The 84,573-nt window shown below is 40.5% G+C and carries 83 protein-coding genes, 4 tRNA genes, 2 pseudogenes and 1 riboswitch; of the genes and pseudogenes, 72 read left to right on the top strand and 17 right to left on the bottom strand.

Annotated features, from left to right (window positions below; genetic code table 11):
- The first annotated feature begins 53 nt into the window (after positions 1 to 53).
- The 18 genes from PCY09_RS09715 to comB all read left to right on the top strand — a co-directional run bounded on the left by PCY09_RS09715 (position 54) and on the right by comB (position 14,626).
- Positions 54 to 126, top strand: a tRNA-Phe gene (locus tag PCY09_RS09715).
- Between the two features lie 13 nt (positions 127 to 139).
- A tRNA-Gly gene (locus PCY09_RS09710) sits at positions 140 to 210 on the top strand.
- Positions 211 to 245: 35 nt separating this feature from the next.
- Positions 246 to 319: transfer RNA gene (locus PCY09_RS09705), tRNA-Ile, on the top strand.
- Positions 320 to 329: 10 nt separating this feature from the next.
- Positions 330 to 417, top strand: a tRNA-Ser gene (locus PCY09_RS09700).
- A gap of 67 nt (positions 418 to 484) precedes the next feature.
- Complete coding sequence (mreC, locus tag PCY09_RS09695; protein WP_125397319.1) at positions 485 to 1,300, top strand: rod shape-determining protein MreC; 816 nt, start codon at positions 485 to 487, stop codon at positions 1,298 to 1,300.
- A gap of 1 nt (position 1,301) precedes the next feature.
- On the top strand, positions 1,302 to 1,802 hold the full coding sequence (gene mreD / locus PCY09_RS09690) for a rod shape-determining protein MreD (RefSeq protein WP_125397318.1): 501 nt from the start codon (positions 1,302 to 1,304) through the stop codon (positions 1,800 to 1,802).
- A 99-nt stretch (positions 1,803 to 1,901) separates the two neighbouring features.
- Positions 1,902 to 3,092 carry a peptidoglycan hydrolase PcsB gene (gene pcsB, locus PCY09_RS09685; protein WP_125397317.1) on the top strand — a complete coding sequence of 397 codons (1,191 nt, stop codon included), beginning with the start codon at positions 1,902 to 1,904 and terminating at the stop codon, positions 3,090 to 3,092.
- A 159-nt stretch (positions 3,093 to 3,251) separates the two neighbouring features.
- A complete protein-coding gene (locus PCY09_RS09680; RefSeq protein ID WP_008810021.1) occupies positions 3,252 to 4,217 on the top strand; it encodes a ribose-phosphate diphosphokinase in 966 nt (321 codons plus the stop codon).
- Positions 4,218 to 4,433: 216 nt separating this feature from the next.
- Positions 4,434 to 5,021 (top strand): amylase-binding adhesin AbpA, encoded by a 588-nt coding sequence (gene abpA / locus PCY09_RS09675; protein WP_045504766.1) that lies wholly within the window; start codon positions 4,434 to 4,436, stop codon positions 5,019 to 5,021.
- A gap of 88 nt (positions 5,022 to 5,109) precedes the next feature.
- Positions 5,110 to 5,967: a class B sortase, LPKTxAVK-specific gene (srtB, locus tag PCY09_RS09670; protein WP_125397316.1), complete on the top strand. Its 858-nt coding sequence runs from the start codon at positions 5,110 to 5,112 to the stop codon at positions 5,965 to 5,967.
- Positions 5,968 to 6,045: 78 nt separating this feature from the next.
- Entirely contained in the window at positions 6,046 to 6,705 is a 660-nt protein-coding gene (locus PCY09_RS09665; protein WP_125397315.1) for an HAD family phosphatase, read from the top strand.
- A 13-nt stretch (positions 6,706 to 6,718) separates the two neighbouring features.
- Positions 6,719 to 6,820: riboswitch (TPP riboswitch) on the top strand.
- Between the two features lie 225 nt (positions 6,821 to 7,045).
- Positions 7,046 to 7,336, top strand: a complete 291-nt coding sequence (locus tag PCY09_RS09660; RefSeq protein WP_045504760.1) for a thiamine-binding protein — start codon at positions 7,046 to 7,048, stop codon at positions 7,334 to 7,336.
- Complete coding sequence (locus tag PCY09_RS09655) at positions 7,299 to 8,051, top strand: ABC transporter permease (protein ID WP_125392722.1); 753 nt, start codon at positions 7,299 to 7,301, stop codon at positions 8,049 to 8,051. Before PCY09_RS09660 ends, PCY09_RS09655 begins: the two co-directional genes overlap by 38 nt.
- Positions 8,052 to 8,091: 40 nt before the next feature.
- The gene (locus tag PCY09_RS09650) at positions 8,092 to 9,093 is read left to right on the top strand and encodes an ABC transporter substrate-binding protein (protein WP_125366499.1); all 1,002 of its coding nucleotides are present in this window, start codon (positions 8,092 to 8,094) and stop codon (positions 9,091 to 9,093) included.
- Complete coding sequence (locus PCY09_RS09645) at positions 9,093 to 9,815, top strand: ABC transporter ATP-binding protein (RefSeq protein ID WP_125397314.1); 723 nt, start codon at positions 9,093 to 9,095, stop codon at positions 9,813 to 9,815. Before PCY09_RS09650 ends, PCY09_RS09645 begins: the two co-directional genes overlap by 1 nt.
- Before the next feature lie 265 nt (positions 9,816 to 10,080).
- Positions 10,081 to 10,692, top strand: a complete 612-nt coding sequence (rpsD, locus tag PCY09_RS09640) for a 30S ribosomal protein S4 (RefSeq protein ID WP_008810013.1) — start codon at positions 10,081 to 10,083, stop codon at positions 10,690 to 10,692.
- 412 nt (positions 10,693 to 11,104) lie between these two features.
- Positions 11,105 to 13,258 carry a peptide cleavage/export ABC transporter ComA gene (gene comA, locus PCY09_RS09635; protein ID WP_227250369.1) on the top strand — a complete coding sequence of 718 codons (2,154 nt, stop codon included), beginning with the start codon at positions 11,105 to 11,107 and terminating at the stop codon, positions 13,256 to 13,258.
- Between the two features lie 9 nt (positions 13,259 to 13,267).
- Positions 13,268 to 14,626 carry a competence pheromone export protein ComB gene (comB, locus tag PCY09_RS09630; RefSeq protein ID WP_046164564.1) on the top strand — a complete coding sequence of 453 codons (1,359 nt, stop codon included), beginning with the start codon at positions 13,268 to 13,270 and terminating at the stop codon, positions 14,624 to 14,626.
- Positions 14,627 to 14,744: 118 nt separating this feature from the next.
- Here the strand turns inward: comB and PCY09_RS09625 are convergent, their stop codons facing one another.
- Positions 14,745 to 16,394, bottom strand: a complete 1,650-nt coding sequence (locus PCY09_RS09625) for a GBS Bsp-like repeat-containing protein (RefSeq protein WP_061602335.1) — start codon at positions 16,392 to 16,394, stop codon at positions 14,745 to 14,747.
- Between the two features lie 245 nt (positions 16,395 to 16,639).
- On the opposite strand from PCY09_RS09625, the gene purD reads away from it, so the two are divergent.
- From purD to purB, 10 genes and pseudogenes are all read left to right on the top strand, one after another.
- Positions 16,640 to 17,899, top strand: a complete 1,260-nt coding sequence (purD, locus tag PCY09_RS09620) for a phosphoribosylamine--glycine ligase (RefSeq protein ID WP_061602334.1) — start codon at positions 16,640 to 16,642, stop codon at positions 17,897 to 17,899.
- Positions 17,900 to 17,958: 59 nt separating this feature from the next.
- Complete coding sequence (locus tag PCY09_RS09615) at positions 17,959 to 19,152, top strand: ATP-grasp domain-containing protein (RefSeq protein WP_046164561.1); 1,194 nt, start codon at positions 17,959 to 17,961, stop codon at positions 19,150 to 19,152.
- A 19-nt stretch (positions 19,153 to 19,171) separates the two neighbouring features.
- A complete protein-coding gene (gene purE / locus PCY09_RS09610; protein WP_045504741.1) occupies positions 19,172 to 19,660 on the top strand; it encodes a 5-(carboxyamino)imidazole ribonucleotide mutase in 489 nt (162 codons plus the stop codon).
- Positions 19,647 to 20,738, top strand: a complete 1,092-nt coding sequence (purK, locus tag PCY09_RS09605; protein WP_061602333.1) for a 5-(carboxyamino)imidazole ribonucleotide synthase — start codon at positions 19,647 to 19,649, stop codon at positions 20,736 to 20,738. The genes purE and purK overlap by 14 nt, the downstream gene beginning before the upstream one ends.
- A gap of 1 nt (position 20,739) precedes the next feature.
- The gene (locus PCY09_RS09600; protein WP_125366506.1) at positions 20,740 to 21,003 is read left to right on the top strand and encodes a hypothetical protein; all 264 of its coding nucleotides are present in this window, start codon (positions 20,740 to 20,742) and stop codon (positions 21,001 to 21,003) included.
- A 19-nt stretch (positions 21,004 to 21,022) separates the two neighbouring features.
- Positions 21,023 to 21,250, top strand: coding sequence for a hypothetical protein (locus tag PCY09_RS09595; RefSeq protein WP_061602331.1), 228 nt, complete (start codon positions 21,023 to 21,025; stop codon positions 21,248 to 21,250).
- Positions 21,251 to 21,274: 24 nt separating this feature from the next.
- Positions 21,275 to 22,426 (top strand): hypothetical protein, encoded by a 1,152-nt coding sequence (locus tag PCY09_RS09590; RefSeq protein ID WP_301556715.1) that lies wholly within the window; start codon positions 21,275 to 21,277, stop codon positions 22,424 to 22,426.
- Positions 22,427 to 22,572: 146 nt separating this feature from the next.
- Positions 22,573 to 22,674: pseudogene (locus tag PCY09_RS09585) on the top strand (hypothetical protein); the annotation flags it as partial.
- A 13-nt stretch (positions 22,675 to 22,687) separates the two neighbouring features.
- Positions 22,688 to 23,755, top strand: a complete 1,068-nt coding sequence (locus tag PCY09_RS09580) for a beta-carotene 15,15'-monooxygenase (protein WP_227250368.1) — start codon at positions 22,688 to 22,690, stop codon at positions 23,753 to 23,755.
- Positions 23,752 to 25,047, top strand: coding sequence for an adenylosuccinate lyase (gene purB / locus PCY09_RS09575; RefSeq protein WP_061602329.1), 1,296 nt, complete (start codon positions 23,752 to 23,754; stop codon positions 25,045 to 25,047). The genes PCY09_RS09580 and purB overlap by 4 nt, the downstream gene beginning before the upstream one ends.
- A gap of 44 nt (positions 25,048 to 25,091) precedes the next feature.
- On the opposite strand, the gene PCY09_RS09570 is transcribed toward purB, so the two are convergent.
- The 5 genes from PCY09_RS09570 to PCY09_RS09550 form a co-directional block, all read right to left on the bottom strand.
- Positions 25,092 to 25,658, bottom strand: coding sequence for an NAD(P)H-dependent oxidoreductase (locus PCY09_RS09570; RefSeq protein WP_002922778.1), 567 nt, complete (start codon positions 25,656 to 25,658; stop codon positions 25,092 to 25,094).
- Positions 25,655 to 26,251: a TetR/AcrR family transcriptional regulator gene (locus tag PCY09_RS09565; RefSeq protein ID WP_061602328.1), complete on the bottom strand. Its 597-nt coding sequence runs from the start codon at positions 26,249 to 26,251 to the stop codon at positions 25,655 to 25,657. The genes PCY09_RS09570 and PCY09_RS09565 overlap by 4 nt, the downstream gene beginning before the upstream one ends.
- A gap of 251 nt (positions 26,252 to 26,502) precedes the next feature.
- Positions 26,503 to 27,210, bottom strand: a complete 708-nt coding sequence (locus PCY09_RS09560) for a hypothetical protein (protein WP_061602327.1) — start codon at positions 27,208 to 27,210, stop codon at positions 26,503 to 26,505.
- Between the two features lie 15 nt (positions 27,211 to 27,225).
- Entirely contained in the window at positions 27,226 to 27,918 is a 693-nt protein-coding gene (locus PCY09_RS09555; RefSeq protein ID WP_045634758.1) for a hypothetical protein, read from the bottom strand.
- Positions 27,919 to 28,630: 712 nt separating this feature from the next.
- Positions 28,631 to 29,497: a helix-turn-helix domain-containing protein gene (locus tag PCY09_RS09550; protein ID WP_061585374.1), complete on the bottom strand. Its 867-nt coding sequence runs from the start codon at positions 29,495 to 29,497 to the stop codon at positions 28,631 to 28,633.
- 246 nt (positions 29,498 to 29,743) lie between these two features.
- On the opposite strand from PCY09_RS09550, the gene PCY09_RS09545 reads away from it, so the two are divergent.
- Positions 29,744 to 30,130 (top strand): hypothetical protein, encoded by a 387-nt coding sequence (locus tag PCY09_RS09545; protein ID WP_125366445.1) that lies wholly within the window; start codon positions 29,744 to 29,746, stop codon positions 30,128 to 30,130.
- Positions 30,131 to 30,342: 212 nt separating this feature from the next.
- Here PCY09_RS09545 and rpmG read toward each other — a convergent pair whose 3' ends face one another.
- Positions 30,343 to 30,492, bottom strand: a complete 150-nt coding sequence (rpmG, locus tag PCY09_RS09540) for a 50S ribosomal protein L33 (RefSeq protein WP_001265622.1) — start codon at positions 30,490 to 30,492, stop codon at positions 30,343 to 30,345.
- A gap of 15 nt (positions 30,493 to 30,507) precedes the next feature.
- Positions 30,508 to 30,690, bottom strand: a complete 183-nt coding sequence (rpmF, locus tag PCY09_RS09535) for a 50S ribosomal protein L32 (RefSeq protein ID WP_008809991.1) — start codon at positions 30,688 to 30,690, stop codon at positions 30,508 to 30,510.
- A 241-nt stretch (positions 30,691 to 30,931) separates the two neighbouring features.
- Here rpmF and ilvD point away from each other — a divergent pair, with 241 nt between their 5' ends.
- Positions 30,932 to 32,638 carry a dihydroxy-acid dehydratase gene (gene ilvD / locus PCY09_RS09530; RefSeq protein WP_008809990.1) on the top strand — a complete coding sequence of 569 codons (1,707 nt, stop codon included), beginning with the start codon at positions 30,932 to 30,934 and terminating at the stop codon, positions 32,636 to 32,638.
- A 65-nt stretch (positions 32,639 to 32,703) separates the two neighbouring features.
- Here ilvD and PCY09_RS09525 read toward each other — a convergent pair whose 3' ends face one another.
- Positions 32,704 to 33,045 carry a metal-sulfur cluster assembly factor gene (locus tag PCY09_RS09525; protein ID WP_045773053.1) on the bottom strand — a complete coding sequence of 114 codons (342 nt, stop codon included), beginning with the start codon at positions 33,043 to 33,045 and terminating at the stop codon, positions 32,704 to 32,706.
- Between the two features lie 181 nt (positions 33,046 to 33,226).
- On the opposite strand from PCY09_RS09525, the gene hisS reads away from it, so the two are divergent.
- The 4 genes from hisS (at position 33,227) to PCY09_RS09505 (ending at position 37,613) form a co-directional block, all read left to right on the top strand.
- On the top strand, positions 33,227 to 34,507 hold the full coding sequence (gene hisS, locus PCY09_RS09520) for a histidine--tRNA ligase (RefSeq protein ID WP_061602326.1): 1,281 nt from the start codon (positions 33,227 to 33,229) through the stop codon (positions 34,505 to 34,507).
- Between the two features lie 89 nt (positions 34,508 to 34,596).
- Positions 34,597 to 34,806: a hypothetical protein gene (locus tag PCY09_RS09515; protein WP_061585377.1), complete on the top strand. Its 210-nt coding sequence runs from the start codon at positions 34,597 to 34,599 to the stop codon at positions 34,804 to 34,806.
- A 130-nt stretch (positions 34,807 to 34,936) separates the two neighbouring features.
- Positions 34,937 to 36,691 carry an aspartate--tRNA ligase gene (aspS, locus tag PCY09_RS09510; RefSeq protein WP_125366441.1) on the top strand — a complete coding sequence of 585 codons (1,755 nt, stop codon included), beginning with the start codon at positions 34,937 to 34,939 and terminating at the stop codon, positions 36,689 to 36,691.
- On the top strand, positions 36,678 to 37,613 hold the full coding sequence (locus PCY09_RS09505) for a YitT family protein (RefSeq protein WP_045504665.1): 936 nt from the start codon (positions 36,678 to 36,680) through the stop codon (positions 37,611 to 37,613). The genes aspS and PCY09_RS09505 overlap by 14 nt, the downstream gene beginning before the upstream one ends.
- A gap of 228 nt (positions 37,614 to 37,841) precedes the next feature.
- Here PCY09_RS09505 and argS read toward each other — a convergent pair whose 3' ends face one another.
- Positions 37,842 to 39,530, bottom strand: coding sequence for an arginine--tRNA ligase (argS, locus tag PCY09_RS09500; protein WP_125397312.1), 1,689 nt, complete (start codon positions 39,528 to 39,530; stop codon positions 37,842 to 37,844).
- Between the two features lie 128 nt (positions 39,531 to 39,658).
- On the opposite strand from argS, the gene argR reads away from it, so the two are divergent.
- Together argR and mutS are read left to right on the top strand one after the other, a co-directional pair.
- The gene (argR, locus tag PCY09_RS09495) at positions 39,659 to 40,096 is read left to right on the top strand and encodes an arginine repressor (protein ID WP_008809983.1); all 438 of its coding nucleotides are present in this window, start codon (positions 39,659 to 39,661) and stop codon (positions 40,094 to 40,096) included.
- Positions 40,097 to 40,274: 178 nt separating this feature from the next.
- Positions 40,275 to 42,824 carry a DNA mismatch repair protein MutS gene (gene mutS / locus PCY09_RS09490; RefSeq protein WP_125397311.1) on the top strand — a complete coding sequence of 850 codons (2,550 nt, stop codon included), beginning with the start codon at positions 40,275 to 40,277 and terminating at the stop codon, positions 42,822 to 42,824.
- A gap of 136 nt (positions 42,825 to 42,960) precedes the next feature.
- On the opposite strand, the gene PCY09_RS09485 is transcribed toward mutS, so the two are convergent.
- The 3 genes from PCY09_RS09485 to PCY09_RS09475 all read right to left on the bottom strand — a co-directional run bounded on the left by PCY09_RS09485 (position 42,961) and on the right by PCY09_RS09475 (position 46,580).
- Complete coding sequence (locus PCY09_RS09485) at positions 42,961 to 45,192, bottom strand: alpha-galactosidase (RefSeq protein ID WP_125397310.1); 2,232 nt, start codon at positions 45,190 to 45,192, stop codon at positions 42,961 to 42,963.
- Positions 45,193 to 45,672: 480 nt separating this feature from the next.
- Positions 45,673 to 46,143 (bottom strand): DUF3021 domain-containing protein, encoded by a 471-nt coding sequence (locus PCY09_RS09480; protein ID WP_125397309.1) that lies wholly within the window; start codon positions 46,141 to 46,143, stop codon positions 45,673 to 45,675.
- Positions 46,140 to 46,580, bottom strand: a complete 441-nt coding sequence (locus tag PCY09_RS09475) for a LytTR family DNA-binding domain-containing protein (RefSeq protein WP_008809980.1) — start codon at positions 46,578 to 46,580, stop codon at positions 46,140 to 46,142. Before PCY09_RS09475 ends, PCY09_RS09480 begins: the two co-directional genes overlap by 4 nt.
- Positions 46,581 to 46,764: 184 nt before the next feature.
- Between PCY09_RS09475 and mutL the strand changes: the two genes are divergently transcribed.
- Positions 46,765 to 48,708, top strand: a complete 1,944-nt coding sequence (gene mutL, locus PCY09_RS09470) for a DNA mismatch repair endonuclease MutL (protein ID WP_125397308.1) — start codon at positions 46,765 to 46,767, stop codon at positions 48,706 to 48,708.
- 35 nt (positions 48,709 to 48,743) lie between these two features.
- Here mutL and PCY09_RS09465 read toward each other — a convergent pair whose 3' ends face one another.
- A complete protein-coding gene (locus tag PCY09_RS09465) occupies positions 48,744 to 49,265 on the bottom strand; it encodes an RDD family protein (protein WP_045504652.1) in 522 nt (173 codons plus the stop codon).
- Positions 49,249 to 49,752 carry a helix-turn-helix domain-containing protein gene (locus PCY09_RS09460; protein WP_061602344.1) on the bottom strand — a complete coding sequence of 168 codons (504 nt, stop codon included), beginning with the start codon at positions 49,750 to 49,752 and terminating at the stop codon, positions 49,249 to 49,251. The genes PCY09_RS09465 and PCY09_RS09460 overlap by 17 nt, the downstream gene beginning before the upstream one ends.
- Positions 49,753 to 49,921: 169 nt before the next feature.
- On the opposite strand from PCY09_RS09460, the gene ruvA reads away from it, so the two are divergent.
- Genes ruvA through PCY09_RS09445 form a run of 3 tightly spaced genes read left to right on the top strand, consistent with a single transcriptional unit; the run spans position 49,922 to position 51,743 of the window.
- On the top strand, positions 49,922 to 50,515 hold the full coding sequence (ruvA, locus tag PCY09_RS09455; protein ID WP_061602321.1) for a Holliday junction branch migration protein RuvA: 594 nt from the start codon (positions 49,922 to 49,924) through the stop codon (positions 50,513 to 50,515).
- Between the two features lie 9 nt (positions 50,516 to 50,524).
- Complete coding sequence (locus PCY09_RS09450; protein WP_061602320.1) at positions 50,525 to 51,079, top strand: DNA-3-methyladenine glycosylase I; 555 nt, start codon at positions 50,525 to 50,527, stop codon at positions 51,077 to 51,079.
- Positions 51,080 to 51,083: 4 nt separating this feature from the next.
- Complete coding sequence (locus PCY09_RS09445; protein WP_061602319.1) at positions 51,084 to 51,743, top strand: CPBP family intramembrane glutamic endopeptidase; 660 nt, start codon at positions 51,084 to 51,086, stop codon at positions 51,741 to 51,743.
- Between the two features lie 50 nt (positions 51,744 to 51,793).
- On the opposite strand, the gene PCY09_RS09440 is transcribed toward PCY09_RS09445, so the two are convergent.
- Entirely contained in the window at positions 51,794 to 52,204 is a 411-nt protein-coding gene (locus PCY09_RS09440; protein ID WP_061602318.1) for a helix-turn-helix domain-containing protein, read from the bottom strand.
- Positions 52,205 to 52,473: 269 nt separating this feature from the next.
- On the opposite strand from PCY09_RS09440, the gene PCY09_RS09435 reads away from it, so the two are divergent.
- The 31 genes from PCY09_RS09435 to PCY09_RS09285 all read left to right on the top strand — a co-directional run bounded on the left by PCY09_RS09435 (position 52,474) and on the right by PCY09_RS09285 (position 81,583).
- Complete coding sequence (locus tag PCY09_RS09435) at positions 52,474 to 53,730, top strand: competence/damage-inducible protein A (protein WP_061602317.1); 1,257 nt, start codon at positions 52,474 to 52,476, stop codon at positions 53,728 to 53,730.
- A 58-nt stretch (positions 53,731 to 53,788) separates the two neighbouring features.
- Positions 53,789 to 54,940, top strand: coding sequence for a recombinase RecA (gene recA, locus PCY09_RS09430; protein WP_012131014.1), 1,152 nt, complete (start codon positions 53,789 to 53,791; stop codon positions 54,938 to 54,940).
- Positions 54,941 to 55,026: 86 nt separating this feature from the next.
- Positions 55,027 to 55,425 (top strand): transcriptional regulator Spx, encoded by a 399-nt coding sequence (spx, locus tag PCY09_RS09425; RefSeq protein WP_008809970.1) that lies wholly within the window; start codon positions 55,027 to 55,029, stop codon positions 55,423 to 55,425.
- 145 nt (positions 55,426 to 55,570) lie between these two features.
- Positions 55,571 to 56,143, top strand: a complete 573-nt coding sequence (locus PCY09_RS09420) for an SP0191 family lipoprotein (protein ID WP_045773038.1) — start codon at positions 55,571 to 55,573, stop codon at positions 56,141 to 56,143.
- Positions 56,144 to 56,254: 111 nt separating this feature from the next.
- Positions 56,255 to 56,521, top strand: a complete 267-nt coding sequence (locus PCY09_RS09415) for an IreB family regulatory phosphoprotein (protein WP_008809968.1) — start codon at positions 56,255 to 56,257, stop codon at positions 56,519 to 56,521.
- The gene (gene ruvX / locus PCY09_RS09410; protein ID WP_012131012.1) at positions 56,521 to 56,940 is read left to right on the top strand and encodes a Holliday junction resolvase RuvX; all 420 of its coding nucleotides are present in this window, start codon (positions 56,521 to 56,523) and stop codon (positions 56,938 to 56,940) included. Before PCY09_RS09415 ends, ruvX begins: the two co-directional genes overlap by 1 nt.
- 20 nt (positions 56,941 to 56,960) lie before the next feature.
- Positions 56,961 to 57,272, top strand: coding sequence for a DUF1292 domain-containing protein (locus PCY09_RS09405; RefSeq protein ID WP_008809966.1), 312 nt, complete (start codon positions 56,961 to 56,963; stop codon positions 57,270 to 57,272).
- Between the two features lie 251 nt (positions 57,273 to 57,523).
- On the top strand, positions 57,524 to 58,762 hold the full coding sequence (locus PCY09_RS09400) for a folylpolyglutamate synthase/dihydrofolate synthase family protein (protein ID WP_061602316.1): 1,239 nt from the start codon (positions 57,524 to 57,526) through the stop codon (positions 58,760 to 58,762).
- A 107-nt stretch (positions 58,763 to 58,869) separates the two neighbouring features.
- A complete protein-coding gene (locus tag PCY09_RS09395; protein ID WP_045504636.1) occupies positions 58,870 to 59,352 on the top strand; it encodes an SP_0198 family lipoprotein in 483 nt (160 codons plus the stop codon).
- A 146-nt stretch (positions 59,353 to 59,498) separates the two neighbouring features.
- A complete protein-coding gene (cls, locus tag PCY09_RS09390) occupies positions 59,499 to 61,004 on the top strand; it encodes a cardiolipin synthase (protein ID WP_061602343.1) in 1,506 nt (501 codons plus the stop codon).
- A gap of 97 nt (positions 61,005 to 61,101) precedes the next feature.
- A complete protein-coding gene (locus tag PCY09_RS09385; protein WP_012131008.1) occupies positions 61,102 to 61,245 on the top strand; it encodes a hypothetical protein in 144 nt (47 codons plus the stop codon).
- A gap of 89 nt (positions 61,246 to 61,334) precedes the next feature.
- Complete coding sequence (locus PCY09_RS09380; RefSeq protein ID WP_125397305.1) at positions 61,335 to 62,906, top strand: heme transporter CcmD; 1,572 nt, start codon at positions 61,335 to 61,337, stop codon at positions 62,904 to 62,906.
- Between the two features lie 109 nt (positions 62,907 to 63,015).
- A complete protein-coding gene (nrdD, locus tag PCY09_RS09375) occupies positions 63,016 to 65,220 on the top strand; it encodes an anaerobic ribonucleoside-triphosphate reductase (protein WP_061602314.1) in 2,205 nt (734 codons plus the stop codon).
- 81 nt (positions 65,221 to 65,301) lie between these two features.
- On the top strand, positions 65,302 to 65,445 hold the full coding sequence (locus PCY09_RS09370) for a hypothetical protein (protein WP_185760633.1): 144 nt from the start codon (positions 65,302 to 65,304) through the stop codon (positions 65,443 to 65,445).
- 14 nt (positions 65,446 to 65,459) lie between these two features.
- Positions 65,460 to 65,963 (top strand): GNAT family N-acetyltransferase, encoded by a 504-nt coding sequence (locus PCY09_RS09365; RefSeq protein WP_061602313.1) that lies wholly within the window; start codon positions 65,460 to 65,462, stop codon positions 65,961 to 65,963.
- 9 nt (positions 65,964 to 65,972) lie between these two features.
- Positions 65,973 to 66,491: a GNAT family N-acetyltransferase gene (locus tag PCY09_RS09360; RefSeq protein ID WP_061602312.1), complete on the top strand. Its 519-nt coding sequence runs from the start codon at positions 65,973 to 65,975 to the stop codon at positions 66,489 to 66,491.
- A complete protein-coding gene (nrdG, locus tag PCY09_RS09355; RefSeq protein WP_053794307.1) occupies positions 66,488 to 67,087 on the top strand; it encodes an anaerobic ribonucleoside-triphosphate reductase activating protein in 600 nt (199 codons plus the stop codon). The genes PCY09_RS09360 and nrdG overlap by 4 nt, the downstream gene beginning before the upstream one ends.
- A 293-nt stretch (positions 67,088 to 67,380) precedes the next feature.
- Entirely contained in the window at positions 67,381 to 68,841 is a 1,461-nt protein-coding gene (locus PCY09_RS09350; RefSeq protein ID WP_061602311.1) for an LCP family protein, read from the top strand.
- Positions 68,842 to 68,844: 3 nt separating this feature from the next.
- Positions 68,845 to 69,576 carry a capsular polysaccharide biosynthesis protein Cps4B gene (gene cps4B, locus PCY09_RS09345; RefSeq protein ID WP_046164516.1) on the top strand — a complete coding sequence of 244 codons (732 nt, stop codon included), beginning with the start codon at positions 68,845 to 68,847 and terminating at the stop codon, positions 69,574 to 69,576.
- Between the two features lie 30 nt (positions 69,577 to 69,606).
- A complete protein-coding gene (locus PCY09_RS09340) occupies positions 69,607 to 70,302 on the top strand; it encodes a Wzz/FepE/Etk N-terminal domain-containing protein (protein WP_046164515.1) in 696 nt (231 codons plus the stop codon).
- Between the two features lie 9 nt (positions 70,303 to 70,311).
- A complete protein-coding gene (locus tag PCY09_RS09335) occupies positions 70,312 to 71,007 on the top strand; it encodes a tyrosine-protein kinase (protein WP_046164514.1) in 696 nt (231 codons plus the stop codon).
- Positions 71,008 to 71,031: 24 nt separating this feature from the next.
- A complete protein-coding gene (locus PCY09_RS09330; protein ID WP_070494093.1) occupies positions 71,032 to 72,837 on the top strand; it encodes a nucleoside-diphosphate sugar epimerase/dehydratase in 1,806 nt (601 codons plus the stop codon).
- Between the two features lie 13 nt (positions 72,838 to 72,850).
- The gene (locus PCY09_RS09325) at positions 72,851 to 73,456 is read left to right on the top strand and encodes a sugar transferase (RefSeq protein ID WP_046164513.1); all 606 of its coding nucleotides are present in this window, start codon (positions 72,851 to 72,853) and stop codon (positions 73,454 to 73,456) included.
- 6 nt (positions 73,457 to 73,462) lie between these two features.
- Entirely contained in the window at positions 73,463 to 74,329 is an 867-nt protein-coding gene (locus PCY09_RS09320; protein ID WP_061593917.1) for an NAD-dependent epimerase/dehydratase family protein, read from the top strand.
- Positions 74,330 to 74,341: 12 nt separating this feature from the next.
- Positions 74,342 to 75,172 carry a glycosyltransferase gene (locus tag PCY09_RS09315; protein WP_176744524.1) on the top strand — a complete coding sequence of 277 codons (831 nt, stop codon included), beginning with the start codon at positions 74,342 to 74,344 and terminating at the stop codon, positions 75,170 to 75,172.
- Complete coding sequence (locus PCY09_RS09310; protein WP_061602310.1) at positions 75,169 to 76,125, top strand: glycosyltransferase; 957 nt, start codon at positions 75,169 to 75,171, stop codon at positions 76,123 to 76,125. The genes PCY09_RS09315 and PCY09_RS09310 overlap by 4 nt, the downstream gene beginning before the upstream one ends.
- 4 nt (positions 76,126 to 76,129) lie before the next feature.
- Complete coding sequence (locus PCY09_RS09305) at positions 76,130 to 77,053, top strand: phosphorylcholine transferase LicD (RefSeq protein WP_061602309.1); 924 nt, start codon at positions 76,130 to 76,132, stop codon at positions 77,051 to 77,053.
- A complete protein-coding gene (locus PCY09_RS09300) occupies positions 77,053 to 78,372 on the top strand; it encodes an O-antigen polymerase (RefSeq protein WP_061602308.1) in 1,320 nt (439 codons plus the stop codon). Before PCY09_RS09305 ends, PCY09_RS09300 begins: the two co-directional genes overlap by 1 nt.
- A 2-nt stretch (positions 78,373 to 78,374) precedes the next feature.
- The gene (gene ispD / locus PCY09_RS09295) at positions 78,375 to 79,097 is read left to right on the top strand and encodes a 2-C-methyl-D-erythritol 4-phosphate cytidylyltransferase (RefSeq protein WP_061582830.1); all 723 of its coding nucleotides are present in this window, start codon (positions 78,375 to 78,377) and stop codon (positions 79,095 to 79,097) included.
- A complete protein-coding gene (locus PCY09_RS09290; protein WP_061602307.1) occupies positions 79,078 to 80,163 on the top strand; it encodes an NAD(P)-dependent oxidoreductase in 1,086 nt (361 codons plus the stop codon). Before ispD ends, PCY09_RS09290 begins: the two co-directional genes overlap by 20 nt.
- A 10-nt stretch (positions 80,164 to 80,173) precedes the next feature.
- The gene (locus PCY09_RS09285) at positions 80,174 to 81,583 is read left to right on the top strand and encodes a flippase (protein ID WP_061602306.1); all 1,410 of its coding nucleotides are present in this window, start codon (positions 80,174 to 80,176) and stop codon (positions 81,581 to 81,583) included.
- A gap of 146 nt (positions 81,584 to 81,729) precedes the next feature.
- Here the strand turns inward: PCY09_RS09285 and PCY09_RS09280 are convergent.
- Positions 81,730 to 82,145, bottom strand: a pseudogene (locus PCY09_RS09280) (transposase); the annotation flags it as partial.
- 135 nt (positions 82,146 to 82,280) lie between these two features.
- Between PCY09_RS09280 and PCY09_RS09275 the strand changes: the two are divergent.
- Positions 82,281 to 84,573, top strand: a 2,293-nt coding sequence (locus tag PCY09_RS09275; RefSeq protein WP_301556714.1) for a GBS Bsp-like repeat-containing protein, incomplete at its 3' end; no start/stop codon positions are given.

Below are 84,573 nucleotides of genomic sequence, written 5' to 3'. Positions count from 1 at the left end.
TCGTCGGGCTCATAACCCGAAGGTCGTAGGTTCAAATCCTGCTCCCGCAATAAGGCTCGGTAGCTCAGTTGGTAGAGCAATGGATTGAAGCTCCATGTGTCGGCGGTTCGATTCCGTCTCGCGCCATATTTTTGAATAAGCGGGTGTAGTTTAGTGGTAAAACTACAGCCTTCCAAGCTGTTGTCGCGAGTTCGATTCTCGTCACCCGCTTTGAACGAAAGGTTCATACCAAGTTTTTATAACTTGGGCGCGTAGCTCAGGTGGTTAGAGCGCACGCCTGATAAGCGTGAGGTCGGTGGTTCGAGTCCACTCGTGCCCATTTTATAGTTGGAGAATTACTCAAGAGGCTGAAGAGGACGGTTTGCTAAATCGTTAGGTCGGGTAACTGGCGCGGGGGTTCGAATCCCCCATTCTCCGTCAATAGGGAGTTTAGCATTTGCTATCTCCTTTTCTTGTATTTTGTTGTGATTTTGTAGGTATTGAGATGAAAAAATTTAAAAAATCAAGATTAATTGTAATGATCATTGTTTTAATTTTAACTGCTTCAGCTTTGTTACTTTCTACTTATTCTACTTGGTTTGTAAATGGGACATCAAATGCTTTAAGCCTTGTTGATAATGTTTTGTCAAAGCCATTCCACTTACTTACTGATGTGAAAAGTGATTTGGAACATTTGGTTAATACTTATCATGAGAATGAAGAGTTAAAAGCTACTTTAAATGAAATTGATTCAGCGTCAAATGAGGTTTCTGATTTAAAAGAAGAAAATGCCCAACTTCGAGAAATGCTGGATATGAAGAATTCTATTAATAGTGATGTGAAACTATCTGCTGATGTTATTGCTCGCACTCCTGCTTCATGGTCTAATGAGTTGACAGTTAATGTAGGATCAGAAAATAAAGTAGCTTCAACCATGCTTGTTGTTGGCGATGGTGGCTTGATTGGGAGTGTTGATCAAGTGAATGAACATTCTAGTAGAATTAGTCTATTAACGAATAAAAAGAATAGCGAAAATATATCTGTTAGAATACAAAGCGGCTCAAAAACTATTTATGGTATTATTGTAGGGTATAGTGAAAAAAAGTCAGCCTTTATTGTTAGTCAGCTGAATACTTCTGATGAGATTAAAGAGGGATCAAAAGTTGTTACAAGTGGCTTAGGATCTTATCCCGTTGCAAATATTTCTGTTGGGAAAGTATCTTCTGTAGCTTCAAGTAGTGACTATTTGACAAAAGAAGTATATATTAAACCAAGTGCTGATTTTTCTGACATTCGTGTGGTAACTTTGGTGGGGAATTGATATGCGACTTTTTAAACAATATGTGGGAATACCGTTGTTATTGCTTTTTTTAATGTTATTAGATGGCCATATTTCAACCTTAATTGCTTCCTTTTTACCTATAAAATTCCATTTAGTTTGCCATTTGGTGTTGATCTTTCTGCTATTTATTTCAGTAGAAGTGTCTGATGTAACAGCATTTACAATATTCTTAGTGATAGGTATTCTTTATGATGCTTACTATTTTCATGTAATTGGAATTGCCACATTATTACTTCCCCTGTTGAGTGTATTAGTCAATAAATATAATACAATCATGATGGGCAATAAAATCACTCGATTCTTGTCCGTTTTAATACTAGTATTCTTGTTTGAATTTGTTTCTTTTTTATTAGCCAATCTAGTTTCTTTAACTAGTATGGAAATAAGTAGTTTTATTGTCTATAGTTTGGCTCCGACAATGGTGCTTAATTCCCTGCTTTTACTACTTTTGCAACCGGTTTTGGAAAAAGTTTATTTATGATAAAAAAGAAGAAATAAAAATGTAATAAAGGCGTAACATATTCTACGTCTTTTTCTGTTATACTTATTATTGTCTTATTGGATAGGAGTAGAATTATTTATGAAGAAAAAAATTATCACTTCGATGTTATTGAGTGCTTTGGTTCTTACACAAGGTGCTAGTCTAGTGAATGTGCATGCCGATACAACAGATGACAAGATCGCTGCACAGAACAATAAAATTAATAGCTTAAATGCTCAACAACAAGCTGCACAAGCTCAAGTTGATCAAATTCAAAGTCAAGTATCAGCAATTAAATCACAACAAGAAAAGCTTCAAGCTGAAAATGAAAAGTTAACAGCAGAATCTGAAAAACTTTCAGCTGAAATTGATGAATTGTCAAAAAATATTGTAGCACGTAATGAGTCATTGGCAAACCAAGCTCGTAGCGCTCAAACAAATGGAACTGTGACAAGCTATATTAATACGATTGTTAACTCAAGCTCTATCACTGAAGCAATTTCACGTGTGACAGCTATGAATGAAATCATTTCCGCTAACAATAAAATGTTGGAACAACAAAAAGCGGATAAAGAAGCGATTACTGAAAAACAAATTGCTAATAACGAAGCAATCAATACAGTTATTGCGAACCAACAAACCTTGGCTGATGATGCTCAAGCGTTGGCAACTAAAGAAGCAGAATTGAAGGTTGCACAAATCAATCTTGCAGCTGAAAAGGCAAGTGCCGAAGGTGAGAAAAATTCTCTTTTAGAACAAAAAGCAGCAGCACAAAAAGCAGCTGAAGCAGCGGCAGCAGCTGAAGCTGCTTACCGTTCACAACAAGCTTCTCAACTTCAAGCAATTCAAGCATCTGGTAATACAAACCTCTCAGCACAAATACAAGCTGTTTCTGGAGGTACTCCTGCAGCAGCAGCACCTGCACCAGCAGCGACGGTGTCTAATGTATCTTATTCTTCAGACGCTTCTACTTACCCTGTTGGTCAGTGTACTTGGGGAGCTAAAACATTGGCACCTTGGGCTGGTAATTACTGGGGTAATGGTGGTCAATGGGCAGCAAGTGCAGCAGCGGCAGGCTTCCGTGTAGGTTCTCAACCACAAGTTGGAGCGATCGCATGTTGGACTGATGGTGGTTATGGACACGTGGCTGTAGTAACAGCAGTTCAGTCTTCAACTAGCATTCAAGTATCAGAAGCTAACTATCTTGGTCAACAATCAATTGGTAACTACCGTGGTTGGTTTGACCCAACAACTGCACAAGGTACAGTAAGTTACATTTATCCAAATTAATAAATTTAGAAGGTTGGAATTTCCAACCTTTTTATATTTAGCATAAGATTAAGTATTTGTAAGACTATTCAAATATTTTTTGTAAAACGCTTTATTCAAAATTGAAATATTCCTTAAAAAGGGTTAAAATGTAAATGGAATAAATTTTCGGAGGCAAACATGTCATTTTCTGATTTAAAGCTCTTTGCTCTTTCTTCTAACCAAGAGTTGGCCAAGCGGGTAGCCAAAGGGATAGGAATGGAGCTTGGAAAGTCGACGGTACGTCAGTTTTCGGATGGGGAGATTCAAGTCAATATTGAAGAATCAATTCGAGGCAAGCATGTTTTTATTTTGCAGTCAACGAGTTCACCTGTTAACGATAATTTGATGGAGATTTTGATTATGGTGGATGCACTTAAACGAGCAAGTGCAGAATCTATCAATGTGGTTATGCCTTACTATGGTTATGCTAGACAAGACCGTAAGGCCCGTGCTCGTGAACCAATTACTTCAAAATTAGTAGCAAATATGCTAGAAATTGCTGGTGTTGATCGTTTGCTGACAATTGATTTACATGCTTCACAGATTCAAGGTTTCTTTGACATTCCAGTCGATCATTTAATGGGTGCGCCTCTCATTGCTAATTACTTTGAACGTCGTGGAATGATTGGAAGTGATTATGTTGTAGTGAGTCCTGACCATGGTGGTGTCTCACGTGCTAGAAAATTAGCGGAATTTCTAAAAACACCGATTGCTATTATTGACAAACGTCGTAGTGTAGATAAGATGAACACTAGTGAGGTCATGAATATTATTGGTAACGTTAAGGGAAAAACTTGTATTTTGATCGATGATATGATTGATACTGCAGGAACCATCTGTCACGCAGCAGATGCTTTAGCTGAAGCAGGTGCAGTTGATGTTTATGCTAGTTGCACTCACCCAGTTCTATCTGGTCCTGCAATGGAAAATATTCAGAAATCTGCTATCAAGAAATTAGTTGTTCTGGATACAATTTATCTTCCGCAAGAACGTTTAATTGATAAGATTGAGCAGATTTCTATTGCTGATCTTCTTTCAGAAGCAATAATTCGTATCCATGAAAAACGTCCTCTTTCTCCTTTGTTTGAAATTGGCAAAAATTAATATTATAAAAGTGTTACAATATTACACATTTCTGAAATGCTTCCCCCTGACCACAAGATAAGGGGGATTTTTTATTGAAACGAAGCCATTTCTACCATATGATGAATTTCAAAATAATAAAAAAAACTATTGACAAAAATAGGGCAAATATATATAATATAGGTAGTAACTCCGAGTTACGAATAATTTTTTTAAAAAGAAAAAGGAGATAAAACGATGAAAAAAGTTTTATTGTCAAGCGTGGTAGCACTTACATTATTTGCAGCTGCAGCACCAGTTTTCTCTGCTGATGAAGCTACTGATGCAGCTCGTAAAAACGACGGCGCATACTACCTTCAAACTCAATTCACAAATGCTGATAAAGTAAACGAATACTTGGCTCAACATGATGGTGAAATCCGTGCAGAAGCTGCTGCAGATCCAGCAGTAGTAGCTGCTAAAGCTGCTCTTGATGCAGTTGAAGGTGGAAGCCACAATTATGGTGAAGTTAAAGCAGCTTATGAAGCAGCATTCAACAACGCTTTCAACGCTGTACGTAACAAATATGTACAACAATTCCAAGCTACATACAACAACGCTACAGAACAAGAAGGCAAAACATACATCCAAGGTGAAACTCCTGAACAAGCTAACGCTCGTTACTTGAAACGTGTTGGTGCAGCTAACAACCAAAACCCAGCTGCAGAAGACAAAGGAGCTACTACTCCTGCTTCTAAAGAAGAAGCTAAAAAATCAGAAGCTGCTGCTAAAAACGCAGGTAAAGCTGCAGGTAAAGCACTTCCAAAAACTTCAGCAGTTAAATAATTCTTTATTGATACTGATGTAAACAATATCACTGGGCCATTGGTTCAGTGATATTTTCTTAGAAAAAAATGGGGAATACTTAAATATTATGAGTCAAAATGCTAAAAGACAAACTAAGAAGGCTCCAAATAAGAATTTAAAACTATTTGGTGCTTTATTAGGTATCATTGTTGTTGCTGTTGCAACTGCAATGCTGATTTTTAATCCATTTAAGTCAGCGCCTAAGTCGAATACGACTGCTTCTACTAGTCAAGTAACAAAAAGCTCTACAAAGAATACTTATCAACCAAGCAAGGAAGAAAAAGAGTATTTAGCGAAGCGCTTTGCAGATTTAAAGGCTATTAATAGTGAAGCTATTGCTTATGTTTATGCTCCAGGTACAAAATTAGATGAACCTGTTGTACAGACGAAAGATAATTCTACTTATCTTGATAAAACCTTTGAAGGCGGGAATGAGCCTTACATGGGAACAGTCTTTATGGACACAGATAACAAGAAGGACTTTAGTGATCGCTTGACTTGGCTTTTTGGTCATGCTCGTGGAAGCAAAGTAGCGGACAATCGTATGTTTAACGATGTCAACTTCTATGATAATCAGGAATTTTTCGATCAGCACAAGTATGTTGTTGTTGAAACACCTGAGCGTAAGTTCTACTATGAAGCAATGGGCTTGGTTATTGTACCAGAGGAGACTGCTTTCTATCGGACTAGCTTCGATGGAGATAAGGACTTTACAGATCAGCTAAACAGTATTTATGAAGCATCTAGAACTAAAAACAAGGACATCAAGGTAAAAGCAAGCGACAAATATCTTGTGCTATCAACCTGTCGTGAAGAGGATGAGACAATTCGTTCTAACCTCTACCTACGTCAGATTCCAGATTCTGAAATGAGTGATTTCCTTGCGAAACATGGTTCAGAATTAACATATACTCCTACTAGATAGGCTATTAAAGAGGCGGAATTTGTTTTCGCCTTTTTTATATTTTTTAAACATGTTATAATGAAAGCAGAGGTGGACACTATGATTAAAAATTTGGTTTTTGATTTAGGAAATGTTTTGATTGAGTGGAATCCAGATAAGATATTCAGGCATTTTGAAGCGGATGAAATGCGACGACAATCCCTGAGAGAAGCGATTTTTGATTCACACCTATGGCACCAAACGGATTGGGGGTCCTTGTCTTTGGCGGAAGCTTGCAAATTAGCTCAACAGAATCTAGATCCATCTTTTGAAGCTGTAGTTGAAAAAATATTTTTTCACTGGTATGAGGCTGTGGATGTCTACCAAAATTTGCAAGAAAAAATAGAGCAATGGTCAAAGTTAGGCTATCATATTTACATTTTATCAACAACCTGTGAGATATTTTATAGGATTGAACAGGCAGGATTATTGCCAATTTTTCCTCTTTTGTCAGGTTATATTCTCTCTTCAGAAGTTAAAGTAGTAAAACCTTACAAAAAAATATACCAGGAACTCCTTGAGAAATATAATCTTAAACCAGAAGAGTCGGTCTTTATGGATGATATTCAGGTCAATTTGGATACGGCAAGGGAAATGGACTTTGAGACAATACTAGCTAAGAGCGAATTGGAAAATATTGAGGCGCTGGATTGTTTATTACTTTCTAAGGGGATGTTTGGTTCAGTGGGCTTAAGCACAAATCTTGACATAGAGTCGTGATTGCGCTATCATAATATACATATATGGGAGTCTGTGTACAGTCTGAGAGGAAGTGTAAACTTCGACCGCACCTGATCTGGGTAATGCCAGCGTAGGGAAAAAGTATTTGTAAAAACCTTGTGGTTTTACTAAAAGTGGCGAGCGATTCGCCTATCTTTAGGATACTGATGCATGCTACACCTTTTCCATATTGGAGAAGGTGTTTTTGTATGAAGTGCAAGGTTTTTATAAAGAGAGCTTGCGATCTCTTTCATTAGGGAAAGAACGGTCTGGTTAGCAAATGGAATCGTATCTGTATGCATCATTCTCAGATAGAGTTTGAATGCAGGGAGGTGAAGAGATGAAAGCGAGCATTGCTTTGCAAATTCTGCCCTTGTCAACTGATAAAGGACGGTTGGCAGTCATTGAAGATGTGATTGAGTATCTGCAGAAACAGCCCGTGAGGCAGTTGGTAACTCCTTTTGAAACAGTTTTAGAAGGAGAATGGGAAGATTTGTTTCCTATATTGGGAAAGGCAATAGAATTGGCTGGCAGTCAAGCAGATAATGTATTTGCAAATGTGAAGATAAATTATGGAGAGATTTTGTCTATTGATGAGAAACTTGAAAAATATTCTGCGCCAGCAGATTAGTCTTTTAGGGATGGTAGGTGTGCTTGCTATTTGGCAGGTCATGGGCTGGCTTAAGCTCTTGCCTAAGTTTATTCTGCCAACACCTCTGGAAATATGTCAGGCTTTTGTTAGGGATGCAGAACTGTTGGCTGTACACAGTTGGGCTACTTTAAAAGTCGCTTTGTTGGGTTTGCTGCTAGGAGTTATTATAGCTTGCTTGCTGGCAGTGCTCATGGATAGTCTGAGCTGGCTCAATGATCTGATTTATCCTATGATGGTCGTGGTACAGACGATTCCGACCATTGCGTTAGCACCAATTCTGGTTCTCTGGCTGGGTTATGGAATTTTGCCCAAGATTGTGCTCATTATTCTGACGACAACTTTCCCAATTATCGTCAGTATTCTGGATGGTTTTCGGCATTGTGACAGAGATACCTTGACTCTCTTTAAACTCATGCAGGCCAATCGCTGGCAGATTCTATGGCATTTTAAGATTCCAGCTAGTCTGCCCTATTTCTATGCGGGCTTGCGCGTCAGTGTTTCTTATGCCTTTATCACGACTGTGGTCTCCGAATGGCTGGGTGGTTTTGAAGGTCTGGGTGTCTATATGATCCAGTCTAAGAAGCTTTTCCAGTACGATACCATGTTTGCCATTATCGTTTTAGTATCAGTTATCAGTCTTCTGGGTATGAAGCTGGTGGCTATTAGTGAAAAATTTGTCATCAAGTGGAAATAGGGGCTTAGCTCTGCTATTTTCAAAAAAAGAAAAGAGGATTATGATGAAAAAAAGTTGTAAATTGTTCCTTGCAGGTTTGGCTGCAGTATCACTCTTTGGTCTAGCGGCCTGCGGTCAGTCGAAAGCTACGTCTGAGAGCAAGGACAAAAAGATTGATTTTATTCTGGATTGGTCACCCAATACCAATCATACAGGACTTTATGTGGCTAAGGAAAAGGGCTATTTCAAGGAAGCAGGTGTGGATGTTGATATTAAGTTGCCACCAGAAGATAGCACTTCTGACCTGATTATTAATGGCAAAGCTCCTTTTGGAATTTACTTCCAGGATTCTATGGCTAAAAAACTGGATAAGGGCGCAGAAATCACAGCTGTTGCGGCTATTGTAGAACACAATACTTCAGGTATCATTTCTAAGAAATCTGCAGGGATTAATGGGCCCAAGGATCTGGCTGGGAAGAAATATGGCACCTGGAATGACCCTGTGGAGTTGGGCATGCTGAAGACATTGGTAGAAAGCCAAGGTAGCAAGTTTGATGATGTAGAGAAGGTTCCGAATAATGATTCTAACTCTATCACACCAATTGAAAATGGCTTGTTTGACGCAGCCTGGATTTACCACGGCTGGGATGGCATCATGGCACAGTCTCAGGGCATGGACACTAATTTCTTTTATATGAAGGACTATGTCAAGGAGTTTGACTATTATTCTCCTGTCATCATTGCTAATAATGACTATCTGAAGAAGAATCCGGACGAGGCAAAAAAAGTCTTGCAAGCTATTAAAAAAGGCTACCAATATGCTATGGAGCACCCTGAAGAAGCAGCAGACATTTTAATCAAAAATGCACCAGAATTGAAAAACAAACGTGACTTTGTTTTGGCTTCTCAAAAATATTTGTCTGAGCAATATGCGTCAGATAAGAGCAAGTGGGGTCAGTTTGAGGCTAGCCGTTGGAATGCCTTTTACAAATGGGCCAAGGATAAGGGTCTTGTAAAAAATGACTTGAGTGACAAGGGATTTAGCAACGATTATATAAAATAATGACAGTAATTAAACTTGAAAATGTAAGCTATGCTTATGATGAACAGCAAATTTTAAAAGATATCAACCTAGAGGTGGAAGCTGGCCAAGTAGTGGCAATCTTGGGTCCTAGTGGCGTTGGGAAATCGACTCTTTTTAACCTCATTGCTGGGATTTTGGAGGTCCAGTCGGGCAAGATTGTCCTAGATGGGCAGGAAAATCCTAAGGGTCAGGTGAGTTATATGCTACAGAAGGACTTGTTGCTGGAGCATAAGACGGTGCTGGGTAATGTCATCTTGCCCCTCTTAATCCGAAAAGTATCCAAAAAGGAAGCGACGGAGCAGGCAACTCAGATTTTGAAGGAGTTCGGGCTCTTTGATGTGGCAGACAAGTATCCACATGAGCTGAGTGGGGGGATGCGGCAGCGCGTGGCTCTGCTGCGGACCTATATGTTCGGCCACAAGCTATTTCTTCTAGACGAGGCTTTTAGTGCTTTGGATGAGCTGACCAAGATGGAGCTGCACGCTTGGTATCTGGACATTCATCGTAGGCTGGGTCTGACGACTCTTCTCATCACGCATAGCATTGAGGAGGCTCTGGCTCTCAGTGATCATATCTATATTCTGAAAAATCGTCCAGGGCAAATCGTTGCGAATCTCCAGCTTATCTGGTCAGACAGCGAGGATAAAGAACTGCAGAAGCTGCGATACAAGCAGGAGATTTTGAAGATTTTGGGAGTGTGAAGTAGCTGCCTGAATCCCTTTACTTTCAAGAAACAACCTCAATCAAGCCTTTTGGCTTGATTTTTTGTATGAGGCCCTTTACTTTTGACTTTATTCATGGTACAATAGCCTTTGTGTGAAATAGCAGCAGGAAAGCATGAAGCTCGTCAACAGGTGTCTTATGACAAGTAACCTTGGCTGTTTAGGCGAAGGGCATCTGCACGAATCAGGGCTTTCTAAGTGACTATTTCCACCGAAATATTATTTATATCAGGAGGACATACACATGTCACGTTATACAGGACCATCTTGGAAACAAGCTCGTCGCCTTGGCCTTTCACTTACAGGTACAGGTAAAGAATTGGCACGTCGTAACTACGTACCAGGACAACACGGACCAAACAACCGTTCTAAATTGTCAGAATACGGTTTGCAATTGGCTGAAAAACAAAAACTTCGTTTCACTTACGGTGTAGGTGAAAAACAATTCCGTAACTTGTTCGTTCAAGCTACTAAGATCAAAGAAGGAATCCTTGGTTTCAACTTCATGCTTCTTTTGGAACGTCGTTTGGATAACGTTGTTTACCGTCTTGGCCTTGCGACTACTCGTCGTCAAGCACGTCAATTCGTAAACCACGGTCACATCCTTGTTGACGGCAAACGCGTTGATATCCCATCATACCGCGTAACTCCAGGTCAAGTGATCTCAGTTCGTGAAAAATCATTGAAAGTGCCTGCAATCCTTGAAGCTGTTGAAGCAACTCTTGGACGTCCAGCATTCGTATCTTTCGATGCTGAAAAATTAGAAGGTTCATTGACTCGCTTGCCAGAACGCGACGAAATCAACCCAGAAATCAACGAAGCGCTTGTCGTTGAATTCTACAACAAAATGCTTTAATTTTAAGATATATCTTACGAAAAGCCTACTACAGTGGGCTTTTTGTTTTGTCTTAAATCCTTGATTTCTGGGTTTGTTCAGTTATTTGTTCAGTTATAAACTTTTTAATGCAGTCTCATAGAATGTGACTGCTTTTTTGTCTTCTCTTTTGAGAGATGGCTATTTAAGAAGGATTTCTGTTTGCTGATAAATGTGTTTGGAGTTGAGTCGATCCGGAGTGGTTTGTAGGAATCTAGTGAGAAAGCCAGCTGTCATCTGACAAAAAGTTCATGACATTTTAAAAAAGAGCAATTAAAAATGAGGAACATCTGAGAAAAAAAGTTTAGCAAGTCGCCAATAGACTATCATTCAGGTAGGTTTTTTTATTATCATAAATTCATCAAGTATAAATGCATATGGAGAAAAGGTTTTTATGAAATTTAGGAAACGGCATTACAGAGCGCAAGTTGATACTAGGGATTGCGGTGTGGCAGCTCTGGCTATGGTTTTTGGTTATTATGGATCGTATTTTTCCTTGGCTACACTACGAGAAAAGGCAAAAACGACTAATGATGGCACAACTGCTTTGGGTTTGGTGAAAGTTGCTGAGGGCTTAAATTTTGAGACAAGGGCTTTTAAAGCTGATATGGGAATCTTTGATCTGGAAGATGTATCTTATCCTTTCATCGTTCATGTACTTAAGGAAGGGAAGCTCCTGCATTATTATGTTGTGACGGGCCAAGATAAACACACGATTCATATTGCAGACCCAGATCCTCAAGTTAAGATGACAAAGATTTCGCGAGAGCGTTTCGAACAGGAGTGGACAGGGATTACCATTTTCCTAGCTCCTAGTCCAGCCTATAAACCTAGTCAGGAAAAGAAAAATGGACTTTTAGACTTCATTCCCTTATTGATTAAGCAGAAGGGATTGATTGCTAATATTGTACTTGCAACTTTGCTGGTAACGTTGATCAATATTGTTGGATCCTACTACCTTCAATCGATTATTGATACTTATGTGCCTGATCATATGAAAACGACGCTGGCTATGATTTCTATCGGCTTGATTATTGTCTACATTTTGCAGCAATTCTTGTCTTATGCCCAAGAATATTTACTCTTGGTTTTGGGGCAACGTCTATCAATTGATGTGATCTTATCCTATATCAAGCACGTTTTTCAGCTACCTATGTCATTTTTCGCGACAAGGCGGACAGGGGAAATTGTTTCTCGTTTTACGGATGCCAATCGGATTATTGATGCCTTGGCCAGTACAATCTTGTCTATTTTCTTGGATGTGTCGATTGTATCGATCATTGCGATTGTTCTTTTTTCACAAAATAGCAGTCTTTTCTTTTTGACCTTGCTAGGAATCCCAGTTTACGCGCTCATTATTTTTCTTTTTATGAAGCCTTTTGAAAAGATGAATCATGAGACGATGGAAGCAAATAGTCTGTTGTCGTCTTCCATTATTGAAGATATCAATGGGATTGAAACGATCAAGTCTTTGACCAGCGAAAAACAACGTTATCAGAAGATTGACAAGGAATTTGTGACTTATCTGAAAAAGTCTTTTGCATATGGACGTTCTGAGAGTTTACAAAAAGTCTTGAAAGCAGCAGCTCGTTTGATTTTAAACGTCTTGATTTTATGGCTAGGAGCCACACTTGTCATGGATCAAAAAATCAGTCTTGGTCAGCTCATCACTTATAATACACTTCTAGTCTACTTTACTAATCCTTTAGAAAATATTATCAATTTGCAAACGAAGTTACAGTCTGCACGAGTGGCTAATGAGCGCCTCAATGAGGTTTATTTGGTGAAGTCTGAATTTGAAGAAGAGAAGCTTATCAAGGACTTGAGCCACTTGCAGGCTGACATCGATTTTCGTGGAGTCAGCTATAAATATGGCTATGGGGCCAATGTATTGTCAGAAATTGACTTGCATATTCCTGCTGGAAGTAAGACAAGCTTTGTTGGTGTATCAGGATCGGGAAAAACAACCTTGGCCAAGATGATGGTGCATTTTTATGGTCCGAATCAAGGGGATATTTGTCTGGGAGGAGTCAATCTCAATCAGCTGGATAAGCAGGCGCTGCGCCAATATATCAACTATCTTCCCCAGCAACCGTATGTTTTTAATGGAACTATTTTGGAAAATTTACTCTTAGGTGCGCGTGAAGGCACGACTCAAGAAGATATTCTGCGGGCGGTAGAGCTGGCGGAAATTAGGTCGGATATTGAGCGGATGCCCCTCAATTATCAGACAGAGTTGTCTGCAGATGGTGCAGGAATTTCGGGTGGTCAACGTCAGCGTATTGCTCTAGCGAGGGCTCTCTTGACAGATGCGCCAGTGCTTATCTTAGATGAAGCAACAAGCAGTCTGGATATTCTAACGGAGAAGCGGATCATTGATAATTTGATGGCGCTTGATAAGACGATTATTTTTATCGCGCATCGTTTGACTATTGCGGAACGTTCGGAGCAGGTGGTCGTTTTGGATCAAGGTAGGATTGTTGAGAGTGGAAGTCATAAGGAGCTGATCGAAAAAGAAGGCTTTTACCACCATTTGGTCAATAGTTAGGGAGAAAATATGAATGAACAATTTTTAGAAAGTGCAGAGTTTTATCAGAAACGTTATCATAATTTTGCTAGTTGTCTAATTGTGCCAAGTCTTTTTTTACTAGTATTTCTAGTTGGTTTTTCTATGCTGGCTAAAAAGGAAATTACAATTTCTAGCCGTGCTTCTGTAGAAGCTAGCCGAGTGCTAGCTCAGATTCAGTCGACTAGTAACCAGGCTATCATTGCGAATCATTTGGCAGAAAACAAGGAGGTCAAAAAAGGGGACCTGCTAATCCAGTATGCAGTAGAAGGAGAGGGAGCTCAGGAACAGAAGTTTTCCAGCCAGCTTGACTTACTCAAAGATCAAAAGGGCAAACTAGAAACTTTGCGTTCCAGTTTAGAAAGCGGGCGTAATCAATTCACTGAGCCAGATAGTTATGGCTACGAACAAAGCTTTAAAGACTACCAGAATCAAGTAGCGAGTATGACTAGTTCTGTGAATCAGCAAAATGCTACGATTGCTTCCCAAAATGCAGCGGCCAGTCAGTCTCAGGCGGAACTGGGCGGTGTTATCAGTGATGTGGATAGCAAACTAAATGACCATCGAAACTTGAAAAATGCCATTCAAAGTGGGGTAGGTATAGATGCATCGCATCCTCTTCACTCCCTGTACCAGTCCTATCGTGATCAGTTGAGCCTGGCGGAGGATAAGGCAACAGCTCAAAGTCAGATTGTAGCTCAATTAGATGGGCAAATCTCTCAATTAGAAGCAACAGCTGCGACTTATCGTGTCCAATATGCTGGTGCAGGCGCTCAACAAGCCTATGCTAGCAATTTATCCAGTCAGTTGGCTTCACTGAAAGCCCAGTATCTGGTCAAGGTAGGACAAGAATTGACCACTCTGACTCAGCAAATCTTGGAAGCCGAGAGCAATCTTAAACTTCAAGAAACAGTCTCTAAGCGAGGTCAGATTTTGGCTGAAATGGATGGCTTGCTTCACTTAAATCCAGAAGTACAAGGATCTACTCTGGTGGCAGAAGGAACTGCTTTGGCTCAGATTTATCCTAAAATCACCAGTGAACGAAAAATCAAAATTGTCACATATGTCTCTTCCAAGGATGTATCTACTATTAAAAATGGAGACAAGGTGCGCTTTATCACTGCTGATGATGCTAACAAACAAATGATTTTGACATCCCAAATTTCCAGTATTGATGCTAATGCTACCCAAACCAAACAGGGAAATTTCTTTAAAGTAGAATGCGAAATGGCTGTTAGTAAAGATCAAGCTAAGAAGCTCCGCTATGGCTTGGAAGGTAAATTTGTCATGGTAACTGGGGAAAAGACTTATTTCAGCTATTATATGGAGAAGTTTTTTAATCTTGGTTGAAGAACGTAGTTTAGTTTGTGATAAAAGAAGGGCGAGAAGCCCTTTTTTGTAGTTCGCTGGATGTTTTACAGTAATATAAAAAAGCCCTCCGAAATAAGGGAGGTGCTAAATGATAGGGTTAATTTGGGTAGATATAGGAAACCGTGCCCTGAGCGATGGTTGGGTCAAACCAGCCACGGAAATTAGCGATATAGCGCTGTCCAGCGTAGTTGGATTCCTGAATTTGGATACGCTTATGTGAATCAACATGCGTGACGACGCCGACATGTCCGTATCCACCGTCAGTCCAGCAGGCAATGGCTCCGACCTGAGGTGTGGATCCTACACGGAATCCTGCTCGGCGAGCACTGGCTGCCCAGTCCCCACCATTTCCCCACCAGTTTCCTGCCCAAGGAGCGAGAGCCTTGGCACCCCATGTACATTCACCAACAGGGTAGGTGTTACTTGGGTCGGTTGCATGGTTAAGAGGTTTTCTCACAGCTACTGTTGGACGTGTCACTTGAAAATTAGAGGCCATGACACCCGTTACTTTCCCGCCAGATTGTCGATAGACATGGACATGATAGAGACCATCACCGATATGATTATTGGCGTTGAAATCTAACGAATAGCGCCCATTACCAAGAGAATTAGCCGTATACCAGCGGAGGTCGTCTTGGCCATTAATATCTGACCAGATGGGGAAGAGAATATGGCCGTCACCGAAACTATTTTGTAAGATAACTTGATAGTTTGATTGGCCTTTATGAACCACTTGCAGACTCGGAGTTAGTGGCTGGGGGGCCGGCTGAGGAAGATTGACATTTTCAGCGACATAGCCAACTCGGCTACCGTCTTCATAGGTAATATAGACGTGATTGATATAGTTGCCGTAAATCTGCTGGTGATTTCGGATATCGAATTGAACGGAAAAGCTTCCGTTACCTGTCTTTGAAGCCTCATACCATTTAAGATTGCTTTGATTAGAGGTGCTCCAAATAGGCACCTGCACACTTTTAATTTTCTTGGAATAAGGACTTTCTTGGACCCTTACGGTATAGGTTCCATTTTCTTTATTAATGTTGGTAATACTGATGAGTGGCTTGCTGTCTCTGACAGGCTCTGCCGGTACTCTAGCAGCTGAAGCTTGCAGAGGTTTGTTGTTGTTTGGCTTTGCCTGAGGGGGCGCCGCCTTTGGGTCAGCTACCTTTTGAGGAGGAAGAGATTTGTTTCGCTCTTCGACTTTTGGATAGGAGTTCCGAGGATTTTCAACTCTATTGGTCGCTGGAGCCGGAGCTGGAGTAGGTGCTGGGTTAGTTGGTTTTGGCTCAGCCGGTGCTTGAGGTGTGGCATTGTTAGACGAAGTGCTGTCTTGCTGTTCAGGGACAGTTTTTTCGGCTGGTTGAACCGGCTTGTTTAGAAAGACCGATTTACTACTCAAGTGATATTTGATACCATTCACATTGAGATAAGTCTCGATGAGAAATTTGCCCTGGCCCTTGTGCTGAGACAAGTCAATCCTGGTCGTGCTTTGATTAGCTGAATACCAGACAATATCGTCTTGGCCACCCTCCTCAGACCAGACGGCATGTTGGATAGTATAAGCTTCTTGCGCAGCGGTCGGTTGGTACTGAACAATCGCTGTTTGTCCTTCAAGCTGAACGGAAACTTCGCTGGTCATAGCCGTTAGTTGGGATGGGCTAAACTGTTCATTCGCTGCAGCTAAGGGAGCGGATAGTGAGGTCAACAAGGTTGCTGAAAGCAGTAAGAAATTTTTGTATTTTTTCATACATCTCCTTTACAATATTTTTTTTGGAAAACTCCACTTATATTATTCGGGAAATTTATTGGAAAAATCAAAGTTTCGAAATTATAGAGGTTCTTATAGCATATTTCTTTCGTTTCAAATGGCATAAAACGAACGATTATGATATAATTTAGATGAATAATTCGTAAAAATGGCAATGATTTTTACGTGGTGTGTTAGCTTGGTGCGTAAGCGCCTGTGATATTTGATATTGAGGTATCTTAGCTATGAAGCTTTTAGTTGTGGGTTCGGGCGGTCGTGAGCATGCGATTGCAAAGAAGTTATTGGAGTCTCAGGGTGTGGAGCAGGTGTTTGTCGCACCTGGAAATGATGGCATGACCTTGGATGGGTTGGATTTAGTAAATATTGGAATTTCCGAACATTCCAAACTAATTGAATTTGCCAAGGAGAATGATATTGCTTGGTCCTTTATCGGTCCGGATGATGCCCTGGCAGCTGGAATTGTAGATGATTTTAACCAAGCTGGACTCAAGGCTTTCGGTCCATCTCGTTTAGCAGCGGAGCTGGAGTGGTCCAAGGATTTTGCCAAGGAAATCATGGTTAAATACGGAGTTCCGACAGCAGCCTATGGCACATTTTCCGACTTTGAGGAAGCTAAAGCCTACATCGAAAAGCAGGGAGCGCCTATCGTGGTCAAGGCAGACGGCTTGGCTCTGGGAAAGGGCGTGGTCGTAGCGGAGACCGTAGAGCAGGCAGTCGAAGCAGCTCACGATATGCTCTTGGACAATAAGTTCGGCGACAGCGGTGCGCGCGTGGTCATCGAAGAGTTTCTGGACGGTGAGGAGTTCTCTCTCTTTGCCTTTGTCAATGGGGACAAGTTTTACATCCTGCCGACGGCTCAGGATCACAAGCGGGCCTATGATGGGGACAAGGGGCCCAATACAGGCGGTATGGGAGCCTATGCGCCAGTTCCTCACCTGCCACAAAGCGTGGTGGATCAGTCAGTTGAGACGATTATCAAGCCGGTTCTCAAAGGCATGATAGCTGAGGGCCGACCTTATCTTGGCGTGCTCTACGCTGGGCTGATTCTGACAGCCGATGGTCCCAAGGTTATCGAGTTCAACTCGCGCTTTGGCGATCCAGAGACCCAGATTATCCTGCCGCGCCTGACGTCTGACTTTGCGCAGAACATCACGGACATTTTGGACAAGAAAGAGCCTGCTATCACTTGGCTGGATGAGGGGGTGACACTTGGCGTGGTTGTCGCCTCAGAGGGCTACCCGCTGGACTATGAGAAAGGCAAGCCTCTGCCGGAGAAGACAGCTGGCGACATCATCACCTACTATGCTGGGGCTAAATTTGCGGAAAATAGCAGAGCACTGCTGTCGAATGGCGGCCGAGTGTACATGCTGGTCACCACAGCCGATACCGTCTCAGCTGCGCAGAAAAAAATCTACGACCAACTAAAAAAACAAGACACAACAGGCCTTTTTTATAGGCATGATATTGGTGGTAAGGCTTTGTAAATCAAATCTATGAAACTTTTAGCCGTGAGACTTAAAAATAGACTTCAGGTATTTGAAAAATGAAAAATAGGTTGCTATTTTTAGAAGGTTCAAGCTTGACCTCACGAGAAACTTTGACAGTTTTGTTGAAAGAAGGCTATAAAATTGATGTGTTATCTCCTAGAAGATTTTCCATTGCATACTTCAGTCGTCTAACCCATAGAGTTCCGATAGTTGATGTGAATCGTTTTCCTGTAGATTATCTGAGACAGGTTAGTCAGTTGCTTCATAAAACCAATTACAAGGCCATTTTGCCAACACATGAAGAAGGCTGGTTATTGGCAAATGGGAAACAATTTTTGCCTCAATCGCTACCAATCGCCCTTGCTGATAAAGAGCAGTTTAAAAAGTTGGCTGGAAAGATTGCTTTTGCTGAAACTGCGGATTTATTAGGACTTCCCACACCTAAGTGGGAGTACGTGAAAGATGCAGACTCTATACTGTTAGACTATCCTTATTGGCTGAAAGCAGATTATGGTACTGCCGGTCGCTCGGTTTATAAGATTTCAAGTAAGAAAGATTTGGCTGAAGTGACGAGCAAATTAACAGCGAGTGATGAGGAATGGATGGTTCAGCAAGACATAGTTGGAGACTATGGTCAGGTTCAAGCAGTGTTTGATCATGGAGAATTACTCGCAGTGCATTCTAGCGTAAAAGTAGGTTCTGGTGCGGGTGGTTCGGCTGCGGCAAGATTAAGCATAGAATCTAAAAGAACGAGAGAGCATGTTGAAAAATTAGGACAATATATACAATGGCATGGTTGCCTAACCCTAGATTTTATACGTAGGGGAGACCAATTTTACTATATAGAGTGTAACCCTAGAATGGTAGAGCCTGCTAACGCCTATAAAGCAGGAGTTAATTTTCCAAAAATCATGATAGAACTAGCCAGTCACAGCTACGCTAAATCTGAGGTCATTCTTGGTCAAGCAGGCGTTGAGACGCATAGTCTGATGGCTTTGATTATTGGAACAGCTGAGAAGACGAAAAGTAGAAGAAAAATATTGCAGACAATAAAGTACTGGCTTTTAAGACGTGATAGTGAAGAAGTGTTGACACCTGTCTGGAAGGATTTGCCGAGCATTATACCTCTTGTGACAATTATACTTCGTTTATTGATAAAACCTAAGAGCGTTGAAAATCTAGTTAATCAGACTGTTCAACATTATAGTGTTGAATCAGCTACTGTAAAAAATATTGAGCAAAAGAATTAGTTTATTCAGAGGAGAAAATATGAAACCAATTATTTCCATCATCATGGGCTCCAAATCCGACTGGGCAACCATGCAAAAAACAGCTGAAGTCTTAGACCGCTTCGGTGTAGCCTACGAAAAGAAAGTTGTCTCTGCTCACCGCACACCGGACCTCATGTTTCAGCATGCGGAAGAAGCTCGCAGTCGTGGTATCAAGGTCATTATCGCAGGTGCTGGTGGTGCCGCCCATTTGCCAGGAATGGTAGCGGCTAAAACCACCTTGCCTGTCATCGGCGTACCGGTCAAATCACGCGCTCTCAGCGGTCTGGACTCTCTTTATTCGATTGTGCAGATGCCGGGCGGTGTACCTGTAGCAACTATGGCTATTGGGGAAGCAGGAGCGACAAATGCGGCTCTCTTTGCCCTCCGCCTTCTTTCAGTAGAGGACCAGGCCATTGCGACAGCTTTGGCGGATTTTGCAGAAGAACAAGGAAAAATCGCTGAGGAGTCTACAAATGAGCTCATCTAAAACAATCGGAATTATCGGTGGCGGTCAGCTGGGACAGATGATGGCCATTTCTGCTATCTACATGGGGCACAAGGTCATTGCGCTGGATCCTGCGGCGGATTGCCCAGCTTCTCGTGTGGCGGAAATCATCGTAGCTCCTTATAACGATGTGGACGCCCTCCGTCAGTTGGCTGAGCGTTGCGATGTCCTGACCTATGAGTTTGAAAATGTCGATGCCGACGGTTTGGATGCCGTTATCAAGGATGGTCAGCTTCCTCAAGGAACGGATCTGCTCCGCATTTCTCAAAATCGGATCTTTGAAAAGGACTTTCTTTCCAATAAGGCTCAAGTCACTGTGGCACCTTACAAGGTCGTGACTTCTAGCCAAGACTTGGCAGATATTGACCTATCGAAAAACTATGTCCTTAAGACGGCGACGGGTGGCTACGATGGGCATGGTCAAAAGGTTATTCGTTCAGAAGCAGACTTGGTAGAAGCTTATGCGCTAGCAGATTCAGCAGACTGTGTCTTGGAAGAATTTGTCAATTTCGACCTTGAGATTTCTGTCATCGTATCAGGAAATGGCAAGGATGTGAAGGTTTTCCCAGTTCAGGAAAATATCCACCGCAACAATATCCTGTCTAAGACCATCGTACCAGCCCGCATTTCGGAAAGGCTAGCAGATAAAGCTAAAACCATGGCAGTGCGAATCGCAGAACAGCTTAACTTGTCTGGAACCCTCTGCGTGGAGATGTTTGCGACAGCTGATGATATCATTGTCAATGAGATTGCACCACGTCCACACAACTCTGGCCACTACTCAATCGAAGCCTGCGACTTCTCGCAGTTTGACACCCATATTCTGGGCGTTCTCGGAGCACCATTGCCAGAAATTAAATTACATGCGCCAGCCGTCATGCTCAACGTACTCGGCCAGCATGTTGAGGCCGCTAAGAAATATGTCACAGAAAATCCAAGCGCTCACCTCCACCTGTATGGTAAAATAGAAGCGAAGCACAACCGCAAAATGGGACACGTGACTTTGTTTAGTAGTGTGCCGGATAGCGTGGTTGAGTTTGGGGAGGGGATTGATTTTTGAAATGATGGAAGAATTCGATGATGTATTTGAAGATGATATTACTACTCTGACATTTACTTATGCGGATGATGTAGTCATTCCAGAAATTCCGGATGCAGAAGGTATTCATATTGTAGAGATAACAAATAATCAGCTAGTTATAGAGCATACGCGCGATGATGATGAGGTCTATGATTATATAAAGAGTTTTGGATTAACAAGTCGCCCTATAAAACTTTCAATTGAATTTTGTGTTTACGAAGATCCTGAGGAAGAAAATTTTTAGAATTTAATGGAGAAAATCTATGATTCAAATCATTGTCAATGCTTTTGTGGAGAAGGACAAGACTGGAGCTGTCGTAGAAGTCTTGTATGCTAGTAGCAATCACGAAAAAGTGAAGGCCAAGTATGAAGAGCTAGTTACTCAATACCCCGAAAACTATTTAGCAATTTATGATTTACCGACGGATACGAACTTGAATACACTAGATCACTACCCGTCTGTATGGATTGGGAAAGAGGAGTTTGAGTGAGAAGTAAAATTTTAGGGAATACATATGAAATTTGAGGTGGAGTTATTAACTAAAAATATTAGTATTACTAAACTTGATGAGTTATTTCTTGGTTCAGAAATAATTAGTATTACTTCTGACAGTCAAGTTGGTGATAAGTATGTAGAGGGGCATTTAGCCAAATATAAGTGTATTTTTAAAGATGGTGACTTTACAATAAATACTCATCAATTTCAGAGCGGACTGGTTAAAATTATACTTAGCTATGAATACAGCAAGTCTAAATTGAATTCAGCAAAAAAGTTCGGAGATTTCCTTTCAATATTTAAAGGAATTTTAGAGAAAAGTGGTTTGAATTATTCGATTCTATTTAATGATTTGTCTATGTATTTTTCACAAAAACTTTATCCTAAATTTCAGACATATGAATCGCTGTTAAGAAAAATCTTTGTATTAGCTTTGTCTCCATTAGAAGATGAAAATGTTATAAAAATTATTAAGAAAAAGACTAATGGCAAACTGGATTTATCAAAAATTCACGCGATGGAATTTATAGAAAATCTACAAATAGCTGAACTTCATACTTTGATATTTGATTTAAATATAAATCCAATTAATAACTTAACAATTCATTTTAACGATTTTCAAATTAAAAATGAATATAGTCTGAAAGAAATGATTAGAAATTCGCTACCAATCACTATATGGGAAAAGCATTTTGCACCATTCACTGATGGTGAGAAAGTAGATGTACTCAAAAACAACTATGATAAGATTAGGGAATACAGGAATGACGTTATGCATTTTCACACGCTAACCTATAGACGATATAAAAAAATAGATTCACTGTTATTAGCTGTAAATAAAGAATTAGAAGAGCTTGAGTATAGCATGATTGAGAAATGGGATATTGAAGCAACTAGAAAACTTGTCAATGATATTTCCAATCAAGAACTTTTAGTAGGTTTAACAAACGTAGTATCAGAAGTTAATAAACCAGCAATGGATAGGTTTTATGCTAACAATATTAATTTTAACAATGTATTAAAATCCATTAGTGAAAAATTCAATAAGATTCAAGTGCCTAAAATAGATTCTAGGGTATTAAAGTCGATTCAAGGTATATCTGATACTATTGGGCATTTAGATTTACCAAACACCCTCAATGATCCAAATAGTGAAGAGGATGATGAATAAATCTATCAATTTTGAAATACAAAATTTAAGATTAGAAGTAAATGTAAGAATGTCAAAGAAAAAGCTGAGAAAAGAGAAAGTTTCCGAGGAACTGAGTTTAGATGAAGGCATTTGTCTTTTGATAAAATAGAATAAAAGGAACATGTGCTCACCTCCACTTATATGGTAAACTAGAAGCAAAGCACAACTGCAAAATGGGATATGTGACTGTGTTTAGTGATGTGCCAGATGAGGTAGAGAAGTTTTAGGTAGGAGGATAGTTTGAAGATTGTTGAACAATTAATACGGAAATTTAAATTATTACCTAAAAAAATAAAACAATTTTTCAAAAGTAGAACAATTGACGCGGAACACGCCATTGGTTTTTGTTATTTGATATTATATATACTTCCGTTTCTTGTAAATGGGCTGATATTTATAGTACTGGGGGTAATTTTAAATAAAATAACATTTTTAAGATTCTTAACCCCGATCATTATTTGCTTTATAAACGGCATTTTTCTATTTTACTTCAGTAAAAGAATTATCGCTTATATTAAACAAAAGAGGTTTTTACTTAGTTTAATATTACTTTATATTGTGTTGTCATTTTTTACAGCATTTATTTTTTGGATAGGAACAATATTTTTAAATATTACCACTATGCTTTTCATGATAATTCCTAATAGTCTTAGGGAGAATGAGTTATATACTTTAATTGTTAAGTATAGTAATGGTTACAAAACTATGATAGATAGTTTTGAAGGTTATTCAAGAGTAGCTGCTCCATTTATTCAAACTTTAGGATTCTCATATTTTCTAAATTTATTTGTTCCACTAAGATATCAGAGTGTTGACATACCAATCTATAAAAAAATTTTCCGCATTTTTATAAAAGTAATTTATCTGATACTTCCAATATTTTTCTTTCTTATTTTTTCAAAAGTAGATAAAGATTCTTACACAGTTATTGCAGGTATAGGTTTACTAATTATTTGGTTTTCTAAACCTAAAAATATAATTAGTCTATTAGACCGTAGAATCATTATTAGTGATGAAGATGTCAAACCGGAAGTAATCAATGGGATTAAAATTTTACAATTGTTTTTAACATTAATTGAGATATCATGGGGGATTAGTGTTTATTTTTTTGCTAATTATAGTGCCACTGAAAGATTATTTATTACTTTAGGTATACTTTCTATCGGTCTTGTTTTACTAATTATTTGGCAAAAGTATATAAAAGCTCATCAAACTCAATGGTTAGAAAATACATTGAAGAAAGAATCAGCTCAGAAAATTCTTGATAACATTCAAACAGACAAAACAGAAGGAGAAAAACAACAATGATCAACCGTTATTCTCGCCCCGAAATGGCGAACATTTGGACTGAGGAAAATAAGTACAAGGCTTGGCTGGAAGTTGAGATTCTAGCTGATGAGGCCTGGGCTGAGCTGGGTGAGATTCCCAAGGAAGATGTGGCCTTGATTCGTGAGAAGGCAGGCTTTGACATTGACCGCATCTTGGAGATTGAGCAGGAGACGCGCCACGATGTGGTGGCCTTTACTCGGGCGGTTTCTGAGACGCTGGGTGAGGAGCGCAAGTGGGTGCACTATGGCTTGACCTCGACCGATGTGGTGGATACGGCCTACGGCTACCTCTACAAACAGGCCAATGACATCATCCGTGAGGATCTGCGTCGCTTCACTGACATCATTGCAGAGCGGGCGCGGGAGCACAAGTTCACCATCATGATGGGACGGACCCACGGGGTGCATGCGGAGCCGACGACCTTTGGTCTTAAGCTCGCGACTTGGTACAGCGAAATGAAGCGCAATATTGAACGTTTCGAGATTGCGGCTGCCGGTGTAGAAGCCGGGAAAATCTCTGGTGCGGTTGGGAACTTTGCCAACATTCCGCCATTCGTGGAAAGCTATGTCTGTGAGAAATTAGGCATCCGTCCGCAGGAGATATCGACTCAAGTCTTGCCACGTGACCTCCACGCTGAATACTTCTCAGCTCTAGCCTTGATTGCGACATCTATCGAGCGTATGGCGACTGAAATTCGCGGTCTGCAAAAGTCTGAGCAGCGCGAGGTTGAAGAGTTCTTTGCTAAGGGGCAAAAGGGTTCATCTGCGATGCCTCACAAACGCAATCCTATCGGTTCTGAAAATATGACTGGTCTGGCGCGTGTCATTCGTGGTCACATGGTGACGGCCTTTGAGAATGTCTCTCTCTGGCATGAGCGCGACATTTCCCACTCATCAGCTGAGCGGATTATCGCTCCGGATACGACCATTCTTATCGACTACATGCTCAACCGCTTTGGCAATATCGTTAAGAACTTGACAGTCTTCCCAGAAAATATGAAGCGTAACATGAATTCAACCTTTGGTCTTATCTTCAGCCAGCGAGCTATGTTGACCTTGATTGAAAAAGGCATGACGCGGGAGCAGGCTTATGACTTGGTGCAGCCAAAGACTGCTCAGTCTTGGGACAATCAAGTGAACTTCAAGCCTTTGCTCGAAGCGGACCCAGAAGTCACTTCCCGTCTGACTCAGGAAGAGATTGATGAAATCTTCAATCCTACTTACTACACCAAGCGCGTAGATGAAATCTTCAAACGCGTAGGCTTAGATTAAATATAGAAATAGGCGCTTCTTACGAAGTGCCTATTTGCTTGTTCTTAAATTTGACTGGCCAGCTGCCCGATTTTCTTGAGCATTTCTTGACGTTGTTGGTCTGTTTTGCGTTCTACTCCGTTGAGCTCGGTCAGTTTGACTGGAGAAATTCCACAAAGTTTCAAGATTTGATTTTTAAGTACCTTGCCGTAGTCTTGGACAAAAGGCAGGGCAAAACCTGGTGTATTATGGCTGACGATAATCCAGCCGGACTTGCCTTGCAGGTGGCCTTGCATGCCGACTTTCTTATAAGAGTAGGCAAAGTCAGCGGCAAATACGCGGTCGATAAAGCCTTTGAGAATAGCCGGCATACCGCTCCACCAGATAGGGAAAATGAAAATCAGATGGTCTGCCCAAGTAATCAAATCCCGGTATTTTGCCATTTCAGGGTCTTTGTGTAGGTCACGACGTCTATGTTCTTGGTCAAAGCGCAAGATAGGGTCAAAATTTTCAGCATACAAGTCCAAGGTTTTCACCTCGTGCTTCTTAGAAAGGTTGCTTTGAACTTCTTTGAGAATAGCAGCATTGAAGCCGGTTGGGCTGGGGTGGGTGTAAATAATCAAGGTTTTCATGATCGTTCTCCTTTGATATAAATGTCAAGCATATGCTCGATCGTGCTTTGGATGGCTTGAGGATCAAGGTCTTGTCCGATAGGACTGTTGGCCAGAACGGCTAGACCTGTGATAAAGCTCCAAAAGTGAAAAAGGCTTTCTGCTTCGCTATTGCTAAAATTTTCCTCCTTGCGAAGCTTTAAAACAAGCTCCTTAAATTTATCAAATCCAGGCAAATCGGACTCCAAGAGAATGGTGTCCTGGGTCACTTTCATATATTTAAAAGGAAATTTGATAAAGAGAGCTTCGAAAAAATAAGGGTAGGTCTTGGCAAAAATAATGAAATTAAGACCAAGCTGGGTCAGCTGATCACGCGCAGAACCTGTCGCATCAATACTTTCATTGATTTCCTGATTGAGAAACAGTGAAAGCCGGGCCAAAACGACCTTTAGATAGCCTTCCTTGCTCTCAAAATGGCGGTATGGAGTGCCGTGAGTTACACCACAGGCCTTGGCGATAGTCCTGAGCGAAAGCTTTTCAATTCCATGTTTTCCGATTTCTTCAATCCCTGTTTGAATGAGCTGTTCTTTCAGCTGGGCAGTATTGCGTTTCATGTATCTCCTCCAAAAGTATACACTGTCTACTTATCTATTTTTAGTATATACTGTCTACTTTTTCTTGTCAAATAAAAATAGGCAAGACTATCACGCTATCCAAAATCTACAATGAAGCTCTTGTTGCCTATCTTTTAAAAAATGAAAAGCTACTGTGATACAAGTCCATATTACTAGTAGTAAGACAAGGGAGCATAAAAAGACACCCTTTTGAGTCCTAGCTCAATGTGCTAAAGGGTGTCTTTTGATTTTTATTCTTTATCTTTAGTCTCTGGGACTTTCTTGAATTTCACTTTGAAATAGGCGGTTACATCATTTACCTCATCTCGTGATTCTAAAGTCAATGTAAGAATGTCGCCTTCAATACTATAGTTATACGTTTTTTCATTTTTAACATCTGCAATAGAAAGTACGACTAATTGCAAAATATTTGGTGTTTCAGGGAAGGTAATCGTATGATTCTTAGTATCGATTTTACCATTTCTAAGTAAAGAATGGACCGTGTAATCATTGTCGTTAGAATCATAAGTAGTGTATTTCATATGGGATTGATAAGTTGCTAAATCTGTTTTTAACTTGCGAAATCTTGCCTTTATAAAACCGTCTTTAGAAATAGTTGACGCAGAGTATTTCTTTAGGTAGTAATCGTAGAAATTGCCGAGACAAGTTCGCATAGGAGCTGTATATTCAAATTCAACCTTATTGTTAGAAATATTCAATGTAGGTGCTAGATCTTTCCAGCCGTCAGAATAGCTTAGCCGCGTAGCCTTTTCTTCATCAAAGTCTTGATAGCCTAAACTACGTTCAACTGAACTTCTAAAGTCAACAGCTTTCCATTTTCCATCAAGGGTAGAGGTTTTGGCAGTGCTAGAGCTAGAGTTAGAATCATTTCCGCATCCTGTGAGTACAAAGAGAGAGCAACAAGCGATTAAGAATGCTTTCATATATTTTTTAAACATCTTTGCTTCTCCTTTCTATTTCTTCTCTTGTTTTTGAACTTGTTTGAAACGGAATTCAAAGTGAGCAGGGAGTCCTTCCTTTGTGGTGGTACCGTCTGCATAAAGATAGAGAATACCATCCTTGATCTCATAATTGTAAACGACTGGATCTAATTTATCGCCTACAGAAGCAGGGAAGGAATTAAGAATTGACAACCCTTCTTTAAATGAGATGGTTTGTTTGCTTTTATCAATATCTCCTGTTGCAGAATATCTGAAAATGCCACTGTCATTATCCATGCTTACTTTATATTGTTTGAATTCTTCAGAAAAACTTGACTCGCCTTTATAAACTTCTTTAATGAAATCAGCTTCTGTTGTTTTATCTTTATCTCTGTAAATTGAATAAAAGGCTTTTGCAAAAGGTGTGACATCGTAATCATAACTTAGGTTAACAGTATTTCCGTCAACTTTTAGTGCCATTTTAAAGTCTTTGAAAGCTTCAATGAATCTTGCAAAAGTGATGCCCTTCATACCTTTGGGAATGAACACTTTTTGAATCGATTCAAGTTCGTCTACAGATTCCCATTCTCCAGACAGGGTGGCCGTTTTCTGATCAGATTGAGCGACATTTTTGTCTGTCTTTTGGTTTTGTCCGCAGCCAGCAATCACGAAGAGTGCTAGGAGAGTGAAGAGAGTAAGAATCAATTTCTTCCATTGTCTAGACATTGTAATTCTCCTTTTTAGTTATAATTTTTTATTACTTTTTTGGACTTGACTTTACCTTATTGAACTTCATTGGATATTCCAAATGAGTTTGTCTTGTTTTATAAAACATAATCTCGCCACCCACATGTGCCATTATTTGGCTTCATTATAGCGTAATTCCTATAATTAAGCTAGTTAGAATCTACATTAAAAGTAGAAATTGGTGAATTTCTGTTATCTAGATAAATTCAATATTAAAGAAACTGTAGCTATTATAAAAACTTTAAATTGATTTTTCAGTTTAGAATAGATAATATAAAATGCAGATATTTTGTTAAAATCAAAAGAAAAAGTCTTTAAAACGTTGGCGTCAAAGGCTTTTTCATTCCCACAAACACTCTATCGCTGACCACACACTGCTTAAGAAAACATGACACTTTTAACAGTTAATTTAGTGAATGCTAAGCCCTTAAAATCAAGATTTCTAGTCATGTAGATGGTTTAAGGATCTAAAGTAAGTCTTGCTTATTCATCATTTTACGCTAATTGCTTTTCAGGAAAAAATGTGTATTTCGGAAGGTTGGTTTTGAGTGGTATATCTTTAAATAAAGGCATTAGTAGTAGTTTAGATATAAAAAAGCCAGCCGAAATCTCTCTGCTAGCTTTTCTATATTCGAACATATAAGAATTTTTCTCATATGGATAAATAATAAAACATTATATTAAAAAGAGTTTAATCATTATCGTAATTGATTAGGTAATTTTTTATTTTGAGATAGAGTACATCATTTCCGTATAATTTAGCTAGTGTTTTTGCATCAGTGTAATATTGTAAAATCTCTTCTTTAGATAGAAATTTTTCACAAGAATTAGCAACGAGAAGAAGTAGAGAAGGCATTTGATATGCTGTATTATTATTTTTACAAAAATCTATGGTTTCTAATGCTGTTTCTAAAGCATCCAGTAATTGACCGTTAATCGTTAAATGATGTGCAAAATTATATTTTAACCGAATATATCCTTCTATATCCTCTTTCAATTGGAAATCTTTTGTTGAATAGATTTGAAGAAGTTTTCTGTAATTTTTTTCATATTCTTCGTTATAGCCTATATTTGAGTAGAAATTTGTTAGAGTATTCAGAGCTTTTAAATAAATATTTTTTTTATAGTCAAGAAAAGAGTCAATGAGATTTTTAAGCAACTCAATTGCACTATCTTTTTTATCATAGTTGTAAAAGAGTATAATAGCTTCAATCCATGTTAAATAAGATTGTTCATCCTCATTAAATGAATTTTGATTGCTTTTTTCAAGGTTGTAAAGATACTCTAAATCATTGTAATTTCTATGTTCTAAAAGCTTTGAGGACATGGCAATAAAGTTTCGTAAATCAGAGACAGTCTCATACGATTCATCGAAAAAGTAATTTATATCCACCTGAAGTTTTTGTGATAAGTTATAAAGAACATCAGCGGAAGGAAAATAGTTTGTTCGTTCGATTTTACTAATTAGACTTTGTTCGCAAATTCCATCAGCCAAATCCTTTTGAGATAGTCCGAGTGATTTTCTTTTTGTTTTAATTTTATTACCTATTGATTGCATATTAAATCTCGTTTGAAATATTTTATATTGAAATTGATAAATTAATTACTAGAACATAGTATATATCATAAGAGATATATTGTCAAAAGTTCAAATATATTTGTAGTTTTAGCAATCATCAAGATTTAAAACAAACTATGTTGTATGAGATATTTATATAAAAAAAGCTTATATGGAATAAAAAATATTGACTTAAAATAATCAATGGTATATAATTTAGTAAAAAGGAATGAAAGGGATTTCAAAATGAAGGGCGATAGAAGTACATATCTTACTAAAAAATTTATAGTTTTAATGGCCGTAACATGTTTTAGTATTTTTCCATCTGTTATGATTTTTGGGAAAATAGGATTTATAATTTATGCAATCTTGTTCTTTTGGACTGTAAAGACATCGCTTGAGATCGAGAAAATTAAAAAGCAAAACAACTTAAATACTGTATCGGATTTATTAAAGGATAAAACTACCGAAGAGTATAAAATGATAGAATCAGATGAAAGGGTAAAAAACTTTATAAGTAGTTTAAGTCAAACAAAAATAATATTATATACGGTCATTGTTGGGGTAATAATAACACTGTTTTCGGTTCTTATTTATTATCTTATTGCTGGTATTGGAGATATGCTGTTTTAGGTTTTGGTAACATAGTAATAACTACTACTATTCTTGACAATTTATCTAACAAATGAAAAGACAGTAGATTTGATGCTACTGTTTTTTATGTATTCAAACTTCTAATCCATTTCATAAAAATCTAGTGATTCAAATGATTTATATTGCAATATATAGCATTTAGAAAAAAGAAAAAACCTATGAAATTGATTTCATAGGCTTTTTTATCTCAATTATTTAACCTCTGTAAACACAACGTGCTTGCGAAGTTTTGGTGAGTATTTCTTCAATTGAAGACGGTCTGGAGTGTTACGTTTGTTTTTAGAAGTAAGGTACAAGCGTTCACCAGATTCTTTGTGTTCAAGTGTAATATTTACGCGCATGGTATCTCCCTTCTATTATTCAGCTGCAGCAGCTTTAGCGATCTTACGTCCTTTGTAGTATCCTTTAAGTGATACACGGTGAGAACGTGAGTAATCTCCAGTAGTTTCGTCAAAAGTTACAGATGGAGCTGTTACTTTATAGTGAGTACGACGTTTGTTTTTCTTCGCTTTTGAGGTGCGACGTGCAGGTACTGCCATTGTTTGTTTCTCCTTTTAGTTTATAATTTCGATTCAGTTTGATGATTTACATCAACTTTAACAGTATATCAAAAGTTTTTTGTAAAGTAAAGTTACTTGACAGATTTTTTTATTTAATTTGAAAATAGCAGAGCAATTATTTTTATAAAATTCTGAAAATTTAAAAATTTTCTCCTGTTCATTTGAGGGCAAGTGTGGTATAATATAGGACACAAAGACCACTGATAGGAAGGGAATAGACATGACAGATAAGCTAGAAAATCGTCATAGAAGTAAGATTTACGATAGCATGGTTAAATCACCAAACCGTGCCATGCTTCGGGCTACAGGAATGACGGATAAAGATTTTGAAACACCTATTGTAGGGGTGATTTCGACTTGGGCGGAAAATACCCCTTGTAACATGCACTTGCACGACTTCGGTAAGCTAGCAAAAGAAGGAGTTAAATCTGCTGGTGCTTGGCCAGTTCAATTTGGGACTATCACGGTCGCTGACGGGATTGCCATGGGTACGCCAGGGATGCGCTTCTCCCTAACGTCTCGTGACATCATTGCAGACTCTATCGAAGCTGCCATGGGCGGGCACAATGTGGATGCCTTTGTTGCTATCGGTGGCTGTGACAAGAACATGCCAGGCTCTATGATTGCCATTGCCAATATGGATATTCCTGCAATCTTCGCCTATGGCGGAACGATTGCGCCTGGAAACCTTGATGGGAAAGATATTGACTTGGTTTCTGTCTTTGAAGGAATCGGAAAATGGAACCACGGAGATATGTCCGAGGAGGACGTGAAACGTCTCGAGTGTAATGCCTGTCCTGGCCCTGGTGGCTGTGGTGGTATGTATACAGCTAATACCATGGCTACAGCTATTGAAGTTCTGGGTATGAGCTTGCCAGGCTCCTCTTCTCACCCTGCAGAATCAGCTGACAAAAAAGAAGACATTGAAGCAGCTGGACGTGCGGTTGTTAATATGCTTAAGATGGGGTTGAAACCTTCTGATATCTTGACGCGTGAAGCCTTTGAAGATGCAATCACAGTGACTATGGCTCTGGGTGGCTCTACTAATGCTACCCTGCACTTGCTAGCCATGGCTCATGCGGCTAATGTTGAGCTGACACTTGATGACTTTAATGTCATTCAAGAGAAGGTGCCACATTTGGCTGACTTGAAACCATCTGGTCAGTATGTCTTCCAAGACCTTTATGAGGTTGGTGGAGTGCCTGCTGTGATGAAATATCTCTTAGCGAATGGCTTCCTGCACGGGGATCGTATCACTTGTACTGGTAAGACAGTAGCAGAAAACTTGGCAGACTTTGCGGATTTGACACCAGGTCAAAAGGTCATTATGCCACTTGAAAATCCAAAACGTGCAGATGGTCCATTGATCATCTTGCATGGTAATCTGGCTCCAGACGGTGCCGTTGCCAAGGTTTCTGGTGTTAAAGTACGCCGACACGTCGGACCAGCCAAGGTATTTGACTCAGAAGAAGCCGCTATTGATGCAGTGTTGGCCGATGAAGTAGTCGATGGTGATGTGGTTGTAGTTCGTTACGTTGGACCAAAAGGTGGCCCTGGTATGCCGGAAATGCTGTCGCTTTCTTCTATCATTGTAGGGAAAGGTCAAGGGGACAAAGTTGCCCTTCTGACAGACGGTCGCTTCTCAGGTGGTACTTACGGTTTGGTTGTCGGACACATTGCTCCAGAAGCTCAGGATGGTGGCCCAATCGCTTATCTCCGTACAGGCGATATAGTAACGGTTGATCAAGATACCAAGGAAATTTCCATGGCTGTCTCTGACGAGGAGTTGGCGAAACGCAAGGCAGAAACAACGATTCCACCGCTTTATAGCCGTGGGGTACTTGGTAAATATGCCCATATGGTATCCTCTGCTGCTAAAGGTGCTGTTACGGACTTCTGGAAACCAGAAGAAACCGGAAAGAAATAGCCAATATATAACAAAAGAACCCGCTAGCTTTCTAGCGGGTTCAATATTTTTATTTCAATGTTTTTCTATTTAGGGCTAATCCCTAGTGCAATACGACCGAAACGGCTGATGCGGGTGATTTTCCAAGCAGGAGACCAAGTGACTTCGACAGAGACACTTTCGATCTCATCAATCTTCTTAAGAGAGTCCATGATGGCGATGGGGAGGCTCTCAGCACAGTCACAGGCTGTGTCCGTAAAGGTCATGACAATCTTGCAGTGGCCGTTTTCGTCTAGGTTGATCTCATAAATCAGACCTAGGTTATATACATCTAGTTCTACATCTGGATCGTAAATGCGCTCGAGTTTTTCTACTAGTTTATCCTGAATTGCAGCTGCTCGGTCGTTGATTTTGATATCGTCTCTCATAGGTATCTCCTTCTATACTAGCTGGAATTGTTTTTATTTTCTCACAATTCTGACATTTTTTCAAGATATTTTCCATAATGAAAACGGATTTAATTCTTACCGTTGGAAAATGCCATTTGTACTCCTAAAAATGCTGGACTTGTGGTAAAATATAGGTACTAAAGAAGACAGAGGTGAGAAGATGAAATTACAAAAACCAAAGGGAACACAAGATATTCTCCCACAAGAGTCTGCCAAGTGGCAATATGTCGAAGAATTTGCTCGTGAGACATTTAGGAAATACAATTATGCTGAAATTCGTACTCCTATTTTTGAGCATTATGAAGTTATCAGCCGTTCTGTTGGAGATACGACAGACATCGTGACCAAGGAAATGTATGACTTCTATGATAAGGGCGATCGCCACATCACGCTTCGTCCGGAAGGGACAGCTCCTGTCGTTCGTTCTTATGTGGAAAACAAGCTCTTCGCACCAGAAGTTCAAAAGCCTGTCAAGCTCTACTATATGGGCTCTATGTTCCGCTATGAACGTCCCCAAGCTGGTCGTCTGCGGGAGTTTCACCAGATTGGAGCAGAGTGTTTTGGTTCTAGCAATCCAGCAACAGACGTAGAAATGATTGCTATGGCAGCTCAATTCTTCAAGGAAATTGGCATCACCAATGTCAGCTTGGAGCTAAATACACTGGGGAATCCTGAGAGCAGAGCGGCTTATCGTCAGGCTTTGATTGATTATCTGACTCCACTGAAGGCTAAACTTTCAGCTGATAGTCAACGTCGCTTGGAAGAAAATCCCCTGCGCGTGCTGGATTCTAAAGAGCCTGAGGATAAGGTAGCAGTAGAGGGTGCGCCGTCTATTCTGGACTATTTGGATGAGGAGAGCAGTGCTTACTTTGAGGCTGTTCGCTCTATGTTAGAGACTTTACAGATCCCGTATGTTATCAATACCAACATGGTCCGTGGTTTGGATTATTACAACCACACGATTTTCGAGTTTACGACTGAGGTGGCTGGCAGCCAGTTGACCATTTGTGCCGGTGGTCGTTATGATGGGCTGGTTGCTTACTTTGGTGGTCCTGAGACTCCAGGTGTCGGCTTTGGTATGGGCTTGGAACGTTTGCTTCTCGTATTGGATAAGCAAGGTGTGGAGCTTCCGATTGAGACGGGTCTGGACGCTTATATTGCAGTTTTAGGGGCTGGTGCCAATGGCAAAGCTTTGGAATTAGTCCAGTCTCTCCGAGCACAAGGTTTTGTGGCTGAACGGGACTATTTGGACCGCAAGATTAAGGCCCAGTTTAAATCAGCGGACATCTTCCAAGCGAAGACCATTATTACTCTTGGCGAGAGCGAGCTGGAAAGTGGCGAGCTGACTGTTAAAAACAATGAGACGCGTCAAGAAGTGACAGTGTCACTTGATGCTATTAAGACAGATTTTCAGGCTGTTTTGGCCCAAATTGGACTCTAAGCAAGTGAAAGCAACAGGTGCTGGAATTCTATTCCAGCCTTCTGTTTTAGTTGAACAATTACAAACGATCATCTACAAAGGAATATTGAATGAAAAAAATAGTCATGCTCTCCCTTATTCAGGCAGTAGCTTTATTTATCATAACGGGTCTTCTGTGTTTATTTATTAGGGGAGATTTCTTTTTCCGCTATCTAGCTCCTATATTTGGCTTGGCGGCAGGTATTTTTCGATTTTTAACAGCTATGGTCAGCAAGGCCTTGGCACCTGCTTTATTTGAAAAGGGCAAGAAGGAAGACTAGGCTTGAATTGACATTTTGTAAAGCCTGCTATTTAGCAAAAATGATTTTTCTAAAAAAATCTTGAGGGACAAGCTTATCCCTCTATCTTTATGGTAAAATAGAACAAGAATTAAAAGTTTGGAGAAAAATAATGAAACGTTCGATGTATGCTGGACGTGTTCGCAAGGAGCACGTAGGTCAAGAAATCACTTTGAAAGGCTGGGTTGCTCGTAGACGAGACTTGGGTGGCTTGATTTTCATTGATTTGCGAGACCGTGAAGGCATCATGCAGCTGGTTATCAATCCTGAGACTGTTTCAAAGGATGTGATGGAGACAGCAGAAAGTCTGCGCAGTGAGTTTGTCATCGAGGTGACAGGTCAAGTTGTTGCGCGTGAGCAGGCTAATGATAAATTGGCAACAGGCGCTGTAGAATTACATGTGCAAAGCCTGGAGGTTCTAAATACCGCTAAAACAACTCCTTTTGAAATCAAAGATGGCATTGAAGCCAATGACGATACACGTTTGCGTTACCGTTATCTGGATCTTCGTCGTCCAGAGATGTTGGAAAATCTCAAACTTCGTGCTAAAGTGACCCACTCTATCCGCAACTACTTGGACGAGTTGGAATTTATTGATGTGGAGACACCATTCCTTTCTAAGTCAACGCCAGAGGGGGCGCGTGACTATTTGGTGCCATCTCGTGTCAATAAAGGTCATTTCTATGCCCTTCCTCAAAGTCCGCAGATTACAAAACAGTTGTTGATGAATGCTGGATTTGACCGTTACTACCAAATCGTTAAATGCTTCCGCGACGAAGACTTGCGCGGTGACCGTCAGCCTGAATTCACCCAGGTCGACTTAGAAACTTCATTCCTTAGTGAGCAAGAAATTCAAGATATCACAGAAGGATTGATTGCGCGCGTGATGAAAGAAACAAAAGGAATCGAAGTGACGCTTCCATTCCCCCGTATGAAGTACGATGATGCCATGGCTCTTTATGGTTCTGACAAGCCTGATACGCGTTTTGACATGTTGCTTCAGGACTTGACAGAGGTTGTCACGGGTGTAAACTTCAAAGTCTTTTCAGAAGCTCCAGCTGTAAAAGCAATCGTCGTTAAAGGGGCTGCAGATAACTATTCACGTAAAGACATCGACAAGATGACCGAAGTAGCCAAGCAGTATGGAGCTAAGGGCCTTGCTTGGGTCAAGGTTGTGGATGGAGAATTAAACGGACCAGTTGCTAAGTTCTTGATTGGCATCCAAGAAAGCTTGATAACAGCACTTAGTCTTGAAGATAAGGATTTGGTTCTATTTGTGGCGGATACGCTTGAAGTGGCGAATGCAACGCTTGGTGCCCTTCGTGGACGTATTGCCAAAGAGCTTGGCTTGATTGATAACGATAAATTCAACTTCCTTTGGGTGGTTGACTGGCCAATGTTTGAATGGTCTGAAGAAGAAGGCCGCTACATGAGTGCCCACCATCCATTCACTCTTCCACAGGCAGAGACCGCTCACGAATTAGAGGGTGATTTGGCCAAGGTTCGTGCCATCGCTTATGATATCGTCTTAAACGGTTATGAGCTTGGTGGTGGTAGTCTTCGTATCAACCAAAAAGACCTTCAAGAACGCATGTTCAAGGCTCTTGGTTTCTCAGCTGAAGAGGCTAATGATCAATTTGGATTCCTCCTTGAGGCTATGGACTATGGTTTCCCACCACATGGTGGTTTGGCTATCGGGCTTGACCGCTTTGTGATGCTCTTAGCAGGAGAAGAAAATATCCGTGAAGTGATTGCCTTTCCTAAGAACAACAAGGCGACAGACCCAATGACGCAGGCTCCAAGTCCTGTGGCTGCAAAACAGTTAGATGAACTGAGTTTACAAGTGGAAGTAAATGAAAAAGACTAAGTTTTATAAAATCCTACGCTATAGGATTCGCCGATTGGCCTATAATTTTCGGCTCTTGAAAGTACTACAGAGCATTTCTAAGGAGAAATATGATGAGAAAATCTCGGCTTCGATTGTCTATGGTTTTCTCTCAGCTGTTGCTGTGAATTTCTTTTTTCAGCCTGGGCATGTTTATTCTAGTGGGGCAACAGGTCTAGCTCAGATTTTTTCTGCCTTGAGTGAGAGATTTATTGGGATGACAATTCCAGTTTCCCTTACATTTTATTTAATCAACATTCCCCTGATGATTGTGGCCTGGTATCAAATTGGACATAAGTTTACAGTTTTCACCTTCATAACTGTTAGTATGAGTTCCTTTTTTATCCAGATTGTTCCAGAGGTGGTTTTAACACAGGACCCTATTATCAATGCTCTTTTTGGGGGTGTCGTGATGGGAACTGGTGTCGGATTTGCCTTGAAAAATAATATTTCTAGTGGCGGAACGGATATTGTCAGTTTGACTGTTCGTAAGCGGACAGGCCGTAATGTCGGCAGCATTTCCTTCGTGGTGAATGGGGTGATTATGCTGATTGCGGGGCTGACTTTTGGTTGGACTTATGCTCTTTATTCGATGATTACCATCTTCGTATCCAGTCGGGTAACGGATGCTGTATTTACTAAGCAAAAGAAAATGCAGGCCATGATTATTACAAGCTGTCCAGATAAGGTTATCGAAAAAATCCACAAACGATTGCATCGGGGAGCTACCATGATTAATGGTGCAGAAGGGACCTATAATCATCAGGAAAAGGCAATCCTGATCACAGTAATTACTCGGGCTGAGTACAGTGAGTTTAAATACATTATGCGTAAAACCGACCCGCAAGCCTTTGTCTCTGTTTCAGAGAATGTCCATATCTTAGGACGTTTTGTGGAGGAATAAGCAAGTAATTGTTGCTTGGCTATAACATAATAAATGCACCTTTTTAGGAGGTGCATTTGTTTTACAAATAAAAATAAGACGAATGGAGCAGTAGATTATTCTATGGTCGCTCTTTGATGATATTGTTAGAAAATGCTGTGAAAAAAATGCTAAATCAAGCTGGATCAGTTAGAATACGACTAGTTGAACAAATTAAAAATGCGCTCTTTAGAGCGCATTTTTAGCTTCTTACATTTTTTCTGGAGCATAAACACCAAGTAGGCGGAGAGCTTCTTTTAGGACTACGGCAGTAGAGTAGCTGAGGGCCAAACGGCTATCGCGTTCTGGGCTTTCGTCCAAGATCCGTGTATGTGCATAGTATTTGTTGAAGGCTTGAGCCAAGCTGATAGCATACTTAGCGATCAATGATGGCTCATAGTTATCAGCAGCACGCTTAACAACACGACCGAAGTCTTGGAGGAGCTTGATGATTTCCCAGCTTTCAGCATCGTTTAGACGGTAGTCAGCATCTGCATCAGGTGTGAAATCTGCCTTACGAAGGATAGACTGGATACGAGCATAAGCGTATTGGATATAAGGTCCTGTTTCTCCTTCAAAGGATACCATAGCTTCTAAGTCAAAGTCATACCCATTGCGGCGGTCTGTCTTCAAATCGTAGAATTTAACCGCACCGACCCCAACAGCATGAGCAACAGCTTCTTTGTTTTCAAGTTCTGGATTCTTGTCTTCAATTTGAGATTTTGCACGGCTAATTGCTTCTTGCAAGGTTGGCTCAAGCAGAATGATATTTCCTTTACGTGTAGACAGTTTTTGGCGGTTCTTAGTAACGAGACCAAAATCTACGTGAGTCATATCATCGCTCCAGTCAAATCCCATCTTCTTAAGGACAGCTTTGAGCTGGCGAAAGTGGTTAGACTGTTCTTGTCCTACGACATAGATACTTTTGACGAAGTTGTAGGTACGAGCCCGGTACATAGCGGTTGCAATATCACGAGTGATGTAAAGCGTAGCTCCGTCAGATTTTTTAATCATAGCTGGAGGAAGGTTGACATCATCAAGGTTGACAATGCTCGCACCTTTTGACTCTTCCAAAAGACCTTTTTCTTCAAGGATTTTAATCCCTTCATCCATCTTGTCGTTGTAGAAGGCTTCACCGTTTAAGCTATCAAACTCAACTCCGAGAAGTTCATAGATGCGGTTGAATTCCACCAAGCTTTCGTCACGGAACCATTGCCAAAGTTCAGTTGCTTCTGGATCACCATCTTCTAGCTTTTTAAACCAAAGGCGTCCTTCGTCATCCAAGGCAGGGTCGTTTTCGATTTCGGCATTGATACGGACATAGAGTTGTAGTAGTTCGTCGATAGGATTTGCTTCGACAGCTTCCTTGCTTCCCCATTTTTTATAAGCGACCATGAGGAGACCGAATTGTTTACCCCAGTCACCCAAGTGGTTGATTTTGATGGTATTGTAGCCCATTTTGCGGAAGATATTAGAAAGTGCATCTCCGATAACGGTAGAGCGTAAGTGACCAACTGAGAAAGGCTTGGCAATGTTTGGACTTGAAAGGTCGATAGTAACATTTTCGCCCTTGCCTTCATTTTGTTGTCCGTAGCCAGCCCCTTCTTTAACTACTTCTTTAATAACTTGACCAGAGATCTCAGCTTTGTTTAAGAAAAAGTTGACATATGGTCCAGTTGCAACAACCTTGTCAAAGTGAGTTGTGTCAATCTTTTCGACAATATCAGCTGCAATAGCTTGAGGAGCCTTGCGTTCTACTTTGGCCAATGAGAAAGCAGGAAAGGCGATATCTCCTAAATCAGAACTTTTTGGCTGTTCGAGTAAATTTAAAATAGCGTCTTGGTCCAGGCTGTCAATCACCTTGGCCAATTCGCTGGCAATGATCTGTTTATTATCCATAGGTGCTCCTTTGAGTCTTTTAATATTACTATTTTATCACATTTTTAAAGGAATCTTCAAATTTTTTGGGTATCATAACAATTTTTTGGTATAATTTAGAGTATAAATATACAACTACCGAGGGGAAAATGAAAAAGAAGAAACGTCATGACTTAATCAAGAAAATGATTAAAGAGGAGAAGTTAGGGACACAAAAGGATATCCAGACTCGTCTGGAAGAAGAGGGTATTTATGTAACTCAGACGACTTTATCCCGCGATTTGCGAGAAATTGGTCTAATTAAAGTCAAGAAAAACGGCCAGCTCTATTATGTTTTAGCGCAAGAAACGGCTCGAATTGATTTGACTGAGGTTTTGTCTTACCATCTTAGAGGGGTAGCCCGTGCGGAATTTACTTTGGTTTTGCATACACGCTTGGGAGAAGCTGCAGTGCTGGCTAACATCATTGATGAAAATAGGGATGAGAGGATTTTAGGTTCCTTAGCAGGTGCCGATACACTCCTATTAATTTGCCGTAACCAGGATACTGCCAAAGAAATCGAAGAGCAGATTTTGGCAAAGATGTAAATTGAAGAATGAAATAGGGCTGAGACAAAAGTTTCAACCTTTTTCTATTTATGGTAAAATCAGGTAAGATGATTCTTGGGTAACCATTAGAGTTCATGGTATAGCAAAAGGTGCTTAGGATTTAAGTGACTAGAGAGTTGGAGCCTACAGGCCTAACTTGTCAACGAGAGAGGAAACTATGGCAACAGAAAAAATATCGCCAGGTATGCAGCAGTACTTGGATATTAAAAAAGACTATCAGGACGCCTTCCTGCTGTTTCGTATGGGGGATTTCTATGAGTTGTTTTACGAGGATGCTGTTAATGCGGCACAGATTCTCGAGATTGCCCTGACTAGCCGTAATAAAAATTCGGAGAATCCCATTCCAATGGCGGGTGTACCTTATCATTCTGCCCAGCAGTATATTGATGTTTTGATTGAGTCTGGTTATAAGGTTGCCATTGCAGAGCAGATGGAAGATCCTAAACAGGCCGTGGGGGTGGTCAAACGCGAGGTGGTCCAGGTTATTACGCCGGGTACGGTAGTGGATTCTAGTAAGCCAGCCGGAGAAAATAACTTTTTGGTTGCTTTGGATAGGCAGGAGCAAGCTTATGGCTTGGCCTATATGGATCTGGCTACGGGAGAATTTCAGGTAACCAGCCTGGCAGACTTTGACCAAGCTTGTGGAGAAATTCGAAATCTCCGAGCTCGGGAAGTGGTCGTGGGTTATTGCTTGTCAGAAGATGAGCAGCAGGTTTTGTCCAAACAAATGAATTTACTTCTGTCAGAAGTCGAGGAAGCAATGGAGGACGTTCAGCTCTTAGGAGATGAGTTATCATCTTTAGAAAAGCAGACGGCAGGGAAGCTTCTGGCCTATGTTTTTCAGACGCAGATGCGGGAGCTCAGCCATCTCAAAAAGGCCCATCATTATGAGATAAAAGATTTTCTGCAGATGGACTATGCGACAAAGACCAGCCTGGACTTGACTGAAAATGCTCGGACGGGCAAGAAGCATGGTAGTCTTTTTTGGCTCATGGATGAAACAAAAACGGCCATGGGAGGACGCCTACTTCGTTCTTGGATCCAGCATCCCTTGATTGATAAGGGACGAATTATCAAGCGTCAAGATGTTGTTCAGGTCTTTCTGGATTATTTCTTTGAGCGGAGTGATTTGGCAGATAGTCTCAAGGGCGTCTATGATATTGAACGCCTGGTAAGTCGTGTGTCATTTGGCAAGACCAATCCCAAGGACCTCCTGCAATTGTCTTCTACTCTGAGCCATGTTCCTCAGATCCGGTCAATTTTAGAAACGATTGAAAGCCCAGCTCTGGAGAGTTTGGTGGCAAGGCTAGATGCGATTCCTGAGCTGGAAAATCTAATCAGCTCTGCGATTGACCCAGATGCTCCACAAGTAATTACTGAGGGCAATATCATTCGAACTGGTTTTGACGAGACTTTGGACCAGTACCGTTTGGTCATGAGAGAGGGGACTAGCTGGATTGCGGACATTGAAGCCAAGGAGCGAGAGGCAAGTGGTATTACTAATCTGAAAATTGATTATAACAAGAAGGATGGCTACTATTTCCATGTAACCAATTCTCAACTCGGCAATGTCCCTAGCCATTTTTTCCGAAAAGCAACCTTGAAAAATTCTGAGCGTTTTGGTACGGAAGAGCTGGCGCGCATTGAAGGCGAGATGTTGGAGGCGCGTGAGAAGTCTGCTAATCTGGAATATGAGATCTTCATGCGCATTCGTGAAGAGGTCGGAAAATATATTCAACGGCTACAAGCCTTAGCTCAAACCCTAGCTACGGTCGATGTTTTACAGAGCTTTGCGGTTGTGGCTGAAAGTCAACACTTAGTCCGTCCAAGTTTTACAAGCAGTCGTAGTTTGCAGATTAAAAAAGGCCGTCATGCGGTTGTCGAAAAAGTCATGGGAGCCCAAAGCTACATTCCAAATAGTATCGAACTGGATCAAGGAACAGATATTCAGCTGATTACTGGACCAAATATGAGCGGGAAGTCAACTTACATGCGACAGCTAGCAATGATTGTCATCATGGCTCAAATGGGATCGTATGTACCAGCGGAAGTAGCCAGTCTTCCGATTTTCGATGCTATCTTTACACGAATAGGTGCAGCAGACGATTTGGTGTCTGGCCAGTCGACCTTTATGGTGGAGATGATGGAGGCTAATCGGGCCATTCGGCAAGCAAGTGAACGCTCTTTGATCCTTTTTGATGAACTGGGGCGGGGGACTGCGACTTATGATGGGATGGCTCTGGCGCAAGCAATTATCGAGTATATTCATGATCGTACCAAGGCCAAGACTCTTTTTGCAACTCACTATCATGAGTTGACAGACCTGTCAAAGAGCTTGACACGGTTGGAAAACGTCCATGTGGCAACTTTAGAAAAAGATGGGCAAGTGACATTTTTGCATAAGATTGAAGCAGGACCTGCTGACAAGTCCTATGGGATTCACGTTGCAAAAATTGCTGGTTTGCCAAAAGATTTACTGACAAGGGCAGATGCGATTTTGACTGATTTAGAAGGAAGAGAGGATCAGAAAGCCATCTTCGATTCAGACAAGTCTCAAGGCACCCTTTTGCGACAGGACTCTATGGGGCAACTTGATTTGTTTACTGCTGAGCATCCAGTTCTGGAAACCTTACGTGGGCTCAATTTGAATCAAATGACACCGATGGATGCTTTATTGCTCCTTTCTGACTTACAAAAAGATTTATAGGTTATCTAGTTCGCTTTGGGAAGAAAGCAAGAAGTAGATAACAAGAACAAAAAAATCTGATGAATAACTAAAAACACTCCTGGATCTATTTTTCTAGATGGGGAGTGTTTTCTTGTATTTTATAAAAAAGTTGCCTTTAAAGATTCTTTTGTTTGATTACCCAAAGTCTCGAATCAAAGTCATACGTTTTGGGCAAAGGTGCCCAATCAGTGAGTTCTCCACTAGAAGAATCTGTGATACTAAAACCGGCCCTCATGAGCTCATAGCCACTATAGTCGTGTCCGTTAATCTCATAGGTAGCTTCTGGATTTAAACCGGTCAGACGTAGTCGTTGACAGGAACGATTGACTTGATTGAGGAGTTTGTAATGGGCTAAAATGGCTGTATCTTTATTTTCGCTGACAACCATCCAGGCTGTTTCTTGAGAATCAAATGGAGATAAGAGTCGATAAAAGTTGCCACTGTGAAAGAGTTTGCGATGTTCTTTGTAAAAGGCAATCTGCTGAGCAACTTGATCCAATTCTTGGCTACTTAGCTTGTTCAGGTCTAATTCATAACCAAAAACTCCAAAGTAAGCAACATTTGCACGTGTTTTTAATGGAGTGATACGATTGAGCTGGTGGTTAGGAACAGTTGAAACATGGGCTCCCATTGACGAGAGAGGATAGAGTAGGCTGGTACCGTACTGGATTTTCAAGCGTTCGATAGCATCAGAATCATCGCTAGTCCATCCTTGTGGAGCGTAGTAGAGTATGCCCGGATCAAAGCGGCCTCCTCCTGAGGAACAGGACTCAAACAAGACATTAGGATAAGCACGGGTCAATCGATCATATAACTTGTAAACGCCAAGAACATATCTGTGAAAGACCTCTCCTTGCTGGTCTGCTGGAAGTTCGCAGGAGTAGACTTCTGTCAGCGAACGGTTCATGTCCCATTTGATGTAGTCAAGCTTAGCTTCCTCAATGATAGCGGACATTCGTTGGAAAATATAGTCTACAACCTCATCAGAGGTAAAGTTTAAGACAAACTGATTTCGTCCGTGACAGGATGACCGATCAGGAGTATGGATATACCAATCAGGATGATCTCGAAAGAGTTGGCTGTCTTTATTGACCATTTCTGGCTCAAACCAAAGACCAAATTTTAGGCCGATTTCTCGGATTTTAGAAGCTAGATTTCCTATACCATTGGGTAGGCGATCTCGGTTTGCGAACCAATCTCCTAAGCCAGTCTTATCATTTACCCGTTTGCCAAACCAACCGTCATCTACCACAAAAAGTTCTACTCCAACCTTTTTAGCTCCTCTGGCAATCTCAAGAAGCTTTGTTTCTGTATAATCAAAGTAGGTAGCCTCCCAGTGATTTATCAGAATAGGTCGTTCTTTTTCTTTCCATTGACTGCGAGCCAATCGAGTTCTAAAAAGTTGGTGGAAGACTTGACTCATCCCGTTGAGACCTTGATCAGAAAAGACGATGAGGGCTTCAGGACTGATAAAGCTTTGGTTTGGTTCAAGTTTCCATGCAAAGTGGAATGGATTAATTCCTAGTTGTAGACGGGTTACATCCCAGGTGTCCACTTCAGCCTGAATCAAAAAATTACCTGAGTATACCAAGCTAGCCCCGATGACTTCTCCCTGATGTTCAGTTGTTTCTTTGCGTTTTAGTGCAACAAAAGGATTATGATGAGGACTGGAAATACCTCGTGTTGATTGGATAGCTTGGATGCCTTGTTGGAGAGGGCGAGTCTTGATATGGCGTTCCCTAGCCCAGGCACCGGATAATTGCAACCATTCGTAGTTTGCATCGGGCAAATCTAAGTTTAGACTGGCTATTTGCTCAATAAACTGATTGGCCGCTCCACAGTTACGAATCTCAGTGTGACGACTAATAACTGGAAAATCTTGGAAGATTGTGTAATGCAGATCCACTTCTAATCCAGTTAGATCATCTTTTAGGGTTACAATCAGAGTTTGACATTCCTTCTCATCTACTACATATGTAGCTGGCAAGCCGTCCAATAGAGGTTTACCGAACTGAATGTCGTGTTTGTAGTAACAAAAATCAGTAATCTGAGACCCGTTCTCTTGGCGAATGGAGATGGCCGGATGGCGAAAATCACTGGTTCCGTACTCAGGGAGTTCCTGTTTTAGATGCTCTAAAGAATAGAAGACGTCCCCTTCTTTGCGGTAAGCAGTCATTGGGCGAGAGTTCATCTCAAGGAAGTGACTGTAATCGCCGTCAGGCAAGCTCTTCCCGTAATATAGATGAAGAAGCTTGCCATCATCACTGACCTTGAAAATGTAGCTAATCTGTTCATTGCTCAAATGAAATTGCTGGGCAGATTCTAAAAAATGAATTGAAGTAGTCATACCGATTTCCCTTTCTATTTTTTAGTTGATAAACTAACTACTATATGAGAACTCTATCTAATTTTTAGTTCAAAATAATGTGGAGTAGGACCCCTCCAAATAACAAGATAGAGAATTTATTTAGAAAGCTACAAAAAGGAAAATTAATATACGCTGTATAATCAGGAAAAAACAGTTTCTTGGTGCTTTTCCCTCATATCAGCTTTTGATTAAAACGATTAAATATATATCTTATTATATCAAAAAAATTAGTTTATCCAAGCGAATGCATAGAATTTTTAATACCAAAAAAACTAGAGTATGAATAGCTTTCTTAGACAAAACAGAGATAAATTTCCATCAAATACAAATGCTATCCATATTGATCAAATCCTCCTACTCATTTCTCCATAAAAACAGAAAAAAGATAGATGGATGGGTGACAAAAAATACTAAGCGCTCTTTTTTGCTAATCAGAATTCTATAGATGGGGTAGGAAAGTCAGTCTTTAGGAAGGAGCTGTGCATTTATCTTTTGAATTTTACGGTAAGTGTGGTAGTAGATGGCGCCTGAAATGATTAGATAGATAAGGGTGAATTCCCCGACAGCAGTCAGTGTCAGGCTAATTATTTTTTCTCTTGGGAAAAATCCGGCTAGATTTGCCAAAAGTGCAAAGGTCAGAATCATCACGCCATAGTGGCTGACGACGGAGCGCAGGATGCTCCAGTCTCTTTGGAAGAAGCTTCCGCTCCATCTGAAAATAGCTCCCATGATAAACCAGATAAGCAGGCAGTAGAGCATAATGAGGGAAACATGGACATGCTGGCTCAAAAAGAAGTGGCCGATAGGAGAGCGAGGGTGCAGCGGTAGATAAGCTGGATTGTAAAAATAAGAAACAATCATGGAGAAGAAGAGACCGATGAAAATCCCTCCAATCCCTCCGAAAAAGAGTTCTTTAAGACGAGTTTTCATAATTGCAACCTTTCTTTGATAGATTTAAGATAGCGGCGGGACGAGTATGTCTGATCACCGTTTTTCAGAAATATTTGAATCAGACCATTTGGAGTCAGCTTGAGGTGGCTGATTTGTCGGCTGTTGATAATCTCCGACTGAGAAATCTGCAGGAAATAGTCCGGCAGGACCTGCAGCAACTGATAAAGAGCTTGTTGAACTCGATAGCCATCTTTTGCTGTTCGAACCTGAACCTGGCGATTTTCTGTATAGATTCGGTGGATTTCTTTAGCATCCAGCAGATAGATTTCATCTTCTTTTTTGACATGAATCTTGTCTTCTTTGCCTAGATGTTGAGCAAAGTGGACCAATTCCTGAATGCTTTCTGTCATGAGGCGAGCCTCAATGCTGACGGAGTCTTCGGTGACTTGAGAATCGATTCTTAGCTTAACTTTCATAACTTCCTCCTTTCACCTTTATTAAACCGCAACTTGGCAGCGAAAACAAGCCCCTTTGTCTATGTGGCAGCTATTTGTGTCTATCTGGTTTGTCTTGTGAGCAGAGTGGTTGAGAAAAGGCTGCCTTCTGATAGAAAGAGCCCAATGTGTTATAATAGATAGCAGAACAAATACGGAGAAAATGATGTCAAAAATTATCGAACTTCCAGAAATTCTAGCCAATCAGATTGCGGCCGGTGAGGTCATTGAGCGACCCAGTAGCGTGGTCAAGGAGCTAGTAGAAAATTCAATTGATGCGGGTGCAAGCCAGATTACCATCGAAATTGAGGAGGCCGGACTCAAGACTATCCAGGTGACAGATAATGGTGAGGGCATAGATCACGAAGATGTCCCTCTGGCCCTTCGCCGCCATGCTACCAGTAAAATCAAGAAACAGGCGGATCTCTTTCGGATTCGGACACTGGGTTTTCGTGGCGAGGCCATTCCTTCCATTGCTTCTGTATCGCGTTTTACCATTGAGACTGCAACAGAAAATGGCCAGCACGGGACTTTGCTAGTTGCCCAAGGCGGTGAAATAGAAGAGCACGAGCCTACCAGCAGTCCAGTGGGAACGAAAATCAAGATAGAAGATCTTTTCTTCAATACTCCCGCCCGGCTCAAGTATATGAAGAGCCAGCAGGCTGAGCTATCCCATATCGTTGATGTGATTAATCGGCTTAGTCTGGCCCATCCAGAAGTGGCTTTCACCCTTATCAGCGACGGCCGAGAAATGACACGGACTGCCGGCAGTGGTAATCTGCGTCAGGCTATTGCAGGCATTTATGGTCTGGCAACAGCTAAGAAAATGGTGGAAATCTCTGCTTCAGACTTGGACTTTGAGGTGAGCGGCTATGTCAGTCTGCCTGAGTTGACTCGTGCGAATCGGAATTATATTACGATTCTCATCAACGGCCGCTACATTAAGAATTTCCTGCTCAATCGTGCTATTTTGGACGGCTACGGCAGCAAGCTTATGGTAGGCCGCTTTCCACTAGCAGTCATCAATATCCAGATTGATCCCTATCTGGCCGATGTCAATGTCCATCCGACCAAGCAAGAGGTGAGGATTTCTAAAGAGCGCGAACTCATGGCCTTGATTTCGCAAGCCATTGCGACCAGTCTCAAGGAGCAAGACCTTATCCCAGATGCTTTGGAAAATCTAGCCAAATCAACTGTTAAGCGTGCGACTAAACCCGAACAGACCAGTCTTCCTCTGAAAGAAAATCGCCTCTACTACGATAAGGAGCGGAATGACTTCTTCCTCAAACCAGAGGTGGCGGAGCAGCAGTTATCCTTTGAAGAGTCAGCAAAGCCTGTTCATCAAGCGACAGATGAAAAATCAGAACCGCAACCGACTTCGGTCAAATTCGCAGAGAGAAAGCCAGCCAGCTATGAACAACTAGACCATCCAGAGCTAGACCAGGCCAGTCTGGAGCGGGCTGTGGATAAGTTGGGACAGGAAGAGAAATCAAGCTTCCCAGAGTTAGAATATTTCGGTCAGATGCATGGGACCTATCTCTTTGCTCAGGGCAAGGGCGGACTTTACATTATTGACCAGCATGCCGCCCAAGAGCGGGTCAAGTATGAGTATTATCGGGAGAAGATTGGAGATGTGGACAATAGCCAGCAGCAGCTCTTAGTGCCCTATATCTTTGAATTTCCAGCGGACGATATGCTGCGGATCAAGCAGCGGATAGAGCTGTTAGAAGACGCTGGCATCTTTTTAGAAGAGTATGGAGCCAACCAATTTATCCTCCGTGAGCATCCCATTTGGTTCAAGGAAGAGGAGATTGAGGCAGGCATCTATGAGATGTGTGATATGCTTCTCCTGACCAAGGAAGTTTCCATCAAGAAATATCGAGCAGAGCTAGCTATTATGATGAGCTGCAAACGCTCCATCAAGGCCAATCACAGTCTGGATGACTACTCTGCGCGTGACTTGCTCTTTCAGCTGTCCCAGTGTGACAATCCTTACAACTGTCCACATGGCCGGCCGGTCTTGGTCAACTTTACCAAGTCGGATATGGAAAAAATGTTCCGCCGCATTCAGGAAAATCATACTAGCCTACGGGAGTTGGGGAAATACTAAACTTTATAGAAGATCAAACAGCCCTAGTCATGGAACTAGAGCTGTTTTTGATGTTTGAGCTGAACTTGTGTCCCAGCAAGTAAATCAGCTGGATGGCGTTTGTCCTTGCGAAGCAGTCCCATCAGCAGAAAGATCAAGAAGAGAATCCCTGCTGAAGTTGACAAGAAAATTGACAGAGCATCTGCTTGATAAGCACTACGGATAGCTCCTATATGTCCCAGCTGCCAAGGGAAAAACTTGATAGCAGAGCGTAAAAGGCTGTGGGAAAGATTCTTATGTTTGTAAACCAACTGTAAACCTGCCCAGCGCTTGCCAAAACTGGCTTTTCTATAGTCGAGCCAAGCAAAGATGATAGTTAGAGGCAGGACGGAGCTAGAAAAAGCCAGTAGCTGGCTCTGGGCTTCAGTGAATGCAGGAATGCCCCCTAGAACCAGATTGTAAAAGCCAATAGCTAGTAAAAAAAGAGCAATGAGGTAGCCTGAGATGAAAAGCCAGTCTCCCATCAGCTCTTTCAGACGAGTTTTGACAGGTATGGGATTATCAGTTTTTAGTTTCATCTTGAGCCCTTTCTTTCTTAGAATCATCAAGCCCGATAACCTTGTCCAGATACTTTTTCTTAATCTTTAGCGCCTTGTTAATAGCTACTGCTGATGCGATTAAGAGGAAGAAGGCCAACCAGACCAAGGCAGTAAATTTTGCTGGAAAGCTAGAACCTGCGAAAAAGAGAAAGATAGCCAGGGCTGAGACAAAAATATACAGAACCTGCCAGAAGCCATAAGATTTCACTTCCTTGTAGTAGCGATCTTTTTCATCTTCCGAGAGGACGGGTTTTATTTCCGTCTTGTCGCTGTCTTCTAAAAGCAGATAATCTATCGTCACTTGGAAAATCTTGCTCAGTTCTACAACTTTTTCGAGCTCTGGCAGCGCTTGGCCAGACTCCCACTTGGAAATGCTCTGGCGAGAGACATTGATTTGTTCAGCCAGTTTTTCTTGTGACCAGCCTTTTTCTTTTCTTAGTTCAAATAATTTATCAGCGAGTTTCATCATCGCAGCCTCCTTTTCTTTGCTAACTCTATCCTAACAGCTTTTAGTTATCTTGAGAATACAGCTTCCTGTACATTTTGTCAACCAATGGTTGCACTTCTGTTTGCAGTTTCCAGACAGAAAATATGGTATACTAGATAGGCAAAATGATACAAAAAGAAGGAAGATTATGTACGAATATTTTAAAGGAATCATCAGTAAAATTACAGCCAAGTACATCGTATTGGAAGTCAACTCTATTGGCTATATTCTTCATGTGGCCAACCCCTATGCATACTCAGGGCGTCTTCATCAGGAAGCTAAGGTCTATGTGCACCAGGTGGTGAGAGAAGACGCGGAGCTTCTGTACGGCTTTGCGACCGAGGAGGGGAAGCAACTTTTTCTCAGCTTGATCTCAGTCTCAGGTATTGGCCCAGTGTCTGCTCTGGCTATTATTGCGGCTGATGATAATGCCGGCTTAGTGCAAGCCATTGAGCAGAAAAACATCACCTACCTGACCAAGTTTCCTAAGATTGGTAAGAAAACAGCCCAGCAGATGGTGCTGGACTTGGAAGGTAAGGTGGTAATAGCTGGTGACGATCTTTCTGCCAAGGCTGCAGTGCAAGCTAGCAATGAAAACCAAGAACTGGAAGAAGCCATGGAAGCCATGCTGGCTCTGGGTTACAAGGCTGCTGAGCTCAAGAAAATCAAGAAATTCTTTGAAGGAACGACGGATACAGCAGAAAACTATATCAAGTCTGCTCTTAAGATGTTGGTGAAATAGGAGAAAGCGATGACCAAACGCTGCGGCTGGGTAAAAATGAACAACCCCTTGTATGTGGCCTATCATGATGAGGAGTGGGGCAAACCCCTCCATGATGATCAAAAGTTATTTGAATTGCTCTGCATGGAGACCTATCAGGCTGGACTTTCTTGGGAGACTATTCTCAATAAACGTCAGGCTTTTCGGGAAGCTTTTCATTTCTATGATGCCCAGAAAATTGCTCAGATGACAGATGCAGATCTGGATGATTTATTGGACAATCCCGACATCATCCGTAACAAGATGAAAATTTATGCAACTAGGGCTAATGCCCAAGCTTTTTTGGCTGTTCAGAAGCAGTTTGGCTCTTTTAATGACTATATCTGGTCCTTTGTAGATTTCAAAACGATTGACAATCAAATTACGAACTACAAGGAAGCGCCAGCTAAGACAGAGCTGTCAGAAAGCATGTCCAAGGCGCTGAAAAAGCAAGGCTTCAAATTTGTCGGTCCTGTTTGTGTCTATTCATTCCTAGAAGCAGCAGGCCTTATCAATGATCATGAAAATGATTGTGACTGGAAGTAGAACGATGAAAACAAGAAAATTTCAGCTCATTTTTATTTCACTATATACAATTCTATTTATAGGCAGAGGGTTACAGTTTATTGGACAAAAATGGATGACCTATCCAGTTTACTCTCTTTTGTTTACATTGGGGATCTTGGCTTATCGGGAGGAATTGCAGGAGCAATTTTCTTTGATTCTGCCTAAGAAGAAGGAGTTCCTTAAAACAATCTCCTTGTATATGCTCCTTATTTTTCTCCTGACAATTGCTTCGAATCTACTATCAGGATCTCTTAAACAGAGTCTAGGATTGCCCCTCCAGGGACAGAATGATGCTCGGATTCAAGCTGCGCTTTTAGAAAATCCTTATCTGTTCTTGCTTGTTGGTTGTTTTGTTGGACCAGTTGTGGAAGAACTTTTCTTTCGTCGCTTTTTCTTAGGGACTTTCTTGGCAAAATATTCAGATAGGCTCGGCCTTGCTTTGACTGTTTTTCTGTTTGCTACTCTTCATATGCATAGCTTGGTTTTGTCAGAGTGGCTGACAGCCATTTCCTATATTGGAGTAGGATTCGCTATTTCTTTAATTTATCTGAAAAGGGAAAAAAACATCTGGTATCCAATTACTCTCCATTGTTGTAACAACGTTATTGCTTCTACTATTACCTTATTGACTATAATTAAATGAAAACCTAGAAGTTTCAGACCTCTAGGTTTTTTGTTATTCTCTTTATCTCCTCATTCTTCCTTCTGCATCCAAATCTTTTCCTTGATAAAGATGCGCAGTTCATAGAATAGCATAAAGAGGGTGGAGATGAGGAAGCCAGCCATAAAGATATGGTGCAAGTAAGCAAAGACACCAATATAAACCAAGATGGAAAAAAGGTAGAGGATGACTAAATAATGCCATTTCTTGGCCTTGCTGTCTTCGATGACCTTTTTCTCCAAACGCCCGTCCTCCTTGATGAGTGTGTCCAGGCTGATATCAAATTCCCGACTGATAGCGATGAGATTTCCAATTTCAGGGATACCTTTTTCGCTTTCCCAGCGAGCAATGGCAGAGCGGGAAACCTTGAGCCTTTCCGCCAAGGCCTCCTGAGTGAGTTGATTTTGTTGACGAATATCTTTGAGTACTTGTGAAATTTTCATGATGATCTCCTTTCTTCAAATAAAATTATTTAGCTGATTTCCTTTTTTCATCTTTATTATAAAAATAATGAAACCATTTGCCAATAGCATTTCCCTAACAATCCAGTTATTCTCCATAACAGATAACTTTCCAAAAGTTTTCCACAACATGTTGACAAGTCTGTCAAGCAAGTTGACAAACTATTTAACTTCTTAAAATGAAAATCAACTTTTTTGCTTGTTTTTGTGATAAAATAAAGCCAATTCCGAATAGTAAGGTAGGAGGTTCTATGAAAGCAGAAATTATTGCTGTGGGCACCGAGATTCTGACAGGTCAGATTGTCAATACCAATGCCCAATTTTTATCTGAGAAACTGGCTAGTCTGGGGATTGATGTCTATTTTCAGACAGCTGTAGGGGACAATGAAAATCGTCTCCTCTCTATCCTGGAGATTGCAAAAGGACGTAGTAATCTAATTATCTTGACAGGAGGCTTGGGGCCAACAGAGGATGATTTGACCAAGCAGACCTTGGCTAAGTTTTTAGGTCGAGAGTTGAGTTTTGACCCTGATGCTGTGGAAAAGTTGGATCGTTTTTTTGCCAGCCGACCAGATTATGCTCGAACGCCCAACAATGAGCGCCAGGCTCAGCTGGTTGAAGGCTCAACTCCGTTACCAAATGCGACTGGTTTAGCTGTTGGTGGTTTAATAGAAGTTGATGGGGTGACTTATGTAGTTCTGCCTGGTCCGCCTAGCGAGCTCAAACCTATGGTCAATAACGAGTTGGTTCCCCTCTTATCCACAGGTCAAAAGTTGTACTCACGAGTGTTGCGCTTCTTTGGTATCGGCGAGAGTCAGCTAGTGACTATTTTGTCAGAGATGATTGATCAGCAAAGTGACCCTACCATTGCTCCTTATGCAAAGACAGGGGAAGTTACCCTACGACTGTCCACCAAGGCCTTGAGTCAGGCAGAAGCTGACGCCAAGTTTGAGGCTGTGGAAAAGGAAATTTTGTCACATAAGACTTTTGAAGACCAGTCTCTGTCAGAGATTTTCTATGGTTATGGGGATGACAATTCCTTGGCTCAGGTGGCTTTTGACTTGCTCAAGAGTCAAGGAAAGACGATTTCAGCAGCAGAGAGTCTGACAGCAGGTCTCTTCCAAGCAACCTTGGCAGATTTTGCTGGAGCTTCAGCTATTTTTTCAGGTGGCTTCGTCACCTATAGCATGGAGGAAAAGAGCCGGATGCTGGACATTCCGCTGGGAGAGCTGGAGGAACATGGGGTTGTTTCAGCTTTTACGGCTGGGAAAATGGCAGAGCAGGCTAGAAAGCTGACCGAAAGCGACTTGGCTGTCAGTCTGACAGGTGTGGCTGGACCAGATTCACTAGAAGATCATCCAGCTGGAACTGTTTTTATTGGCTTGGCTAGTGCTGCAGGAACGGAAACTATTAAGGTCAATATTGCTGGACGTAGCCGGCGAGATGTACGAAAAATCGCTGTTCTGCACGCCTTTAACCTAGTGCGAAAGACTTTATTAAATAGTTAATTTTTGGTATAATTAAAAGATAGCCAAAAGATATTTTTAGAAAAAATAGGAGAAATTAATGGCAAAGAAACAAAAGAATCTAGATGATATTACAAAAAAATTTGGAGACGAGCGCCAAAAAGCTTTGGACAACGCCCTGAAGAACATTGAAAAGGACTTCGGTAAGGGAGCGATTATGCGTCTGGGCGAGCGAGCAGAACAAAAGGTTCAAGTCATGAGTTCAGGATCTTTGGCCTTGGATATCGCCCTTGGTGCCGGTGGTTATCCTAAGGGACGTATCATTGAAATCTACGGTCCAGAGTCTTCTGGTAAGACGACTGTTGCCCTTCATGCTGTTGCTCAAGCGCAAAAAGAGGGTGGTATTGCAGCCTTTATTGATGCAGAGCACGCTTTGGATCCATCTTACGCGGCTGCTCTAGGTGTAAATATTGATGAGCTGTTGCTATCTCAACCAGATTCTGGTGAGCAAGGATTAGAAATTGCTGGGAAATTGATTGACTCTGGTGCAGTTGATTTAGTTGTCATTGACTCTGTTGCAGCTCTTGTACCACGTGCGGAAATCGATGGAGATATCGGTGATAGCCACGTTGGTTTGCAGGCTCGGATGATGAGTCAGGCCATGCGTAAACTGTCTGCTTCTATCAACAAAACAAAAACAATTGCCATCTTTATCAACCAACTCCGTGAAAAAGTTGGGGTTATGTTCGGAAATCCTGAAACAACACCAGGTGGCCGTGCCTTGAAATTCTATGCTTCTGTCCGTTTGGATGTTCGTGGAAATACTCAAATTAAAGGAACTGGTGACGCTAAGGATACAAACGTTGGTAAGGAAACCAAGATTAAGGTTGTGAAAAACAAGGTAGCTCCGCCATTTAAAGAAGCCTTTGTGGAAATCATGTATGGAGAAGGAATTTCTAAGACTGGTGAACTGATCAAGATTGCAACAGACTTGAATATCATCAAAAAAGCAGGTGCTTGGTATTCTTATAATGACGAGAAGATTGGTCAAGGTTCTGAAAATGCCAAGAAATATTTGGCAGATCACCCAGAAGTCTTTGACGAAATCGACCGTCAAGTCCGTGTCCGTTTTGGCTTGATTGAAGATGATCAAGAAGGGGAAGCAACTGCAGCTGAAACAACAGGAAAAATCACTGAAAACATTGAAGAAGTGACTCTTGAACTAGACGATGCTATAGAAATCGAGGAATAATTTTTCCAAAATAGGTCGCAAGACCGATGGTTTTTATGGTATAATAGACTACGATAGTAGTATCGGGTAGTGAAAGGAGTCCTTACATGATTACAATTTACACAGTTTCAAGTTGTACAAGCTGTAAGAAAGCAAAGACCTGGCTTAATGCCCATCAATTAACTTATAAAGAACAAAACCTCGGTAAAGAGGGAATCACAAAAGAAGAAATTTTAGATATTTTGACCAAAACTGAAAATGGCGTTGCAAGCATTGTCTCTTCTAAAAATCGCTATGCAAAAGGTCTTGGTGTTGATATTGAAGATTTGAGTGTGAGTGAAGTGATTGATATTATCATGGAAACCCCACGTATCTTGAAAAGCCCTATCTTGGTTGACGATAAACGCCTCCAAGTTGGCTATAAAGAAGATGACATTCGTGCTTTTCTTCCACGTTCTGTCCGTAACGTTGAAAATGCGGAGGCGCGTTTGAGAGCAGCTCTATAAATAGCCCATTATAAAGAAAAAGGAGTCTGAACAAGCCGATTTGCTAGTAATAGTGAATGGGCGGGTTTTCAGACCTTTTTTACTTTAGGGATCTAGCGTTGACAGGAGTTATGAGTGTGGTAAAATAGGCGTAGGAGGCTAAAAAATGAAAAAGATAGTGCTATTGTTGGGCCTTGTTTTACTTACACTGACGGCCTGCGGTCAGAAAAAATCACATACTGCTTCGTCCGCTTCAACTTCTGAGGATAAGTTGGATACAACCTTGCCGATTATTTCCAATGCGGAAAAGAACACAGTAGTAACAAAGACCTTGGTCTTTCCAAAAACTGAGAATGGCTCACAGCAAAAGCAGGTAGTGACTTATAAAGACGAGCAATTTTTAAGTTTAAGTATAGAGCAGGTTAGTCCAAATGCGGATGATTTAAAGCAAGCTATAAAGGAATATGGTGTAGAAGAAGCTCAAACAGTACTCAATAGATCCTTGGAAGCAGATGAACATTATCAACAAGTAAAGGATTTGCCAGGTTTCTCTATGTCCTTACAGATTTTAAATGAGAATGAGCTCAAGCGTGTGACTAATCTGGATTTTCAAACCTTGGATGTAGATAAGGCTGCAGAAACAGAATATTTAAAAGCTTTAAAACTAAAAGAACTGCTGAAGATGAATCCAGCTCAGTATGTTGAAAATCAACTTTTGAATGGCGCAAAAGAAGAATAGTAGAAGACCGTCATTTTTGCTTATTTTATGGGCTGATATTGATTTGTAACATTTGTGAAAAGATTTGAAATATGGTATAATGATAATATTCTAACGAAAGAGGGTGTAATTGTGGGATTTACAGATGAAACAGTACGTTTTAATCTCGACGATTCAAATAAAAAAGAGATTAGCGAAACGTTGACGGATGTGTATACATCGCTGAATGAAAAAGGCTACAATCCAATCAACCAAATCGTTGGGTATGTTCTCAGTGGGGATCCTGCGTACGTACCTCGTTATAACAATGCTCGCAATCAGATTCGTAAATATGAACGCGATGAGATTGTTGAAGAATTGGTTCGTTATTATTTGAAAGGGCAGGGCATCGATCTTTAATGAGAATTATGGGATTGGATGTGGGCTCTAAAACAGTGGGAGTAGCTATTAGCGACCCGCTTGGGTTTACAGCTCAGGGTTTGGAAATTATCCAGATCAATGAAGATCAGGAAGAGTTTGGCTTTGAGCGCCTTGGTGAGCTTGTTGCTGAATACAAGGTTGATAAGTTTGTCATCGGTCTTCCTAAAAATATGAATAATACTAGCGGTCCCCGTGTAGAAGCCAGTCAGGCCTACGGAGCTAAGGTGACAGAGTTGTTTGGCTTGCCGGTTGAGTATCAAGATGAGCGCTTAACAACGGTGGCAGCTGAGCGAATGCTGATTGAGCAAGCAGATGTTAGCCGGAACAAACGCAAAAAAGTGATTGATAAATTAGCGGCCCAGCTGATTTTGCAGAATTATTTAGATAGAAATTATTAGAAAGATTGAGGGAGATGAATATGGCACATGATCATAACCATGACCACGAACATGAAGAGCGCGAATTGATTACTTTGGTGGATGAGCAAGGCAATGAAACCTTGTTTGAAATTCTCTTGACCATTGACGGTATGGAAGAATTCGGAAAAAATTATGTACTTCTTGTACCGGCTAATGCTGAAGAAGATGAAAATGGTGAAGTTGAAATTCAAGCATACTCATTCACAGAAAATGAAGATGGAACTGAAGGTGACCTTCAGCCTATTCCAGAAGATGCTGAAGAAGAATGGAATATGATTGAAGAAGTTTTCAACAGCTTCATGGAAGAGTAAGTGTATTTCTGCCTTTGTTAACTAAAAAAAGCAAGGCAAATCTAGAGACTGCCTCAGTTCGCTCAATGAGCGAGGCTGGTATAGATGTCCTGGATATATTTATTTCGTTCTGGTTAAAAGGAACGAATACCTAAATTTGTTAAACAGATAGTTTATTGTTAACTCGGAGTCTCAAACGTAAGCTATATGATTAATTGAAAAAAGAGAGCTGGTTGATCATTCACTCGGCTCTCTTTTTACTAGGAGTAAAGATGGAGAAGATAGAAAACTGGCTGGACAGCCGAATCGGACTAAATTTTCGGACTGGACTTGGGAGAATGGAGCAGGCAATCCGTTTGCTTGGTCATCCAGAAAAAGCCTACCCAACCATTCATGTAACTGGAACAAATGGTAAGGGATCGACAGTAGCCTTTTTGCAAAACTTATTTGACCAACATCAAAAGAAAGTTGGGACTTTTACCTCGCCTCATATGGAAACTGTTCATGATCGGATTTGCTTAAATGGGAAGCCGATTTCGGAGAGTGATTTCTCTAGGTTGGGTGATCAAGTGCGTAAGATGGAGCAAAACGCACTGTTGCCCCAGGATCAACTTTCTTATTTTGAAATCCTCAGTTTAATAGCCTTTTTGTATTTTGCAGAGCAAGAGGTGGATGTGGCCTTGATTGAGGTGGGGATAGGTGGTTTGCTAGATACAACGAATGTCATCACAGGAAGTGTCTCAGTCATTACATCTATTGGCCTTGATCATCAGGAAACCTTGGGAACGACACTTGAGGAGATTGCAGAGCAAAAAGCAGGGATTTTTAAAGTAGGCAGTCCTGCTGTTATCGGTCCTTTGCCAGAAGTTGCACGACAAGTTTGTCGAGAGCGGGCAAAGGAGTTGAATATCGACTTATATGAGTATGGCCAAGATTTTTCTCTCGAGAACAAGGAACTTCGGGCTCGTGACTTCTCTTGGCTAGATGTAGAATTGGGCTTGTCAGGGACCTACCAAGAAGAAAATGCGGCTGTGGCTGTGGAAGCTTTTCTTTTATTTATGGAGCGTCAGTCATGGAATCTAGATCTGAGTTTAGTAAAAAAAGCTTTAGCTCAAACTAGCTGGGCAGGCCGTTTGGAAAAAGTCTGCGATGGCATTTATTTAGATGGAGCCCATAATCTTCCTGCAGTTGAGCGCTTGGTCGAGTTTATTAAGCAAGAAAAGGACAAAGAAGTTTTGATCTTGTTTGGGGCTTTAAAGCGAAAAGATTATTCGGAAATGCTCCATTATTTACAAGAGGAACTACCTCAGGCAAGTTTATTTCTGACTAGTTTTTCATATGGTGAAACAATAGGCGAGCAAGAAGCAGGACAGCTCCCTTTTATCAGGGATTACCAAGCTTTTCTAAAAGACTACCAGCAGGATGATAATTCTCATCGTTTATTGTTTGTAACTGGGTCTCTCTATTTCATTGCGGAGGTACGTCAATTTTTAAAAGGAGAGATAGATTGACGGCTGGAAAAGGTCTTTGTTATAATGAAAATGGAACTAGCAAAAAGTAGGCAAAACATACTTCTGTGCCAGCTCTAAAACCCCCTATGATTAAAGGAGGAAGGATTATGACTTTTTCAAAAAAAGCGACGATTTTATCCCTAACAGCTATAGTAGCTCTTGCTTTGGCAGCTTGTAGCAATGGCAATAGTCAAACACAGCCATCTCAAACCAGTCAAGCTTCAAACTCTTCGGCATCTTCAAGTTCGACGTCAACTTCAACTTCTGCTTCAAGTTCAAGTAGTGCAACGACTTCGACCTCTTCTTCGTCAGCAACAACCGCTGCAAGTACAGAATTGGACGGAACCTATACAGCTACGCATGAAGGCGATCAATTGACCTTGACGATTTCATCTGGTAAGGGAACCTTAACTACCTTGGAGCGAGATGGTGAGAAAGAAATCGAACAAGTCGAAATTGATAGCACAAATCAGCGAATGATTATTGGAGACGATGTTCATCGCTACTATATCAATGGCAATCAGCTGACTGTTGAAGATATTGATCAAGAGCAGGATCAAGATGACACAATTGTCTTCACTAAACAATAAGTCTTCACAAGACTGGGTACTCCAGTCTTGTTTTTTTATATCTATCAGAAGACCAGTCTGTTTTTGCTTGATTTATTGAGAAGGCCTCGCTATACTTAAATATAAGAAAATTGAGGAGTAGGTGTGTGAGAAAGTTTCGCTTATTGATGTCAAAATATGGTTTCAGCATCATTGTCATGCTACTGGAACTCTTCTTTATATTTTGGCTTTTCTTTTATTTAGGTGAAATTAATAAGGATTTATGGATTCTTGTAGTCACCTTATTAACAGTTGGTACGATTTTTTCGATTGTCAATCGTTCTATGACACCTGAAAGCAAAGTAACCTGGCTTTTGGTTACTTTTATTCCAGTTGTAGGGCCTCTGATTTATCTCATGTTTGGAGAACGCAGGCTGTCTCGGAAAGAAATGAAGCAGTTGCGTAGCATGGACTCCATGAAGTTTCGTGAGGACAATAGTTATGAGCTGAGATTGGACCTGAAAAAGAAAAATAAATCAGCTTTTGGGATAGTTAAGTCCTTGCTTAGTATGGATCATAATGCGGATGTTTACGACGGAACGTCTTCTCAGTATTTTGCCTTGGGAGAAGAGATGTATGCTGCTATTTTAGAAGACCTGAAATCAGCAGAAAAATTCATCTTTCTGGAATACTATATTATCGAAGAAGGCAAGATGTGGAATAGTATTCTGGAGATTTTGAAGGAAAAGGCTGCTCAAGGAGTAGAAATCAAGCTTCTCTATGATGACATTGGCTGTATGGCGACTTTACCAGGAGATTATACAGAAACTTTACGTTCCTTTGGGATTAATGCACATAAGTTCAATAAGGTGATCCCGCGTATGACGGTGGCCTACAACAACCGAGATCATCGTAAAATTCTAGTGATTGATGGTCAGATTGGCTACACGGGTGGTATCAATATGGCTGACGAATACATTAATCATATTGTCCGCTTCGGCCATTGGAAAGATGGTGGGATCCGCTTAGATGGTCGGGCCGTTAAGGCTTTGACCAGGCTTTTTCTAATGAACTGGTACATCAACCGAGGTGAAATTACGGATTTTGATAAGTATCATTTAGAAAACAAAGCAGTAGAAGGCGAGGGGCTCTATATTCCATATGGGAGCGGACCTAAGCCTATGTACCGAACACAGGTCGGGAAAAATGTTTACCAGAATATTATTAGTCAGGCAACGGACTATGTCTATATCACCAGTCCTTATTTGATTATTGACTATGACTTAACTGAAAATATAAAAAATGCTGCCATGAGGGGAGTGGATGTTCGGATTGTCACGCCTTATATTACAGATAAGAAGCTTATTCAACCGATTACCCGAGGATCTTATCGTGAGCTTTTAGAGGCTGGTGTGCGTATTTACGAATACACACCAGGCTTTGTCCACAGTAAAAATGTGATTGCAGACGATGAACTAGCAGTAGTAGGCACCATAAACTTTGATTATCGTAGCTTGGTCCATCACTATGAGAATGCTGTGCTTTTATATAAAGTACCTGCTTTAGCAGACATAAAAGCCGATTTTGAAAGTATCTTTGAGGTGTCAACAGAGGTTCATGACGGTGTCTTTAAATCTACTTGGTACCAAAATCTTCTGAAAGAGATCGTTCAGCTTTTTGCGCCAATGCTTTGATCATGATAAACCTAATGAGAAGGATTTGTTTTACCCTATTGAGGGTACAAATTTCCTTCTCATTTTTTTACGAATAAAAAAGTAAAAGGAATTTTTCATGAAATTAGAGTTTGTTCAAAGAAAAGCAGAAAGGCCGTTTTCAAAAATCTACCTAAGATTTCGGGAATTAGAAACCTTGGCAAAGTCTAAAGCGACCAAAGACAAGCAGGTCTTAAAGCTAGAAGTAGATTCTGCCAAGTAGGCCAATCTTTTGAGAGGTGTGTAAAAGGAAAACTGACAGACAGAAGACTTTTTGATATACTAGTAAAGACTATATTGAGGAGAGTTATTATGTTTGATGAATTCGACAATCAAGAGGCAGAAGTGCAACTTGAAGCGAAAATAGAAGAAAAAAAAGAACAAGAAATTCAGCCAGAAGAAGCGAAAGCAGGAGTACAACTTCAAGAAGAAAGCTTGAAGCCTGCGAGCATTCCTTTTGGACATTTGCTACTCTGGAGTTTCATAGCTAGCTTCTTCAGCGTGGCCAATCCCTTATTTACCTCATTGGCGACAAATCTACAGACGCAAAATCTATATGCCGGCTGGGCAATGACCCAGGGCCAAGTGGCTTACGGTCAATTTTATGGTACGAGTGGCATGTTGTACTATGTGATAGCATGGTTGGGCAATCTTTTTATGGGAAGTCTTCTTTTTGCTGTCCTGCAATTTTTAGCGCTTTTTATAGCTGGGATTTTCCTTTTTCAGTTTATCTATCAAATGACTGGAAAAAAGGTTCTAGCGCAGCAACTGCTTCCGCTTTTTTATCTCTTGGTCATAACTCTTGGTTTTGGTGGCCTCTATGCAAGTATTTTTGTTCTTCCTTTTATCATGTGGAGTCTAAATTTCTTAGTTCGCTATGTCAATGATCAAGTAGGAGATAATGGTTTTATCTTGCTGGGAGCTATTGGAGCCTTGGCTTTCATGGTGGATCCGTTCACTAGTATTGTGTTCTATGGTTTGGTGTTTCTTGTTTGGACCATTTTTCACATTGCCCGTAAACGTTTGGCACGAGGATTTTATCAGTTTTTAGCTAGTTTACTTGGCTTTTCACTGGTCTTTTATCCGCTGGGATACTACACTGTTTGGAAGGGAACTTTTGGTGTAGCTATTAGCCAAGTGACGCATACCTTTGAAAGTTTGAGCTTACAAGTATCTAGTCTTCCTGCTTTACTCATAATGAGCGGACTGTTCATAGGTCTTGGTTTCCTAACAGCCTTGGTTATGGGATTGGTGTCTTCAGTAGATAAAAACGCAAAACCTTTCCGATATTTGGGGGTTTTAGGAATTTTAACTCTGTTCTTAGTAAACATCTTTCTGCCAAGCCAGGGGAATTTCCAGTTGTTGCCGATGATTCCTTTTGTGATAATTCTCTTGGCGATTTGGTTTAACAAGAATTTTTCAGAGGGACGTCATACGAGAAAAAGGCGCACTCCTTCTATTTGGAAAAATTATTTTGTTGGAAATTTATTTTTACCTGTGTTAGCGATGGCCTTTTTAGTCGCATCACCAGTTGTTCAACGCTATCTATTAGCTGGTGAAGAAGAAGCAGAACGTGCTGTGGTTAGCAAGTATATCCGTGAGGAGTCAGCTAAGGACGATAAAATCTATGCTTGGGACAGCACAGCCAGTCTCTACCAATCAACCGGCCGTTTGTCTGTAGCAACCATCTTAAGTCCTAAATTATACTTAGATACCGAAGAGAATAAGATTTTATTGGGAAATCAGTTAGATGCGAATCTACCACGCTATATTGTGGTCAACAAAAAAGTCCCTCTACTAGAGAAAGTCAAAAAAATAATATCTTCAAATTATAAGAAAATTGGTCTAGATACTAGCCAGTTCAAGCTTTACGAGCTTAAATAATTCAATCAATATGTTGTGCCTAAAATAAAAAAAATAAAATTTTGGCACAACATATTGATTTTTTATTTTATAGTGTTATAATGAGTCATGTACGAACGGAGGATAGGAAATGATTACTTTAAGAGAAGAAACAGTGACCTGTATTCCTAATATTTATGTAGTTAAACGCGATGGCCGGCGCGTGAATTTTGACGTTGACAAGATTTATAAAGCCTTGGTCAAAGCGGCCTGTGAAGTGACGCCCATGTCTCCTTTGCTTGAAGCCAAGCTTGAAGGAATTACGGAGAAGATTGTTGCTGAAATCACTCATCGTTTTTCTCAGGATGTGAAGATTTATGAAATCCAAAACATCGTTGAGCATGAGCTTTTGAATGCCAATGAATATGCTATTGCCAAGGCCTATATCTCGTATCGAACCCAGCGTGACTTTGACCGTTCTCAGGCAACCGATATTAATTTTACTATTGACAAATTGCTCAATAAAGATCAAACAGTGGTCAACGAAAATGCCAACAAAGACAGCGATGTTTTTAACACCCAACGGGATTTAACAGCGGGTATTGTTGGTAAGTCCATCGGTCTTAAGATGCTACCTCCTCACGTAGCCAATGCCCATCAAAAGGGCGATATCCACTACCATGATTTGGATTATAGCCCTTATACACCAATGACCAACTGCTGCTTGATTGATTTTAAGGGCATGCTAAAAAATGGTTTCAAGATTGGAAATGCCGAAGTAGAGAGTCCTAAGTCTATTCAGACTGCGACAGCTCAAATCTCGCAGATTATTGCCAATGTAGCTTCTAGTCAGTATGGAGGCTGTTCAGCTGACCGAATCGATGAAGTCTTAGCTCCTTATGCAGAACTCAATTACGAGAAGCATTTACGAGATGCCAAGGACTGGGTGCTAGCTGATAAAAGAGCTGATTACGCTTGGGAAAAAACAAAAAAAGATATCTATGATGCTATGCAGTCCTTAGAGTATGAGATTAACACTCTTTTTACCTCTAATGGACAAACTCCCTTCACTTCTTTAGGATTTGGTTTGGGAACCAATCGCTTTGAACGGGAAATTCAAAAATCAATTCTCAACATCCGTATCAAGGGCTTGGGAAGTGAACATCGGACAGCTATCTTTCCTAAGCTGATTTTCACTCTTAAGCGTGGCCTTAATTTAGAGCCAGGAAGTCCTAACTACGATATCAAACAGCTAGCGCTGGAATGTGCGACGAAACGGATGTATCCGGATGTCCTATCTTATGATAAAATCATTGAATTGACTGGCTCTTTCAAGGTACCGATGGGTTGCCGTTCCTTCCTCCAAGGTTGGAAGGATGAGAATGGCCAAGAAGTCAATTCCGGCCGTATGAATCTGGGAGTTGTGACTGTCAATTTACCTCGGATTGCACTGGAAGCTGAAGGAGATAAGGATAAATTCTGGTCCTTATTTGCTGAGCGGATGGCAATTGCTAAGGATGCTTTGGTCTATCGGGTAGAGCGAACCAAGGAAGCAACACCTGCTAATGCTCCAATCTTGTATCAATACGGTGCTTTTGGTAAACGCTTGGGCAAATATGATCAAGTCGACCAGCTCTTTACTCACCGCAGAGCAACAGTTTCACTTGGTTATATCGGTCTTTACGAAGTTGCAACTGCCTTTTATGGAGGAGAGTGGGAAGACAACCCAGAAGCCAAAGAATTTACAGTGGATATTGTCAAAGAAATGAAGCGTTTGGTTGGTGAATGGTCAGACGAATATGACTATCATTTCTCTGTTTATTCGACGCCATCTGAAAGTCTGACCGACCGATTCTGCCGGTTGGATACTGAGAAGTTTGGGCTTGTTCCAGATATTACAGACAAGGAATACTATACCAACTCCTTCCACTACGATGTGCGTAAAAATCCAACACCTTTTGAAAAATTGGACTTTGAGAAGGTCTATCCTGAAGCTGGGGCCTCAGGTGGCTTTATCCACTACTGTGAATACCCTGTCCTGCAACAAAATCCAAAAGCTTTGGAAGCTGTCTGGGACTATGCTTATGATCGAGTTGGTTACTTAGGGACAAATACGCCAATTGACCACTGTTACAAGTGTGACTTTGAGGGAGACTTTACACCGACCGAGCGTGGTTTCACCTGTCCAAACTGTGGTAACAGCGATCCTAAGACAGTTGACGTGGTCAAACGGACCTGTGGTTATCTAGGAAATCCGCAAGCTCGTCCGATGGTTAATGGCCGTCACAAAGAGATTTCTGCTCGGGTCAAGCATATGAATGGCTCAACAATTAAGTTTTCAGGAAATGAGATCTGATTAAAACTAAATAAGAAGCGGGAGTGATACAGAACATCCGTGTGATGTATCGCTCTTTTTCATTAATCATTAGGAGAAAAAATGGGAAAATATCAACTAGACGATAAAGGTAAGGCTCAAGTAAGACGTTTTCATGAAAAACATTCTACAGGAGCTAGCAACAAAAAGGCGCGAGTGACTAGCCTGCGGGAGAAATTTCTGGCAAAGGCTAGCAAGAAGAAGTAAAGTATGGTAGAAAAATGGAAGTAGAATTAAGGAAACCAAGACTAGAGGATAAGACCGCTATTTTGGAAATGTTAGAAGATTTTGAAGCAACTGGTGGCCGGCGTGACGGCTTCTTTGGTGGAGCTGATTTTGTCTATGAGGACTGGCTGGAAACCATTCAGCTGGCAGAAGCGGGGCTAGGTTTGCCAGAAGGTTTTGTACCTTACATTCAGCTTGTGACTTTTACTGCGGATGGTCAGGCTGTAGGTTTTCTTAATTTGCGTTTGCAGCTCAATGACTATCTGCTCCAAGAAGGTGGGCACATTGGTTATAGTATTCGTCCGTCTGCGCGTGGCAAAGGACTGGCGAAAGAGCAACTGCGACAAGGCTTGCAAGTAGCCAAAAGTAAAAATATAAAACGAGCTCTGGTGACCTGCGATAGGGATAATGCTGCCAGCCGAGGCGTGATTCTTGCTAACGGTGGAGTATTAGAGGATATTCGAGGTGGGAAAGAGCGTTATTGGATTGATATAGATTGAGGAAAGCCTATGAAGTTACGACGACCAACTTTGGAAGATAAAGACGCTATTTTGGAGATGATTGCTGAATTTGATGCTGCGAATTCTTATATGCATGGTGGCATGGGCTCTACTTGGAAGCGGGCTAAGAATTATGAGGATTGGTTAAAGATTGTAGAACAGCAGGAGGATGCGGCCAATTTGCCAGCAGGCTGGGTGCCAGCAATTCAGTTTATCTCAGTTGACGAGGAAAACCGCCCTCTAGGCTTCCTGGCATTGCGTCTCATGTTAAATGAAAAACTCTTTGTTGAAGGTGGGCATATTGGCTATTCAATTCGCCCGAGGGATCGTGGTAGGGGCTATGGGCAGGAGCAGCTGCATCTGGGGCTTATAGAGGCTAAGAGGGCTGGTTTGGACTTTGCTCTGATTACCTGCGATGAAGAAAATGAGGCTAGCCGGCGAACGATTCTTGCCAACGGTGGCGTCTACGACAATACTATTCAAGGAAGCGAGCGCTACTGGATAGAGCTAGATGGAGAAGTGGCATGAACAATCCCAAACCCCAAGAATGGAAAAGCGAGGAGCTGAGTAAGGGCCGCATCATTGACTATAAAGCTTTTAACTTTGTAGATGGTGAAGGCGTCCGCAACTCCCTTTATGTCAGTGGCTGTATGTTTCACTGTGAGGGCTGCTACAATGCAGCAACCTGGTCCTTCAACGCTGGTATTCCCTATACTCAAGAGTTGGAGGAGCAGATCATGAAGGACCTGGCGGAACCCTATGTACAGGGGCTGACCCTCCTAGGCGGCGAGCCTTTTCTCAACACAGGCATTCTCCTGCCCTTGGTCAAGCGGATTCGGAGAGAGCTTCCAGACAAGGATATCTGGTCTTGGACGGGCTACACCTGGGAGGAGATGATGCTGGAAACGGAGGATAAGCTGGAGTTGCTGAGTCTGATCGACATCCTAGTAGACGGTCGTTTTGACATTACCAAGAAGAATCTTATGTTACAGTTTCGTGGCTCTTCTAATCAGCGCATTATAGATGTGCAGAAGTCCCTTCAGTCTGGACAAGTAGTCATCTGGGACAAGCTGAATGATGGGAAAGAAAGTTTTGAACAAGTTGATCGGGAAGGTCTCATCTAATCACGCTAAACTAGATCAAAGATGCTCATGATAGAATAAAAAAATGGTTCCTGTTATATGGGACCGTTTTTTATATTCAAATTCTCCAAACCTCTATAAAACACTCTATATTTATGCATCTTGGTTTGTTTAGGAAGCATTTGCTTTCTTTTGCTTAAGTTAATAAAAGATAAAGAAGAATTGCTTTGGGGCTTTACTATGATTTCTTAAAAATTTCTTAAAAACAAGGCAGAATCTAAATATTTTTGTGATATAATAGGATGGAGTAATTATGTATAGGAAGTGTTTTTAGCATGTCTCGTAGAAAAAGCAATGGAACTACTGCTAAATCAAGACGTTTTAAAATCTTAAATGTTAGTTTATTCATCATTTATGTTTTATTAATCTCTGTCTTGATAGTTTATATATTCAGGTATAATATTTTAGCTTTTCGTTATTTGAATATTATTTCAACCTTTTTGATGATACTTGTAGCAGTTCTAGCTGCTCTTTTCATTTGGTTTAACAAGGCTCGGATTTTTACAACGGTATTATTGGTTCTGTCCTTGCTGATTGGGTCAGGAACCATGTACGCTGTCAAGGAAATGGTGGACCTGTCTACTGGTTTGAATTCCACCTCTAACTATTCTGAATACGAAATGAGCGTTGTAGTAGCAGCGGATAGCGACATTAAAGATATAAATAAAGTAACCAATGTTTTAGCTCCAACCAATAATGATGGGGAAAACATTGCGGCCTTAACAGATGAACTGGCTAAGACCAAGAAAGTCCAATTGACAGTGGACTCAGCGAGCTCTTATCTGGCAGCTTATAAGTCCTTGCTTGCTGGAGAGACAAAAGCTATTGTTATCAATAGTGTGTTTGAGGATACCCTACGAAGTGAAGATCCTGACTATGCTTCCAAAGTTAAAAAGTTATATTCTTACAAACTAACGAAAAAGGTTGAGACTGCAACTAAGAAGCATGATGTTAATGCAGATGTCTTTAATATCTATGTCAGCGGGATCGATACTTATGGTGGTATTTCATCAGTTTCTCGTTCGGATGTGAACATCATTATGACAGTTAACCGTAAGACCAAGCGCGTGCTTTTGACAACCACACCGCGTGATGCCTATGTACCTATTGCGGATGGTGGTGCGGATCAGCCTGATAAACTGACCCATGCGGGTATTTATGGTATAGATGCTTCGGTTCATACTCTAGAGAAACTTTATGGTATCGATATTCAGTATTATGTACGTTTGAATTTCACTTCCTTCCTCAAGTTGATTGACCTCTTGGGTGGTGTTGATGTGTATAACGATCAAGAATTCACAAGCCGTCATGGAAATTACCACTTCAAGGTTGGAGATGTTCATCTCAATTCTGATCAAGCTCTGGGCTTTGTCAGGGAACGGTATTCATTAACGGGTGGTGATAACGATCGCGGTAAGAACCAGGAAAAAGTCATCGCTGCTGTTATTAAGAAGCTGACCTCAACGGATGCTCTGAAGAGTTACAATAGTATTATTTCAGGTTTACAAGATTCTGTTCAGACAAATATGAGCTTAGAAACCATGATGAATCTTGTGAATACCCAGTTGGAAACAGGTGGGAACTATACAGTTACGTCACAAGCTTTGACTGGAAATGGGACAACTGGTCTGCCTTCATATGCTATGCCAGAAGTTGCCCTTTATATGCTGGAAGTTGATCCGGCAAGCCTGGATCAAATGAAGTCTGAAATTCAGACCGTTATGGAAGGGAAGTAAGCCATGATTGATATTCATTCACATATCGTTTTTGATGTTGATGATGGTCCAAAGACAATAGAAGATAGCAGGGCCTTGCTGGAGGAAAGCTACCGCCAAGGGGTGCGAACGATCATTTCAACTTCTCATCGTCGGAAAGGGATGTTTGAGACTCCAGAAGCAAAAATTGAAGAAAACTTCAAACAAGTCCAGGAACTGGCTAAAGAAATTGCGGATGATTTGACTATTCTTTACGGGGCTGAAATATATTATACAAGTGATATTTTGGATAAGCTGGAGCAAGGAAAGATTCCACGCTTGGCAGATAGTCAGTATGCTTTAATTGAATTCAGTATGATCACGCCTTACAAGGAAATTCATACAGCTCTGAGCAATGTTTTGCGCTTGGGCGTTACACCTGTCGTCGCTCATATTGAGCGCTATCATTGCTTGGAAAATGATGAAAAGAAGGTGCGCGACTTGATTAATATGGGTTGTTACACCCAGATTAATAGTTCGAGTGTTTTAAAACCAAAGCTGTTTGGAGACACTTATAAATTCATGAAAAAAAGGGCCCAGTTCTTTCTGGAGAAAGATCTGGTCCATTTCGTGGCCAGTGATATGCACAATTTGGATCCACGACCGCCTTATATGCAAGAGGCCTACCAAATCATCTCCAAGAAGTATGGGGAATCTCATGCAGAGCAGTTATTTAGAAAAAATCAGGAATTATTGCTAAGAAGTGAATACATATAAGCTTCGTTCTTAGTATAGAGGAAAAGGAACATGAATAAAGAAAATCAACTAGTCGAAATTGACGTACTGTCTTTGATCAAGACGGTATGGAAAAGAAAGTTTATCATTCTGTTGACAGCTTTAGTGGCAGCTGTCTTAGCTTTGGGTTACAGCCTTTTTATTGCTAAGCCCTCTTATCAAAGTACGACACGGATTTACGTTGTCAACCGTCAGCAGACAGATAATAACACTCTGACCAACCAAGACCTGCAAGCAGGATCTTACTTGGTTAAGGACTATAAGGAAATCATTTTATCACAGGATGTATTGTCTACGGTTATTTCAGAATTGAAATTACCTGGGACAACAGCTGAATTAAGCAAGTCTGTAAGTGTTTCGGTGCCGACAGATACACGGATTGTATCCATCACTGTTAAAAATAGCGATCCTAACCAAGCTAGCCGAATTGCCAACACCTTGCGCGAAGTGGCAGCTGAAAAAATCATTGCCGTTACTAAGGTTTCAGATGTAACAACCTTAGAAGAGGCAGAAGTTCCAAAATCACCATCTTCTCCAAATATTCGCCGGAATGTCATGCTCAGTTTTTTTGCTGGAGTGATTGTAATGGTCATTATCGTAGTGTTTGTCGAAGTTTTAGATGATCGGGTTAAGAAACCAGAAGATATAGAAGAAGTGATGGGCTTATCCTTGTTAGGAGTCGTCCCAGATATGAGAAAACTGAAATAAGGAGTCGTTATGCCAGTATTAGAATTATCAAATAATAAAAAACAATCTATTCAGAAAACTGAAGAATATTACAACGCTCTTAGGACAAATATTCAGTTAAGTGGAGAAGACATTAAGATTGTGGCTGTCACTTCTGTTCAACCAAATGAAGGGAAGTCCACAACTTCTACCAATCTTGCTATTGCTTTTGCAAGAGCAGGATATACTACACTCTTGATTGATGCTGATATCCGAAACTCAATCATGTCAGGGGTATTTAAATCAAAGGAAAGAATTACTGGATTGACAGATTATTTGGTTGGGAAAAATGATTTGTCACAAGGATTGTGTGAGACTGATGTACCTAATCTCTTTGTCATTGAGTCAGGACAATCGTCACCAAACCCAACGGCGCTTTTACAAAGCAAAAACTTTGATGAGATGATGAATATCCTACGTCGTCATTATGATTATATTATTGTAGACACGCCACCTATTGGTTTAGTAATTGATGCAGCTATTATTTCACAAAAATGTGATGCAAGTTTATTGGTTGCTGAGGCAGGGTCAGTGAAACGTAAGGCACTTCAAAAATCTAAGGAGCAGTTAGAGCAGACAGGGACTCCTTTCTTGGGAGTTGTATTAAACAAATATGACGTGTCAGGAGATCGTTATGGAGTTTACGGTGCTTATGGGAATTATGGTGCTTACGGGAAAAAACATTAAAAATTAACTGGGGATATTATGGAAATAACTAGGGCACAAAAACGCTTAATATTGATGATAGTGGATACTATTATCATTTATATAAGTGGTTATATTGCTTACTTTTTCTTATCTGAATATATTCAAACAAGAGAATTAAACATAATACAAAATCAGACTTATGTGACAGTGCTATATTTGCTGGTTGGTCGAGGAATTACGGGAGCTTTTTCTATTCTAAATCGCTATACAGACTATAAAAATCTTAGCAAAATCGCCTTGACTTTAGCCGGGGCTTATATAGCGGTCTCAGTGATAGAAACTGTCTTTACTTTGGGTATTAGCTACCGTTTTATGCTACTGAGTTGTATGTTCTCGATTTTATTCTCTACATCTGTTCGACTAGCATGGAGGATATGGTATGGTTATAAAACGGGAGTAAGGTATGAAGAAGTTGCTAACGAAATGTTATTACGGACCTTAGTAGTGGGAGCAGGAGCTGGTGGAAGTTTGTTTATAACTACAGCTTTAAAGGATTCGCCTGATATTAAGATTGTTGCGGTGGTTGATCGGGATGTTAGTAAACATGGTTCTTTTTTACATGGAGTAAAGGTTGTAGGATCAGATAGTCAGATTCCAGAGATTGTTGCAAACTATGAGATTAATCAAATTGTAATTGCTATTCCATCCTTAGAACCAGAAGAGTATGAACGTATTTTGACTCTGTGCAAAGCGACGAATGCTACCGTTAAAGCCATGCCAAAATACGAAGAAGTGGTGACAGGAAAGGTTAGGGTTAGTAAGCTCAGAGAGATTGATATATCTGATTTGTTGGGACGAAAAGAGGTTGTGCTTGATCAGACAAGTTTGAAGTCAAATATCGAGGGCAAGACTGTACTTGTAACAGGGGCAGGAGGATCCATTGGGTCTGAGCTTTGTCGCCAAATTGCTCGGTTTAACCCGGATAGACTTTTGCTTTTAGGGCATGGGGAGAATTCTATCTATTTGATTCACAAAGAGCTATACAATCAATATGGATCTAAATTTGAAATTATTCCAGTTATTGCTGATATTCAGGACCGTGAACGTATTTTCCAAATTATGGAAAACTATCGTCCAGATAGAGTCTATCATGCGGCAGCTCATAAGCATGTCCCCTTGATGGAATATAATCCAAAAGAAGCAGTTAAAAATAATATATATGGCACTCGTAATGTAGCTGAGGCTGCTAAAGCTACGGGCGTTACCAAATTTGTAATGATTTCAACAGATAAGGCTGTGAATCCACCAAATGTGATGGGGGCGACTAAGCGTATAGCTGAGATGGTTGTAACTAGCCTTAATGAAGAAGGAAAAACAATGTTTGCCGCAGTTCGCTTTGGGAATGTTCTAGGTAGTCGTGGCAGTGTTGTTCCTTTGTTTAAAGAACAGATTGCAAAAGGGGGCCCTGTGACTGTTACTGATTTTCGTATGACTCGTTACTTTATGACTATTCCAGAAGCTAGTCGATTGGTCATTCAAGCTGGGGCCTTAATGCATGGAGGCGAAGTTTTTGTACTGGACATGGGAGAACCGGTTAAAATTTTGGATTTAGCCAAAAAGATGATTTCGTTAAGTGGTCATTCAGAGGCAGATATTAATATTGTTGAAACTGGAATTAGACCTGGTGAAAAATTATATGAGGAACTGCTTTCTACTCAAGAAAGAGTTGATGAACAGGTATATGAAAAGATTTTTGTAGGAAATGTACATGCTCCAGCCAAGAAGGAAGTTGATGATTTCATTGACACTTTATTAGAGCTGAATGAGACTGAGTTGAAGCAAAGATTAATTGACTTTGCTCAACAATAGAAATGGAGAAAAAATGTACAAATTTATAAAGAGAAGTTTAGATGTTTTCTTATCGTTAGTGGGGATGGTTATTTTGTCTCCATTCATTCTCATACTAATTATTGTTATAAAGTTAGATTCAAAAGGTCCTGTATTGTTTAAGCAAAAACGTATTGGTATCCATAAAAAAACATTTCAAATTTTAAAGTTCCGGACTATGCGAGTTGACACACCCAAAGATACCCCAACTCATTTGCTACAAAATCCTGATCAGTGGATTACCAAGGCAGGCCATTTCCTCAGAAAGACATCTTTGGATGAATTGCCACAAATATGGAACATTTTTGTTGGGGACATGAGTATCATAGGTCCAAGGCCGGCTCTTTGGAATCAGTATGATTTGATTGAAGAGCGAGACCGTTATGGAGCAAATGATGTTTTGCCAGGTCTGACAGGTTGGGCTCAGATTCACGGACGGGATGAGTTGCCTATTGAAAAAAAAGCTGAGCTAGATGGTTACTATGTAAAACATATGTCTTTTAGACTTGATTTACATTGTTTTTTTGGAACAATTAAAAGTGTTGTTAAGAGTGAAGGCGTTGTCGAGGGTGGAACCGGAACATTGGAACAAAAGGATTAGTTAAAGATGACAAGAATTTTGATTACTGGGAAAGATAGCTATATAGGGAAGTGTTTTCTATCTCATGTTTCTGAATCACCCGACTTTTTAGTTGAGGAGTTGGATGTTCAAAAAGACACGTGGAAAAGTCATGATTTCTCTCAATATGATGTCATTTTTCATGTAGCTGCAATTGTCCATCTGGCAAATCCTTCATCGGAAATGGCATCTGTTTACCAGCGTGTCAATACTCAGTTGCCTTTTGAGTTGGCTCAGAAAGCAAAGAAGGAAGGTGTGAGTCAATTCATCTTCATGAGTAGCATGAGTGTTTATGGTGAAATCAAAGGGCCAGGAGTGATAACAAGAGATACAATTCCTGCTCCTCAGTCTATGTATGGAAAAAGTAAACTACTAGCGGAGCAACTACTCACAGAGTTAAGCTCTCCAGAATTTCACGTGGTTATTTTGAGGCCACCTATGGTTTATGGTCCAGGAGCAAAGGGAAACTACCAGCGACTATCCAGTTTAATAAGAAAATTACCTCTTTTTCCAAGAGTTGACAATGCTAGAAGTATGATTTATATTGATAACTTAAGTGAGTTTATTCGATTGTTGATAAAGAATAGGGAGAATGGTATTTTCTTCCCTCAAAATCGTTCCTATGTAAATACTTCTGAACTAGTAAGCGAAATAAAGAAATCTCAGGGATCTCACATCCTTCTACTGCCAGGTTTTAATTGGTTAGTAAAAGCTTTAGGACGCTATATTCCAACATTCAACAAACTATTCTCTACTTTGGTCTATTCGGAAGAAATGTCTGTCTATTCAGAGGACTATCAATTGGTTTCTTTTTCTAAATCTATTCAACAGACCGAACAACGCGAGAAAATTTGATAAGGGAAGGAGATGTTGATTATTAAGTTTTCAGTTTTAATGTCAGTTTACAAAAAAGAAAATCCAATTTATTTATCAGATAGTCTAGAGAGTATTTTGGTTAACCAAAATTTGAAGCCTGACGAGCTAGTTCTGGTGAAGGATGGCCCTCTGACAGATGAGTTAGAAAAGGTGATTACGCGTTATCAGGGCTATTTTACAAATTTTAAAACTGTACCTCTCGATACAAATGTAGGATTAGGTTTAGCGCTTAGAGAAGGCCTAGAACATTGTAGTTATGAGTTGGTTGCACGAATGGATTCGGATGATATTGCTAAGCCCGATCGTTTTGAGAAGCAGTTGAACTATTTCCAAGAGCATCCCGAAATAGATATCTTAGGAAGTGCGGTTACAGAAATCAATTCAGGGATTGATGAAGTCATTTCAGAAAAGAAAATGCCTTTATCACATGAAGCTATTTTGACCTATATGAAGAGACGAAATCCCTTTTGTCATATGACGGTTGTTTTCAAAAAATCTGCAGTCCAAAAATCAGGTAGTTATCAATCACTAGACTTGGTAGAAGATTATTATCTCTGGGTTCGCATGGCTGCACAAGGTTGCCGTTTTGGCAATATGGAGCAATCATTAGTGTATGCTCGTATTGGAAATGGAATGCATTTACGAAGAAGTCAGCCAACACAGATTGCTAGTTGGAAGGTAATTAATGACTTTATGTTGAAAGAAAAAATGATTGACAGAAGAGATTGGATAAAAAATCTATTGTTGGTCATTGCCTTTGTCTATATGCCTCTGGGGTTGAAAAAAAGAGTTTATAAAAGAATATTAAGGAAACAAAGATGATTAGCGTTTTAATGGCCACTTATAATGGAAGAAGGTTTATCGAGCAACAGTTAGATTCCATTAGACTTCAAAATTTAGTACCAGACGCGGTCATAATATGTGATGATTGTTCATCAGATGGAACCTATGAGTTTGTCCAAGACTATATCAGTCAACATAATCTGACGACTTGGAAAGCAATTCAAAATAGGGAGAATCTTGGCCATTATAGAACATTTTTACATCTTGTTAATCAAGTTCAAGAAGGGCTTGTCTTTTTTTCAGACCAAGATGATATATGGCTTCCAGATAAAATTTCCACTTTGTCGTCATTTTTTCTAAACTCAGATGTGGCTATGGTTTACAATCAGTCAGAAATTATTGATGAGGGAAATCGGGTATCTGAGAGACCATCATTATCTGGTGGGAGTCAGATTAAAGATTTGGCCTTTCTTTTAAAAAAATGGCCTTCAGGATATCAGACGGCTTTTAGACAGGAAGTGTTGCAGGATATTTTAACTAAGTCTTATCAAGAATTGCCAGGATTTGACTACCATGATGTTTTATTTGGAATGTTGGCGTCACTCTATGGCCAAGTTATTGATGTCAATCAAATTTTAGACAAACATCGGATTCATTCCAACAATGTGACACAATCGATAGCTAGTAAAAGTTTTAACAAAACACGTCAATATCGAATTACCTATTTGGAAAAGGTACTGAATCGTTACCAATCTGTTAAAGAAGTTATTTTAAAAATGCATAGAAAAGATCTAGAGCCGACGGTAAATGAAGCTATCCAGTTAACCAAATGTCGGATAGGATTTTTGAAGCAAAGAAAATTGTCCTTGCTTGTCAGTTTATGGAAAAACAGGAAGATCTATGCAGGAAGAAAGGATCTAGTCAGCGATGTGGTCTATGCTTTTTCATTAAATAGGTTAGCGAGATTACTATTGAAAATCATAAAAAGGTAAGAAAATGCGAAGTACAAGCAAAATAGAATGGGAGTTAGCATTAAGTGAACGCTTCAGCCCTATGTATCAAAAGATTTCAGATGAAAAATTGAAGGCCTTGCAGGTAGCCTATTTGGAAATGTATAAACAATTTGACAAGATCTGCAAAGAGCATGGTCTGATTTCCTATATGGTTGCGGGTACTCTTATAGGATCTTTGCGACACGGTGGCTATATTCCTTGGGATGATGATATCGACTTAGTCATGTTTCGAGAAGATTACAATCGTTTAAAAGAAGTTTTTACAGATAATCAGTATTTTGAACTAATTTCTCCAGCCGAAACAAAGGATAGTGTTTTTAAAGTGATGAAGTTGCAGAGCAAATCCTGGACTTATTACGACGTTCTAGGTGAGGGGTTTAGTCAGAAGAAATATCTTTATCTGGATATGCTACCGATTGATTTCGTTCCTGAAAATGATATAGTTCGTAAGTTGAAGGGTTTGCTATTCAGAGCACTGGATCTGTCTCATAATAGTTCTCGATGCTATACAAAGTTTACACCTCACCTAACTTACATGTCTAAAGAATCAAAGGAGCTCAAAATAAACCTTTGGATCAGACGGATTGTGGGTTTTCCTGCGTACATCATTGGTCCTTCTAATATGTACAAGTTAATGGAATGGCTTATCCAATCTAAGAAGAAGACTTCAAAAGTTACGATTGCCTATGGAGTTAAGGGCTATTTGGGTGAAACAGTAGATTACAAGACTTTTTTCCCAGCCCGAAAGTATCCCTTTGAAGGCCTGGAATTTGATGGGCCAAATGACGCAGACACTTACTTAACCAATCGTTATGGAGACTATATGACACCTCCAGAGAAAAAAGAGCAGACAGAGCGTCATGTCAGACTAAAAGATAATTGGGTAGATTTGATAGAGAGAAGATAATGGTTTATTTACTAATTTTAGGAAGTCTCCTCTTATTGTTTTTTGCAACAAGGACAGTAAAGAGAGATTATGCTAATCCCGGATTTATATATTTAGCAGTGTGGTTGATAGCTAGCGTTTCAACTGCTCTTTATTCTTCAAAATGGGGAGAAGAGATTTCACTGGTGACAGTCATTATCATTCTCCTTGGGAATGCCATTTTTTTAATGGGAGTTTTGTCATCTTCAACCTTATTTCCGGCTAGACAGACTCCAATAAAGCTAGCACGTGTTCGGGTAAATAACATTTGTATTATTTTAGTGCTTTTATTCCTGGCTTTTTCGGTTAAGACCGTTTATTCCGAGTTGGTATATCTGGCTACTCAGAGTGGGCAACCTATAAGTGGTATTTTTAAAACGATTGAGCTAGCTCGACACATGACAACCAACTATGATTTCGCCATCAGCCGTTTAAGCTTAAATTTATTGCGCATCAATTTCGCGGTGGGTATCGTTTTCTTCTATTTCTTTTGTGAATCAGTTTTCTCTGGTGAGAAAGGTATTTTTTACAAAGGGAAGTTGCTACTGATTAGTCTAATTTCTTTAGGAATTTCTCTTTTATCTACTGGGAGAACTGAGATGCTTGGACTTGTTTCGGGATATGCTGTTCTCTATGTTTTGTTTTATTCAAAATATTATGCGTGGGCAAACAGTCATTACAGCAGGAAGTTGTTCAGAACGCTTTTGACTATAGGGTTTCTATTTATTGTGCTCTTTATTGTAGTTGGGACTTTTGTATTAAACCGAGTAGATAATCAATCAGAACTAGGTTTTTTGGACAACCTTATTAAATATATGGGATCGCCCATTCAAGCTTTTGATTATTTCCTAAAGAATCCTTCTCTTTATGCTAACAATCAAGTATTTGGAGAAAATACTTTGATTGCTATTTACGGAAGCCTGAAATCTTTAGGCTTATCCAACTATGACTTAACACCATTTTTGCCAGTTATAAATTTTAACGGTGATAAAACAAATGTTTATACCATCTACTATTACTTTGTAAAAGATTTTGGATATCTTTCTATTTTGATTATGCAACTTTCATATGGTTTCTTCTTTGGAAGTTTCTATTATTCTATAAAGAGACGTGGCTTTAGCCCTCTAAAGGTAATTATATACTCCTTGTTTGCTTATCCTTTGGTCATTTCATTTTTTCAGGAGACTCTCTTATCACTCTTGACGACCCACATTAATCGGATAATTTATGCTATTGCCATCTATTTTGGGGTTCAATTCTTAAGTAGAGTTAGATTTAAATTAAGAGAAAGGAAGATATAGATATGACAGTATCAGCGTTGATATTTGCGGGTGGAACTGGCAAACGAATGAACACTAAAACCTTGCCTAAACAGTTTTTAGAGTTACATGGAAAGCCAATAATTATCCATACAATTGAGCATTTTGAGTCTCATCCCGAAATAAAGGATATTGTAGTTGTTTGTGTAGATGATTGGCTGGACTACTGCAAAGATCTATTAGCTAAATTTAATATCAAAAAGGTAAGTCAGGTTGTTCCCGGAGGGGAAACCGGACAAATGTCTATTTTCAATGGATTAGAAGCTCTGCGAGAAAAATACCAAGGAAATGATGATTACGTTTTGATTCATGATGGAGTTCGTCCCTTGATTGACGAGGAGACAATTTCTAAGAATATAGAATCAGTTAAAAAGTATGGGACAGCTATTACTGTTAAACCAGTCATTGAAACTGTAGTTCAAGTGGATGAAGAAGACATCATTAACAATGTGATTGAGCGATCTACTTGTCAAACTGCTGTAGCTCCTCAGTCTTTTGTTCTTTCTGAGATTTATTCCTTGCATATGAGGGCACAAGCTGAGAAGCTTTTCGATATGACGGATTCTGCGACATTGGCCCGTTATTTTGGACTCCCTCTCCATACAGTCATGGGGGGCAGTGAAAATATCAAAATTACGACTCCATCTGATTTTTATATTTTTAGAGCGATTTACGAAGCGCGTGAAAATGCACAAATTTTTGGTTGATATGGGAAAAAATACGATTTTACAAAAAGATATGGAAGACCTAGCTGCTGTCAGCCCTATTCTGAGAGAATTGAGAAACGTTACAGTCTTGGTAACCGGAGCAACTGGTCTTATAGGCAGACATTGTATTTCCGCTTTGATGGCCTTAAATGATTTGTACGATGCCAATGTCAGAGTAGTGGCCTTGGCGCGAAATCAGAAAAAAGCGGAAGATCTATTTCCAGATTTGTTACATAGTGAGAATCTGAAGTTAGTGTATGCTGACTTGCTGTCAGATTGGCAGATAGAGGAGGATTTGGATTATATTATCCATGGAGCCAGTGCGACGGACTCCTCTTTTTTCGTTGAGCATCCTGTGGAGACAATTGATCTAGCCGTAAATGGAACGAAAAAAATGCTTGAACTGGCTAAAAATAAGAAAGTTCACAGTATGGTCTATCTCTCTTCTCTGGAAGTCTATGGGATGACAAATCCGGAAGCTTCCAGCATTAGCGAGAAAGATTACGGTTATTTGGATCCAACCAGTGTCCGTAGCAGTTATTCGGAAAGCAAGCGCATGGCAGAGTCCTTGTGTGTAGGCTATTGTCATCAGTATCAGGTGCCGGTTAGGATGGCTCGTTTGTCACAGACTTTTGGCCCAGGTGTGAGCTATGAAGACAACAGAGTTTTTGCGCAGTTTGCGCGTGCTGTCCTTGAAAAGAGCGATATTATCCTCCGGACTAAAGGGGAAACTGTTCGGAACTACTGCTATACCAAAGATGCCATTGAAGCCATTTTTTTCATTCTGCTGAAAGGCCAAGCAGGGCAAGCTTATAATGTCGCCAATAAAGAGACGGCTATTTCCATTCGTGAGATGGCGGAAATGGTTATTGAACTAAGTGGTAGCAATGAAACGAAGTTGGTCTTTGATTTGGCAGAGGATGTGGAAAAGCTAGGCTATAATCCGACAGTCAAGATTCGTCTCAATGCGGACAAGCTTGAGAGTTTGGGCTGGCAAGCTCATACTGATTTAGAAACCATGTTTTTACGGTTGATTGAGAGCATGGCAGCAGATAGGAAGAAATAGGAGGGCAAATTTGTCTAGTGGGTTTAAAAAAATAGTAGCTAATTTTTCCTATGTTGTCTTGTCCAATTTGCTGACAGTAATAGTTTCTTCTCTGGTTGTCTTAATTTTGCCTAAGATTATGGGTGTAGAGGAGTATGGTTACTGGCAACTCTATATTTTCTATTTATCTTATGCCGGTTTTGTTCATCTGGGCTGGGTGGATGGAATCTACCTTCGCTACGGTGGTTTGGAGTATGATGATCTGGATAAAGAGAAGTTTTTCTCTCAATTTCTCATGCTTTTGATCTATCTGACAGGGATTGGAATTTTATTTTTATTAGGGATTTCTGCCTTTATTAGAGATGATAGCAGTCGATTTGTTTTTACACTTTTGGTTTATACCATGTTGGTCACCAATCTGCGCTTTCTCTTTGTTTACGTTCTGCAGATGACTAATCGACTAAAGGAGAGTTCCTATGTTGTCAGTGGAGATAGACTCCTCTATTTACTGCTTTTACTGGTCTTTATTTTTGTGGGTTTCCGAGACTTCAAGATTATGGTCTATGCAGATTTGATTGGTAGAGTTGTTTCTCTTTTTTATGCCATGTATCTATGCCGAGATATGGCCCTGCGACCTCTCAATCAGTTTAAGTTTGATATACGGGAAACGGTTCGCAATATTGCTGTCGGGATTAACCTGATGCTATCAAATGTAGCCAGTATGCTCATTATCGGGACCGTTCGAATGGGGATTCAAAAGGTATGGAACATTGCTACATTTGGTAAAGTATCCTTGACCTTGAGCATTTCCAATCTACTGATGACCTTTATCAACGCTATCGGTTTGGTCATCTTTCCAATTTTGAAACGAACGGACGAAAGCAAGTTGCCTAAGATTTACAATCAGTTGCGGAATGTCCTTATGGTTGTTATGTTTGGGGTGCTTTTGCTGTATTATCCCCTGAAAATAGCTTTGGATAGCTGGCTACCGGCTTACAGAGAGTCCTTGATATTTATGGCTCTAGTCTTTCCTATGTCTGTCTACGAGGGCAAGATGGCTCTGCTTATCAATACCTACTTAAAAGCCTTGCGAATGGAGAGGCAGATTTTTAAAGTAAATGTTATTGCTATGCTCTTAAGTTTTGCTACTACCTTGATTTTTGCAGTTTTTCTGCGCAACCTGAATGCTACAGTGCTGTCTATCGTGCTATTGCTGGCGACTAGGAGTATATTGGCAGAGCTAATCTTAGCCAAGAGGATGCAGATTGAGGTCGTCAAAGATATCTGGGTTGAGTTGCTAATGACACTTGTGTTTATTGCTTCGAATTGGTTTTTATCAGTTTATCTTGCTGCAGCCGCTTACGGCTTTGTTTATCTGACTTACAGCTTTTTCAAGTTCCAAAGTTTGAAAGGCCTGCTCCAGCAATTGCGAACTCGTTGATACTTGATAAATTATAAATAATTTAACAATTTAAATGGGATCTTTGTCAACTGTAGTGGCTTATTAAAAAGTCATATCCTGGAGAGGACTAATTTAGTCCTCTCCTTTTTGATATCCCAAGCGATTGAGGGAAATTCTACAAAAGTAAAGAGCTTTTTAATGATATCGAAGTAGGTGCCAACATATCCATGGTAATGACTTTAACACCGTTTCGGATCTGTCTGGAATAGCGCAGAAAGTGATTACGAATAGTAGCTTGAGTCTGTCCATATAAGGTAGCTATGATTTTTCTTGAATCGAAATCCTTCGCAATAAAGCTTATTTTCTCCTTCTTAAAGCTATATTCCGCCTAGATTATAGGCACAGGAAGCTAGGTCTGATCAGTGTTGGTCTTCGATTCATGTGACGTTTAAAGCTTGTACAGCAAATTTTTAGCGCTGGCAGTTATAGGGACTTTCTTGATTAGTTTTTTGAGTGATTTGTTGGTTGACGATAGTTGCTAATTGGTGATTTTTTTGACCAAGGAAGTCTCAGCGACAGCCATTTTGCTACAGATTTTACAATAAAGCCACCATTTCTAAAGTGATTTTATACACTACAGAAACGATAGAAGCATTATTAGTAATTTCCCTTTTCAGCTCAAGTTTCTTGTGCTACAATGGAGGTATATTGAAATTCGTGTCAAAGAGGGAGTTACATGAAAAAGAAGGATTTTATTTATTATGCTAGTGCAGCATTGCTACTAGCTGTTTCAGTTCGGCCTGCTTATGCAGATGAACAAGAGTCTGCTGTACAGCCTATCCAAGTAAAAGCGGAACAGGCTCAGGATACAGTGGCAAAGACAGCTTCAGACGATTCAGAAAGGGTCGAGTCAAAGGAAGAGACCAGAACAGATCGTCAGGAAGAGCAAGAAAAATTACAAGCTGAACAAAAGACTGAAAGTAGTCAGTCAGTACCAGCTTCTCTTCCAAAACAGTCGGAAACTAAGGTTGAGAACCAGTCGGCTAGTATTGAAGAAACTGCCCAAAGAGAAGAAGCTAGCAAGGTTGATGAGGCTGCATCGAAAAAAGGAGCTGTTGGGAACACAACCTTCTATAGCGCTGGACATGCTGGGCCGGCTAGTCGTTCAAGTGATGTGGCTGTTCAACCCAAAACATTTGTCGATGTCAGCAGTCATAATGGAAGCATAAGTGTCAACGACTATCGCACTCTTGCCAATAAGGGAGTTGGTGGAGTTGTCGTGAAACTAACAGAAGGCACCACCTATAGGAACCCTTACGCAGGAGAACAAGCTCGCAATGCCCAGTTGGCTGGTTTGCAAGTGTCTGCCTATGCTTTTTCACATTATACTAGTGAAGAGCAGGCAAGAGCAGAAGCTCGCCACTTCATCTCAGAGGCAAGAAATCTTAATCTTCCAAAGAATACGGTCATGGTCAATGACATGGAAGATGCCAAAATGAAGGATAACATCAACCGTAATACCCTTGCATGGGCTGATGAAATGCGTAAGAACGGCTATACAAATCTTATGTATTATACCAGTGCCAGCTGGATTGATGAAAATAATCTAAGAGGGAAAGGGCCTGTCAAGACAGCCCAGTTTGGTTTGGAAAATTTCTGGGTCGCTCAATACCCAACAGCTAAACTTTCAGCTAACGATGCGAAGACTCTCCGCTATAATGGGCGGGCAGGGGCTTGGCAGTTTACCTCCCAGGCTGAATTGTTGCCAGGTAAGCATGTTTTTGACCATAGTGTAGACTACACTGGCCGTTTCACTTCTCAAGCTAAACCAGCGCCAGAAGTAGCCAAAGGACCTCTGAGCGGGAAGATTAGCATTGAAAATAACGATTCTCTTGCAGGTCGTTTTGACGTTGTTATTTCAAATGTCTTGGCCCCTCAAGGTGTAGCCGGTGTTTCTGTACCAGTTTGGTCGGATGATAAAGGCCAGGATGATTTGGTTTGGTATCATGCGACTCGTCAGCAAGATGGTCGCTATCGCGTAACAGTGAAAGCTAGTGACCATAAGAATGCTACAGGTAAGTATCATGTTCATCTCTACTATACTCAACTAAATGGTGAGCAGATAGGAGTAACTGCAACAACTACTGAAGTTTCTATTGGAAAGACAGCAAATAAAGAGAAACCTAGTGGAAGAGTCACGATTGAAAATAATAACCCTACCACTGGCACTTTTGATGCGGTTATTCGCGATGTCGTTTCTCCAAATGGACTTAAGGAAGTACTAGTTCCAACCTGGTCAGAGGTCAACGGTCAGGATGATCTTGTTTGGCACAAGGCAGTAAAACAAGCAGATGGTAGCTATCGAGCTACGATTAAAGCTAGCGATCATAAAAATTCCCAAGGGAAGTATCTGTCTCATGTCTATTATGTTACAGCGACAGGAACAAAAGAATTTGTAACGGGTACGGCTACTACCGTTCATCACAAGCATTCAGCTGGGACTCTTACAATTGAAAATAACAACTCTACCACTGGAACTTTTGATGCGGTTATTCGTAATGTAGTCGCTCCAAATGGTCTCAAGGAGGTATTAGTTCCAACCTGGTCAGAAGTCAACGGTCAGGATGATCTGGTTTGGCACAAGGCAGTAAAACAAGCAGATGGTAGCTACCGAGCGACGATTAAAGCTAGCGATCATAAAAATTCCCAAGGGAAGTATCTGTCTCATGTCTATTATGTCACAGCGACAGGAACAAAAGAATTTGTAACGGGTACGGCTACTACTGTTCATCACAAACATTCAGCTGGGACTCTTACCATTGAAAATAATAACTCTGTCACTGGTACTTTTGATGCGGTCATTCGTGATGTAGTCGCTCCCAATGGTCTCAATGAAGTATTGGTTCCAACCTGGTCAGAAGTCAACGGTCAGGATGATCTGGTTTGGCACAAGGCAGTAAAACAAGCAGATGGTAGCTACCGAGCGACGATTAAAGCTAGCGATCATAAAAATTCCCAAGGGAAGTATC

Origin of the sequence: Streptococcus sp. SG2 (assembly GCF_030439925.1) — a bacterium.
Taxonomy (GTDB): Bacteria; Bacillota; Bacilli; order Lactobacillales; family Streptococcaceae; genus Streptococcus; species Streptococcus gordonii.
The sequence above is the reverse complement of the archived record's forward strand: the minus strand, read 5'-3'. Positions and strand labels throughout refer to the sequence as shown.

What these genes read in the sequence shown, in the direction of transcription:
- PCY09_RS09480 (WP_125397309.1), bottom strand. Translation starts at nt 46,143, where the DNA reads ATGAAAACTCGTCTTAAAGAACTCTTTTTCGGAGGGATTGGAGGGATT.
- PCY09_RS09370 (WP_185760633.1), top strand. Translation starts at nt 65,302, where the DNA reads ATGGGAAAATATCAACTAGACGATAAAGGTAAGGCTCAAGTAAGACGT.
- spx (WP_008809970.1), top strand. Translation starts at nt 55,027, where the DNA reads ATGATTACAATTTACACAGTTTCAAGTTGTACAAGCTGTAAGAAAGCA.
- PCY09_RS09590 (WP_301556715.1), top strand. Translation starts at nt 21,275, where the DNA reads ATGAAATTTGAGGTGGAGTTATTAACTAAAAATATTAGTATTACTAAA.
- cps4B (WP_046164516.1), top strand. Translation starts at nt 68,845, where the DNA reads ATGATTGATATTCATTCACATATCGTTTTTGATGTTGATGATGGTCCA.
- PCY09_RS09320 (WP_061593917.1), top strand. Translation starts at nt 73,463, where the DNA reads ATGACAAGAATTTTGATTACTGGGAAAGATAGCTATATAGGGAAGTGT.
- PCY09_RS09300 (WP_061602308.1), top strand. Translation starts at nt 77,053, where the DNA reads ATGGTTTATTTACTAATTTTAGGAAGTCTCCTCTTATTGTTTTTTGCA.
- rpsD (WP_008810013.1), top strand. Translation starts at nt 10,081, where the DNA reads ATGTCACGTTATACAGGACCATCTTGGAAACAAGCTCGTCGCCTTGGC.
- PCY09_RS09350 (WP_061602311.1), top strand. Translation starts at nt 67,381, where the DNA reads ATGTCTCGTAGAAAAAGCAATGGAACTACTGCTAAATCAAGACGTTTT.
- purD (WP_061602334.1), top strand. Translation starts at nt 16,640, where the DNA reads ATGAAGCTTTTAGTTGTGGGTTCGGGCGGTCGTGAGCATGCGATTGCA.
- ruvA (WP_061602321.1), top strand. Translation starts at nt 49,922, where the DNA reads ATGTACGAATATTTTAAAGGAATCATCAGTAAAATTACAGCCAAGTAC.
- ilvD (WP_008809990.1), top strand. Translation starts at nt 30,932, where the DNA reads ATGACAGATAAGCTAGAAAATCGTCATAGAAGTAAGATTTACGATAGC.
- PCY09_RS09600 (WP_125366506.1), top strand. Translation starts at nt 20,740, where the DNA reads ATGATGGAAGAATTCGATGATGTATTTGAAGATGATATTACTACTCTG.
- srtB (WP_125397316.1), top strand. Translation starts at nt 5,110, where the DNA reads ATGAGTCAAAATGCTAAAAGACAAACTAAGAAGGCTCCAAATAAGAAT.
- PCY09_RS09435 (WP_061602317.1), top strand. Translation starts at nt 52,474, where the DNA reads ATGAAAGCAGAAATTATTGCTGTGGGCACCGAGATTCTGACAGGTCAG.
- mreC (WP_125397319.1), top strand. Translation starts at nt 485, where the DNA reads ATGAAAAAATTTAAAAAATCAAGATTAATTGTAATGATCATTGTTTTA.
- PCY09_RS09400 (WP_061602316.1), top strand. Translation starts at nt 57,524, where the DNA reads ATGGAGAAGATAGAAAACTGGCTGGACAGCCGAATCGGACTAAATTTT.
- PCY09_RS09550 (WP_061585374.1), bottom strand. Translation starts at nt 29,497, where the DNA reads ATGCAATCAATAGGTAATAAAATTAAAACAAAAAGAAAATCACTCGGA.
- PCY09_RS09515 (WP_061585377.1), top strand. Translation starts at nt 34,597, where the DNA reads ATGAAAAAAATAGTCATGCTCTCCCTTATTCAGGCAGTAGCTTTATTT.
- cls (WP_061602343.1), top strand. Translation starts at nt 59,499, where the DNA reads ATGTCAAAATATGGTTTCAGCATCATTGTCATGCTACTGGAACTCTTC.
- PCY09_RS09445 (WP_061602319.1), top strand. Translation starts at nt 51,084, where the DNA reads ATGAAAACAAGAAAATTTCAGCTCATTTTTATTTCACTATATACAATT.
- abpA (WP_045504766.1), top strand. Translation starts at nt 4,434, where the DNA reads ATGAAAAAAGTTTTATTGTCAAGCGTGGTAGCACTTACATTATTTGCA.
- PCY09_RS09290 (WP_061602307.1), top strand. Translation starts at nt 79,078, where the DNA reads ATGCACAAATTTTTGGTTGATATGGGAAAAAATACGATTTTACAAAAA.
- PCY09_RS09560 (WP_061602327.1), bottom strand. Translation starts at nt 27,210, where the DNA reads ATGTTTAAAAAATATATGAAAGCATTCTTAATCGCTTGTTGCTCTCTC.
- PCY09_RS09405 (WP_008809966.1), top strand. Translation starts at nt 56,961, where the DNA reads ATGGCACATGATCATAACCATGACCACGAACATGAAGAGCGCGAATTG.
- comB (WP_046164564.1), top strand. Translation starts at nt 13,268, where the DNA reads ATGAATGAACAATTTTTAGAAAGTGCAGAGTTTTATCAGAAACGTTAT.
- PCY09_RS09315 (WP_176744524.1), top strand. Translation starts at nt 74,342, where the DNA reads ATGTTGATTATTAAGTTTTCAGTTTTAATGTCAGTTTACAAAAAAGAA.
- PCY09_RS09545 (WP_125366445.1), top strand. Translation starts at nt 29,744, where the DNA reads ATGAAGGGCGATAGAAGTACATATCTTACTAAAAAATTTATAGTTTTA.
- purK (WP_061602333.1), top strand. Translation starts at nt 19,647, where the DNA reads ATGAGCTCATCTAAAACAATCGGAATTATCGGTGGCGGTCAGCTGGGA.
- PCY09_RS09505 (WP_045504665.1), top strand. Translation starts at nt 36,678, where the DNA reads ATGAAAAAGACTAAGTTTTATAAAATCCTACGCTATAGGATTCGCCGA.
- argS (WP_125397312.1), bottom strand. Translation starts at nt 39,530, where the DNA reads ATGGATAATAAACAGATCATTGCCAGCGAATTGGCCAAGGTGATTGAC.
- PCY09_RS09325 (WP_046164513.1), top strand. Translation starts at nt 72,851, where the DNA reads ATGTACAAATTTATAAAGAGAAGTTTAGATGTTTTCTTATCGTTAGTG.
- comA (WP_227250369.1), top strand. Translation starts at nt 11,105, where the DNA reads ATGAAATTTAGGAAACGGCATTACAGAGCGCAAGTTGATACTAGGGAT.
- PCY09_RS09420 (WP_045773038.1), top strand. Translation starts at nt 55,571, where the DNA reads ATGAAAAAGATAGTGCTATTGTTGGGCCTTGTTTTACTTACACTGACG.
- PCY09_RS09660 (WP_045504760.1), top strand. Translation starts at nt 7,046, where the DNA reads ATGAAAGCGAGCATTGCTTTGCAAATTCTGCCCTTGTCAACTGATAAA.
- recA (WP_012131014.1), top strand. Translation starts at nt 53,789, where the DNA reads ATGGCAAAGAAACAAAAGAATCTAGATGATATTACAAAAAAATTTGGA.
- PCY09_RS09625 (WP_061602335.1), bottom strand. Translation starts at nt 16,394, where the DNA reads ATGAAAAAATACAAAAATTTCTTACTGCTTTCAGCAACCTTGTTGACC.
- rpmG (WP_001265622.1), bottom strand. Translation starts at nt 30,492, where the DNA reads ATGCGCGTAAATATTACACTTGAACACAAAGAATCTGGTGAACGCTTG.
- PCY09_RS09565 (WP_061602328.1), bottom strand. Translation starts at nt 26,251, where the DNA reads ATGAAACGCAATACTGCCCAGCTGAAAGAACAGCTCATTCAAACAGGG.
- PCY09_RS09385 (WP_012131008.1), top strand. Translation starts at nt 61,102, where the DNA reads ATGAAATTAGAGTTTGTTCAAAGAAAAGCAGAAAGGCCGTTTTCAAAA.
- nrdG (WP_053794307.1), top strand. Translation starts at nt 66,488, where the DNA reads ATGAACAATCCCAAACCCCAAGAATGGAAAAGCGAGGAGCTGAGTAAG.
- PCY09_RS09595 (WP_061602331.1), top strand. Translation starts at nt 21,023, where the DNA reads ATGATTCAAATCATTGTCAATGCTTTTGTGGAGAAGGACAAGACTGGA.
- ruvX (WP_012131012.1), top strand. Translation starts at nt 56,521, where the DNA reads ATGAGAATTATGGGATTGGATGTGGGCTCTAAAACAGTGGGAGTAGCT.
- PCY09_RS09460 (WP_061602344.1), bottom strand. Translation starts at nt 49,752, where the DNA reads ATGAAACTCGCTGATAAATTATTTGAACTAAGAAAAGAAAAAGGCTGG.
- PCY09_RS09525 (WP_045773053.1), bottom strand. Translation starts at nt 33,045, where the DNA reads ATGAGAGACGATATCAAAATCAACGACCGAGCAGCTGCAATTCAGGAT.
- nrdD (WP_061602314.1), top strand. Translation starts at nt 63,016, where the DNA reads ATGATTACTTTAAGAGAAGAAACAGTGACCTGTATTCCTAATATTTAT.
- PCY09_RS09655 (WP_125392722.1), top strand. Translation starts at nt 7,299, where the DNA reads ATGAGAAACTTGAAAAATATTCTGCGCCAGCAGATTAGTCTTTTAGGG.
- argR (WP_008809983.1), top strand. Translation starts at nt 39,659, where the DNA reads ATGAAAAAGAAGAAACGTCATGACTTAATCAAGAAAATGATTAAAGAG.
- PCY09_RS09615 (WP_046164561.1), top strand. Translation starts at nt 17,959, where the DNA reads ATGAAAAATAGGTTGCTATTTTTAGAAGGTTCAAGCTTGACCTCACGA.
- PCY09_RS09380 (WP_125397305.1), top strand. Translation starts at nt 61,335, where the DNA reads ATGTTTGATGAATTCGACAATCAAGAGGCAGAAGTGCAACTTGAAGCG.
- ispD (WP_061582830.1), top strand. Translation starts at nt 78,375, where the DNA reads ATGACAGTATCAGCGTTGATATTTGCGGGTGGAACTGGCAAACGAATG.
- PCY09_RS09665 (WP_125397315.1), top strand. Translation starts at nt 6,046, where the DNA reads ATGATTAAAAATTTGGTTTTTGATTTAGGAAATGTTTTGATTGAGTGG.
- aspS (WP_125366441.1), top strand. Translation starts at nt 34,937, where the DNA reads ATGAAACGTTCGATGTATGCTGGACGTGTTCGCAAGGAGCACGTAGGT.
- mutS (WP_125397311.1), top strand. Translation starts at nt 40,275, where the DNA reads ATGGCAACAGAAAAAATATCGCCAGGTATGCAGCAGTACTTGGATATT.
- PCY09_RS09650 (WP_125366499.1), top strand. Translation starts at nt 8,092, where the DNA reads ATGATGAAAAAAAGTTGTAAATTGTTCCTTGCAGGTTTGGCTGCAGTA.
- mreD (WP_125397318.1), top strand. Translation starts at nt 1,302, where the DNA reads ATGCGACTTTTTAAACAATATGTGGGAATACCGTTGTTATTGCTTTTT.
- PCY09_RS09450 (WP_061602320.1), top strand. Translation starts at nt 50,525, where the DNA reads ATGACCAAACGCTGCGGCTGGGTAAAAATGAACAACCCCTTGTATGTG.
- rpmF (WP_008809991.1), bottom strand. Translation starts at nt 30,690, where the DNA reads ATGGCAGTACCTGCACGTCGCACCTCAAAAGCGAAGAAAAACAAACGT.
- PCY09_RS09395 (WP_045504636.1), top strand. Translation starts at nt 58,870, where the DNA reads ATGACTTTTTCAAAAAAAGCGACGATTTTATCCCTAACAGCTATAGTA.
- PCY09_RS09475 (WP_008809980.1), bottom strand. Translation starts at nt 46,580, where the DNA reads ATGAAAGTTAAGCTAAGAATCGATTCTCAAGTCACCGAAGACTCCGTC.
- PCY09_RS09340 (WP_046164515.1), top strand. Translation starts at nt 69,607, where the DNA reads ATGAATAAAGAAAATCAACTAGTCGAAATTGACGTACTGTCTTTGATC.
- PCY09_RS09360 (WP_061602312.1), top strand. Translation starts at nt 65,973, where the DNA reads ATGAAGTTACGACGACCAACTTTGGAAGATAAAGACGCTATTTTGGAG.
- PCY09_RS09335 (WP_046164514.1), top strand. Translation starts at nt 70,312, where the DNA reads ATGCCAGTATTAGAATTATCAAATAATAAAAAACAATCTATTCAGAAA.
- mutL (WP_125397308.1), top strand. Translation starts at nt 46,765, where the DNA reads ATGTCAAAAATTATCGAACTTCCAGAAATTCTAGCCAATCAGATTGCG.
- PCY09_RS09570 (WP_002922778.1), bottom strand. Translation starts at nt 25,658, where the DNA reads ATGAAAACCTTGATTATTTACACCCACCCCAGCCCAACCGGCTTCAAT.
- PCY09_RS09555 (WP_045634758.1), bottom strand. Translation starts at nt 27,918, where the DNA reads ATGTCTAGACAATGGAAGAAATTGATTCTTACTCTCTTCACTCTCCTA.
- PCY09_RS09365 (WP_061602313.1), top strand. Translation starts at nt 65,460, where the DNA reads ATGGAAGTAGAATTAAGGAAACCAAGACTAGAGGATAAGACCGCTATT.
- purE (WP_045504741.1), top strand. Translation starts at nt 19,172, where the DNA reads ATGAAACCAATTATTTCCATCATCATGGGCTCCAAATCCGACTGGGCA.
- PCY09_RS09310 (WP_061602310.1), top strand. Translation starts at nt 75,169, where the DNA reads ATGATTAGCGTTTTAATGGCCACTTATAATGGAAGAAGGTTTATCGAG.
- hisS (WP_061602326.1), top strand. Translation starts at nt 33,227, where the DNA reads ATGAAATTACAAAAACCAAAGGGAACACAAGATATTCTCCCACAAGAG.
- purB (WP_061602329.1), top strand. Translation starts at nt 23,752, where the DNA reads ATGATCAACCGTTATTCTCGCCCCGAAATGGCGAACATTTGGACTGAG.
- pcsB (WP_125397317.1), top strand. Translation starts at nt 1,902, where the DNA reads ATGAAGAAAAAAATTATCACTTCGATGTTATTGAGTGCTTTGGTTCTT.
- PCY09_RS09305 (WP_061602309.1), top strand. Translation starts at nt 76,130, where the DNA reads ATGCGAAGTACAAGCAAAATAGAATGGGAGTTAGCATTAAGTGAACGC.
- PCY09_RS09645 (WP_125397314.1), top strand. Translation starts at nt 9,093, where the DNA reads ATGACAGTAATTAAACTTGAAAATGTAAGCTATGCTTATGATGAACAG.
- PCY09_RS09465 (WP_045504652.1), bottom strand. Translation starts at nt 49,265, where the DNA reads ATGAAACTAAAAACTGATAATCCCATACCTGTCAAAACTCGTCTGAAA.
- PCY09_RS09440 (WP_061602318.1), bottom strand. Translation starts at nt 52,204, where the DNA reads ATGAAAATTTCACAAGTACTCAAAGATATTCGTCAACAAAATCAACTC.
- PCY09_RS09485 (WP_125397310.1), bottom strand. Translation starts at nt 45,192, where the DNA reads ATGACTACTTCAATTCATTTTTTAGAATCTGCCCAGCAATTTCATTTG.
- PCY09_RS09680 (WP_008810021.1), top strand. Translation starts at nt 3,252, where the DNA reads ATGTCATTTTCTGATTTAAAGCTCTTTGCTCTTTCTTCTAACCAAGAG.